General features: G+C 49.5%; 92 protein-coding genes, 4 tRNA genes and 1 pseudogene (1 of these 97 running past the window's edge). 33 read left to right on the top strand and 64 right to left on the bottom strand.

All coding sequences use genetic code 11. The features are described from left to right. The 3 genes from DWZ56_RS10230 to DWZ56_RS10220 all read right to left on the bottom strand — a co-directional run. Positions 1–418, bottom strand: the 5' portion of a protein-coding gene (locus tag DWZ56_RS10230; protein WP_118556545.1) for an ABC transporter permease subunit. The gene continues 380 nt to the left of window position 1, outside the view; 418 of the gene's 798 nt are visible here — the first part of the coding sequence; it begins with the start codon at positions 416–418; its stop codon lies off the left edge, out of view. Next, a complete protein-coding gene (locus tag DWZ56_RS10225) occupies positions 415–1,314 on the bottom strand; it encodes an ABC transporter ATP-binding protein (protein WP_118556544.1) in 900 nt (299 codons plus the stop codon). Before DWZ56_RS10225 ends, DWZ56_RS10230 begins: the two co-directional genes overlap by 4 nt. Before the next feature lie 131 nt (positions 1,315–1,445). After that, positions 1,446–2,114 carry a TetR/AcrR family transcriptional regulator gene (locus tag DWZ56_RS10220; protein WP_158584526.1) on the bottom strand — a complete coding sequence of 223 codons (669 nt, stop codon included), beginning with the start codon at positions 2,112–2,114 and terminating at the stop codon, positions 1,446–1,448. A gap of 207 nt (positions 2,115–2,321) precedes the next feature. Between DWZ56_RS10220 and DWZ56_RS10215 the strand changes: the two genes are divergently transcribed. The 3 genes from DWZ56_RS10215 to DWZ56_RS10205 all read left to right on the top strand — a co-directional run bounded on the left by DWZ56_RS10215 (position 2,322) and on the right by DWZ56_RS10205 (position 5,645). After that, complete coding sequence (locus tag DWZ56_RS10215; protein WP_118556542.1) at positions 2,322–3,821, top strand: phosphate--AMP phosphotransferase; 1,500 nt, start codon at positions 2,322–2,324, stop codon at positions 3,819–3,821. A gap of 233 nt (positions 3,822–4,054) precedes the next feature. Next, positions 4,055–4,492 (top strand): CBS domain-containing protein, encoded by a 438-nt coding sequence (locus tag DWZ56_RS10210; RefSeq protein WP_118556541.1) that lies wholly within the window; start codon positions 4,055–4,057, stop codon positions 4,490–4,492. 49 nt (positions 4,493–4,541) lie between these two features. Next, positions 4,542–5,645, top strand: a complete 1,104-nt coding sequence (locus DWZ56_RS10205) for a DUF362 domain-containing protein (protein WP_118556540.1) — start codon at positions 4,542–4,544, stop codon at positions 5,643–5,645. A gap of 62 nt (positions 5,646–5,707) precedes the next feature. Here DWZ56_RS10205 and DWZ56_RS10200 read toward each other — a convergent pair whose 3' ends face one another. Both DWZ56_RS10200 and DWZ56_RS10195 read right to left on the bottom strand, forming a co-directional pair. Then, a complete protein-coding gene (locus DWZ56_RS10200) occupies positions 5,708–6,595 on the bottom strand; it encodes a DegV family protein (RefSeq protein ID WP_118556539.1) in 888 nt (295 codons plus the stop codon). A 362-nt stretch (positions 6,596–6,957) separates the two neighbouring features. After that, on the bottom strand, positions 6,958–8,463 hold the full coding sequence (locus DWZ56_RS10195) for an L-fucose/L-arabinose isomerase family protein (protein WP_118556538.1): 1,506 nt from the start codon (positions 8,461–8,463) through the stop codon (positions 6,958–6,960). 129 nt (positions 8,464–8,592) lie between these two features. On the opposite strand from DWZ56_RS10195, the gene DWZ56_RS10190 reads away from it, so the two are divergent. Next, positions 8,593–9,474 carry an AraC family transcriptional regulator gene (locus tag DWZ56_RS10190; protein ID WP_118556537.1) on the top strand — a complete coding sequence of 294 codons (882 nt, stop codon included), beginning with the start codon at positions 8,593–8,595 and terminating at the stop codon, positions 9,472–9,474. Here DWZ56_RS10190 and DWZ56_RS10185 read toward each other — a convergent pair whose 3' ends face one another. From DWZ56_RS10185 to DWZ56_RS10170, 4 genes are read right to left on the bottom strand one after another with little or no spacing between them, the layout of a single operon-like run. Continuing rightward, the gene (locus DWZ56_RS10185) at positions 9,475–10,401 is read right to left on the bottom strand and encodes a family 43 glycosylhydrolase (protein WP_118556536.1); all 927 of its coding nucleotides are present in this window, start codon (positions 10,399–10,401) and stop codon (positions 9,475–9,477) included. 22 nt (positions 10,402–10,423) lie between these two features. Next, positions 10,424–11,539, bottom strand: a complete 1,116-nt coding sequence (locus DWZ56_RS10180) for a phosphotransferase enzyme family protein (protein WP_118556535.1) — start codon at positions 11,537–11,539, stop codon at positions 10,424–10,426. Positions 11,540–11,559: 20 nt separating this feature from the next. Next, positions 11,560–12,573, bottom strand: coding sequence for a UDP-glucose 4-epimerase GalE (gene galE / locus DWZ56_RS10175; protein ID WP_118556534.1), 1,014 nt, complete (start codon positions 12,571–12,573; stop codon positions 11,560–11,562). Positions 12,574–12,613: 40 nt separating this feature from the next. Then, entirely contained in the window at positions 12,614–13,555 is a 942-nt protein-coding gene (locus DWZ56_RS10170) for a sugar phosphate nucleotidyltransferase (protein ID WP_118556533.1), read from the bottom strand. Between the two features lie 268 nt (positions 13,556–13,823). On the opposite strand from DWZ56_RS10170, the gene DWZ56_RS10165 reads away from it, so the two are divergent. Further along, positions 13,824–14,645, top strand: coding sequence for a PocR ligand-binding domain-containing protein (locus tag DWZ56_RS10165; protein ID WP_118556532.1), 822 nt, complete (start codon positions 13,824–13,826; stop codon positions 14,643–14,645). A 170-nt stretch (positions 14,646–14,815) separates the two neighbouring features. Here the strand turns inward: DWZ56_RS10165 and DWZ56_RS10160 are convergent, their stop codons facing one another. The 3 genes from DWZ56_RS10160 to DWZ56_RS10150 all read right to left on the bottom strand — a co-directional run bounded on the left by DWZ56_RS10160 (position 14,816) and on the right by DWZ56_RS10150 (position 16,791). Further along, a complete protein-coding gene (locus DWZ56_RS10160; protein ID WP_118556531.1) occupies positions 14,816–15,145 on the bottom strand; it encodes a hypothetical protein in 330 nt (109 codons plus the stop codon). A gap of 99 nt (positions 15,146–15,244) precedes the next feature. Beyond that, positions 15,245–15,895 (bottom strand): carbohydrate-binding family 9-like protein, encoded by a 651-nt coding sequence (locus DWZ56_RS10155; RefSeq protein WP_118556530.1) that lies wholly within the window; start codon positions 15,893–15,895, stop codon positions 15,245–15,247. 284 nt (positions 15,896–16,179) lie between these two features. Next, on the bottom strand, positions 16,180–16,791 hold the full coding sequence (locus DWZ56_RS10150) for a non-canonical purine NTP pyrophosphatase (RefSeq protein WP_243095183.1): 612 nt from the start codon (positions 16,789–16,791) through the stop codon (positions 16,180–16,182). A gap of 520 nt (positions 16,792–17,311) precedes the next feature. Between DWZ56_RS10150 and DWZ56_RS10140 the strand changes: the two genes are divergently transcribed. The 3 genes from DWZ56_RS10140 to DWZ56_RS10130 all read left to right on the top strand — a co-directional run bounded on the left by DWZ56_RS10140 (position 17,312) and on the right by DWZ56_RS10130 (position 21,297). Beyond that, complete coding sequence (locus DWZ56_RS10140) at positions 17,312–18,388, top strand: aldo/keto reductase (RefSeq protein ID WP_158584525.1); 1,077 nt, start codon at positions 17,312–17,314, stop codon at positions 18,386–18,388. A gap of 59 nt (positions 18,389–18,447) precedes the next feature. Beyond that, entirely contained in the window at positions 18,448–20,175 is a 1,728-nt protein-coding gene (locus tag DWZ56_RS10135; protein ID WP_118556527.1) for an ABC transporter ATP-binding protein, read from the top strand. Positions 20,176–20,412: 237 nt separating this feature from the next. Continuing rightward, a complete protein-coding gene (locus DWZ56_RS10130; protein ID WP_118556526.1) occupies positions 20,413–21,297 on the top strand; it encodes a DegV family protein in 885 nt (294 codons plus the stop codon). Between the two features lie 6 nt (positions 21,298–21,303). Here DWZ56_RS10130 and DWZ56_RS10125 read toward each other — a convergent pair whose 3' ends face one another. From DWZ56_RS10125 to DWZ56_RS23610, 8 genes are all read right to left on the bottom strand, one after another. Continuing rightward, a complete protein-coding gene (locus DWZ56_RS10125; RefSeq protein WP_118556525.1) occupies positions 21,304–22,191 on the bottom strand; it encodes a carbohydrate ABC transporter permease in 888 nt (295 codons plus the stop codon). Positions 22,192–22,203: 12 nt separating this feature from the next. Beyond that, positions 22,204–23,145 carry an ABC transporter permease gene (locus DWZ56_RS10120; RefSeq protein WP_243095181.1) on the bottom strand — a complete coding sequence of 314 codons (942 nt, stop codon included), beginning with the start codon at positions 23,143–23,145 and terminating at the stop codon, positions 22,204–22,206. 96 nt (positions 23,146–23,241) lie between these two features. Then, the gene (locus DWZ56_RS10115; protein ID WP_118556524.1) at positions 23,242–25,011 is read right to left on the bottom strand and encodes an extracellular solute-binding protein; all 1,770 of its coding nucleotides are present in this window, start codon (positions 25,009–25,011) and stop codon (positions 23,242–23,244) included. Between the two features lie 167 nt (positions 25,012–25,178). Beyond that, positions 25,179–26,813, bottom strand: coding sequence for a response regulator (locus tag DWZ56_RS10110; RefSeq protein WP_118556523.1), 1,635 nt, complete (start codon positions 26,811–26,813; stop codon positions 25,179–25,181). Further along, positions 26,788–28,536 carry a sensor histidine kinase gene (locus DWZ56_RS10105; RefSeq protein WP_118556522.1) on the bottom strand — a complete coding sequence of 583 codons (1,749 nt, stop codon included), beginning with the start codon at positions 28,534–28,536 and terminating at the stop codon, positions 26,788–26,790. The genes DWZ56_RS10110 and DWZ56_RS10105 overlap by 26 nt, the downstream gene beginning before the upstream one ends. A 157-nt stretch (positions 28,537–28,693) precedes the next feature. Next, positions 28,694–33,889 (bottom strand): glycoside hydrolase domain-containing protein, encoded by a 5,196-nt coding sequence (locus DWZ56_RS10100; protein WP_118556521.1) that lies wholly within the window; start codon positions 33,887–33,889, stop codon positions 28,694–28,696. 259 nt (positions 33,890–34,148) lie between these two features. Next, positions 34,149–36,263 carry an LTA synthase family protein gene (locus DWZ56_RS10095; protein WP_118556520.1) on the bottom strand — a complete coding sequence of 705 codons (2,115 nt, stop codon included), beginning with the start codon at positions 36,261–36,263 and terminating at the stop codon, positions 34,149–34,151. A gap of 138 nt (positions 36,264–36,401) precedes the next feature. Next, positions 36,402–36,620, bottom strand: coding sequence for a helix-turn-helix domain-containing protein (locus tag DWZ56_RS23610; RefSeq protein ID WP_118556519.1), 219 nt, complete (start codon positions 36,618–36,620; stop codon positions 36,402–36,404). A gap of 100 nt (positions 36,621–36,720) precedes the next feature. Between DWZ56_RS23610 and DWZ56_RS10085 the strand changes: the two genes are divergently transcribed. Beyond that, complete coding sequence (locus tag DWZ56_RS10085) at positions 36,721–37,089, top strand: hypothetical protein (protein WP_118556518.1); 369 nt, start codon at positions 36,721–36,723, stop codon at positions 37,087–37,089. A gap of 329 nt (positions 37,090–37,418) precedes the next feature. On the opposite strand, the gene DWZ56_RS10080 is transcribed toward DWZ56_RS10085, so the two are convergent. Then, a complete protein-coding gene (locus DWZ56_RS10080; protein WP_118556517.1) occupies positions 37,419–37,670 on the bottom strand; it encodes a hypothetical protein in 252 nt (83 codons plus the stop codon). Positions 37,671–37,937: 267 nt separating this feature from the next. Between DWZ56_RS10080 and DWZ56_RS10075 the strand changes: the two genes are divergently transcribed. Next, positions 37,938–38,021, top strand: a tRNA-Leu gene (locus tag DWZ56_RS10075). An 87-nt stretch (positions 38,022–38,108) separates the two neighbouring features. On the opposite strand, the gene DWZ56_RS10070 is transcribed toward DWZ56_RS10075, so the two are convergent. Continuing rightward, positions 38,109–38,447 carry a helix-turn-helix domain-containing protein gene (locus tag DWZ56_RS10070; protein WP_118556516.1) on the bottom strand — a complete coding sequence of 113 codons (339 nt, stop codon included), beginning with the start codon at positions 38,445–38,447 and terminating at the stop codon, positions 38,109–38,111. Between the two features lie 550 nt (positions 38,448–38,997). Between DWZ56_RS10070 and DWZ56_RS10065 the strand changes: the two genes are divergently transcribed. Beyond that, positions 38,998–40,440 (top strand): MATE family efflux transporter, encoded by a 1,443-nt coding sequence (locus tag DWZ56_RS10065; protein WP_118556515.1) that lies wholly within the window; start codon positions 38,998–39,000, stop codon positions 40,438–40,440. Between the two features lie 53 nt (positions 40,441–40,493). On the opposite strand, the gene DWZ56_RS10060 is transcribed toward DWZ56_RS10065, so the two are convergent. From DWZ56_RS10060 to DWZ56_RS10050, 3 genes are read right to left on the bottom strand one after another with little or no spacing between them, the layout of a single operon-like run. Beyond that, a complete protein-coding gene (locus tag DWZ56_RS10060; RefSeq protein ID WP_118556514.1) occupies positions 40,494–41,207 on the bottom strand; it encodes a histidine phosphatase family protein in 714 nt (237 codons plus the stop codon). A gap of 35 nt (positions 41,208–41,242) precedes the next feature. Then, the gene (locus tag DWZ56_RS10055) at positions 41,243–41,869 is read right to left on the bottom strand and encodes a response regulator (protein ID WP_118556513.1); all 627 of its coding nucleotides are present in this window, start codon (positions 41,867–41,869) and stop codon (positions 41,243–41,245) included. Positions 41,870–41,888: 19 nt separating this feature from the next. Then, positions 41,889–42,983 (bottom strand): sensor histidine kinase, encoded by a 1,095-nt coding sequence (locus DWZ56_RS10050; RefSeq protein WP_118556512.1) that lies wholly within the window; start codon positions 42,981–42,983, stop codon positions 41,889–41,891. Positions 42,984–43,218: 235 nt separating this feature from the next. On the opposite strand from DWZ56_RS10050, the gene DWZ56_RS10045 reads away from it, so the two are divergent. The 4 genes from DWZ56_RS10045 to DWZ56_RS10030 all read left to right on the top strand — a co-directional run bounded on the left by DWZ56_RS10045 (position 43,219) and on the right by DWZ56_RS10030 (position 47,722). Continuing rightward, positions 43,219–44,160, top strand: coding sequence for an ABC transporter ATP-binding protein (locus DWZ56_RS10045; RefSeq protein ID WP_118556511.1), 942 nt, complete (start codon positions 43,219–43,221; stop codon positions 44,158–44,160). 22 nt (positions 44,161–44,182) lie between these two features. Then, complete coding sequence (locus DWZ56_RS10040) at positions 44,183–45,307, top strand: ABC transporter permease (RefSeq protein ID WP_158584524.1); 1,125 nt, start codon at positions 44,183–44,185, stop codon at positions 45,305–45,307. Next, positions 45,294–46,466, top strand: coding sequence for an ABC transporter permease (locus DWZ56_RS10035; RefSeq protein ID WP_118556509.1), 1,173 nt, complete (start codon positions 45,294–45,296; stop codon positions 46,464–46,466). Before DWZ56_RS10040 ends, DWZ56_RS10035 begins: the two co-directional genes overlap by 14 nt. 146 nt (positions 46,467–46,612) lie before the next feature. Further along, the gene (locus DWZ56_RS10030) at positions 46,613–47,722 is read left to right on the top strand and encodes an SIS domain-containing protein (protein ID WP_118556508.1); all 1,110 of its coding nucleotides are present in this window, start codon (positions 46,613–46,615) and stop codon (positions 47,720–47,722) included. Between the two features lie 239 nt (positions 47,723–47,961). Here DWZ56_RS10030 and DWZ56_RS10025 read toward each other — a convergent pair whose 3' ends face one another. The 9 genes from DWZ56_RS10025 to DWZ56_RS09985 all read right to left on the bottom strand — a co-directional run bounded on the left by DWZ56_RS10025 (position 47,962) and on the right by DWZ56_RS09985 (position 60,413). Then, positions 47,962–49,161, bottom strand: coding sequence for an oligogalacturonate lyase family protein (locus DWZ56_RS10025; RefSeq protein ID WP_118556507.1), 1,200 nt, complete (start codon positions 49,159–49,161; stop codon positions 47,962–47,964). A 111-nt stretch (positions 49,162–49,272) separates the two neighbouring features. Beyond that, positions 49,273–50,076 carry an MBL fold metallo-hydrolase gene (locus DWZ56_RS10020; protein WP_118556506.1) on the bottom strand — a complete coding sequence of 268 codons (804 nt, stop codon included), beginning with the start codon at positions 50,074–50,076 and terminating at the stop codon, positions 49,273–49,275. 463 nt (positions 50,077–50,539) lie between these two features. Beyond that, positions 50,540–52,165: an extracellular solute-binding protein gene (locus DWZ56_RS10015; RefSeq protein ID WP_118556505.1), complete on the bottom strand. Its 1,626-nt coding sequence runs from the start codon at positions 52,163–52,165 to the stop codon at positions 50,540–50,542. Positions 52,166–52,274: 109 nt separating this feature from the next. Beyond that, the gene (locus DWZ56_RS10010; RefSeq protein WP_118556504.1) at positions 52,275–53,927 is read right to left on the bottom strand and encodes an extracellular solute-binding protein; all 1,653 of its coding nucleotides are present in this window, start codon (positions 53,925–53,927) and stop codon (positions 52,275–52,277) included. A 114-nt stretch (positions 53,928–54,041) separates the two neighbouring features. Continuing rightward, positions 54,042–54,947, bottom strand: a complete 906-nt coding sequence (locus tag DWZ56_RS10005; RefSeq protein ID WP_118556503.1) for a carbohydrate ABC transporter permease — start codon at positions 54,945–54,947, stop codon at positions 54,042–54,044. A gap of 12 nt (positions 54,948–54,959) precedes the next feature. Beyond that, complete coding sequence (locus DWZ56_RS10000) at positions 54,960–55,901, bottom strand: ABC transporter permease (RefSeq protein WP_118556502.1); 942 nt, start codon at positions 55,899–55,901, stop codon at positions 54,960–54,962. 282 nt (positions 55,902–56,183) lie between these two features. After that, entirely contained in the window at positions 56,184–58,526 is a 2,343-nt protein-coding gene (locus DWZ56_RS09995; protein WP_118556501.1) for a helix-turn-helix transcriptional regulator, read from the bottom strand. Positions 58,527–58,866: 340 nt separating this feature from the next. Beyond that, positions 58,867–59,646 (bottom strand): alpha/beta hydrolase, encoded by a 780-nt coding sequence (locus DWZ56_RS09990; RefSeq protein ID WP_118556500.1) that lies wholly within the window; start codon positions 59,644–59,646, stop codon positions 58,867–58,869. Next, positions 59,643–60,413 carry an alpha/beta hydrolase gene (locus DWZ56_RS09985; RefSeq protein ID WP_118556499.1) on the bottom strand — a complete coding sequence of 257 codons (771 nt, stop codon included), beginning with the start codon at positions 60,411–60,413 and terminating at the stop codon, positions 59,643–59,645. Before DWZ56_RS09985 ends, DWZ56_RS09990 begins: the two co-directional genes overlap by 4 nt. 370 nt (positions 60,414–60,783) lie before the next feature. On the opposite strand from DWZ56_RS09985, the gene DWZ56_RS09980 reads away from it, so the two are divergent. Together DWZ56_RS09980 and DWZ56_RS09975 are read left to right on the top strand one after the other, a co-directional pair. Beyond that, the gene (locus tag DWZ56_RS09980) at positions 60,784–61,533 is read left to right on the top strand and encodes an ABC transporter ATP-binding protein (RefSeq protein WP_118556498.1); all 750 of its coding nucleotides are present in this window, start codon (positions 60,784–60,786) and stop codon (positions 61,531–61,533) included. Next, positions 61,530–62,951 carry an ABC transporter permease subunit gene (locus DWZ56_RS09975; protein ID WP_118556497.1) on the top strand — a complete coding sequence of 474 codons (1,422 nt, stop codon included), beginning with the start codon at positions 61,530–61,532 and terminating at the stop codon, positions 62,949–62,951. The genes DWZ56_RS09980 and DWZ56_RS09975 overlap by 4 nt, the downstream gene beginning before the upstream one ends. A 56-nt stretch (positions 62,952–63,007) precedes the next feature. Here DWZ56_RS09975 and DWZ56_RS09970 read toward each other — a convergent pair whose 3' ends face one another. The 8 genes from DWZ56_RS09970 to DWZ56_RS09935 all read right to left on the bottom strand — a co-directional run bounded on the left by DWZ56_RS09970 (position 63,008) and on the right by DWZ56_RS09935 (position 71,781). After that, positions 63,008–63,907 (bottom strand): M15 family metallopeptidase, encoded by a 900-nt coding sequence (locus DWZ56_RS09970; RefSeq protein ID WP_243095179.1) that lies wholly within the window; start codon positions 63,905–63,907, stop codon positions 63,008–63,010. 49 nt (positions 63,908–63,956) lie between these two features. Then, the gene (locus DWZ56_RS09965; protein ID WP_118556496.1) at positions 63,957–65,090 is read right to left on the bottom strand and encodes a Gfo/Idh/MocA family protein; all 1,134 of its coding nucleotides are present in this window, start codon (positions 65,088–65,090) and stop codon (positions 63,957–63,959) included. Next, complete coding sequence (locus DWZ56_RS09960) at positions 65,087–66,148, bottom strand: zinc-binding dehydrogenase (RefSeq protein ID WP_118556495.1); 1,062 nt, start codon at positions 66,146–66,148, stop codon at positions 65,087–65,089. The genes DWZ56_RS09965 and DWZ56_RS09960 overlap by 4 nt, the downstream gene beginning before the upstream one ends. 126 nt (positions 66,149–66,274) lie before the next feature. Continuing rightward, the gene (locus DWZ56_RS09955; protein WP_199679581.1) at positions 66,275–67,117 is read right to left on the bottom strand and encodes a carbohydrate ABC transporter permease; all 843 of its coding nucleotides are present in this window, start codon (positions 67,115–67,117) and stop codon (positions 66,275–66,277) included. 14 nt (positions 67,118–67,131) lie between these two features. Next, entirely contained in the window at positions 67,132–68,043 is a 912-nt protein-coding gene (locus tag DWZ56_RS09950) for a carbohydrate ABC transporter permease (protein ID WP_118556493.1), read from the bottom strand. A gap of 28 nt (positions 68,044–68,071) precedes the next feature. Beyond that, entirely contained in the window at positions 68,072–69,433 is a 1,362-nt protein-coding gene (locus tag DWZ56_RS09945; RefSeq protein WP_118556492.1) for an ABC transporter substrate-binding protein, read from the bottom strand. 48 nt (positions 69,434–69,481) lie between these two features. Then, entirely contained in the window at positions 69,482–70,630 is a 1,149-nt protein-coding gene (locus DWZ56_RS09940; RefSeq protein ID WP_118556491.1) for a glycoside hydrolase family 88/105 protein, read from the bottom strand. 164 nt (positions 70,631–70,794) lie between these two features. Next, the gene (locus tag DWZ56_RS09935; RefSeq protein ID WP_158584523.1) at positions 70,795–71,781 is read right to left on the bottom strand and encodes a Gfo/Idh/MocA family oxidoreductase; all 987 of its coding nucleotides are present in this window, start codon (positions 71,779–71,781) and stop codon (positions 70,795–70,797) included. Between the two features lie 232 nt (positions 71,782–72,013). Here DWZ56_RS09935 and DWZ56_RS09930 point away from each other — a divergent pair, with 232 nt between their 5' ends. Both DWZ56_RS09930 and DWZ56_RS09925 read left to right on the top strand, forming a co-directional pair. Beyond that, positions 72,014–73,771: a sensor histidine kinase gene (locus DWZ56_RS09930; protein WP_158584522.1), complete on the top strand. Its 1,758-nt coding sequence runs from the start codon at positions 72,014–72,016 to the stop codon at positions 73,769–73,771. Then, positions 73,764–75,263: a response regulator transcription factor gene (locus DWZ56_RS09925; protein ID WP_118556488.1), complete on the top strand. Its 1,500-nt coding sequence runs from the start codon at positions 73,764–73,766 to the stop codon at positions 75,261–75,263. The genes DWZ56_RS09930 and DWZ56_RS09925 overlap by 8 nt, the downstream gene beginning before the upstream one ends. Positions 75,264–75,273: 10 nt before the next feature. Here DWZ56_RS09925 and DWZ56_RS09920 read toward each other — a convergent pair whose 3' ends face one another. The 7 genes from DWZ56_RS09920 to DWZ56_RS09890 all read right to left on the bottom strand — a co-directional run bounded on the left by DWZ56_RS09920 (position 75,274) and on the right by DWZ56_RS09890 (position 85,744). Next, positions 75,274–75,507, bottom strand: a complete 234-nt coding sequence (locus DWZ56_RS09920) for a hypothetical protein (protein ID WP_118556487.1) — start codon at positions 75,505–75,507, stop codon at positions 75,274–75,276. Positions 75,508–75,531: 24 nt separating this feature from the next. Continuing rightward, the gene (locus tag DWZ56_RS09915) at positions 75,532–77,031 is read right to left on the bottom strand and encodes a hypothetical protein (protein WP_118556486.1); all 1,500 of its coding nucleotides are present in this window, start codon (positions 77,029–77,031) and stop codon (positions 75,532–75,534) included. 12 nt (positions 77,032–77,043) lie between these two features. Continuing rightward, positions 77,044–81,063 carry a vWA domain-containing protein gene (locus tag DWZ56_RS09910; protein ID WP_118556485.1) on the bottom strand — a complete coding sequence of 1,340 codons (4,020 nt, stop codon included), beginning with the start codon at positions 81,061–81,063 and terminating at the stop codon, positions 77,044–77,046. Between the two features lie 12 nt (positions 81,064–81,075). Further along, a complete protein-coding gene (locus tag DWZ56_RS09905; protein ID WP_118556663.1) occupies positions 81,076–82,335 on the bottom strand; it encodes a glycoside hydrolase family 28 protein in 1,260 nt (419 codons plus the stop codon). 127 nt (positions 82,336–82,462) lie between these two features. After that, positions 82,463–83,650 carry a BREX system ATP-binding domain-containing protein gene (locus DWZ56_RS09900; protein WP_243095178.1) on the bottom strand — a complete coding sequence of 396 codons (1,188 nt, stop codon included), beginning with the start codon at positions 83,648–83,650 and terminating at the stop codon, positions 82,463–82,465. After that, positions 83,647–84,885 carry a BREX system ATP-binding domain-containing protein gene (locus tag DWZ56_RS09895; RefSeq protein WP_243095177.1) on the bottom strand — a complete coding sequence of 413 codons (1,239 nt, stop codon included), beginning with the start codon at positions 84,883–84,885 and terminating at the stop codon, positions 83,647–83,649. Before DWZ56_RS09895 ends, DWZ56_RS09900 begins: the two co-directional genes overlap by 4 nt. Positions 84,886–84,925: 40 nt before the next feature. Next, entirely contained in the window at positions 84,926–85,744 is an 819-nt protein-coding gene (locus DWZ56_RS09890) for a hypothetical protein (RefSeq protein WP_243095176.1), read from the bottom strand. Between the two features lie 256 nt (positions 85,745–86,000). Here DWZ56_RS09890 and DWZ56_RS09880 point away from each other — a divergent pair, with 256 nt between their 5' ends. Next, a complete protein-coding gene (locus tag DWZ56_RS09880) occupies positions 86,001–87,569 on the top strand; it encodes a DEAD/DEAH box helicase (protein ID WP_118556483.1) in 1,569 nt (522 codons plus the stop codon). 44 nt (positions 87,570–87,613) lie between these two features. Here the strand turns inward: DWZ56_RS09880 and DWZ56_RS09875 are convergent, their stop codons facing one another. From DWZ56_RS09875 to DWZ56_RS09855, 5 genes are all read right to left on the bottom strand, one after another. Beyond that, positions 87,614–88,390 carry a DUF134 domain-containing protein gene (locus DWZ56_RS09875; RefSeq protein WP_118556482.1) on the bottom strand — a complete coding sequence of 259 codons (777 nt, stop codon included), beginning with the start codon at positions 88,388–88,390 and terminating at the stop codon, positions 87,614–87,616. A gap of 64 nt (positions 88,391–88,454) precedes the next feature. After that, positions 88,455–90,251, bottom strand: coding sequence for a rhamnogalacturonan acetylesterase (locus DWZ56_RS09870; protein WP_158584521.1), 1,797 nt, complete (start codon positions 90,249–90,251; stop codon positions 88,455–88,457). 17 nt (positions 90,252–90,268) lie between these two features. Then, complete coding sequence (locus DWZ56_RS09865; RefSeq protein ID WP_118556480.1) at positions 90,269–92,908, bottom strand: glycoside hydrolase family 2 TIM barrel-domain containing protein; 2,640 nt, start codon at positions 92,906–92,908, stop codon at positions 90,269–90,271. 3 nt (positions 92,909–92,911) lie between these two features. Beyond that, entirely contained in the window at positions 92,912–93,676 is a 765-nt protein-coding gene (locus DWZ56_RS09860; protein WP_118556479.1) for a DUF4886 domain-containing protein, read from the bottom strand. A gap of 113 nt (positions 93,677–93,789) precedes the next feature. Beyond that, positions 93,790–93,863 (bottom strand) — tRNA-Ala (locus DWZ56_RS09855). A 262-nt stretch (positions 93,864–94,125) separates the two neighbouring features. Between DWZ56_RS09855 and DWZ56_RS09850 the strand changes: the two genes are divergently transcribed. Together DWZ56_RS09850 and DWZ56_RS09845 are read left to right on the top strand one after the other, a co-directional pair. Next, positions 94,126–95,286, top strand: a complete 1,161-nt coding sequence (locus DWZ56_RS09850) for a pyridoxal phosphate-dependent aminotransferase (RefSeq protein ID WP_118556478.1) — start codon at positions 94,126–94,128, stop codon at positions 95,284–95,286. A gap of 63 nt (positions 95,287–95,349) precedes the next feature. After that, positions 95,350–97,491, top strand: coding sequence for a glycoside hydrolase family 88 protein (locus tag DWZ56_RS09845; protein ID WP_118556477.1), 2,142 nt, complete (start codon positions 95,350–95,352; stop codon positions 97,489–97,491). A 127-nt stretch (positions 97,492–97,618) separates the two neighbouring features. Here DWZ56_RS09845 and DWZ56_RS09840 read toward each other — a convergent pair whose 3' ends face one another. From DWZ56_RS09840 to DWZ56_RS09820, 5 genes are all read right to left on the bottom strand, one after another. Further along, positions 97,619–98,743, bottom strand: a complete 1,125-nt coding sequence (locus tag DWZ56_RS09840) for an MGDG synthase family glycosyltransferase (protein ID WP_118556476.1) — start codon at positions 98,741–98,743, stop codon at positions 97,619–97,621. Continuing rightward, positions 98,740–99,387 carry a glycerol-3-phosphate acyltransferase gene (locus DWZ56_RS09835; RefSeq protein WP_118556475.1) on the bottom strand — a complete coding sequence of 216 codons (648 nt, stop codon included), beginning with the start codon at positions 99,385–99,387 and terminating at the stop codon, positions 98,740–98,742. Before DWZ56_RS09835 ends, DWZ56_RS09840 begins: the two co-directional genes overlap by 4 nt. A gap of 138 nt (positions 99,388–99,525) precedes the next feature. Beyond that, positions 99,526–100,878, bottom strand: a complete 1,353-nt coding sequence (locus DWZ56_RS09830) for an MATE family efflux transporter (RefSeq protein ID WP_118556474.1) — start codon at positions 100,876–100,878, stop codon at positions 99,526–99,528. A 98-nt stretch (positions 100,879–100,976) separates the two neighbouring features. Beyond that, positions 100,977–101,061 (bottom strand) — tRNA-Leu (locus DWZ56_RS09825). 208 nt (positions 101,062–101,269) lie between these two features. Continuing rightward, entirely contained in the window at positions 101,270–102,133 is an 864-nt protein-coding gene (locus tag DWZ56_RS09820) for an AraC family transcriptional regulator (protein WP_158584520.1), read from the bottom strand. Positions 102,134–102,300: 167 nt separating this feature from the next. Here DWZ56_RS09820 and DWZ56_RS09815 point away from each other — a divergent pair, with 167 nt between their 5' ends. Next, a complete protein-coding gene (locus DWZ56_RS09815) occupies positions 102,301–103,137 on the top strand; it encodes a sugar phosphate isomerase/epimerase family protein (RefSeq protein WP_118556472.1) in 837 nt (278 codons plus the stop codon). A 4-nt stretch (positions 103,138–103,141) separates the two neighbouring features. Next, positions 103,142–104,083 (top strand): Gfo/Idh/MocA family protein, encoded by a 942-nt coding sequence (locus DWZ56_RS09810; RefSeq protein WP_158584519.1) that lies wholly within the window; start codon positions 103,142–103,144, stop codon positions 104,081–104,083. Positions 104,084–104,198: 115 nt separating this feature from the next. On the opposite strand, the gene DWZ56_RS09805 is transcribed toward DWZ56_RS09810, so the two are convergent. Then, positions 104,199–105,005: a MerR family transcriptional regulator gene (locus DWZ56_RS09805; RefSeq protein WP_118556470.1), complete on the bottom strand. Its 807-nt coding sequence runs from the start codon at positions 105,003–105,005 to the stop codon at positions 104,199–104,201. A gap of 337 nt (positions 105,006–105,342) precedes the next feature. Here DWZ56_RS09805 and DWZ56_RS09800 point away from each other — a divergent pair. Continuing rightward, positions 105,343–105,477, top strand: a pseudogene (locus tag DWZ56_RS09800) (cold-shock protein); the annotation flags it as partial. Positions 105,478–105,548: 71 nt separating this feature from the next. On the opposite strand, the gene DWZ56_RS09795 reads toward DWZ56_RS09800, so the two are convergent. The 3 genes from DWZ56_RS09795 to DWZ56_RS09785 all read right to left on the bottom strand — a co-directional run bounded on the left by DWZ56_RS09795 (position 105,549) and on the right by DWZ56_RS09785 (position 109,270). Next, the gene (locus DWZ56_RS09795) at positions 105,549–107,024 is read right to left on the bottom strand and encodes an alpha-L-fucosidase (protein WP_118556468.1); all 1,476 of its coding nucleotides are present in this window, start codon (positions 107,022–107,024) and stop codon (positions 105,549–105,551) included. Between the two features lie 104 nt (positions 107,025–107,128). Beyond that, on the bottom strand, positions 107,129–108,139 hold the full coding sequence (locus DWZ56_RS09790) for an aldo/keto reductase (protein ID WP_118556659.1): 1,011 nt from the start codon (positions 108,137–108,139) through the stop codon (positions 107,129–107,131). Between the two features lie 81 nt (positions 108,140–108,220). Further along, positions 108,221–109,270: a zinc-dependent alcohol dehydrogenase family protein gene (locus tag DWZ56_RS09785; protein WP_118556658.1), complete on the bottom strand. Its 1,050-nt coding sequence runs from the start codon at positions 109,268–109,270 to the stop codon at positions 108,221–108,223. A 341-nt stretch (positions 109,271–109,611) separates the two neighbouring features. On the opposite strand from DWZ56_RS09785, the gene DWZ56_RS09780 reads away from it, so the two are divergent. After that, complete coding sequence (locus DWZ56_RS09780; protein ID WP_118556467.1) at positions 109,612–110,517, top strand: AraC family transcriptional regulator; 906 nt, start codon at positions 109,612–109,614, stop codon at positions 110,515–110,517. Positions 110,518–110,781: 264 nt separating this feature from the next. Continuing rightward, positions 110,782–110,866 (top strand) — tRNA-Leu (locus DWZ56_RS09775). A gap of 350 nt (positions 110,867–111,216) precedes the next feature. On the opposite strand, the gene DWZ56_RS09770 is transcribed toward DWZ56_RS09775, so the two are convergent. Next, positions 111,217–111,510 carry a helix-turn-helix domain-containing protein gene (locus tag DWZ56_RS09770; RefSeq protein WP_118556466.1) on the bottom strand — a complete coding sequence of 98 codons (294 nt, stop codon included), beginning with the start codon at positions 111,508–111,510 and terminating at the stop codon, positions 111,217–111,219. Positions 111,511–111,599: 89 nt separating this feature from the next. Here DWZ56_RS09770 and DWZ56_RS09765 point away from each other — a divergent pair, with 89 nt between their 5' ends. From DWZ56_RS09765 to DWZ56_RS09740, 6 genes are read left to right on the top strand one after another with little or no spacing between them, the layout of a single operon-like run. Beyond that, the gene (locus tag DWZ56_RS09765) at positions 111,600–112,151 is read left to right on the top strand and encodes a TetR/AcrR family transcriptional regulator (RefSeq protein ID WP_118556465.1); all 552 of its coding nucleotides are present in this window, start codon (positions 111,600–111,602) and stop codon (positions 112,149–112,151) included. Next, positions 112,141–112,425 (top strand): hypothetical protein, encoded by a 285-nt coding sequence (locus DWZ56_RS09760; protein WP_118556464.1) that lies wholly within the window; start codon positions 112,141–112,143, stop codon positions 112,423–112,425. Before DWZ56_RS09765 ends, DWZ56_RS09760 begins: the two co-directional genes overlap by 11 nt. Continuing rightward, the gene (locus DWZ56_RS09755; protein ID WP_158584518.1) at positions 112,412–113,632 is read left to right on the top strand and encodes a hypothetical protein; all 1,221 of its coding nucleotides are present in this window, start codon (positions 112,412–112,414) and stop codon (positions 113,630–113,632) included. The genes DWZ56_RS09760 and DWZ56_RS09755 overlap by 14 nt, the downstream gene beginning before the upstream one ends. A gap of 21 nt (positions 113,633–113,653) precedes the next feature. Continuing rightward, positions 113,654–113,812 carry a cysteine-rich KTR domain-containing protein gene (locus tag DWZ56_RS09750; RefSeq protein WP_118556462.1) on the top strand — a complete coding sequence of 53 codons (159 nt, stop codon included), beginning with the start codon at positions 113,654–113,656 and terminating at the stop codon, positions 113,810–113,812. 34 nt (positions 113,813–113,846) lie between these two features. After that, on the top strand, positions 113,847–114,401 hold the full coding sequence (locus DWZ56_RS09745) for a GNAT family N-acetyltransferase (protein ID WP_118556461.1): 555 nt from the start codon (positions 113,847–113,849) through the stop codon (positions 114,399–114,401). Positions 114,402–114,446: 45 nt separating this feature from the next. Beyond that, positions 114,447–115,301 carry a transglutaminase domain-containing protein gene (locus tag DWZ56_RS09740; protein WP_118556460.1) on the top strand — a complete coding sequence of 285 codons (855 nt, stop codon included), beginning with the start codon at positions 114,447–114,449 and terminating at the stop codon, positions 115,299–115,301. Positions 115,302–115,343 lie beyond the last annotated feature (42 nt).

The following is a 115,343-nucleotide window of genomic DNA, read 5'->3' as shown; positions in this document are numbered from 1 at the left end:
TGAGCCCGGTGACAAAGCCCACCATGACAAGCAGGCACAGCAGCAAAAACACAGCCTGTGTCAGCATGATGCGGCGGCGTTTCACCGGCGCGGCCAGCAGATATGCCATGGAGCCGTTATCCACATATCTGGCCGCCAGCCGGTTGGTTAAGATTATGATAAATACGCCGGGAAACGCTATAAACAGCACCCCGTAGAGGTATCCGGATACAAATTCCAGAAGCGTTGTGCCTACGTTGAGCATGCCGAATGCTGCGAACAGATCCGGCATGCTGTCCGCCATTGCCTTCAGGCTGTCTCCCATTTTGGGATCAAACATCATTGTGATCATGCTGCCATATACGCTGAGCACGCCTAAAAATATGACAAGCAGCAGCCAATTGGATTTACTTTCTTTTTTAAACAGCGTAAAGTTCATTGTTTCTTGCCCCCCTCTCCGTAGAAATGCAGGAAGAATTCCTCCAGGCTCTGTGTGCGCACATCCAGATCCGCCACGGTATATCCGCCCGCTCGTTTTATAAATGCATCCAGATTCTTCCCCACTTTGGCTGTCACCGTCCTGCTGCCGGCCTCATAAACAGCTTCCCTGCATCCTGCCGCAAATTCTTCGGCCATGGCCGCCTCCCCGAATGTGATCTCCACGATCTTCTGTCGTCCCTCTTTCAGTTTATCCATATCCTCCACTGCGACCAGCCTGCCTTCGCGGATAATGGCCGCACGGTCGCAGGTCCTCTCAATTTCTTCAAACATATGCGAGGACATCAGAATCGTTTTGCCCTTTTTCTTCTCCGACAGGATCAGATCGATAAAGCGGTTCTGCATCACCGGATCCAGGCCGTTGCTTGGCTCATCCAATATATAGATGTCCGCCGCCGGATTCATGAATGCGCAGATAATTCCGATTTTCTGCTTCATCCCCTTTGACATCTTCTTAAGCTTACCGGCTGCATTCAGCTCAAACAGTTCCATCAGTTCCCTGGCGCGCTTCAGATCCTTCATATTCTTCATATCCGCAGCAAAACGGATGAACTCCATACCGTTCATAGAATCTATAAAAGCGATTTCCCCCGGCAGATATCCCAGATGTCCCTGTATCTTATCCGCATCCCGGAAGCAGTCCATCCCCTGTATGGATACCTTACCGCTGTCCGGCCTTATAAAGCCCATGAGCTGCCGGATCGTGGTTGTCTTTCCGGCGCCGTTGGGGCCCAGAAATCCCAGGACCTCTCCCTGCCTGACAGCAAAGCTGACATCGAAAACACCCCGATTCTGCCCATAGTCCTTGGTAATATGGCTTATTTCAATTACATCCATCCTTCACCCTCCTCTTTAATGTCACCAACCGCAGGTTGATGACCTACGCACGCTTTTTGCGTGCTTCCGCTTTAATGTCACCAACCGCAGGTTGATGACCTGCGCACGCTTTTTGCGTGCTTCCTCATTAATTATCCCTCTTCTTTATACAGATACTTCCGCAGCATCTCCAGATAGCCTAGAAGCTCCTCATTCAGCTTTTCCACATCGATTGCATCCGGCACTGTTTCCATTTCATCCGGCACTGCAAATCTCGGCGCTTCATTCTCTGCATACGCGATGGCGTCTCTGACCATGCCGTCCGAAGTCCAGACAATCATCTTAAGCACCTTTCTGACGTCCACGCCGTCCTTAAACTTTGTATAATCCGTGCGGCGAAGCACAGCCTCGATGCTCTGCCCTATGATATCCGTATTCTGCAGGCCCAGATCTTCCGCCACCTCTTCATCTTTTTCAAAATAGGCGGTCATCAGATACTGCATCATATAAGGGTGCTGTTTCATGATTGCGACTTTCGCCCGCTGTGTCTGAAAGAGAATATCAAAAAAGTCTGTTTCCTGTGAATTGGCATATTTAGGAATTTCCCTGCGCAAAAAATCGATGCAGTATCGGTACAGAAACAGATACAACCCTTTCTTATTTCCAAAATAGTGAAACAGCAGCCCTTTGGAAATGCCAGCCTCTTTTACAATCGCATCCGTCGTGGCGTGTTTGTAATCGGATTTTGAAAATACCTTCGACGCGGCGTTTATGATTGCATTCTGTTTTGCAAACGGCAAAGCGTAAAATTTTTCGTTCAATATGATCCGCCTCCTCTTCTTTGACCAGATCAGTCAATCATCATTGTACTATCATTGACCAATTTAGTCAACAGCAACTGATCAAACAGTGTATAGCATCACTTTTCCCGCCGTCTGAACTGTTACATTTTGATTGATAATTCTCCCAGGATATGCCATACTAAAGCTAACAGAATATGTGGTCCTACAGTGAGAGGAGGAACGTTTATGTTGGAAAAAGTAGCGCTGAACCAAAAGATGGGGAAAAAAGAGTATAAAGAGGCGATGGAGCAGCTGGAACCCCGGCTGTCCCGGCTGCAGCGGGCCTGCAGATCTGCACAGATTCCGGTAGTGATCGTATTTGAAGGGCTGGATGCCGCCGGCAAGGGGACTTTGATCAGCCAGCTCATAGGGCCGCTGGACCCCAGAGGCTTTCAGGTGTTCACCACACAGAAAGAAACCGAAGAAGAAAAATTCCATCCCTTTCTCTGGCGCTTCTGGACAAGGCTTCCTGAAAAGGGCCGCATCACCATATTTGACCGCAGCTGGTACCGCCGTGTGCTGGTGGACCGCTTTGACGGCCTGACCGATGACGCGAGACTCAATGACTCTTTTGAGGAGATCAACAGCTTCGAACGTCAGCTTACGGATGACGGGACCATCATCATCAAATTTTTCCTGGTAATCTCCAAGAAGGAGCAGGAAGCCCGCTTTAAAAAGCTGCTGGACTCCAAAGCTACCTCCTGGCGGGTTTCCAAAAACGATATTAAGAGAAACAAACACTATGACGAATATCTCCAGATGAACGAAGAGATGCTGGAACGCACCGACCAGGCCTATGCCCACTGGACCATTGTGGAATCCACCGACAGAGAATACGCAGCTGCCAAGATTCTCTCCGCAGTTGCAGCCCGGCTGGAGGATGCTCTTAAAGAAAAGCAGACGCAGAAGATCCTGGAAAAGGAACAGGATGCGGCAAAAGACAGCCCCGAAGCTTTGAAGCTTCCCTATGCCACTTCCGTTCTGGGCGGTGTGGATTTAAGCAGATCTTTATCCAAAGAGGTATATAAGGAAAAGCTGAACGATCTTCAGAAACGTATCGCCATCCTCCACAGCGAGCTCTATAAAAAGCGCGTTCCCGTTGTGCTGGCTTTCGAAGGATGGGACGCAGGCGGCAAGGGCGGAGCCATCAAGCGCCTGACAGAAAAGCTGGATCCCCGCGGTTATGTGGTAAATCCTGTCTGTGCGCCCAACGATATTGAGAAGTCCCATCACTATCTCTGGCGGTTCTGGCAGAACTTTCCCAAGGACGGGCACATCGCGGTCTTCGACCGTTCCTGGTACGGCCGCGTGATGGTGGAACGCATAGAAGGCTTTTGTTCCGAGGAAGAATGGAAACGTGCTTACCGCGAAATCAATGAGATGGAGAGTGCGCTGGCCAGCCACGGCACCGTTGTGATCAAGTTCTGGATGCACATCGATAAGGACGAACAGGAGCGCCGCTTTAAGGAACGCCAGGAAAACCCTGAAAAGCAGTGGAAAATCACCGATGAGGACTGGCGCAACCGGGCCAAATGGGATGAATACGAAGCCGCCGTGGATGAGATGCTGATCCACACCTCCACCACCTATGCCCCCTGGGTTGTGGTGGAAGCCAACGATAAATATTATGCGCGCATCAAGGTGCTGGAAACTGTGGTGAAGGCGCTGGAGGAACGGTTGAAATAACTGTTTGTTAAATCTGCTGCAGATAAATAGAGGCTGTGAAAAAATGAAGTTTTTAAATTCTTTTTCACAGCCCTTTTTAACTGTCCCCTCTGCCCCGACATGCGCGAAACGCTTGCGAACCGGCATTTCTTACTAAATACTGAATTTTTTGTTAAAGTTTCTGTGAGCTTTTGACTATCTTCTTTAACTGGATTATAATGAAGACGTAAATAAAACAGGAAAGAAGGCGAGTTATGAACATCCTATTTTTTCTTACCCCGAAAAGTGACGTCGCTTACATAAATCAGGATGATACCGTAAGACAGGTCCTAGAGAAGATGGAATATCACCGTTACTCTTCCATGCCGATCATCAACCAGAAGGGCGAATATATAGGAACCATCACAGAGGGCGATCTGCTGTTCGCTATCAAAAACCACTACTATCTCAATTTCCGCGACGCGGAAAAAACTCCGATCTCACAGATCGCGAGGCGGTCGGATAACCGCCCGGTACGGATCGACGCCGATATCGAAGATCTTTTAAACATGGCCATGCACCAGAATTTCGTGCCTGTGATTGACGATCACCGGGTATTTATCGGAATCGTCACCAGGAAGGATATCCTGCAGTTCTGCTATAATCAGATGAAGAAGATAAACGGTAAGTCCAGACAGGAGATCATCGCTTAGTCAGCCTGTGGATATTTCAGAGGAATACACGGTGAAACGGAGAGCATAGATGAACGAGAATCAGATTTATGTTATTTACGGTGATCATATAAAGGAAATGACAGCCTCCCTTCTGGAGGCTGTTGATCTGAAAGGAAGGATTCCCTCCCATGACAGCCTGATCGGGCTAAAACCCAATCTGGTGGTCGCCAAACCTTCCTCTACAGGAGCCACCACCACCCCCGAAATTGTGGAGGGCGTGATTGAATATCTGCAGAAATACGGCTATCATAACCTTCTGATACTGGAAGGCTCCTGGGTGGGGGACGATACAGGCAGGGCATTTAAGGTCTGCGGCTATGACCTCATCTCCAAGAAGTACGGCGTTCCCCTGTTCGATACGAAAAAAGATTCCGTCAGCGTACAAAGCTATGGCGGAATCTCCATGGAAATCTGCAATAAAGCGCTGGAAACAGATTTTCTGATCGATCTGCCGGTGCTGAAAGGGCATTGCCAGACCTATGTGACCGGCGCGCTGAAAAATATGAAGGGCTGCATCTCCGACCGTGAGAAGCGCCACTTCCATACCCTGGGACTGCACAGGCCCATCGCCTATCTGAATAAACTGCTGCGCCCCGATTTTGTCGTTGCCGACGGGATCTGCGGCGATCTGGATTTTGAAGAGGGGGGCAATCCGGTCCGTATGAACCGGATCTTCGCCGGTTCGGACCCGGTACTGACGGACAGTTATATCGCTTCCTGCATGGGATACCGGCCTGCGGACATCGAATATATCCGGATAGCCGCAGATATCGGTGTGGGCAGCTGTGATATCGACCGCGCGGACATTATCGAGCTCAACAGGGACACCACCCTGGCCTCCCCCGCTTCTTCCCGACGTGTCCAGAGCCTGGCAAAGTATACAGAAGCAAAAGACGCGTGCTCCGCCTGCTATGCCAACCTGATCCAGGCTCTGGCAAGGATGGAGGATTGCGGTGAACTTCGGGCATTAAAAGGACACCCGGTTAAAATCGGCCAGAAGTATCAGAACAGCTCCGGCAGCGGTCCGGGGGTGGGACGGTGTGCGTCCGGATTTAAGCCCTGCTGCATGGGCTGCCCTCCCAAAACTGAAGAGATCCTGAAAATGCTAAGAGCGTACAGATTGCGGAAATGAATTTCAAAACACGCTCTAAGACAAGGGGCGGGAATTCCCGCCCCCTGTCTCATTATATTCTGTCAGTCCACTCTTTCGTCTCCCCAGAAAAACAACGCCACCGTTCCCGGACCGGTATGGGAACCGATCACTGTTCCCACACTGTTGATCATGACTTTCCCATTCAGCTTGGGAAATCTGCTCTCAATCAGCTCCGCAACCGCTCTGGCATCCTCCATACAGGCGGAATTGGAGATAAAACATTTGCCGGAATACTCCAGGCCGCCGTTGGCATGCACTTCCATCATCCGGACGATCTCTTTTATTACCTGCTTCTTGCCGCGTATTTTTCTGCGTGGAATCAGCTCTCCCTTATCGTTCATATTCATCAGCGGACAGATATTGAGCAGGGTCCCCATGGTGGCGGACGCCGCTGAGATGCGGCCGCCCCTTTTATAATGGGTCAGATCTGTGGAGAAAAACCAGTGATGCATATGAAGCTTATTATCCTCCAGCCATTGGTACAGCTCTTCCAGGGAAGCTCCCGCGGCGCGTTTTTCATATGCGGTATCCACTATCAGGCCGTAACCTGAGGACGCTCCCAGAGAATCCACCACCTTTACCGTGCGTTTGGGATACTTCTCCTTAAGCTCCTCCTGTGCGATCCTGGCGGAGTTGATCTCGCCGGACAGGCCGGAAGACAGGGAAATATGCAGCAAATCCTTCCCCTCCTTCAGGATCGGTTCCCACAGATCCACGAATTCCTCCGCATTGACCTGGGAGGTCACGGGCATCGCACCGCCCCTGATCCGGTTGTAAAACTCTTCAAAGGTTATGGTCTGCCCGAGGTCATCCAGATATTCCTTCCCATCCATCTGAAAATGAAAGCAGGCAAAGGGGATATTCTTCTCTTTTAAATATGCCAGCGGCATATCGGCTGTGGAACAGCAGGTTATCATATAATCACTCATCTACAGATCCTCCATATCAAACATACATAGTTTTAAATACTACTATTAACAGTATATCTTACTGTATTTTAATGTCAATACCTAATCCCATGTATTTTCATTCTCAATGTACGGATGTGTTGCTATTACAGTTGACGTAAACTTCCCGCGTATGGTGGGGCAGAGTATGTTCCTCATTGGGACACGCTCTCGCTCCGTGAAGCGCGCAGCGGTTCTAACGCTGCAAACTACACAGCGAAAGAACCGGCGGGCTTCGAGGGATCCCTATGAGGAACATACTCTGCCCCACCATCCGCTACTTTATCGACAACCATAGATAGTAACACGGCTTCTGATTTATAATGCATCAGAAGGCGCATAATTCAAATTACCGTCTTCTGTACTCCCATCAGATAAGCGGCTTTCTCAAACAAGGACGCGTTATGCCCCACGCTCATGGCGAAATGGTGGGTGGGAGCCTCAGCGAACCACGCGTCCATATAGGTGTCCGGGTCCGTCTTAAATCTCACGGGCGTCTGGGTATTTCCGATGGTCATGATCGGCCCGTCGGTGGATTCCGCCTCAGATATAATAAACTTGAGCCTGCCGTCCGCGGTCTGTGTACAGCCTAGGTTGGTGATCTCTCCTGTGCGCACCTTTGCTTCCACGGACACACCCGTACCCTGTTTGCCGTGATAAAGCCCCATGCCCCTTAAGATCGGACGTCCCTTGGCGATGGCCAGATGAAACGGCCCGTCATGGCCCAGCAGAATCGTGCCGTCCTCATAATCTGTCACCACGATCTCACAGAAGCTGCCGCCTCTGCCTGCGATATCGCACATCTTCATGGCGAGGCAGGTCTTTAAATCCCCTTCTCCGGAACAGGGAATGCCCCTGGCCGTAAGCAGGGAAAGGCCTACAATAAACCCGCTCTGCAGCTTTTCGTATTCGCCGCCCAAAGCTCCGTGGTAATAATAAGTCAGCGCATCCAGATCGTACTCCTTCACCAGCCGGTCCAATGCGCAGGCAACCCGGGCCGACCAGTCCATCTGTTCAGATGTAGGCTTTCTGGCTATGGGGTCCGAGGGTGAATCCTCACTGATCTCAAAAAACTCCCGGATCTCCTCCTGCTTGGCCGCCGCCTCATCTGCAGTCACCTGCCTTAACATCCGGTCCAGATCACACATCTCCAGCACCTCAACATGCATGCCGGTCTGCGCCTGCAGCATCGTGAAATCGCTGTACATATCCAGCATACCGCAGTAGGTGTTTCCCAGAAATCCGAATCTGGAACCAGCGATTCCGGCCCTGACCGCCGCAGCCGTCACCCATTCTTCCACCTGGTTCCAGGCCTTTACCGCTTCCGGCCGTCCTGCGGTGGTTTCATCTGCAAGGGAGATCTCCGGCGTCCGCTCCAGTCCCAGCAGACCGTTGATCACACGGTAGCCTATCCCGCTGCGCGCAAAGGCGTTGGTCAGCTCCGGCACAGGACAGGCCCCGCAGTGCGCCAGCCATTCCCCTGTGGTGGTCTTCGGATAGTTGATCCGGACTGCCGGCTGCAGATTCAGGATGATCACAGGGGCTTTACATCTCTGATGCAGCGGCAGAATAGATGCGCTGGTCACATAAGTGGCGGAATGGGCAAAAATCAAGTCCACCTGATTTGCGTTAAAATACTCTCCAGCCTTAGCCCCCTCCTCCGGGCAGTCCACCAGCCCGTAGTTGAACACTTCCGCCTCCGAAAATCCGGCGATCTTCTCCTCAATAAATGTTCCGTAGCCGATCAGCCGTTCTCTAAGGCCCGGAAACTGATCCCAGTAATATCTAAGCCCCATGGAATACAGGCCGATTCTCGGCCGCTTTGTTTTTTTAAGTTTCTCCAGTCCCATAGTCACTACCTCCCATAGATAACATTTAATTGCGCTTCAATTATATCTATTATATAATCGGATTATAGATAATACATCACCCGATCTTGACTGTAAATAACAGATTCTTGCTCTATTAAGGAGATCATTATGAGAACCGAAAAGGATAACCGGCTGGTTGAACACTATTCCCCGGCCTGGTCGGAGGATTCCGTGCGCCTGATCCTCACGCCCACAAACGCGGCCAGAAAAACTTTCTTCTATCTTCAGGAGGCGGGCTATTTTAAAACCGATGAGGATTACTATACCGAGCGGCGGAATCTGCACTCTTATCTGCTGATTTATACAGTCTCCGGCAGGGGACTTCTTAAGTATCAGGGAGAATCCTGGGAACTGGCTGCAGGAAGCGCGGTTCTGATTGACTGTATGGACTATCACCGCTACAGATGTCCGCCCGGCGAACACTGGGAACTTTTATGGATTCATTTCTACGGAGGCAGCGCAAAGGGGTACTATGAACAGATCTTTTCTTCCGGCTTCACACCGTTTATGCCGGATCAACCGTTTATATTTGAAAGCGCGCTTAAACGCCTTGTGGCGGTAAACCAAAGAAAAGACCGATTCACCGAGGCGGTCTCTTCCAGTTTGATCGTCAGCCTTCTGACGGAGCTTCTATTTATGCGTCCGGATGAAAACGCCGTCTATTCCGATATACCGGATTATATTAAGGCTGTCACAAGGGATATAGAACAGAATTTTAGAAATGAGCTCACTCTGGACAGCCTGGCAGAAAAATACAGCGTCAGCAAATATCATCTGTCCAGAGAATTTAAAAAATATACCGGAACCACCGTCCACGAATCCCTGATCACCGCCCGCATCAGTTACGCCAAGGAACTGCTCTGCTATTCCGGCAAAACGGTGGGTGAAATTGCCTGTGCCTGCGGCATGAGTCATGTCAGCCACTTTATCCGGCAGTTTGAAAAACGGGAGGGGCTCACCCCATTGGCATACCGCAGAGAGTGGAGCTGATCAAAGCCTCCACTCAAACTCCTCGTTGCGGTTACAGTAAAGCCCACAGCCGTCCGTAGTCAGCCTGGTGGCCTGTATGGCGGTCAGGGCATGGCGGCCGTCAAATTCCTCCCCCTTTTTCTGCTCGTAGGGATGGCAGAAATAAAACATATAGGCCTCCCCGTTGACCACCAGCACATCCGCGTGATGGCCCAGCGCGCCGTCACCGGCCCTGGTGCCGGGCACATCGAGCAGCGCCTTGTCACAACGCGCCCAGTTCGTAAAATCGTCCGAGCGGTATACGCCAAGCCCATTCCAGAAATCCGTGATCATCCATTTTACCCCTCCGAATTCGAACACGTTCGGGCCCTCATGGGCGCAGTCGGCGATCTCTTCTCGAAGCACCTCCCAGTGATACAGGTCCCTGCTCACCGCGCTGAAAGTATGGCTTCCATGGGCCTCGTCCTTATACCACATCTTATAGGTCCCCGGCTCCACTTCATATACGCATGCATCAATGACCCGGCCGCTTGACAGCGGTATTTCCCCTCTGTATTTCCACTTCCAGAGATTGTCCGCCGTATAATGCAGTATTTTCCTTCCATAGTTCCAGTTCGTCGGTATGCCCGTGATATAGGATACATACATATGATACTCCCCGTTGGCATAGAGGATTTCCGGCGCCCAGAAGGTATTGTGCCCCGGCTCGAAATCAAGGCCGGGCAGCGTCCCGCGGTACAGCCAGCCGGTTCCGTCCGTAGAAGACGCTACGCCGATGGCCGAACCGTGGATGCTGGAATAGCCCACCTGCACGGAAGTGGATCTCCTCTGGGTGTAAAACATATAATAACATCCTTCTTCGCGGTTCCATATCACCGTCGGATCGGATGCTCCGTCGTAAATCGGATCCCGAAACAGGGGGGCCTCTACTCTCTTACTTTTCGTCATTAACATATTCCTTTCCACTCTGTCAGCTGTGTTTGAACACGATGCTTCTCATCGCATCCCATTTTCTCTCCATATCCTTTACCAGAGCGATCTGCGTCCTGGTGCGGTCCAGATTATGCCCCGGACGGTGAGTCTTGAAATACACATCCCCCTCCAGATAGTCGGTCAGGAAGCGCATGCCGCACTCCATGGTCATCAGCTTTGCGCCCATGGGAAGCATCTCAATTTCCTTCTTGGTCAGGCTGCCGCAGCAGCCTTCCAGATAGCCGTCCGTATAGCAGTCGAACAGATCCAGATCCAGGGAAACCCGGCTTAAGTCCTGCTCATCTTCCGCCGCCGTGTTGGCGCCGAAACGGATGGAATCCCCGAAATCATTGATCGAAAGTCCAGGCATCACCGTATCCAGATCGATCACACAGATTCCCTTGCCGCTCTCATTATCGATCATGATATTATTGAGTTTGGTATCGTTATGGGTGACACGGAGAGGCAGTCTGCCGCTCTCAAGCAGGCGCATGGTCGTGCCCATCTCTTCCCCGTGCTCCAGATAGAAACGGATCTCGTCCTGCACCCCGGCAGCTCTGCCGCAGATATCCTCTTTCACCACCTGCTGAAAGCGCTTAAAACGCACCGGGGTGTTATGGAAATCCGGAATGGTCTCATGCAGCGTCTGGGCAGGGTAGTCGGAAAGCATGTTCTGGAAATGTCCGAATGCCACAGCGCTTTCATAAAAATCCTTTGGGCTCTGTACCTGATCAAAGCTGGTGGCCCTTTCGATGAATAAAAATGCCCTCCAGTAGCTGCCGATCTCATCCTTGTAAAAATATCCCCCGTCCTTTGTGGTGATCAGGTTCATTGTCTCCCTGTTGGGATCTCCCTGATTGCGGATGATCTTTTCCCTTAGGAAACCGGTCACCCGGCTGATATTTTCCATAAGCTCTTCCGGCTGCCTGAATATCTCATGGTTCATGCGCTGCAGGATATACCGTTGCTCACTACCGTCCTCCAAGAGAGATGTCACCAGAAACGTGTCATTGATATGCCCGTTGCCGTAACCCCTGTACTCTTTTACTTCACCCTTAAACTGCATATTGGCAATCGCATCCGCGATTTTGCTGCAAAGCTGTTCCCTCTCCATCACCACTCTACCTCTCGTCTTTATTTTCCGTATCCGTCCGGATTATTCTTCTGCCATCTCCAGGAATCCTCGCACATTTCCTCCAGGCCCAGCTGCGCCTCCCAGCCCAGCTCCGCCTTTGCCAGAGAAGGGTCCGCGTAACAGGTAGCGATATCCCCAGGCCGGCGCGGACAGACGCGGTACGGCAGTTCCCTGCCAACCACCTTGCTGAAGCTCTTGATCATATCCAGAACGGAATAGCCGATGCCGGTGCCCAGATTATAGGTCAGCACGCCTTTTTTCTCCGCCAGTTTTTCCACAGCCTTCACATGGCCCTTAGCCAGATCCACCACATGGATATAATCCCGGACGCCGGTGCCGTCCGGTGTATCATAATCGTTTCCGAACACGTTTACCATCTCTCTTTTGCCCACAGCCACCTGTGTGATATAGGGCACCAGATTGTTCGGTATCCCCTTCGGATCCTCTCCGATCGTTCCGCTTTTATGCGCGCCGATCGGGTTGAAATAGCGCAGCAGGATGATGTTCCAGCTTTGATCGGCCACATACAGATCCCGGAATATATCCTCCAGCATCAGCTTCGTCCTGCCGTAAGGATTCGTTACGGATAAGGGGAAATCTTCCCTGATCGGCACGGTATGAGGATTGCCGTATACGGTGGCGGAAGAGCTGAACACCAGATTCTTAACTCCGAAACTTCTCATCACTCTGCAGAGAATCAGGGAACCCGTAATATTGTTCCAGTAATATTCCAGAGGCTTTTCCACTGATTCGCCCACCGCCTTTAATCCTGCAAAATGGATGACGGATGTGATTTCCTCCTGCTCAAATACTTTGGTGAGTCCTGCCTCATCCAACAGATCCACTTTATAAAATTTTGCTTTCTTTCCAGTGATCTGTTCCACTCTCTTTAACGATTCTTCGCTGGAATTGCAGAGGTTATCCACCACAACCACATCATAGCCCGCATTCTGCAGCTCTACACAGGTATGGCTGCCAATATATCCGGCTCCGCCGGTCACTAAAATTGCCATGTTCCTCTTCCTTTCTTCTTTTTTATAGTCAGTTTATATTTTACACCATTGCCTTTTCAAGGTCCAGTACATCCGGATATACTCCCGCAGACTTCATGGCGCGGACCGCATCCATCACCACCTGCTTATCTTCCTTATAAGTTACCCCATACCACTTATCCGAAGTCTTTTTCACCGTCACAACCGCTTTCTTTTCCTGAAGCAGTTCATTGACCACAAACGGCAGAAAATACTCACTCTTAAGAGGATTTTTCTCCGCCTCAGTGTCCAGGAAACGGCGGAAGCGTTCATTCAGCTCACCAAGCAGGCTCTCCGTAAATCCCCACATATTCATGGATACCGTGCATCCCTTTGGAAGCGCTGTCCAGGTCTGTCCTCCGTCTTCGGTAAAGGCTGCGCCGTCCCCCCGTTTCTCAATTCGGGTGCGCTCGCAGATGCCGGAAAGCATGCCGTTTTCATCGATTTCACAGATACCGCGGGCCACAGAACCGTTCTCCGTCAGCGTATTTTCCAGCTCATATCCGACCATGGCATACTGATAATAGCCATCGCCATCCTCCGCATGTTTCAGGAAATCGCAGATCATCGTAAACGCCTGCCGTCCATAAAAGTCATCGGCGTTGATCACCGCAAAAGGGCCGTCCACCACACCCAGGCAGCTGGCCACCGCATGGCCGGTTCCCCATGGCTTCACCCTGCCCTCCGGGACCCGATACCCCTCCGGCAGATGATCAAGCTGCTGGTATACATATTCTACCTTTATATACCGTCCCACCCGGTTGCCGATCCGCTCCTTAAATTCCTCTTCAATCGCATGGGTGATGATAAATACCACTTTATCAAATCCGGCTCTCACCGCATCATAGATGGAAAAGTCTATAATCAGATTGCCCTTCTCATCCACCGGATCCATCTGTTTTAATCCGCCGTAACGGCTCCCCATTCCTGCCGCCATAATCACTAACGTTGGTTTTTTCTGCATCCTTGTCTTCCTTTCTGCGCTTCTTAAAACTTTTTACTGTGCGCCGGTCATCAGTTACGGTTTACAGCCGTTTTTGTTGTAATTATCATATCAAACGGACTGTTTTTTTGCACTGAAATATAGTATAATATTTTGTATTATCGGACACAGTTATCTATTTTACCATTACAGGTCATCAGCCTGCGGTTGGTGACATTTATAAAAGGAAGCGCACTGATGTGCGCGTAGGTCATCAACCTGCGGTTGGTGACATTTATTAGGAGGAATTATGGGGTCTGATTATACGATTGAGACGATATTGAAAGAGCTGTACAAGATATCCGGGCTGCGTATCTGTATCTATGATACGGACAGGAAGGAGATAGCCGCTTATCCTGCGGTCATTTCTCCATTTTGCAGCCATATCCAGCAGAATAAAGCCGGAAGGGCGCTCTGCCATGAGTGTGATGCCAGAGCCTTTGCCACGGTAAAAGAAACCGGTGAGCCTTACATTTACCAGTGCCGCTTCGGGCTCTATGAAGCGGTGGCACCCCTCTACCAGTTCGGCGTGCTGACTGGCTATCTGATGATGGGGCAGACACTGGATACGCTGGCGCAAAGCAGGGAACAGACCCTGGCGGCCGCAAAGGCCTATTCCGGCGACCATGAACAGCTCGCCTGTCTGATTGACCGGATACCTGTCATTTCCAAAGATAAGATTTTATCCTGCCTGACAATCATGAATATCTGCGCCGCTTATATCACTTTAAGCAACAAGCTGAACATAGACGGAAAAGGGATGGCAGCCAAAGCGCGGCATTATATCGCGCGGCATTATGAGGACAGGATCACCATTGATCTTCTGTGCCAGCGTTTTTTCTGCAGCAAATCCACCCTGACCAACGCATTTAAAAAGGCCTATGGCGAAACGATCAATGATTTTCTGACCAGGACCAGGCTGGATGCCGCAGGGAAACTGCTGGATAAAACCGACGTGCCGATCAACGCCATTGCGGAGCAGTGCGGCTTTTCCGATCAAAGCTATTTCACAAAGGTTTTTATCCGTAAGTATGGCATCACTCCGAGCCAGTACCGGCAGCAGAATTTGTAGCGATTCTAGTGTGCTGCCTATTCACAGTTACCATAAAGTTCCTGCACATAAGAGTGGCAGGGTATGCTCCTCATTTGGACACGCTTTCGCTCCGTGAAGCGCGCAGATTGTCACCAACTGCCAAGTGGATAACCTGTGCGCATCCATGTGCTACCCTTTAATAATCTCATTTAAACATTTCGAGATTTCAAATAGAGATCTTCCTCTTTTCTAGCATCAATATAAGCTTTTTCTAAATCAATATTATAAATATAAGCAATTCGGAACAGTTGAGCCATAACATCTGCTAACTCATTCTCCAAACGACTATTGATAGTCTTAATATCTTCTGTAAAAGCATAGTATTTTTCTTTCATCATTACCCATTTGGCTAATTCTCCACATTGTTTCATTAGCTCCAAAGTAGCTGCTTCTCCCTTCCATTCTTTTAATTCAATTTTCTGAAAGCGATGGAAGATCTCGCTGTACATATCTGACAATTCACAAAAAGTCAAACTCATATAGACACCTCCAAAAATTGTGTATTAAAGTAACTTATCTTTCCACTTTACCATTTCAACATATACTTTCTTAATTAGCTCGTGTACCTTGCGTAGTGCTTACTCTATAATCAGGCTTCCAAAACACTCCGGCCTGTGGAAATCCGGCTTTCCGCTCACGATCACGGACCAGCAGCCATAATGGGGGATCGGTGTATCATCCCCGCACTTATAGAAATTCCCGCGCAGTTCGCTGCCCGGCCCAAACTCTCCCGGCCCGTAATAGTCATCGATCAGGCTTAGCGGAATCAGATACCGGACGCTCCAGCGGTCCTCCTTGATATCCGTGCGTATATCCATATCCGGATAATTCAGATAAGGAACCGCCTGCCGCTCCTGCCTGCCTTTTCCGTAACCACACAGCATGGCGGAAGATGCATTCGTTTCGAAGTTCAGATAACCGCATTCCGGCTGCTTGGGACGAAAGTTCACGAAAAATTCCATACAGCTGTCCCTGTATACAGGATCCTGCGGATTTTTCCATACTGTACTGGGCGCCGCCTCCACACAGGTCAACTGTACAAGAAATCCCCTTTCCGGCACAAACGCCACTTCACCCCAAGTCAATGGGCGATACTCCCCACCCCAGGGATAATGATCGGCCAGTGCTCTGCGCTTGACAGAAAAGTCCGCCCCACCGGTCCGTATTTTCTCATACGTCTCCAGCGGGACGGTTTCGATTATGTATCTGCTTTTATCTGTTTTAGCCATGCTAAATCCCCCTTTTCTCTTGTCACCAACCGAAGGTTGATGACCTGCGCACGCTTCAGCGTGCTTCCGCTTTTCCTGTCACCAACCGAAGGTTGATGACCTGCGCACACCTTCGTGTGCTGCCTATTTTTTATGTCTGCCGGTCACAGCCCGCAGCCGTGTCCGCGCAGGCTTTCACAGCGCTGATTCGATGATGTTAGTATAACATACGCAGCCCCTGCTTGTCACTATACACTCCTTTGCCCGGCATGAGTATTGGAACGTGAATGCCATGCACCGAATTTTCAACAATTCAGAGACTTTATAAAAAAATCTACAAATCCGTCCACATCTGACTCCGCAACCGTACGGTCAGGCAGATCATAATAATACTTATTTGTTTTAAGATCCACAGACAGGGCATCGAGCGGGAAACCTGGCACCCGTTTTTCATGGGGAGTTCCAACCAACAGGAACGGTTCCGTGCCCAGGGACTCATCCATGCTGCAGTAAATGTGTTCCTCATCCAAGATCAGACAGATTGCATTTATGTATCTACCGACTAAACGGCCATTGTATTTTAATGCCAATTTGGAATAGTAGCCTATCATTTCCTCATCTGTCAATTCTTTTCCGTTCACTCTTCTGACATGCGTACCTGGCTGCAATGAATCCTCGATTCCCTCAAAATACAAGCCGGAATCGCAGGAGAATACCGGCATATGAAAGGCCCTATAAAAAGCCGTTGCTTTTATCTGCGCATTTTCAAGCGGATCCGCACCGTTTTCCTCAATAGCCGGCACCGGCCGGTTCATATCCTTTAAACCTGCTATCTTAATCCCCAACGGCACAACTGCTTTTCTCATCGCCGCCAGCTTTGCAGGATTCGATGTTCCGAATAAAATTTCCATATTCATTACCTGACCTTTCCCTGCACACTATGCTGATTCATATTTTAGCACATTACTTTTCATTTGAGTAGCTTGTCCTGGCCGACTGACCTTTCCTTTCTGAAATAATGTTACTGATCACAGTTACCGAAAAATTCCCGCGAATGAGAGGCAGGGTATGGTCCTCTCATACGCTGCTTTATCGGCAGCGTGTGAACAGTAGCGAAATAATCAATATAGTTTGAAAAATCTTTTTCATTGTGCAATATCCATTCTTTTTCACCGTGTTCCTGTATGGTATAATATCGACAGATATTATACCTGCGCTGATTTCCGTCTGCGCAGCAGACAATTTCTCTAGGAAATCATGCGCATCCCCCCGGAGGGGCATGTCAGCTTGCTGACATGATATAATATCGACAGATATTATACCTGCGCTGATTTCCGTCTGCGTAGCAGACAATTTCCCTAGGAAATCATGTGCATTACGAACCCCCTAACATCAATATATTATGTTGCGCAAATGAGGCGCGGAAATGGAGAACAAATGGAATACAGACGTCTGGGTAAAACAGAACTGCAGGTATCCGCCCTGGGAATTGGAGCGCTGAAATACGGTTCCGTCACACAGGAAACGGCTTCAGAGATCGTTAAGGCCGCTCATCAAAACGGAATCAATTACATAGATACGGCCCGCGGCTACGGTGAGAGTGAGATCCGCCTCGGCCATGCGTTAAAAAAGCTTCGTCTGCGGGACCGTTTTTATCTTTCCTCCAAGATCATTAACCGGGATTTCAAACAGTTTCAGCAGGATTTTGAAACCATACTCAGCAATCTGCAGACTGATTATCTGGACATTCTGTTCATCCATGATGTGAGCACGCGGGAGAACTGGGACAAGGTTCGGTCCAACGGCATCCTGGATTACGTGCAGGAGCTAAGGTCCAAAGGACGCATCCGCCATATCGGCGTCTCCACCCATGACTGCGGCATCGGTGAAGAGATCATCCGCACAGGCATCTTTGAAGCCGCCATGCTCGCCTACAACCCCACGAATCTGGAAGCCGAAGACACACTGTTTCCGCTCTGCGCCGCCATGGATCTGGGCGTGATCGTCATGAAGCCTTTAGGCGGCGGGGTGCTGAGCGAAGAGCGCAGCCGCCAGATGGGATTTTCCGTCACCGCAGAGGAATGTCTGAAATTTGCCATGTCCAGTCCCTACGTCTCCACCGTCATACCCGGACTGGATAAGGCGGAGTATCTTAACATCGCCCTTCATGCGGTAAACAGCTATATAGATATGACCGAGGAGAATCGGCGGGCCGTTATCGCAAAGGTGGATATTAAGGTGAAAAATTACTGCAGAGGCTGTGGCTACTGCCGCCCCTGCCCGCAGGGCATCCCCATACCGGATGTGCTGAAATACTGGAACCGCTGGGAGGTATTCGGCGGGGTGGACTGGTCCCAGATGCACCGGATCACCGAAGAATATACAAAAGAAGTCCCGGATTCGGGCACGCCGGACCACTGTATCAGCTGCGGTGCCTGCACAAAGAAATGCCCGTTCAACCTGCCCATCCCCAAACTGATGGAAGCGGCCGCCAAAAACTTAAGAAGATATTGATAGAATAAACCGGCGCGGATCTTCTTCTGCAACATGTGCCGGAAACCGGAGGATTTATCATGAAACTGCTCTTACGCCTTGGTAAAGAGGCCATACGTTACCGCACTCTCTACATTATTGCAATTCTTTCCACTTTTCTGCTCACACTGGTGAACCTGGCGGCACCGAAGGTGCTCTCCACCATGACCTCCTATGTGGAGCGGGGCGTGGATCAATCCGCTCTCAATAAAATCGCAGGGCTGACTGCGCTGCTGGTCGCTTTGTATCTGGCAAAAATTCTGTTCCGCTACTTGAGCAATTATCTGGCCCACAAGGCGGCCTGGAATCTGGTGGAAGAAATGCGCATCCGGGTATACCGGCACATCCAGTCCTTTTCCATGTCCTTTTTCCATGATAAGCAGACAGGGGATTTGATGAGCCGGGTGGTCAATGACACAGCCACTTTTGAGCTCTTATATGCCCATATCATTCCGGAGATGATCACCAACGCGGTCACGGTGGTCGGCGTCATGATCATACTGCTCACCATCAATGCGTGGCTTGCGCTGCTGACCTGCATACCGATCCCGTTCATACTCTTCTCAGGCTGGGTTTTTGCCGCCAAAGTGCGTCCGAATTTCCGAAAATCCCAAAAGGCCCTGGCCCAGTTAAATGCGAAGCTTCAGGACAATCTGTCAGGTATTCATGAAATTCAGGCATTCGGACAGGAGGAATACGAAACCGGTCAGGTGCACGGCCAGGCTTCCGCCTATACCGGAGCCATGCTGCACGCATTGAATATCAGCGCTTTTTTTCATCCCGCTGTGGAATTTCTCTCCTCCATAGGTACCGTCATTGTGGTTGGGGTAGGAGGTGTGCTGGCCTTTCACCATCAGATTTCCGTATCGGATATCGTAGCCTTCCTGCTGTATCTCTCGCTCTTTTATACACCGATCTCAGGGCTGGCACGTCTGCTGGAAGATACACAGCAGGCTTATGCAGGCGCTGAAAGGGTTATGGCTATTCTGGATACACCGTCTGAAATACAGGATGTTCCCGGCGCCAGGGATATAGGAACTGTCAAAGGAGCTGTTCGCTTTGACTCGGTTTCCTTTCAATATGAAAACGGCGTGCCCGTGCTGCGCGACATCAGCTTTTCCTGCGAATCCGGCCAGATGATCGCCCTTGTTGGCCCCACCGGCGTCGGCAAGACCACGCTTACACAGCTGCTTTTCCGTTTTTACGATCCCACCGGAGGACATATCCTGATCGATGGCAAAGACATCCGCAGTGTTACCCTGGAAAGCCTGCGCCAATGCATCTCCCCTGTGCTGCAGGACACCTTTTTGTTTAACGGCACCATTGCGGACAACATCGCCTATGCGGACCCAAGCGCCGGCAAAGAAGAAATCGTGCAGGCCGCTAAGGCTGCCCGCATCCATGACAGCATTATGGAAATGCCGGATCAATATGAAACAATGGTTGGAGAACGGGGTATGCGTCTATCCGGCGGTCAAAAACAGCGGATCGCCATCGCCAGGGCAATCCTGCGCAAATCCCCCATCATCATCCTGGATGAGGCGACCGCTTCAGTGGATGTGGAGACGGAAAAGGAGATCCAGCAAGCCATCAATGAGCTGGCGGGAACGCGCACCATCATTGCCATTGCCCACCGCCTTTCCACGATCCGGGGGGCTGACCAGATACTTGTTCTGGAGGAAGGCCGAATTGTACAAAAGGGTACCCATGAACAGCTGCTTAAGGAAGACGGTCTTTACAGCAGACTTCACAGCGTTCAAGGAAACTAGTGTAACAGCACATATAACCGGTGCAAGTAGTATTAAACACCGCTATCCGGCAGGTCCCAACGCCGGCATATTTTGAAGGTTACTACTAGTAATAAATTATTTATTAAACCATTCAAAGCCAGTAGAATCCCCCGATCATTTATGATACAATGAACCCTAAGGCTGGACAACGATAAACGCTGCCGGCCTTTTTATTCAGAATACACAGTATTCCAAAACTTAACGAGGAGAATAAGAATGAACAAAGTAGCGGTTGTTACCGATAGCAATAGCGGAATTACGCAGCAGCAGGCAAAAGATCTGGGGATTCATGTCATTCCGATGCCTTTTACTATCAACGGAAAGGATTATTTCGAAGACATCGATCTCACCCAGCAGGAATTTTATGAGAAATTAAACGATGATGCAGATATCGGGACCAGCCAGCCCGCGGCGGGTACCGTACTGGATCTGTGGGAAGAACTTTTAAAGGATTATGATGAGATTGTGCATATACCCATGTCCAGCGGGCTGTCCGGCTCCTGTGAGACAGCGCTGGCTTTGGCCGCTGACTATGACGGTAAGGTGCAGGTGGTCAATAATCACCGAATTTCAGTAACGCAGCGCCAGTCCGCATTGGACGCACTTAAGATGGCTGAAGCCGGAATGAGCGCGGCGCAGATCAGGCAGCGCCTGGAAGATACGAAGATGGAATCCAGCATCTATATCATGGTGGATACTTTAAAGTATTTAAAAAAGGGCGGAAGGATCACTCCCGCCGCCGCTGCCATCGGCACTATTTTAAATCTCAAGCCGGTGCTGCAGATCAATGGTGAAAAGCTGGACGCGTTCTCCAAAGCCAGAGGCATCAAACAGGGCAAGCGCATCATGATGGACGCGATACAGAAGGATCTGGAAAATAAATACGCCGGCTATTATAAAGACAATAAGATCTGGCTCTACATCGCCTATACCTACGACAAAGAGGCCGCAGAGGAGCTTGCCGCAGAGCTTAAAGAAACATATCCCGGCCTGCCCGTTCACACCGATCCGCTCTCTCTAAGCGTAGCCTGTCATATCGGCCCCGGCGCTCTGGCCATCGCCTGTCAGAGAATGCTGGAAGAGAACGAAACGGTCGGTTAAGACGGATCAGCCTTTGACACTTCCCAGGGTCAGCCCGGCTGTAAAATATTTCTGCAGGAAGGGGTAGATCACCAGCAGCGGCAGCATGGAGATAAAGATCTGCGCCGATTTGATGTTGGTAGTATTTAAATTCATCATATCCATGATGGCCTTAACATCCCCTTCAAACAGGGCGTCCCTGGTGGATGTTACAATGGTCTGCAGATAGGACTGCAGCGGATAATTGTATGTATAATTAGAATAGATCAAGCCGTCAAACCAGGAATTCCAGTGATTCACCAGGCAGAACAGCGTGATGGTTGCCACTGAGGGCTTGGAAAGCGGCAGGTAGATTCTGGTGAGTACCGTCCATTGGCTGGCTCCGTCCAGCATGGCGGATTCCTCCAGCTCCGCCGGAATATTCCTGAAAAAATTCATGACCAGGATTATATTGAAGATATTGACCGCACAGGGCAGTGTCAGCGCCCAGATCGTATCGATCATATTCAGCTGGGAGATCACGTAATAGGTGGGGATCAGACCGCCGTTAAACACCATGACCACCAGCAGATAGGCCACGTAGTACTTTCTGGCCGGAAAGGCCAGTTCGGGCTTCGAGAGCGGATAGGCCGCCAGCAGGGTGAGCAGGATGCTTAAGGGCACTCCGATCACAACACGCTTTAACGATACCGCTGCGGAGGTCCAGAACTTCGTGCTCTTCATCACATAGGAATAGGCATCCGCTGTGAACATCTTCGGCCAGATACCGACTTCATTGGCAACGATCGCCTGCGAATTGCTTAAGGATATGGCCAGCACATTCAGCAGGGGGATCAGACAGCTGGCTGTAACCGCGATGATCACCACGGTATTAATTACCTGAAACACTTTTCTGCTCTTCGAATTGCTTATCATGACTTCCCCTCCTTAAAATACTCTGTAACCGGCATATTTATCCGCCAGCTTATACCCACTCACTATTAAAATCATGGATACCGCCGATTTGAACACTCCTACGGCCGCTGAAAGCGAATACTGCTGATTGATCAGGCCCAGCCGGTACACCAGCGTATCGATGATATCGCCCGTCTCATAAACTGCCGGGCTGTACAGATTGAATATCTGATCAAATCCCGCGCTTAATACATTTCCAATGGACAGTATCGTCATCAGCGCGATAAACGGCGCAATGCCCGGCAGTGTGATATGAAAGGTCTGGCGCAGCCGCCCTGCTCCGTCCACCGCGGCCGCCTCATAAAGTCCCGGGTCCACGCCGGTGAGGGCCGCCAGATAGACGATTGTATTGAATCCAAAATTTTTCCAGATGTCACTGACGATCATAGTCCCCCGAAAAGTGCTCTTGGTTCCCAGGAAATACACAGGCTCTTTAATCAGCCCCGTTTTCATAAGAATCGTATTGAATAATCCGCAGGCATCCGCCGTGCTTCCCGGAGAAAGGAAATTAATCAGTATGCCGCTTAGCACCACCCAGGAAAGGAAATACGGCAGATAGGTGATGGTCTGTACGGTTCTTTTAAAGCTTTTCCTGCGCACCTCATTGAGCATCAGCGCAAAGGCGACCGGGATCACCAGATTGCCAATGATTTTGCCCACGGCGATGATCAGCGTATTGCGTATGGCCGGCCAGGTATCCGGCAGCAGACACAGCGTATGAAAGTTTTCCATTCCCACCCACTTAGACCCTAAGAACCCCAAGCCGGGATGAAAATCCTGAAATGCCATCACGATGCCCGCTATGGGCAGGTAATTAAAAATCAATAAAAAAAGGCATGGCAGAAACAGCATGGCATGAAAGATCATACGGTTCTGTCCCGTTCTCTTTTTTCTTACAGCGGTCTTTCCAGTCACTGGAATCACTCCTTTGGGTATAGTGAGGGCCGGAACACGGCGGACTTTATGCTCCGTTGTCCTTTGTCCCGGCCCACATTTTATTTTTTAATAGCTTTATTTCATATTCACATCATACCAGCTCTGCGCTTCGGCAGTTACCTCGTCACCGCCCAGCTTCGCCCAGTTCTCTAAGAACGCATCGTAGGTGCTGATATCATCGCCGGTGATGATCTTGATAATGGTTTCCATAGCCAGCTTGTTTAAGGTAGGGAATTTCGCCGCCATGGTCTCGGTCACTATGGTGTTGTAAGCGCTGACATTCAGATCCCCGCTCTTCATGATCTGCTCCAGAGCTGCGTAGCCGCCCTGCGGATCGCCAAATACGGTATAGAGACTGATGCCTGTCTGGAAGTCGGGATCTGTCACATCCGGGTTGCCGGAAGCCATGCCGTCTAAGTACACTTTCATCTTTTCATAGTCGCCCATCTGTTCCGCGTTCAGCACTGATGTATCACCTGTCTTTAACGCTTCCTGGTCTTTCAGATAGTTATCGTAATTCTTGAGGGGCGCCAGCGTCCTTGTCAGTGCACATTTCCACTCTGAATTTTCATAAAAACGTGTAAAATCAGGGTTTTCCATATCGCAGAGCTTGCTGACGCTTAAGTTCATCAGTTTGATCAGCACTTCCGGATTCTCGCACTTGCTGCTCACAGTATAATAACTGGAGCCTGAATTTGTAAAATAAGCCTTGGAGGATCCTTCGCCCATTCCGTCCGGTATCGGAGCCGCTGCAAAATGTACATCTGTATTGCTCTGAACCAGCTGGCCGGCAGGAGACATCGCTCCCCACATGGGTGCAAACATGATTCCGCATTTGCCTGCGGTCATCTCTTCCGTAATCCTGTCATTATCCATTACGCCGAAATCCTTTGCGATGGAACCGTCCGCATACATCTCCTTCAGCAGAGTCAGCCCGGCCTTCATCTCATCTGCCAAAGCGCCGCCCCAGACCACATTTCCGTCTTTCTCGATAAAGGTGAATACGTTTTCCCAATATCCGGGGATCGCGCCATAACCTTCAAAAAACGCCTGAATGCCGCTGTTATACGCAAATACATCCTTGCCGTTGAGTGCCAGTCCGTATGTATCGTCCGCACCGTTTCCGTCCGGATCGTTATGCGTAAAAGCATAGGCTACCTCATGAAGCTCTTCCATGGTTGTGGGAACATCCAGCCCAAGCCGGGACAGCCAGTCTTCCCTAATAAACATAATCATCACAGAATCATATGAATTGCCCAGAAGAGGAAGTCCGTACAAACGGCCGTCCACTTTAGCGGATTCCAGACCTACGCCGCCATCGCTTTCCATATATGCCTTCAGTTCATCCGATGCATATTCCTCATACAAATCCGTTATATCAGCAGTAACGCCGGTTCTGGCGTAATTGACATAATCTGCTCCTCCGGTAAAAATAATATCCGGATAATTGCCGGATGTAATCGCCGTAGCCAGCTTGGTCCCCTCCTGTGATGCATCTACCTGATAGATGATATCCAGATTGATATTATTTTCCTTATAAAGCGTTACCCATTGATTGTCGGTTGCGCTCTCTCCTTCCGGATATTCGAAGTCCGCCGCAATCCCTAACCCGATTTTAAGAGTAACGGGGTCTTCAAACCCGTACAGATTCTTTTCCGACGGAACCTGGCTGACGGCCGCCGTGCTTCCCTCTGTCGCATCGGTTCCCTTTACTGCAGTGGTTTCCTTTGCCGAGGCAGAAGCTGTTGTCTCAGCGGTGTCTTTGCCGCCGCAGGCCGCCAGCGATGCCGTCATGGCAAACGCCAATGTGAGCGTAAGGATCTTGTTCATACTTTTCTTTCTCATATACCTTTCCTCCTTTAATTGTTACCAACTGAAGCGAGAGCTCTTATCCTATCTATTTTCTCTCATCTCCTGATAGCTCTATTGTAAGCGCCCCGCCCGCATTTTCCTACGTGCATTATTTTACATTGAGAACAATATTTTACGCCGTCGTTTTCATACCCTGGCTCTTAAATCTCAGTTCTGCGATAACGGCTGCGGTATTCTGCGGGCGAGAGGCCCGTGCAGGTTTTAAAAGCCCTGGTGAAGGAATGCGCGGAGTAATATCCCACCTGCTCCGCCACCTTCAGTATCTTCAGATCGGTATCGGACAGATACTTTCTCGCTTTTTTAATCCGTTCCTGTGTGATGTACTCGGAAAGGTTGCAGGCATGAGTCTGCTTAAAGACCCTTGACAGATAGGATGCATTAAACCCACCGACCTCCGCCAGCCGGTTCAGGGTCAGATCACTGTCTATATGCGTATGAATATAGCTTTCGATCCTCTTCATAGCCAGGTCAGTGCGATCCTCCTCCTCGCTGCCCAGCACTAAAAACAGCGCGTCCGACAGGTCAAACAAGTACTGCACAGCTTCTGTCCAGTCCTTATGCTCGTCAGTCCTCGTCAGTTTATAGAGTGCGATATGAAAGGAAAGGCGTTCATTCAGCTGATGAATATTGATATATTTTAAAAACATCATAGAGATATTGAAATACACCTCCAGCGCGGCCGTATCGTTCTTGCTGCGCACGCCTAACAACGGCACAGTCATGTTCTTGAGCAGTTCATAGAACTCCTCCTTTCTGCGCTGTTCTAAAAAACCCGACAGAATAGGGATCTTGGATATGATATTTCTGCTGTCAATGGAGGGCCTTCCCCATTTTTCCACCTCTTCCATGTCAAGGATCACCGGAATCTCATTTTCACCCATACGGATCAACCCGCCCCTGCATTCCCAGTACCGTTCTGCCAGCCGATCCATGCCGGCGGGCTCCCGAAATACCGCAAAGGAAAGGATCAGCCTCAGCTGCTCCTCGCAGCCGTTCTGTATATACTCAAGAGCGCCTTTGGCTATGGAAAAATTTTTCCGCCAGTCCGTATACTCATCCAGAATCCTGGGCTGTATCAGAAGCAGCAGTGTATCCGAGTCGGGAAACGTGTAGAAAACCCTTAAGGAGGGGGGCATATATTCCTTTATATATTCCCCGACCTGAGCGTGTATCCTAAACGACTGCCCGTTCTGGTTATCCTTTTTTCCGACTCTGGCGGTGAACATCAATACCGGATAATCTGCCTGTATCGGGATCTCCACCTCATCCAGCATCTGCTGGCTTGGTTCTTTATCCAGAGTGCGGTAGAGAATCTGTTCCACCCGTTCTTTCTGCAGCCAATAAATCGCCTTTTCCACAATCCGGGCCTGCTGCAGCTGCCGGTTTTTCTCACGGATCGTTTGTTCCAGCTCCTTAAATGCATCCGTCACTGTCTTTAGAATCAGGGCATCCCCTTCATTTTTCAAAACGTAACGGACCTCCCGGTTCTTTACTATTTCATACAGAGTCTCATGATCCCGATATCCTGTTAAAAATACGACCCTGGCCATAGGCCAGTTTTCCCTGATATGGCGGTAGAGCTTAATGCCGTCCATTCCCGGCATCTTAATATCCGTAAGGACTACATCAAATCTCATATGATTGAGCAGCTCAATCGCCTTTCTGCCGGAAGACGCCGTATATACATCCAGTTCCCTATCACATTCGTATGAAAACAGATCCTTCAGCCACTGAAGGATCTCTATCTCATCATCTACTATCAACAGGCTGTTCATTCCATATTTCCTCCTCAAATCCGATACTGACCCTGATTCCTCCCATAGCGCTGCGCCCTGCCTCCAGGCCGCTCTTTCCTTTATAATAGGATTTCAGCCTCCTGTGTATATTGGAAATTGCTGTTATCTCTCCATGATAATCCTCTCTTAACCGCTCCCTCAAAGCAGCGATCTGTTCCTCTTTGGCCTCCCCATTGTCCTCCACATGGATGTACAGGCTGCGGCCTCTAATTTCATAGGACAGGCGGAGCAGACCGTCCTCCTCCTTGTCCTCCAGGCCATGGGAAAAGGCGTTTTCCAGAAGGGGCTGCACAATCAGGCGGGGAACCAGGAGACCTTCAAACCGCTTCGGCAGAGTTTCCCAATCCACCTTTATCCGCGAGGCGAACCTGGCACCTTGCACCATCGCATAGCTCTCTGCATGCTCCATTTCAAGCGAAAGAGGCACCACATCCGCCGTATTCCTGGTCAGAAACCGGAAATAGGTCCCCAAATAATCCGCCATGATTTCTGCGTTTTCCATATCTCCCCGCTTAATCCTCCTGCTCAAGGCAAAAAAACTGTTATAAAGGAAATGCGGATTGATCTGAGCCTGCAGCTGCTTCAGCTCAGCCTTCTGCTTGAGATCCTTCTGAACATAAACCTCCTCAATCAGCCGCTTCAGCTCACGGGCCATATGATTAAATCCTTCATAAAGGTACCCGAACTCATCCTGTACATCATGCCGGATGCTGATATCCATATTTCCGCCCTGCAGCACACCGAAAGCCGCGTTTAATTTTCTTAGCGGCCGGTGAATCAGACGTTCCACATAGCCGGACATCAGCACAGTCAGAGCAATGGCAGCCAGAACAAAAGCTGAAAAATAGCCCGAATAGCGGAACAGATCGCTCATCACATTTTCTTCCTGGTAATACTGAATCAGCCTCCCCAATGTCCCCGGCGCCGAAACGGAAACCAGATAAGACCTGCCCCCTAAGCGGATCGTATGGAGGGAATCCGCCTCACCAAACATCTCCTCCAAGGAAGCCAGCACCATATCCGACATTTCTTTTTTATCCTGGCTGTCATACAGCAAAAGCTCATACTCCGGCTGATACCAGAAGGAGCTTCCGTCCGTCTGGTTTAAATCCTTCAGAGTATTTCTGATCACGCTCTGGTCTATCGCTATATACAGCATAAAAAACGGCAGGCTTCCGTCAGCGACCGGTGCGTCCGCCGCCGTCATATACAGTGAAGTCCCGTCATATGTAAGCTTACCCGGCTCTTTAAGCCAGCCGTAAACCTTCTGCTCATCCTCCTGCTTAAAATCGGAAATGGAAGAAGGAGTGATCACATAGCCCGAATAAGGAATATAAAGCGTTATGCCCGACACCAGCTGGCTGGACCACTGCAGCTGTGCCAGCTTCGCCTGTACACTAAGCAGCGCCTCCCGCCGCTCATAGTCGCTGCCGATCAGCCCCGGCTGCGCCAGGTATGTAAGCTTTCGGTCTGAAAAGAACAGGTTCTGCTGGTTTTTCAGCCCTTCAATTTGAAATTCCAGTGAATTCTGATAGTACTCCGCCTGCGCCGCCATCTTGTCATAGATCGCATTGCGCGCGATGGAAGCTGTTCCGTTGAAGAAAAGGCAGGATATCCCGATGTTGAACAGCACCAGTGTGAATAAAACCACCAGAAGCTTGGTTTTAATTGAATTTGTCCATTTGATCTTATATTGGTCCATGACGAGTCTCCCCCCAAATATAATCTGTCAGATATGCAGCTGTTATTATCATAATTCCTTGCAGCTAGAACCGCAATCCGAAATTATACGGACGGTCAAATTGTAAAAGGCAGGAACAGACCCTCAAGGCATTTCTGCCCTGAAGGTCTGTACCAATTTATGAATGATTTCTTCTATTTTTTCTAAGCCGGCAGTGAATCACCGGTGCTGCGGCTGTAATGGCGGCCGCACACACAAGAAACGCCGCGTTGAACCCCCACGGATCTCCCGTGCTTGCAGAAACCGCGGACTCATTCGAACCGGTTTTTTCGGCCGCAGAGGACGTTTCACTGCTTGCAGGGACCGGAACCGTTTCTTCACCGCAGAAAGTCTGCTGATTTCCGTTTCCGGGATTTTCCGGAAGGTTCTCCTGCCGGGACTCTTCCGGTGTTGGTTCCTGGGTTTCCTCCTTAGTTTCCTCCGTTGTTTCTTCAGTTGTCTCCTCCGGCTCTTCTTTATCCGCCGCCAGAATCACCGGATTGGAGAACACGGCACCGGCATAATCGATTACGCCAAAGGCTATATATCCCTGCGGATAGGTGCCCGCCTCATCCGTGCAGGTCATAGCCAGCTTCTCCGCCGCTGCCGAAAGTGCATGGATGCCCACATGCAGAGGAGAAACCGTTTTAGTGATTTCCTGTCCTCCGTTTATACTGTTCCCAGAGGCGCGGTTTCCTGAAACGCTGTTTTCCGAAATGCTGTTCCCTGAAATGCTGTTCCCTGAAATGCTGTTCCCTGAAACGCCGCTATCCGCGCCGCTCTCTGCCAGTTCATTGCCTGACAGCGAGTCCGCGTCAATCCTGTTTTCCGATACAGAAGTTTCTTCCACCGCTGTCAGGGCAGGAGTCTGCATATCATCCACATAAATCCTGAAGGTATTTCCCTCCATCTCAATTTTAAAATGCCTGACAGCACCGTCCGATACTCCCACATCGGCAGTACCCAGCTCACCCTCGCCTGTTTTATAAAGTTTAACCCAGCCCCCCGCCTGGCTGTAAAACAGGAAATATCCGCTGGCCCACAGCCCGTCATCCGGATTTGTTCTTCGAAATGCACAATAGCTCCATTTATCTGCCGTACCATGGGTCTGCTGCATGTCAAATGAAATGGTCCCATCTGTATAGGTACGGTTTTTCAGCACAATCTGTGAGTAATCGCTGCTCTTGCTCTGCGCCGTCCACGCACCGTTCTCATAAGTCCACACCCCATTATTCTGCTGCTGAATCATCCAGTCAATCTGCTCTTCAAATCCCTTTTTATAGTCTTCATTCAGGATAGGCTCCCCCGGTTTTTCATCCGGAATGCCGATCTTAAAATTATCAAAGGTCACCTTCGCCATATAGGAGCACAGCGCGACAGTGCCGTTTACAAAGGCATTATCTGCATCGGTATAATCGATGGCCGGTGTGTCCGTGCCATTTACAAATACCCTGATATGGTTATCCTCCATTTCGACTGTAAAATGAACGGTTTCACCATCGCGGATCCCGATATTGGCTTTGGAAACATCCCCGACATTAGTCTTAAACAGTTTCAGATCACCGACAGACTGATCATAATAAAGAAAATATCCGCTGACCCAGATCGTATCCGTCGGATTGCTTCGGCGTATGGAGATACCAGCCCAGGAATTGGTGGAGTGCATTGTCATGTCGAAGTCAATCACAGCATTTGTGTACTTATGTCCCCTCACCATCGCCAGGGCGGCATTGGCGCCGCTTAAGCCCTCACAGTAAAGTCTGCCGTCAGTGATTTCCCAGTTTCCCTCTGATTTTCTAAGCACTCTCCATTGATCCATGCCGTTTTCAAAATCGTCCGAGAAGGGCTGATCCTGCACCAGCTCTTCTTCCTCCGGCTTTTCCGGGGGCGCCAGCCTCTTTACCATCACATTGTCAAAGCTGGCATCCGCATAGTCGGACATCAGGCCGAAATAACCGCTGGAATACGTCATATCTTCATCCGAAGCCGAAATAACCGGCTGATCTGAGTAATTGACATATATTTTAATCGATCCGTTGTTCAGCTCCACCTGAATATTTATATAATTCTGTGTCACATCCACAGGCAGCGCCGCAGTGGCTAGATTTCCCACGCCATGCTGATAGAGAACGAGCTGATTGAGGTTCGTCACGTAGACCAGATATCCCCTGTCCGCCCAGAAGCCGCCCGTACCGCCGGAATGAAAGAATGCTCCGGCCCAATTTTCATGCAGCGCCGCATCATCGACCCTTACATCAAAGGAGAATACCGCGTTATCAAAAGTTTCTTCATGATAGATCAGATCCGGTGATACTCCCTTTCCCGCAATGCCTGCATCCGGATTTTCCTTCACAATCACACCTTTCGTGACCGCAGCTCCGTTTTCAATCATTGTATAATCCGCATAGTTGGCCTGTGACCACCTGCCCAAATCACCGTTGAAATCATCCAAAAGCACAAATCCGTCCATTGCCTTAAGACCCGTAATCGACAGGTTGTCATACAGCACTCTGCCTCCGTCGCTGTGAAATGCGAAAAATCCGCCGGTATAATCAGGTGCATCCGCCTCCAGCACGGGCGTGCTGTCTCCGCCGAGATACACCCTGACAAAAGCGCTGCCACGCTCTACAGTAACCTGCACTCCATGGGTATAATCCACATCCGTATGTCCCGTGGCAACAGTTCCGGATTTGTTTATGAGATCTACCGTACCGTTTCTGCGCAGCAGGAGCATGTAACCCCCGCGGTCCCAAATGGATCCGCCCGGTGTCTCCTTTCCGAAGGCTATGCCGCCCCAGTAGTCTTTCGAGTCCACCGCGCTCTGCTCACCTGTCAGCGTCATGTCAAAGGTGATGGAGGCTTTATGATAGATTCGGTCATAGAGCCCCACAGCCGTGCTCCCTGCGGTCTCCAGAACACCATCCTTAAAGCCTGCGGTCGGGTCCAAATTCCAGCCCTCACCCGAACCGTCAAAGCTGTCCTGATAGCTTTGATCAGCAATCACCTCATGATATCTGTTTTTGGACGCGCCGGCATAGCTGGACAGCGCAACCCTATGATAAGCTACATTGGCTCCGGTCCCCACCAGGCTGATATAACCGTCCTGAAATGCTGTGTCTGACGCCCGGATCAGCATATCTTTGCTGCCGGCCTGGCTGACTGTAATCGTATCGCCGTTCATAGAGATCCTTAAGCATACCCGTCCATCCTCCGGCATGGAAATCTGCGCTTTCCCCATGCTGGCAAAAGGATTTCCTCTAAGCAGCTCCAGCTCGCCGTTCTTGCGCAGATACAGGGTGTAGCCTCCTGTCCACATCGTATCGGACGCAGACGGCTTACGGAAAGTGATGCCGCCCCACATGGTATCATCGTTGTTAAATGTGTCCTCCAGCTGTAAATCCAGCTCAATTACACCGTCCCCAAGTGTCCAGTCCCGAAGCGAAGACATCCCTTCCCGGTTTGCGCCTACGCCCCAGAACCAGTACTTGCCGTCATAGATGCTCCAGGCACCGTTCTTTCTGATCCAGTTATTATCATAGCCGGATGAAAAGTCTTCAGAGAAAACCGGTGTTTCCACAGGCTCTGCCGGCATTCCCGCAATCTCATCCAGCAGAGCTTTATGCGCCTGATTGACCGAAGATCCGCTGCGGGAGTATACGGTAGCGCTCTGGATCAGGCTGTCTGCAATGGCGTCGGCTCTATCCGGATCTTTTTTCTCCAGAATACTCAGCAGTTCAAAATCTTCAATCCCGTCCAGCTGCGCCTCATTACGCACACTGGTAAATACATCATAGTTTTTCTTATCCGGGCGGACCAGCCATTCGTCACCGGTCTGCCTGCTATCCATAGTATCAGAGGTTCTCCACCAGCAGTAGCCCCAATGCAGGTATCCGCTGCCGCCCACCTGATATACATACCAGGGTATTAGTCTGGTCTTCGCCAGATGGTAGGGAATAAATCTGTTGAGATAGCTGCCCTGAGGGCCTATACAGGTATAGAACCACAGTTCCTTGCCCGCTTCCCTCATTCTCTGAAAATAGCTCTGGTTGTTCTCATAGACATCCAGAACCGGGCACAGGGTGCTGGTCTCCGTCAGATTCGTAAAAAATCGGCTGTGTGCCTCATTGCTGCGCAGCTCCGGATAATACTTGCAGGCTTCAGAATAAAACCAATTGGCGGCCCGGATCTGTTCGTTGTCCGAAGGCTCATCCTGGCCGGAAAGATAGAAGCTGCCGACCAGATCGGGATATTTATCCTGCATGTGACTGCGCAGCGCGGAGAATAACGTCTTCATATATTCCGTAACCGCAGGATCCACCACATCGTTGGCCTGATCCGTATAGATTGGCATTTTTACACGTGCAAGCCCGCCATTCGGATCGGCCTTCAACACCCACAGATGCATGGATTTTCCAGATTCCATGGTGAGGTAGCTGCCCGGGGCATATATGTACTGCAGAGCGCCTGCGTCGAGGAAGATATCCACAAGACGGTCGAACTTGCTCCAGTCGAAATGATAATTCCCGTCGCTGTCCACAGAGCTGTCGGGCATAAGCAGCGCCTGAAAATCGATGAACTCCACATTATTGCGGTGGATGGCGAGATCCCTTGCAAAGCTTTCCATCACCCGCCACCAGTTTTCGTCATACATTTTCACATTGTACTGGCTGGGCACAGAGGATTCCAATGCACCGAAATCACATCCGGCGGAACCGAACCAGTTGAGCATTTTAAATTCCGACTCATCGGTGCTCGGAATAGTAACATCATATACAAGCACGCTGACCGACACCCGCTGTTCGCCCTGATCAGCGATCACCTTTATCGTGCCTTCATACAGACCCGGAGCCTGCCCCTCGGGCACATAAATTCTCACCCAGTAAGGCTGCGTCACGCCCGCCTTCTGTGTGATCACCTCATTGGGCAGCAACGCATCCGTATAGCTGTCGCTGCCATCCGGAGTGGGTTCCACCTCTCCCGGAACCGCCGCAGATACCGAATATTCACGGAATACGGAGATATGGTCAGCACCGATCTCCCCTGTTTCCCCCGTAAGCGCCCCCGCCTCCAGATGCAGCCCAGTAAGCTCCGTTGTTCCTCGGACAAGAACCTGGGCTGCCTCATACTCGTTTCGGGCAGCATACAGCCTAATCTGCGTTTCCGGATAGTCTGGCATCACAGAACTGTCAAATGCCCGGTCCGCCGAATTCTGTATCCAGACATCGTAAACCGTATCCCCTTCCGCCCGGGAAGTCAGAGGCCTGACCGCAAACAATCCGGTAAACGCCATAGCAATACCTAAAATACAGCATGATACCCTCTTCCAACTTTTCATACCTATTTTATCCCCTTTCGCTGTTTGGTAAGGCTTATTTTTATTTTAAAGCGATTCCAGACGGCGGTATACGTTCATATTTTTACTTTACCCACAAATATTTACCTGTCCTGCAAAAAGAAGAAGCGATGCATCATAACCAGCTTTCCGTTATGAGCAACGCTTCTTTGATCAAACGCTGTGTATCCTCTTTTCAGCAGTCACACAGGGTTTGTTTAGTGTCAGTTTATTTCCTATTCAGTTCGATTAAAACCGTGTTCTATCTTGGAAACAGCTGGTTATAATAATCCGTCTCAATGATCATATCCGTGCTGTCCAGCTTATATTTGACGATCTTCTTCATCGTGCTGACATAGCTGTCTATCTCTTCCTGGCTCATGGTCACACCTTCGGCCAAAGTGAATTCTCCGCTGTAGCGGTTATAGAGCCCCTTATCCGTCAGCCAGCTTCTGGAGGAGAAGATCACCAGCGGCTGGGAATCCGACAGGATATCCGTGCCGGCTAACAGGCGGGAATCATATTCCAAGCCCAGAAGGTTGGACACTGTGGGCAGGATATCCACCTGTCCGCAGACCTTATCCACCTGTACTGGCTGCTCCATGCTTCCGGACCACATGATCAGGGAGTTTCTATAAACATCGAAATCCAGATCCGATTCCTTCAGGTTTTCAATTTCAGCTCCGCCGAAACTCTTGCCCGCCAGTTCTTCCAGCGTGGCAATATCAAAATACGGTATATGATCCGGCACCATCACGATCAGCGTCTTATCCAGCTTTCCGGCCTGTTCCAGCCTCTCAAGCAGATAGGCCGCCGCCTTTTCCACTTCCTGATTGGCCGCGATATATGCCTTTGTGGTTTCCGAATAAGGAAGGCCTTCCACGATCTCCTTATTTCTCACTGCCATCTGATCTCCGGTGAAGTTATAAGGCATATGGCCGCTGACGGACATATAGTAAATATGGAACGGCTGCTCGCTGTTAATATACTCATCCACGGTCTGCTCCATCATATACAGATCGGACTGCGGCCAGACATTGTTGCCGGCTGAGCTGGTCTCCATGGTGAAGCCCTCGTCTCCCTGCTTCCAGTCATAGCCCATATTGGGATGTGACTCGCGGCGCCCGTACATCTCCCTGTTATTATGATACCCCATGGTCAGATAACCCTGACGTTTCAGCTGGTTGCCCAGGGTGAAATACAAGTTGGTCTTCTGCACACCGGTTTCCTTCATGCTGATAGGGTTGCCGTTCTTCGGATACAGTCCCACCATGTTCTGGAACTCTCCGCCGGAGGTGCTGGTATAGTGGAGAGGGGTATAAAAATTATTAAATACAAAGCCTTCATTTGCCATGCGATAAAGAGTAGGCGTCCTGTCCTTATCGATCAGCAGCCGGTCAAAGCCTTCCAGAGAGAAAAAGATCACGTTGTAATCCTTGAACATACCGGTATACTCATTCTTATTGGTGGGTGTTACGTTCTGGAAATACTGATCCAGCCACTTAACCGTGTCATTGGTATCGCCGGCAATACGCGCATCGAAATCGATATTCATCACATTCGGTGAGGTATCCAGAGGCGGCTCTGTCTCTGTGGGTATCTCATTCGCTGAAGTAGAAGCATCCGTCTGCGCCTCCGACGTTTCCCCCGCAGGACCGTTCACACCGGAGAAATCAAAATCAGCTTCGCCGATCGGGTTCTTCGCGCCGAATATGCTGTGTTTGACATCCAAACGCAGCATGGTGATCAGTCCCAGCTGCTCCACCTGGTCATCCACATTGGTATCGGTACTGTAGAGCATGGATGGTTTGAAGTCCCCCTTCCACGGCAGTCTTAGGGTGACCAGACCCAGTATATGGGCAAACACCGCGATGATCAGCACAAACACCGACAGGTTTAAATGTTTTCTTTTAAAATGGAACAGATTCCTGCCGACCGCAAATATAAATATCACCGGAACCAGCATTAAAAGCAGTCCGAACCAGTTATTCAGCACGCCGGATACAATGGCGTCAAAGTAATCCAGCAGCTTATTGTTGGCAGCTGTTTCCGCGGAACTGAACAGCTGATAATACTGCTGCAGGACAGCCTTGCAGACAATCTCTATACAGAATATCAGCGATGCGAAACAGGTGAGCACATAAGCGATGATGCGGTTGGCCTTGCGGGTAAAATTCATGGTCAGCAGCGAGCAGACACAGCCCACCGGGATGGAAAACAGCAGATACACCGGTATATACTTCAGGCTGAGCCGCATATAAATATGGAAAGCGATCTCCAGATAAATAAAAACCAACGGAAAGAAAAAAATCTCCCCCATCAATGTGGCAATTTTTGCTTTTTTTCGTCTCTTTTTGTAATAAACACTTGAATTCATACTCTATATCTCCTGCTCTTTATCTGAAAAGCGGTATTAACCCGGACTTCACGTAAAAAATATTGTAGCACGTTCACATCGTAAAGTATAGGATTTCCTTCTTAAAATTATCTTACGTTGTTGCATCATAAATGCAAACTAAAGTCTCTGATCCTCTTCGGAGGGAATGTATCGCATGATATCCTCCACTCTGCAGCACAAAATCCTGCACAGATCATTTACTGTAGTCGTAGTCAGGGGCTTATTGTTTCTCAGCCTGTCGATCGTTGCACTTGAAATCTGATACTTCTGGATTAATGAGTATGTTGATTCAGGTGAATTATTTAATGTGCTCCAAAAAGGACTATAATCAATCATATATTTCTCTCCCATGTCTTATTTTTAGCTTAAAACATAGTTATATACTTGACTATAGTCGCTATGCAGACTACAATGTTGATAATAAGGAGTTTGGTGAGTGAATATGTTTACATGTCTTTTTGATACAATTACACAGTCCGAACTGTCAAAGCAAATGCTTATTTTTGACCTTTGCAGCACCGAACATGACAGTGAAATCATGTTCGGTGGCGGGGACGCCGGTCTGTCCGCATTAGATTTCTCTCGGATCATGTACATTTTATTCAGTTTGGGATTTGATGAGCTTGCAGCTGAATTTTTCAGCAGAAATATCTGTAAAATTGCGATTGATGAATTCGAAGAATATATGCGGACGCGAATCACTGACCTTGATATAAAAAGATATGAGAAATGGTTAGAAGAATTTTGTATGAATGCTCCAACGGAAAGAATGAAGTCAATTTTATACGAAATCCTGAGTTTATAAGGCAGGGGTAAGAAAAGCGCAGACGCTATTTCCTATCCCTGCCTGTATTTAATTGCTGTTATTATGCTGCTGACGATAAGCCCACCATGAATACGATATTTTTCAACGAATGGTACACAAGGGACACCAGCAAGAAAAGTCAGGGCCGTGGTGCTGGAAAAGCTGGTGCAGCAGGTGGAAATCAGCTATAACTGTATCGGTGTGATTGATTGATTTACCGGACACCAACGAAACAGACAGCAAAACGGCATAGCCAAAATGGCTATGCCGTTTGCTATAACAATACTTCTTTATTGGGGGCCGCCTAATCACGACAGCCCTTTTATTGCCTACGCCCTCTGTTGTTCCTCTTCTATCATCCCGCCATTTATAATCTCTTTAAGAGCATCAACGCTGATATTCTTTTCGAGCATAAGATTATGAAGTTCTTTTAGTTCAGCATTTTGAATTTGCTCTTCCAGCTCCTTTGCCCTGGCTTTCAGAGTAACAATTGACCTTTCATATGCCGAGATACTTTCCTGCACACCGGCCAGTTCTTCGTTTAATTTTTCTAATACCGTTTTCCTCTGTCCTCTTGCCATAATATTATCTCCTTTGATTTGTTTATAAGGTTGTACCATATTAATCACTATATGACAGGTGGAAAGAATTTATACAAAAAATATACCAAATGTTTAACTTAGCATATTAATAGCTATACTGAAAGTGATACAATTAAAAAACGGAAAACCTCTTTAACCGTAAACAGTAGCTTTCTAAATTATGAATTTGTAATTTTTTAAAAAAGTAGTTGAAATATTTTAAAGTCAATGCTATAATTATTTCCGTTGCTGACATATCAGTGATAAGCGGGAATGCTGGAATTGGCAGACAGGCATGACTAAGGATCATGTGGTTGAATTACCGTGAGGGTTCAAGTCCCTTTTCCCGCATTTTAAACTTTTAATCAAAAAATAGCGCTCCAGTTTGGAGGGCTATTTTTTGCTTGTTGAACATTTTAGTGAAACCCAAGAAAAACATTAAGATTCCCGATCTGCCGTTTCCCCGAACTCTTCCTGAAAAGTATCGACAAATTCAAGCATGAGTTTCCTTTGCTTAACGGATAAAATATTCCATGCCGCGAACAGTTTCTGCTGCTCACGGGTAAGTACCACAGCCTCACCTTCTTCAGCGAAAAACTGCATCAACGTTATGCCCAAGCCATCGCATATGGACTTCAGTGTTGCAAATGACGGGTCATTATGCCTTTTAAAAAGGTTTGAAATCGTAGAATCAGAAAGTCCTGCGGCTTTCGCCAGTTTCTTTTTCGATAGACCGCGCTCTTTCATCAACTGCTCTATCCGCTCTAATATTATCATGCTCTATCACCTGCCTGTTGATATATATTTTAATGCCTCGATTTAGAGAATGATAGATCCAATGAGTATATGTATTACTACTCATTTGAGCCATATGCTCGCAGCAATATACGCATAAATCCGTTTTATTATGAATATAGTTTCGACACATGCCGTTTCATTAATATTATTCAAATGAACCATATCTTTTTTGAAGTCCATATAACTGTACCAGAATGGAAGAGAGCATCTGTCTGAATCCCCTGAACATTTCAATATATTGATGTATAGTTGCAATTTGTGTCTATATATAGTTTAACGATGAAAAGACAATATGATTTGCGCAGAATAACTTATATATGGCGGCAGCTGTGAATCGTAACCAGCGGACGGATTGAAACAAACAACAATCACTTTCCATCTTGTGCTTTTTAAGAAAACGTTTATAATGGGATTTAGGACAAGGATGGATATAAACACAGTTTGTATCATATCCTTTATTATTTTTATATCAATGCCGCCGCACGGCGGCCTGATAACAGCAAGAATATCATTTGGAAAGAGATGAATTATGGGCAAGAAAACACAGAGCCAGACGGCCACGGCAGCCGCCAAAATCACGGCGGAAAACAAAATAACAGAAGGGGTGATCTGGAAACAGCTGCTGCTGTTCTTCTTCCCGATCCTGTTCGGTACCTTTTTCCAGCAGCTCTACAATACGGCGGATGCGGTCATTGTCGGGCGTTTCGTAGGCAAAGAAGCACTGGCGGCGGTTGGCGGCGGCACCGCTACCATCATCAACCTGCTGGTAGGCTTTTTTGTCGGACTGGCCTCGGGCGCGACCGTTATCATATCCCAGTATTACGGCGCTAAGAGAGGGGATCGGGTGAGTACAGCCGTACATACCGCCATCGCATTTTCCCTGGTGGGCGGCGTGCTCCTCATGATCATAGGCATTGTTTTCGCGCCCATCGCTCTGCGGGCGATGAACACACCGGAAGATGTCATGCCCTATTCCCTCACATACATACGGATCTACTTCCTGGGGATCATCGGCAACCTCATCTACAATATAGGGACCGGCATTCTAAGGGCGATCGGCGATTCCAAGCGTCCGCTCTATTTTCTGCTGGCCAGCTGCTTCACCAATATCGTGCTGGACATTCTGTTTGTGCTTGTTTTTCATTGGGACGTAATGGGCGTAGCACTCGCTACGATCATTTCTCAGATGGTCAGCGCTGTGTTGGTCATCATCGTGCTGGTCCGTTCAAAGGATTCTTACCATCTGAACCCACGGGAGATACACATAGACAAACATCTGCTGGCACGTATCATCCGCATCGGTTTTCCGGCCGGTCTGCAGTCGGTGATGTATTCTTTCTCCAATATCATCATCCAGTCCGGAGTGAATTCTCTGGGTACGGATACGGTAGCCGCATGGACTGCTTACAGCAAGATCGACAGTGTTTTCTGGATGATCATCAGCGCGTTCGGCATATCGATCACCACCTTTGTCGGACAGAATTACGGCGCCAACAAAAAGGACCGCGTATACAAGGGCATCCATGTCTGCATGGGCATGAGCTTTGCCGCTACCATTTTCTTAAGCGCCATACTGTATTTCTTCGGCAGTTATGTATATCTGCTGTTCAGCACGGATCCGTCCGTACTTGCCATCGGTTCCGGCATATTAAAATTCCTGGTTCCTACGTTTGTCACCTATGTCTGCATCGAAATTTATTCCGGTTCCTTAAGAGGAGTGGGCGACTGCTGGATACCGATGATCATCACCTGCCTCGGTGTCTGTGCTCTAAGAGTGCTGTGGATCTGGGTCGTGGTTCCTTTCCGCAGGGAAATACAGACGGTTGTATTCAGCTATCCGCTGACCTGGTTAGTCACTTCCGTCCTGTTCTTCTTTTACTTCAACTTCTACAGCAAACTGCGCAAACATTCGGTGCCGCATCCAATCCGGTATCTGAAACGGCGCAGGCATAGGAAGCAAAACTCACAGTAAATTGAAAAAGAATCACTAAGGAACTAAAAAAGGGGCGTGCAGCCCCTTTTTTTCTATCCCTGAAACGGTTCTGTAAAATAACCGGCGCGCGAAACCGGCTCCCCGCCATCATAGAGATGAGTGGTACTGCCAGATGCCTGGCAGCGGAAATAAACCTGCCCTTTCACACGCTCCTCCGTGCCCAGCACGGTCACGGAGGTGGTCGGCAGGAAAAATCCCTGCCAGAGCAGCACCGGCGATATGCCGAGCAAGTGGGACATGAAAACCAGATTGATGCCCATATGAGCAAATACCACGATATTCTGGTCTGCCGCCCTCTCATCCGCCCTGTACAGACGCCCTTCTCTGCGGTAGCCGTGATCCTCTAAAAATAAATCCAGGTTCCGGCAGACTTCCTGATAGATCTCTTTCACTCCCCCATCCCTCATGAGGTCCGGCTCCCCCCAGCTGTCCTTCCCGTAAAAACGTTCCTCCTCGGTCCAGAACCCTGGCATGAGATCCCAGGGAATCCTCTTGCGGCCGCTTTCCGGATCAGTGATTCTGCCTGTAAACTCCTGCATCCAATCAAGAATCACCGCTTCTTTAAAACGCTCTCTAAGCGCCAGCTGCGCTGTTTTCTTCGCTCTTCCCAGCGGAGAACAGTAGATCTCATCCATCTTCCAGCCGGATACACGTCCGGCCAGAAGCCGGGCCTCCCGCTCGCCTTTTTCTGTGAGCGTATCATTGGCATAATCCGGATCGCCGTGTCTGATCAGTATCAGTCTCATATCTGTACACCATTCCTCTCTCGTTTCATGTCATCCTATCTCTTCAGATAAAATACCGCCAGCTGCGTCCTGTCACGCAGCTTAAGCTTTTCCAGAACAGTGCTGATATAATTGCGCACGGTCCCTTCGCTTAAATACAGCCTGGCAGCGATTTCCCGATTGCTTAAGCCTTCCGCCACCAGCGCCGTCACCTCCCATTCCCTGTCACTGATCCCGAGTGTACTGTAATCCTTCCGGCCCTTTTCTCCCTTCGCATCCAGGATATCGGGCAGACGGGAGACAATCTCACCGCCGAACACGGTCTGCCCGGACAAAACTGCACGCAGAGCCGGCAGTATGCCCGCAAAATCCTGCTTCAGCAAATACCCCCTCGCCCCGATCTTCAGAGCCTTTATAATATATTCATCGTCGGAAAACGTGGTTAGGAACAAAATCAGCGCGCTGCCATCTTCCTCAAGAATGCGCTTTGCCGCCTCCAGACCGCTCATCTCTCCCATGCGGATATCCAGCAGCAGGATATCCGGCCGGTGCTGCCGGTACAGCGCCATAGCTTCGGCACCGCTGTATCCCATCGCCGCCACCTTCACTTCCGGATCCGCCTCCAGTATGATCTTCAGAGAAGATGCCACCAGCTTATCGTCATCCACTATCACTATGTCCATCAAACCCTCCATCTGCAGATCAGTTTTTCGGAATTGAAACAAATATCCGAAAGCCTCCCTCTCTTCGTATATGCAGAGTGCCTCCCAGAGCCTGCACCCTCTCTTTCATATTACCTAAACCCATTCCGCGCGCTCCGATTTCCTGGTTAACGGATTCCCCGTTATCCTGAAACAGCAGCTGATAATAATTCTGAAATTCCTGAACAACAATACGTATGGCTGAAGCGCTGCTGTGCTTCACAACATTGGACAGCGCTTCCTTAACTACAGCCAGCATGCAATATTTGATTTCACGGGCCATATCCGACGATATCTCATAATCATAATGCATCTGATATCCGGGATATTCCTTGAGTATTCCCCTTATGGCATTCTCCAGATTCAGGGAATCGTCATGGAGATCATGCACGCTTTCTCTTATGCTGTCCATCGCCAGATTCAGCGTATCGGACAGAGATTTCAGCTGCTCCTTAACGCCGTCCTCGCGCACAGCCAGGCCGAGCGCCGCTGTCTGCAGAATCGAGCGCGACAGCATATGCCCCACATTGTCGTGAATCTCACGGGCGATTCGGTTGCGTTCCTTTAAAGTCGCCAAACGGACTTCATAGTCCTGTGTTTCCATCAGCGAACGGTTCTTCTCCTTCAGCCACAGCTCCAGTTCGCGGCTGCTGTCACGTTGCTCTTTATAATCTTCCAAAAGCCACAGCAGCCGCTTTGTTCGAACCGCCAGGTAACAGGCACCCCCGGTTATAAACAGCACGAACAGTGCGGCGGAAACATCGGTCCGTCCGGTCAGGACATGTATGATCAGAACGGCCAGGACGGCCGGCAGAAACAGCAATAGCCCATATATTTCTTTTCTCTCAGCCTTACTTCCTGCCAGATCGTAGAAAATCAGCGGCAGCAATAGCAGAAATCCCGGAACAAATATCATAACGGACAGATAAATGAGACAGCCGCCATACAGCAGCCTGCGGTCCCTGCAGTACTCATACAGACAGGTAAACGTCACTCCGTAAAGCAGCGCTGCTATCTCCGGCACATCCATTCCCATACCCATTGCCACAACGAAACAGCCCGCTGCTATGATTAGCTTATCCCCCAGCCTTTCCATCCTGCGCCCTCCCTCTCATGTCACGAAACGAAAGCTAATAACCTGCGCACGCTTCGGTGTGCTGCCAATCAATTCGTATGACAAATGTCATGCACGAATCTGACATCGTTCACTACCCAATCGTTTATACAAACGGTATGATAGAGTTATCAGAATTAGTATAACGTTACTTTTCAAAAGCTACAAGCGTTTAAATGAAACTCTCATGTATTATCCGTAAAAAATGGAGGAAATTATGGAAGCATCTGTTGTAAAGGTAGAAAATCTGGTAAAGCGCTATAAAGACCTGCTGGCACTGGACCACTTCAGTCTGGATATCCGGGAAGGTGAGATATTCGGCCTGCTGGGGCCTAATGGCTCCGGCAAAACCACGACAATCAACTGCATCCTCTCCCTGCTCACCTATGACAAGGGCAGCATACAGGTATTTGGCCGTCCCATGAAACCGGATTCCTATGATCTGAAACAGGAAATCGGAGTGATCCAGCAGAATGTGGCCGTGTTCGATGAGTTGACCGTATATGAAAATATCTACTATTTTTGCAGCCTGTATATAGCAGATAAAAAGCGCTGCCGCGTCCTGTCAGAGGAGGCTCTGGAATTTACAGGGCTGACGGAATACCGTAAATTCCGCCCTAAGAAGCTCTCCGGCGGCCTGCTTCGCAGGCTCAATATCGCCTGCGGCATCGCACACAAACCGAAGCTGCTCTTTATGGATGAACCCACAGTGGCCGTGGACCCGCAGAGCAGAAACAAGATACTGGAGGGCATACAAGAGCTTAATAAAAAGGGCGCGACCATTGTCTATACCAGCCACTATATGGAAGAAGTGGAGCAGATCGCGACCCGCATCGCCATCATGGATAAGGGCCGTATGCTGGCCGTCGGCACGGCAGAAGAGCTCAAATCCATGATTCCTGCCGGTGAGACCGTCCGGATCCATATGCTGGAGCTGGATGACCGGCATCTTAGTGCCATACGCGGGCTGGACTGTGTTTTTAGCGCCGATTACCGGGACGAGGATCTCATCATCCAGTGTACCCGCGGGCGCCACAACCTTATGAGAATACTGGAATATCTAACCAGCCATGACCTAATCTTCGGGGAAGTGTATTCACAGCTTCCCACTCTCAACGATGTTTTCCTGGAAATCACGGGAAAACAGCTGCGTGATTAGACGGCGAAAGGAGGAGCCCGCAATGTTCTGGACACACTACCGACTGAGGCTAAAATCAATTGTTGTAAACAGATCCACCTTTTTCTGGTGCGCGATCTTTCCGTTTATATTATCCACGCTGTTCTATATAAGCTTTGGCAGCAGCCTGTCTGACAAGTCATTCCCACCAGTACCTGCAGCAGTTGTCATACAAGGCGAAGGCGAAGGGAAAACAGCGCTGCTTTCCTTTCTTAAGGAGCTGGAACGCCAGGAGGTGTTAAAGCTCACCGTCACCGGTGCTGAAGAAGCCTCTGCACTCCTTGAAGAGGAGCGGATAGCCGGCATCATAGAGTATTATGATGCACTGCAGCTGATTCTGCGTTCCTCCGGCATCGAGCAGAGCATCTTAAAATCCGTGCTGGACAGCTATCAGAGGAAATCAGCCCTTTTTGCGGACATCGCCCGTGAGAATCCCGCAGGACTTGAAGCTGCAGCCGGCATGAGTGCCGCCGTTTTTGCAGAGGATACCACTTTAAGCGGAAGGCCGGCCAATTCCTCGCTTCAGTTTTTCTATGCGCTGGTCGCCATGAGCTGTATGTACGCTTCTTTCTACGGGCTCGTGATGTCAGCCGATCTGCAGGGCAATCTGTCGCCGCTGGCCGTCCGCCGCACACTGGCCCCTGTGAAACGCTGGAAGATGATATGCGGGGATTATCTGGCGGTTCTGACCGTCGCTGTCGCCGTGCTGCTCCTGCTGTTCGCCTATCTGGCCTTCGGACTGGGTATCGACTTCGGCTCCCATGTCTTTCTCACAGTGTTCACGGGAATTGTGGGCTGTATGTTCGGCATCGCATTTGGCATACTCTTAGGCAGCAGCAACCGGCAGAGTTTAAGCGCAAAAATCGGTATCAGCGTTTCCATCTGTATGTCCTGCTGCTTTCTGGCGGGTCAGATGATCAATCTCATTCCGGTTCTTATTGAAAAATATGTGCCGGTCATCAACCGGATCAATCCGGCCCAGCTCATCGCCAATTCCTTTTACTGCCTGGCTTTCTATGACGATTATACGCGGTATACCTTAAACATTGTGACACTGGCCGTTCTTACCATCGCCATGGGATGCGCCGGCATCCTGCTTATGAGGAGGAAAAAATATGCCAGCATTTAAGCTCTTCTTACAGATTGTGAACTCAAAAAAATATATGATCATCCTGTATTACGGCATCTTCCTGGTCATTTTTCTGCTGATCAGCGGCCTTACGGCCCAGTCGGCAGAGGGCCAGTATGAAGAAACCTCCCTCAATGTAGGGGTGATCGACCGGGATCATTCATTGATGTCTAAGGGACTCCTTGCATTTCTGGATGACAGCCACACCCTGACCGATATAAACGATGGGAAAAACGCCATGCAGGACGCGTTATACCGTCAGGAGGTTTCCTGTCTTCTCATCATTCCGAAAGGGTTCGGCTTAAAATTTGCCTCTGACGGATCGATTCCGCTGCAAAGCGTTTCTTCGCCTGACAATGCCCAGGCCGGCCCGCTTATCACTTCCCAGTTGAATGATTATCTTGGAAATGTAAGCGCTTATATGGATGCTGGCAGCACAGAGGAAGAAGCGCTGGCATCCGCCCGTTCACTGGCCAGTATCCGTACGGATATCGCATTTCAGGACGGCCAGCAGGTTACCAGCCAGGACCAGCTGCCGGGATCCTATTATTATTTTCTCTTCTACTCTTATATATCGCTCTGCATCATGCTATCCTGCATATGTCCGGTGCTGGTGGTATTTTATCAGCCGGACGTCTACCGCAGATGTATCTGTTCCGGCACTAAGCTTAGGGCATTCAATCTGCAGCTTGCTTTGGGAACGCTCTGCTTCACGCTGTTTTTGCTGATCTCGCTGCTGACCATCGGTTTTGTCCTAAGCCACGGAGAGGTTACGTTTACGCAGGCCGGCTGGATCATCCTGAATGCCGCGGCGTTTACACTGTGTGCCACCGCCCTGGCTTGCCTGTGCGGCTATATTGCAAAGAATGACATGGCCGTAGCCGGGCTGGCCAACACAATCGCCTTAAGTCTATGCTTTCTGGGCGGTATCTTTGTGCCGCTGGAGCTCATCAGTTCCAAGGTGCTGGCGGTTTCCCGTCTGATGCCCACCTACTGGTATATGACCATTAACCGGATATTATTTGTAAATCCGGATCTGACTGCTGCCGATACCGTACACCTGTGGCAGGGAATAGGTCTTCAGCTGGGATTTGCCGCGGCTGTCTTTTCCATCGCGCTGGTGGTAAGCCGCAGACGCAGGCAGTTTACCGGAAGGTAGCTGCAGCGGCAGGGCTAAACACTGGGCAAACATTTATGCATAATTTGAGGGTCAATCGCTGCTTACTATTTTTTATTTGACGAAAACATCTGATGGCGGTAAACTGAGATTATCTATCACACTCTACACACAAGGAGGGATTCGAAATGGATACCAAAATGACAATGAGAGACTATATCTATGCGACGCCTGACCAGGTAACTGCCAACCTGGACAGGGCTGAAGAACTAGTGAAGCCCCTGGTGGAGCTGTACTGCCGCAGCAACTACAGGAATATCGTGATCGCCGCATCCGGTTCCAGCTATACGGCCGCTCAGTGCGCCAGGATTTATCTGGCGCGCACGCTGAAAACCGATATAAAAATCATCACCCCCTATACCTTTGCGCATTACGACTGCGATCTCCTGCGGGAGGATGATTTCATGTTCATCATCTCACAGAGCGGGGCCAGCACCAATGGGATTGAGGTACTGAAACGGCTGAAGGAAAACGGTCATGAAACCATAGCCCTGACAGGCAATGTGGAAAGCGATTTTAAGGAATACTGCGACCATATCCTGGACTGGGGCTGCGGACACGAAAGTGTCGGTTATGTGACCCTGGGTGTTGTCACGCTGGTGTCATATCTGATGCTGTTCGCTGCATATGCTGCCAGGGAAAAGGGCTATGGTGATCAAACGGCCTACTGCATGGATCAGATACGCAAAGCGATGAAGAATCACAAAGAGGTATGTGCCGCCACGGAACGCTTTGTAAAGACGAACTATAAAACCCTCTCCTCCATGGACCGCGTCTATGTGTGCGGATGCGGCTCCAATTACGGAACCGCGCTGGAAGGGGCCCTAAAAATCGGGGAGACGGTCAAGGTTCTGGCAGTCGCCTATGAACTGGACGAGGTGCTTCACGGACCGGCCTTGCAGCTGGCTCCGGATTACACGCTGTTTGTGATCGATAACAATGACGGTACCAGCGGGCATGCCGCCAGCCTGTATCATGCTTTACGCTGTGTCAGCGACAAAGTCTTCATCCTCTCGAATGATCCCGGTGTCGATGACAGCCATGCGCTCCGCATCAGTGACCCCTGTGAAGAGCCGTTTTCCTGCCTGCATAATCTGCCGTTTTTTGAACTGATTGCTCACATGATTTCTTCTGACCTGGGGACCATCGATAACCATCCCCTTTACTATGAGATGAACAAAATGCTGGATTTCAGAACGGAGAATTTCCGCAAAAAGGTTTCCGCAAAAGAAGAATAACTATGTCCAGCCGTTTAAAACGCGCGCCGCAGGACAAGGTCAAAACAGCCACCCGGGTATGATAACCCGGACGGCTGTTTTTATCTTGCAGGCAGATAAGACTTCCCTCCTCTATAAGTGGTCAGTAAACCCCTCAAAGGCAACGTCTCCGGCAGATTGCCGGGAAGCACAGATGTATTCGGTCATGCAGAGCCGGGCATGCGGCTCACAGCAAATACGCCGGGACGTACCTGAATACATCAGTTATTCAAAAACGGTACATCCTTCAGGTCGATCTTATAGATGCAGGGCCGTCCCGCCTTATCGGAGGTAAAGATGACGCTTTTGTTATCCTCTGTAAAAAACGGATGGGGATGTGTGTCCTGAGAATTGCCATACTCGGCAGACCAGGAGGTTCCGTGGTAACAGAGCTTGTATTCCCTGCGTTTTTCCACATCCACCAGATACAGAAAATCATTGCCCACTGATTCCTTCGCCTTCCTGCGGTCTTCCTCGGTCAGCATGTGAATCGGCACATCGCCGCTCTGTGAATCGCCCACCATATATTTGTTCTGCTTATCACAGATGAAATGTGCATAGGGGGAACAGGGCATCAATATCTCTTCCTCCAGCGTCACCGGATCGATCATGCGGATATTCTCAATCTTATCGCCGGTGGTTTCCCTGTATACAAATGCCAGCTTCGATCCGTCCGGCAGCCAGAACTCATGGGTCAGTATCAGATCATTCGGCTGCTCACGGCAGCAGCGCAGATTGCTTCCGTCCGACTGAACCAGCCACAGCCTGGCATCGATCAGATCGTAAGGGCCCTCATGGCAGAACATGATGGTATCGGGATCGCCCGGTCTGATCTGCGGATGTCCGAACCAGCAGTTCTGCTCCAGAACCACACGGCTGGTCTTCTGATCCACATCTATGTATACGACTCTGCAGAGAGGCTTTGCCAGACAATTGGCTGCAAAGGAATTCCAGCCGGCCGCCTTTTTGCCCTGTGTCGCCGTGGTATCCTGTTTCGTCTCAATGATCGCCATAAAGCGGAAATCGTCGCTCATGCCGGCTGCCCCGCCCCTCCAGCCTTCCGGAGAACGGTAGATCTCGCTTTTTTCTTTCGTATCCAGATCCATGCGGTAATAAACCCCATCCTGTGAAAAGAACAGCTCCTTATCATTGGGGAAAATCAGACCGTCGTAATCCGCCACGCCCGTGCCGTCGGTCAGCTGCTCCGCCTCGCCAGTGGCAAGATCCATGAGATAAAGCTGGCGCCCGTTTTCTCTCTCCTGGCTCATCAGCAGCTTGCTCCCGTCCGCGGTGGTCATGCGGTTGTAAAAGTACATGTGATGGCTTGTGTGGTCCGGTTCGGTAAGCCGTGTCACCTTAATACCGGTAAACTGATCGGTCTCAGTTGTGAAGTGATTCTGGATTTTATCTCCGATTGCCATGTTAGCATCCTCCTCTTCGTTCGCCCATCTTTTTTGTAAGAGCTTACAACGATATCTTAATTATATCATTCTGAAAGGCAAAAGGAAATACTTATTATAATTATTGCAGCGTTACAACTCTATGCGCTCCAGATCGTCAGGCACATACAATTCGCCGCTGTAGTATTTTTGTCCTTCCGCACGGTACAGCTTTTTTCTCTCTCCATAATGGCTGTCCTCCGTGTGCCAGAGCACCAGCCGGGGAATCCGCATGCGCTCTGCCAGTTCACAAGCATCCTTAACCGTGCTGTGATGCTTCTCATAGGGGCTGAACTTCGCCGCCTCCCCATCCATGCAGAAGGCCTCATGCAGCAGCCAGGCGCATCCCTGCACCTGCGTGCGGTTAGCTTCGTTATAGGGTTCGTCGCCGAGAAATGTCAGCTTCCTTCCATTATCAAGAACCGTAGTAAATCCGTACTGCTTTGCCTTTGTGGAATGTATGTCAAAAAATTCCACGTCATACTCCAGTATTTTCCTGTGCTCCCTGTCTTCCACGCCTTCCAGAAGGATCCTTTCTCCCACCATCCTATAGAATTTTCCCTGTATTGTCAGCTTCGCAATCGTATCGATCACGCTTACCAGCCCCCGGTGGCAGTAAATAGTACAGTTTCCCTCGTAACTTCCCTTTTTCATTGCTGTGGCAATCATGCGGATCATCCATACAACGCCCAGCAGATGATCGCAGTGCTCGTGGGATATGAAAATGTCATGAATCGCATGTACCGGTATCCCGCTCTTATCAAGCGCTGCCAGTATCCCGTTTCCGCCCCCTGTGTCCACAAGAAAATACCTGTCTTCCCGCGCAAGGGCAAAACAGGTATTATAGTACTTTGTCACTGCGGCATTTCCCGTGCCTAACACAATCAGCTGTTCCATTGCTGTTTTCTCTCCTTCTCATTTTTGACTTTAACTGTCGGACAGTCAACATTATTCTATCAACAGCTGCAAAAATGCGCAATCGGAATCTGTTATACAGCCAGATATTGATCTGTGTTTGCAGGCCTTGGTCTCCACTACCGCATCAGTCGGAAGACCAACCTGCTGCCCTCTGTTGGGCACATTAGCATTGGTGATGAATGAAGTCAGCCCCAAATACCTGAATCTACAATGGCAGAGAGCCGCTGCCACCGGCAGCAGCTCTCGCTATTTACTATGAAAGCCCCGGACAGCTGCTGTGCAGATGGGCAAGCTTGCTTTAACATCTGTACAGACATTAGACGGGCAAGCCGGTATAGATAAGGAGGCTGTCAGTCGTCATGTCCGTTTACTTTAAAAGTAAGTCAAGCAGCCAGGGCTGCGTCGTGCTCGCATGTAAGCAGTCATGGATATTTGCCGTAAACTATTTGTTCTGATTATGCTGTTCGTTTACTTCATCGATTACCTGCTGTCCGCCGGACGCCAGCCATTGATCCCACGCCGCCTGCAGACCCGCTTCATCAATATCCCCTACGATATACTGGGTTCTGGCATCATCCAGAATCAGATCAAGATTACCGCCGTTCGTAGCATAAGTAGGTGAATTTCCCAAATATCCCATCGCAGGATTAAGCACTGCGATTTTACCGGCTTCAGCAAACGCATCATCCTGTGCAATAGCAGCCGGTGTACGATAAATCACATAGTTTGTTGGATTCGGATTCGGCTGATAAGGACTCATCTGATTTAACCCTGTATATCCTTTATGCAGCATCTTATCTTCCGGGGTGATCTGTACAACCTCACCAGCTTCATTCAGTTCCCAATGGATTCCTTCCAGTCCATACATGATCAGCATCAACATCTCATCATCGCCCATTTTGTCTAAAAATTCAAGACATGCTTTGACTTCTGCCTCAGACTTGGCCGCTTTTGTAACAGCAAAAAAAGTGGTGGGAGCACTGGCAAGCGTATGCGGATCCGTACCATCCACTGAAACACCCGGCACAAACGTCATGGTAGCCGTTTCCTCCGGATTCGTTATGCTCTTGATATCATTCTGTGTGAAGTAATCCCATATTCTTCTGCCATCATCTATACAATCACAATATGCGCCCGCTACCGAATTATAATTGTCATCTTTCCAGGTTCCTGTATCACGGATTACCCAGTCATTGGCAATCAGGCCTTCATCATATAATTTTTTGAACCAGCTCAGCGCATCCATATACTCTTTTGTCATATGAACAGGAACCATATCGCCGTTTTCATCTTCAATCCATTTATTGCCTACCCCAAACCAGGTTTGCATGACATCCAACGGTCCGGTATATTTACAAAGATTCAGTGCATATGTATCGTTCTTACCGTTACCGTCAGGATCTCCATAAGTAAACTGATAAAACAGATTATATACATCATCAACAGTCTTAGGTACACCGATCCCCAGCTTCTCAGCCCAGTCCGTACGATAGCTAAGGCCAAAGCGTCCGATTCTGGCGGAATTCATATAAGCGCCGTATAAATGCCCGTTAATGGTAAAGGTATTTGCGATATCCTGATCATACAGGGACAGATTCGGATAGTCCTGCGCATTGCCGATATAGTCCTCTAACGGATTAAACGCCCCCGCCAGCGCGGAATTAATAATGAGCCCTTTTGTAGCATTCACAGGTATAATCATCGGCATATTTTCCACGCCGCTGGCCAGAACCGTGCCCAGCTTATCATCAAAGTTATCACTTGTAACCCATTGAATCTGTATATCATAGCCCGTATACTCTTTAATCATATTCAGTATTTGTTCGCCATATTCACCGCTGTTCGGGCTTCCTTCAAAATCGTTCAACATCAGTGTAATCGCAAAGCCTTCGGGCAGCTGTGCATGCCAATCATCTGTATTACCTTCAGTCTCCTTCTCGGTACTTCCTGCCGTAGTATCCGGCGCTTTCGTTTCCTTTGAAGTGTCCTTTGTGCAGCCAGCAGCCATAGTGAGTATTAATATCGCTGCCAATAAGGCAGAAGCCATTCTATGAATTGATCTCTTCATTCTCAATCCTCCCAATTTTTAAATAAATACTTCTGCATCAGAAGACGACATGCTTTTTCCGGCATCGGCATAAGTCCTGCCGATGCCGGAAAAGATAAACATTATTCAATTATTTGTTTGCTTTATGCTGTTCGTTTACCTCATTGATAACATCCTGCCCGCCGGAAGTCAGCCAAAGCTCCCATGCGCTCTGCAATCCTTCCTTATCGATATCACCCACAATATACTGTGTTCTGGCATCATCGATAATTAAATCCAGATTACCGCCGTTGGAGATATAGGTAGCTGAATTGCTAAGATACCCGCTGGCCGGATTGAACACTGCAATCTTTTCAGAAGCACTGTATGTGGCCTCCTGCATTTTGGTCTGCTCATCCTGAGCAATGGTATAATTTGACGGAGTTCTGTTTGGAATATAGGGTGTCAGCTGGTTCAGGCCATTATACGCTTTATGCAGCGCTTGATCTTCCGGATGGATTTTCACAACTTCATTGTTTTCATTATACTCCCAATGAATATCCTGCAGGCCATACATAGCAAGCATTAGTGCCTCATCATCACACATCTTGTCAAGGAACTCCAGACATGCCTGAACCTCCGCATCGCTCTCTGCAGCCTGTGTGATGGCAAACGCGTAGGTTGGAGCTGCCGCAAGCGTCTTAGGATCGGAATTTTCATCCTTTGCTATGCCGGGAATCATTCCCATCGTTGCTGTCTTCGAAGAATCTGTAACACTGGGTATTCCATTCTGTTCGTAATAATCCCATATTCTTCTTACATTGTCCGTACAATCACAAAATGCGCCTGCTATTCCATTATTATTGTCGTCTTTCCAAGTACCCGTATCACGGATTGCCCAGTCGCTGGAAATCAGTCCGTCGTCATACAACTTCTTAAACCAATCCAGAGCTTCCATATACTCTTCGGTCATATGTACCGGAACCAGCTGGCCGCTTTCGTCCTCTACCCACTCATTGCCGCAGCCAAACCAGGTCTGCATAATATCCAGCGGTCCCGTATAACTGCAGAGGTTTAATCCATAGGTATCTTCTTTACCGTTACCATCCGGATCGTCATATGTGAAGGCATACAACAGATCGTAAACATCCTGAATTGTCTTTGGTGCTTCAATGCCAAGCTTATCCGCCCAATCCTGTCTGTATCCGAATCCATATCTGCCCACCGTGCTGGCCTGCATATATAAACCATACAGATGTCCGTCAATAGTAAATGACTGATTAATCTGCGGATCCGCCTGCGATATATTCGGATAAACCTCCGAATTATACAGGTAGTCTTCAATCGGATGAAACGCCCCGTTTGCCGCAGCGCTGATTACCACGCCATTCGTTATCGGAACGAACAGGATCTTGGGAAGCCCCTCTTTGCCGCCGGCTAAAATTGTGCTGAGCTTGTCATTATAGTTATCGCTGGTAACCCACATAACATTAATTTTGTATCCGGTATGTTCTTCCAGCATCTGACGAATTTCTTCGCTGTGATCGCCGCTGTTGGGATTTCCGTTCCAGTCATTCACCATAATAGTGATTTCAAAATCATCCGGCAATTCGGCATGGAAATCACCTGGTTCTGCTGCTGCGGTTGTATCCCCCGTACTTCCCTGAGCACTTGTCGTACCCTGCGTAGCTGGTTCCGTTTTGCCCGTGCTGCCGGCATCTTTGTCTGCGCAACCGCCCAGACAAGCCACAACCAAAACAAGGACAGCCAATAACAATGCTACCGTTTTCTTGTGTTGTTTCATGTTTTCTCCTCCTATTTGTGATTTTGAGCTGTTCAATCTGTATTATAACAGTACAAAGTGATACAGCATTTTATATTAACCGGAATAACCGGTAAATATCCTGACGACACTCCATCATCCTTTGACTGCACCAATCATTACACCTTTGGTAAAGAACTTTTGTATAAAAGGGTATACGATTAGAATCGGTATGGTTGTCACTACCGTAGTTGCCAGTTTCACTGCCTGCTCCGGCGGTGCTCCTGCCAGACCGAAATCCAGTCTGGAACCGGTCAAATCAAAGCCCTGAGCCAGTATTACAATTGATCTCAATATCAACTGAGCCGTATGCTTACTGGAATCATTGATATAAAGCATGCAGTTAAAATAATCATTCCATAAACCAACCGCATAGAACAGGCTGATGGAAGCCAATACAGGTTTCGATAACGGAAGTACTATTTTAACAAATATATCAAAGTCTGAACACCCGTCTATAGTAGCAGCTTCTTCCAATTCTCTCGGTATATTCTGGAAAAAGTTTTTAACGATAACCATATTAAACGCGCTGATGGCACCTGGCAATGTCAGAGCCCAATAGGAATCAAGCATTCCAAGTGATTTAACCAGCAGATAGCCAGGAATCATTCCCCCGGAGAAAACCATCGTAACGATTACCAGATTCAATGACAGGTTTCTGCCCCGGAAATCGCTTCTCGAGAGAGGATAGGCAAAAGTGGTTGTCATAACCATTGCCAGAATCGTTCCCCATACAGTAACAATGATGGAGTTTTTCAATCCGTTAAAAATTCTGCCGTCATCGATTATAAACTTAAAAGCATTCAGAGAAAATTCGGATGGTACGATTAAAAACGCTTTCTCCGTCAGCTCTTTTTCAGTAGCAAAGGAGCCGCCCACCACATATAAAAACGGCAATATACAGATGATACCGATCAGGCCGGCAAATATGTATATCCCGGTTATGGATATGCGGTCGCCTAAACTGCCTTTAATTTTATTGCTTCTTTTTTGCTTTATCATCCCGTTTTCCTCCTAATAAATGCCTGTCTCGCCGCATCTTTTTGCTACCCAGTTCGTACCCAGCACCATAATACAGCCGACAATACCCTTAAACAGACCGACAGCGGTTGAAAAAGAATACTGGCCATTGGTTATTCCCAGACGATAAACATAGGTATCAAATACTTCTGCAACAGACCGGTTCAGAGAGTTTGACATCAGGAAGATCTGCTCAAATCCGGTGTTTAATATTGCTCCGACTCTTAAGATCAGCATTATGACGATCGTTCCCCGGATAGCCGGCAGCGTGATATGCCACATCTGTTTCCATCGTCCAGCTCCATCGACTCTGGCAGCTTCATAAAGCTCCATATCAACTCCGGCCAGTGCCGCAAGAAAAATTATCATTCCCCAACCGGTTTCTTTCCAAATATTCTGTATTACGATTATGCCTCTGAAATATTCCTTTCCAGACAGAAATTTTACCGTTTCCCCGGAAAATTCCTTGATAATCATATTAATAACACCGTCACGCTCATTTAATAATGTATAAGTGATACTGGCAACAATAACCATGGAAATAAAATATGGTATGTATATCATGGTTTGAATACTGCTTTTATAACGATAATTTTTTATCTCGTTTAGCAGCAATGCTACTATAATCGGCATGGGGAAATAAAATATCAGATTTAAAAATGAAATCGCCAATGTGTTCCTTAGCAGCATAAAGAAATCATTACCTTTAAAAAAGTTCTCAAAGTGCTTCCATCCTACAAATGGACTCTTAAACAATCCCAGCCAGGGATTATAATCCTGAAATGCGATTACCAGGTTCGTGATTGGTATATACTTAAATACTATAAAATAAATCGCTCCCGGTAAAAACATCGCATACAACCACCAATGATGCTTAAAATAAATATGAAATGGTTGTTTTTTAGTTTTGTTAATCAGTGCTGTTTTTCCAGCCATATTCTACATCCTCCTTGTTTACTTCCGATTCAATCCAAGACTACAGCATTTTTCCCATAAATTCAATGTTCTTTATATTTTCATATATGTATTATGCACATAGTTCATGCGCCACTCTTTCCAAAAAGCTGTAATGGCAATAAAATGATACCTTTGTTTAGTACATTTTATTGTGTTTATTGACAAATGCGCCCACTATACGCAAAAAAGCAGCTGGTCCATATACATTCAAGGACCAGCCGCACCCAAGCATCTCAGCCATATATTCAGCATAATTTATCATTAACCTTTATTCATTTTTCTGTATTTCCCAGGCGATACGTTTTCATACTTCGTAAAAAAGCGGTTAAAGTTTTGCGCGCTAGTATAATTCAGCCTTTCTGCAATTTCAGCAACCGTCATTTCCGTTTCCAGCAGCATTTTTTTTGCAAGCTCTAATTTATATGCTGCCAGATATTCACTGAAGGTAACATTCATTCGGCTTGTCATAATTTTCCATATATAGCTGGGATGATGCCCCAAATTATCTGCACATTCTGCCAAAGTTATATTCCCTTCCCTTTCTTTCACCAGGCTGATCACCCTGTTCAAAACGGAATCCACGCTTCCTTCCCTGAACAAATTCAGGCGGCTGATCAGCGGACTGATTACCTTCCTCTTATAGAAATTTCTGATCTGATCCCATTCGTATATAACGCTTATCATGGAAAACAGGTCTTTGTCTTTTTCCTCAAATATTTCATTGGCAGATAAACCGGCTTGTCCTGCCACCGACAATATTGCTACCAGATATTTATACAATGCCAGTGTTCGTTCCTGCAGTATCACTTTGTTTTCTATGAGAGCATTTACAAAATTATCGGTTACAGCGAACGCCCGATCCAGTTCCCCATTAACCACCGCATCCCGGATCTGCGCTTCATAGGACAGATCACAGTGCAATGCATTCTTATACCTCGCTGTAAAATCAGAATAAAAAACGAGATCATACTTTTCCTGGACTACCTGCTCTGAGTCTTTTTTCAACAACTCATTATTTTTTAATGCCTCCAGACTTTCACGATATGCTTCCTGGGAATGGGACAATTCAAAAAACAAATCACTAACCCCGCTGTATACCTGACAATTATATTCCTGTGTTGCATAAACCGCCAGATCATGCTGGTAATTCAATACGCCCTCCTGCAGAGCTTCTTTATCTTCACCGCACAAAACAGAAAAAATAACCGTGCCATTCCAAAACGGTCTCAACAGCAAAAAAGAGGTTAATTTATCTGGAATATTTTTTACCAACGCTAAGGAAATAATGTCCTGCTGTGTGTCTTCCGGAACAATTTCTCCATCTTCCATATTGGCTCTCACAGCCGTGGAAACCACGTACAGGCAACCCGTATGTTTCAGACCTAACTGTTGTGCTCTTGCCGGAATTATGTCAGCACTGATTTCACCAGCTAAAATTCTGTGCATCAGAAGCTCCTGAAGTTGAATTTTCTGTTCCTCCAACATAATCTCCAAATCTGCCTTTGAAGACGCCAGCTTATTCATCGTTTTACTAATATATAAAAACTCATTTTGATTTTTCTCTTTTTGCTCTGTATCTTCCTGATTTTCTCCTGGTTCTTTATTGAGATTTAACGCATACTTCACCAATTGGCTCACAGGATAATAAATCTTCTCAGTGCCGTATAATGCCATGATAAACACTGCGCTAAGTACCGCGACTACTAAAATGGCCAATATTAATATCTCTTTCGCTCCCTGGCTTACGATGGATCTGTCATAGCTGGCAACATATACCCAACCCGATGCCGTAGATTTACTGACAGCCATACGCAAACTCTGGCCTTCCTCGCCGATGATCATCCCGGAATTCTTTGCATTATTCCCTGCTTTAAAAACCTCATTTAATTCTTCCTGATCCTTCTGATTCGTATATACCAGTAAACCCGCTTCGTCCAATACGGTCATTCCATATTCCCCGATCCCGTCAGAAATCAGACCGGATAATTTCTGCATATTGATATTGACAACAAGCAGGGAAGTACAATCCCTGGCCATCGGAGGAACCTTTATGACACGAGTCAATCCCCTTAAATTCACTTCCAATCGATTTATCTTATCTGTTCCAAAATTATCCTCAAGCTGGTTCATCCACCACGAATTTTGCCGTCCATGATCTGCAGCAATCTGAAATAATCTTTCAACTTCCGCTTTATTCAGGGCATCATTTAAGGAATATAAGCCGCGATTCGACAATATCCACCCATACTCTATATTAATCAGGCTGAACCCATCAATATAATCCCGCAGGTAATATGGGCCCTGCAATTCCTGCAATGTGTCTTTAAGGCCAACATAAAAAATTTCTCTTGCGTCTTTTCTTGCAAGTTCCTTTACCGCAGTGCTGTCAGCTGCCTCAAGATATAGTTTACTGATATTGTAAACTACGTTATCCACTCTGTTTTCGAGCTGCTCGCCAGCCGCCTCCAGGGATATGTTCAGCCTTTTCTCCATTTCATTTATATAGATTCCATAGGACCCTGCCCCAACAATTAAAACAGCAAGCAGCGGCAGCAATAAAAGATAAAAGAATATCCCTTTTTTATATTGCACTTTGCGCCTCAAAGCTTGTCCCCCCTTATTTTTATTGCTATGAGCACATAGAGACCGTATTCCGGTCTCTTATGTGCAATGCACAGAAAATTGTTAGCGGGCATATTTTGTCCGCTTATTATTTTTAATATTATAACATAATTTTTATCTTTTTTTTAGATGTGAAAAGATAATGAGTAATTAGTTTATTAAATTATATGCGTAAGTGATTTCAAGTATGCCCCGGCATACCATACTTGCTGCGGGCCGTCGCTTTATGGCTGTTGCTCTATTTAACCAATCGAATCCTTCTGTAACATCAAAAAGGGGCTGTGGTAAACATACCATAGCCCAAAATATTTGACAGTGATACTTATCTAAGGCGGCTGTCAGTTCCAATTTTATGGTAATTCAGGAAATCATTCAATGCGGTCTCGCGGAATACGTTTGTATGGCCTAAACCCGTATATTCCTTATAATGATAATGAAACGGATTTCCTTCCAGCCCTTCAAAGAAATTGCGTACCAGCTGGTTTTTATCGTGCCAGGGATCGAACTCGCCACAGGCATGGTACACGACAGGCAGTGTTCTTTTGCTGCGCAGCAATTCCCGTGCACAGTGCTTCAGCGAGTATTCCGTCCCCTTTATTTCTCCCGTTCCAAACATGGCGATTCTGTTTCCTGACCAGCCGTCCGCACTATTATGAAATTCATTATCTTCCTGGTCACCGGCAGCAAACGCACCTATATATCCAAAGGTTTCCGGATAAGTCAGGCCGATTTTAATACAGCCATAACCGCCGTTTGAAAATCCGCATACATAATTATCGGTACGCTCTGCTGAGAAAACAGTAAACATCGATCTTAATACCGTTGGCAATTCCACACCTACGTAAGTGCCATAAGCAGGTCCATTCACCATATTTACAAAGCAGGAATTATGTACTCCGGGCATTACAACTGCAATGCCGCGCTCTTTTGCCATACGCACAACATTCGTGTTGTGCACCCAATCGCTGTGATCGCCATAACCGCCATGATAAAGCCATAAAACTTTTGTCTTTTTTCCAGGCTCACAATCGGGAACTACCACATTCACGTCTACCTTCATCTGCAGAGTATCCGAATAAAAGTTCAACTCAACAAAGCTCATAACGTAACCTCCTTTCCGATTTCCAGAAAGTTTAGCAATTTATCAAGGCACTGCTCCCAGTAATCCCAATCATGCGCTCCCGGACTTTCCTCATACATCACTGGAATATTCAATTCTTTCAGCGCCTGCGCAAACTTCCGGTTTGGCTCCAGGAGAGGATCTTCTGTTCCACACAGCTGCATCAGCTTTGGAACATCCACTTTTTCCTCCGACAACCTCCGGGCAGCAGCAAACAAATCGTTTCCACTTTCTCCCAGTTTATCTTCCGGTCCAAAAATGTGGCTGACCGGCGTTGTGGTCATATGCATTTGATACATGGCTCGGATATCCATTACTCCTGAAAATGAGGCGGCTGCGCCAAATACCTCAGGGTGATTTAGTGCCTGCCGAAAAGCCCCATATCCCCCCATGGATAAACCAGCTATATATTTATCTTCTCTTTGGTCTGACAATGGCAGTATACTTTCCAGATACTGCGGCAATTCCTGGCACAAGTAATCAGAAAAATAGTGCGTGCTGGGCAGATTTACATAAAAACTGTTTAAGCCGTCCGGCAGTACCACTGCGATGGGATATCCTTCCACTTTTCTCAGCAGATTCGTCTTAAGCAGCCAGTCTGTTCTGTCTCCATGATAACCATGAAGCAGATACAGCGTTTTTACTTTTTCGCAATTATTTTTCCGATGTTCAGGAAACAGAACGTCAACAGATACCGGCATGCCCGCCGTTTTAATGTGTTGGCTGATTTGGAACCGCATCCACGCCATAAGAAACTTCCTCCCTAATCTTCTATGATATTTAAACTATAAAAAAAAAGCAGGATTAACACAATAAGCAATTTCTATTATATACCGATTGTGCCGCTGAATCGATAGTGCTTTTTTGTTAATCAAGCGTATGTATTCGCGCGGGTCATATTGGTTAACCTTAAGATACTCTCCCAGATATTCCAATGTATCGTTAAAGCAGTTCATACCGTTTTCGGTATTCAGCTGCATTTGATACTTAAAACGACCAGGCGTTGCCGTCTGTAATAATCGCAAAACATAAAATTACGGCTTCCTTGTCCGCAGCTTTACAAGCCCCATCCCGAATAGTATAATCAAGGGAACTATAAAATTCTTAAGGGAGTCCGCCATGTCTGTAATCGAGTTAACAGAAGTATATAAAAGTTTTGGCAGCGTGCACGCATTAGACGGCTTAAACTGCAGTATCAGGGAGGGGGATGTATGCGCTTTTCTCGGGCATAACGGCGCAGGCAAAACCACCACGCTGCGCCTGCTTTTAGGGCTGCTTGAGCCAGATCAGGGGAATGTGTCCGTATTCGGCCGCAGTCCGGTCAAAGACGGAGAGGCGGTGCGCAGTATGTGCGGCGTGTTATCTGAGGACACCGGCCTCTACGAACCTCTGTCCGTCTATGAGAACCTGATCTACTACGCCGATATCTACGGACTTCCCCGCGGGGAAGCCGACCGCAGGATCCATGATCTGCTGGAACTGTTTGAAATGCCGGATAAATGTGATCTGCCCGTTAAGGGCTTTTCCACAGGCATGAAAAAGAAAACAGCACTGATCCGCGCCATGCTGCACCGGCCCAAACTCCTTCTGCTGGATGAGCCCACAAACGGGCTGGATCCGGTCAGCACCATGGAGCTTCGCAAAATGTTACTCTCTCTTGTTAAGGACAGCCATGCCACCATCGTGCTGACCACGCATAATTTGGAAGAAGCGCAGAAGCTATGCAGTAAAATCATCGTCTTCCGCCATGGACGCGACATATTCACCGGCAATATGGATGAACTGCAGAAGCATCCTGAATACATGGAGAACGGTGTTTTCAGCCTTGAAAAGCTCTATCTGATGCTGGAAGGCGGTGACGGCAGATGAAACAGACCGGATTCGTATTGCGCCATCAGTGCCGGCTGTTTTTGCAGGATAAAGGCATGCTTTTGTTCTATATCGGGGGTATTGCCATATTCGGCATACTCTTTCCTCTTCTGTCCAGAAATGCCGGATCTGTATTCTCTCTTGCCATTTTTGCCACCCTGTCCCTGCAAAAGCAGTGGAATGCGGAATCCGTGGCCGGAGAAAGAGAAAACCGGACCCTGGAATCGCTGCTGTCAACACCTCTGTCCTCTCAGTCATACATGACCGGCAAGGCGCTCTTTTCTATCCTGTGCGCTTCCTGCCACTATCTGCTGATGTTTGGATGCATGCTGGCCGTTTCTGAGGCTTTGGGGATCGGAAGCGCTGTACGCCCGGCCGCATGGATGCTGTGCACGGCTGTATCTCTGCTCACATTATGCGGCTTCGCGCTCTGGGGATGCTTAGTCTCCGCCAAATCAGTAGATGTGCGGGCTGCCAGCCGCAGATCGGCGCCGGCCGGCTATCTGCTGGCCTTCCTTACAGTGATTATTACAGTACTGCTGACAAGCGGCCAGGATGAACTGTGGTTTCCTTCCATAGCTGTCTGTATCCTTTATATCGGATTCCTGGCTGTATTCACCCTGGTATGTGTCTTATCCATACGCAAACTGGGCCGTTCCGGATTTATGGAGGCAGAAGGCCGGGCCGCCGGCAGACCGCATGGCCGGTTTAAGTCTGGCAGTGCCGTGCACTCACAGGCATACAGTGTGTTCTTTCATGAATGGCGTTATCTTCGCACGCTGAAGCTACTGCTTGTCAATTTTGCCATTCTTATACCTGCGCCGGCAATCGTGCTTTGGCTGTTTTACCACTACACCGGACAGCTTGATCTCAATTATGCCATCCTCTTGACCATACTGATGCTCCCCCGTGTTTCTTCCAATCTCATGGCCTATTCGGCAGGCGGGGAAAAGGTCTACCGCACCGGCGAATCCCTCCTCTCCACCCCGGTTTCCATCGGTGCGCTCCTTCTGGGCAAATGTGCGCTGCCGCTTCTGGTATCGCTGTTTATGCTCCTGCTTTCCTCCGTATTAAGTCTGGCTGCTGCCAATGTGATAGCTATACGGGAATGGGGGCGAGGGGGGCTGCTTTACAGCGGTGGACAACTGATACTCCTTTATGGGGTGGGGATGGCGCTTAGCGCAGCTATGACATTTCTCTCCGGAATATTGAGCCTGACAGCAAAAAATCCCAGAAAGGGACTCTATCTCTCCACACTGCTGGGTGTCTGTTTCCTGCTGCCCGCCCTTGCAGTCTGTCTGATGAATGCTCTGCTGCCCGGAGCCTTGCTCTATCTGGCTGTGCTTATCGTCGTCGACTGCTTTCTGATCAATAAGATCCGTCATATCAGCAGACCCGCTCTCATGAAAAGGCTGTGATAGCACAAAAACGCAGCAAACCGGTATCGTTTCGGTCTGCTGCGCTCTTTTCCTTCTTAAAGTTTCAAAGTTTCCAGATATTCTTCCAGGCAGATTCCCTGCTCATAGATCTCTGCCGCGGCTTCCTTACCGACATAGCGGTAATGCCACGGCTCATAGATGATGCCGGTGATATCGCTCTTTCCACTGGGGTAACGGAGGATAAACCCGTACCGCCAGCTGTTTTCTTTCATCCATTTCTGAACCTTTGTCGTTTCCTGATGGGTATCCAGCTGCTGGTAATTCATATCCACGATATCCACCGCCAGCCCCAGATGATGCTCGCTGGTGCCCGGCAGCGCAACCACCCGGGCCGCTTCCTCTTTCGCAGCCTTAAGCGCCAGCCCCTGCGCCTTAAATTCCTTCACCTTTTTCTGATACAGCTCCTCCTGCCTTTTTACAGTGCGGTATGAAGAGCAGATCAACGGCTCCAGCCCTTCTTCCCTGCAGTCATCCATCATCTTCTGCAGGGCTGAATAACAGCGTTCATCCACCGCCTGATCATTGCGCAGCTGTACAAGCTCCACCTCATAATCTTCCGGCAGCTCATTCCACGGATTTACCAGTATAAGCAGATCATCCCCACCGCTTTCTTCCTCCGTTCTTTCATTATCATAAACAGATGTTTTATCGCTGCCCGCGGCTCCCACCGTATAGTACTTTCTATCGTCCTGCGTCACAACATGTTCTGCCAAAGCCGGATCCCTCGCAGCCAGATTGACATATCCGCGCCTGGAAGTATCAGCTGCCAGCCATACAAGAAGCGCCAGCATAACAGCCGCGATCCGGATGCACCGTTTTCTGCGCCGGCGTCTGATCCTCATTTTTATCCTTATATTTTTTTGTTCCAAAGTCCGGTCCTGCTCCCGGACGAACCCCCTCGATGAAACCGTCTGATGACTTGGTGTATATTTCATTCCGAACCTCCTGCCGCATCGTTATGAATAACTATACACCCGCATTGCATCAGACTGGCATCGTTTCGTCATGTAACTGCGCATTTTCTTTCTGTTTGAGCAGACGCTCATATAATTCCCGATCCACCGGATATTCCACCCGGCGGCCCAGCCACGCAGCCAGATATGCGCCGTTAGCCATCTCGAGGGCAGCCAGCCCCGCGCTCGCGGGGGCCGTCAGTGCAGTGCCCTTCAGGAGGTGATCCGCAAAGTTCTGCAGGATGGCAGCATATTCCTCCTTTGTTTCAGGGAGATCCAGTTCGGACTCTGTAAACGGAATGCCGGTCAGCGCGCCGTCCTCTCTGCCGGCGAATTCTTCCGTGCTCACCTCATTCACATAAAGCTTAAGCGTTTCCTGGTCCGCAACCAGCTTACCTCTGCTTCCGTGAATCTCCAGATGATTGCTGCCCGGAGATTCCCCGCTGGACGTGATACAGATGCCCCGAAGGCCGTTTTCGTATTCAAACAGCAGATCCGCACTGTCATCCACAGCGATTTCACTGAATTTGCCGAATTCCACCGCCGCTCTCACTGCATCCGGCATGCCGAACAGCCATAGCCAGATATCGAATATATGCTGCATCTGATTGATCAGAAGACCTCCTCCCTCCCCCCTCCAGCTGCTTCTCCAGGGTCCCAGTCTGTGATAGGCCGGCGTCCTGTACCACAGGTTGGCAATCCATATCACATGGCTGATCCTGCCCAGCCGCCCTTCCTCCACGATTTCTTTGATTCGGCGGTAGCAGGGCCTCGTCCTCCAATTAAAAATCATGGCAAAAGCCGCTCCTGACTGCCGCTGTATCCCGGTTAGCCGGCCAGCTTGTAACATGCTGACTCCGAGAGGCTTTTCACACAATACATGGATTCCTTTTAAAAGGGCGCTCTCAGCCAGCCGGACATGCTCCCTGTGGGGTGTCGCGATAATCAGCGCGTCATAACTGTCGGAATGGGAAAACAGTTCGGCCTCGTCCCCATAGACTGATACTTCCGGATAAAGCCGTCTGATCTCCTGCTGCACTAAGTCCCTGCGGCAGCAGATCCCCGTCAGCCGCAGTCCGTCTATCGCGTGGCTCCTTATCGCAGCCGCATAGCGTCTGCCCATATTTCCGTATCCGATGATCGCCGTTCTTATCTCTTTGTTCATGGTTCCAGCATCACCTTCATGGCGAGGGGATCTTTCTCTGCCGCTTCAAAGGCCTGCTGCCAGTCCGCCAGCTTAAATATATGGGAAATCAGCCCGTCTGTTTTCAAAAGTCCGGTGCGTATCCCCTCGATCACGGCCGGAAAGGTGAGGGCGGAGAGATGGGAGCCAAGGATCGTCAGCTCTTTTCCATCCCCGATCACATTCCAGTCCGCGCTCACTTCTTCTGCAAACACGCCCATCTGGACATATCTTCCATGGTTGCGCAGCAGGCGCAGACCCTGCTTCACGCTGGCCGGGCTGCCGGAAGCTTCGATATAAACATCACAGCCCTTTCCTTTGGTCATTTTTCTGATCTCCTCATCAATATTATCCGCTGCCGGGTTGAAAGCCGCATCCGCTCCGTATTCCTTCCCCAGCATAAGTCGGTGCTCCTTCACATCCAGACCTATCACCATGGCCGGCAAGGAAAGCTTTGCCATATTCACCATGGCCGTTCCGATCGCCCCTAATCCGGCAATCACAACCACATCGCTGTGACGGATCCCAGCCAGCTCCACCGCATGCATACCGCAGGCAAGGGGCTCAATCAATACAGCCTGCTCCGGCGTGAACGCTTCGGGAATCTTATGTATGATGCTGTTTTTATGTACCTTTACGTATTCGGCAAAGCCTCCTGCGGCATGCTGTTTAAAACCGTATACAGCGGAGCCTTCACACATCCAATACTTTCCTTCCCTGCAGAAACCGCATTCCCCGCAGGGAACGATCTGCTCCACAGCCAGCAGGTCTCCGATCTCACAGCTATCGACTCCCTCTCCTATCTGTGTCACTTCTCCGAAAAACTCATGCCCGCCTGTCACAGGGGCCTCGATATACCGGTCCTCTTCACAGGTTCCCCAGATGCGTATTCCTCCGTGATATGCTTTCAGATCTCCTGCGCAGATTCCGCAGCCCTTTACCTTCAGCACAATTTCTCCGGGCCCCGCCGTTGGTTTCTCCACCTCTTCATACCTGCTGTCATAGGGTGCATACTGCACCAGCGCTTTCATCCTCTCCATTCGTAACCTCCGTTTGTAACTAAACTATAAGATACACCTTCCGTTTCATTATATCTGTGCTGATCTTCCACGTATATTTCAAATTTTAAAGATAATTACAAATATTCAACAATCTGCTTCAAAAGCTCATCCTTTAATGCCGGTTGATGCGATCCCTTCCACCAGATATTTCTGCATGGTCAGAAATATGATGAAAATCGGCACCAGGGACAGCGTTGCCATAGCAAACATCGCTCCCCAGTCCGATCCCACCGTCGGATCTGAAAACAGTTTCAGCGCGAGGCTGACCGGATAGCGGCTGGGCTTATTGAGATAAAGCAGCGCTGCCAGAAAATCGTCCCATCTCCACATAAAAGAAAAGATGGCGCTGGTCACAAGGGAGGATTTGATTAACGGCAGTATGATCCTCACAAAGATGCTGTAGGTATTTGCCCCGTCTATGCGCGCGGCCTCATCCAGATCCTTCGGTATACCGCGTATGAACTGCACATTTAAGAAGACAAAGAAGCCCTGGCTGCAAAATTGCGGGATGATCAGGGGCAGATAGGTCCCGACCCATCCCATTTTATTGAACATAATGTACTGCGGAATCATGATGATCTGAAACGGCAGCATCATGGACAGCAGCATGCACCCGAACCAGAAATTTTTGAACCGGAATTCACAACGGGCAAAACCGTATGCTACGATTACCGAAGAAATCACAGCTCCGGCTGTGGCCACAGTTGAAATAAACAGGGAGTTCTTAAAAAATATTGCGAAAGAAAAACCTGCGAACCCCTTCCATCCGTTGACATAGTTATCCGGACGGAAGCTTTCCGGCAGCAGCTTCTGGGCGGACTGAAAAATCTCGTTCGTGGTCTTGAAGGAACCCATGACCATCCAGATCACCGGATAGATCATCACACACGCAAAGGCAAAGACAACGGTATGATAGCAGGTGCTCCCCAGCCTCTTTTTCATCGACATGCTCTTCATCACACTCACCTTTCCGATTCATAGTAGACCCATTTTTTCTGCGACAGAAAGATCAGGGCCGTCAGCCCTCCGACCACAAGCACCATAAACCAGGCCATGGCGCAGCCGTACCCAAGCTTGTTGTACTTGAAGGAATTCTGGTACATATAGACCACATAGAACAGAGTGCTGTTCTGCGGCTTGCCTTCCGTTATGATAAAGCTCTGGGTAAACGCCATAAATCCGTTGATCAGCTGATTGATCAGATTAAAGAAGATCGTGGGCGTCAGCATGGGCAGCGTAACTTTAAAAAATTTAGTGATGGCTCCGGCCCCATCCACCGTAGCCGCCTCATACAGATAGGCCGGTATCTGTTTTAAGCCTGCCAGGAAAATCAGCATGGACGATCCAAACTGCCATACGGCCAGCAGGATCAGTGTCCAGATCGCAGTATCTGTTCTGCCAAGCCATGCTGTGGCGCTGTCTATTCCCACCAGACCCAGCAGCGCGTTGATCACTCCGTCGCTGGCAAACATACGTTTCCATAGGATCGCCACCGCCACGCTGGAACCAATGATGGAAGGCAGGTAGTAGACGGTCCGGTAAAACCCGGACAGCCTGGAGGATTTCACCAGGAGCAGCGCCACAAGCAGCGCCATAATAAGCCTCAGCGGAACCGAGAAAAACACATAGTACATCGTGACACCAAACGTTTTCCAGAACAGCTTATCCTGTGTAAACATCGTGATGTAATTGTCCAGCCCTGCAAATTTGGGAGCCGTCAGTATGTCGTATTTTGTAAATGAGAAGGCCAGGGACATGATCATCGGAAAGCTGATAAAGCACACAAACCCGATGATGAAGGGCAGGATAAATATATATCCTGCGACCTTCCCCTGATTCAGTTGTTGTTTCCAGCTTTTTTTCTTTGCTCTCATCGGGCACTCCTTATGTCCGCCGCACAGGTTATTGTGCAGCCTCTTTTAATATGGTCTGGGCCTGAGGCACAAACTGCTTTGCGGCCTCCTGGGCTGTGATATTGCCGTATCGGATATCTTCCACCAGTGTGGTCAGGACCGCTTCCACCTCGCTGTAGCCTGCCGGATTCGGCGGGTCCACCGTAGTCGCCACCTTATTTACCTCCGCCACGAAATCATAGGCTACGGCACCGATGGCATCCACCTGTCCCTTTACGCTCTCCGCAACCGCCGTATTGGCCGGGATCCCCCTCTCGCCTCCCAGTATGGCATTGCATTCCTTATCATTTACAAACCAGTCAATAAACTTTGCCGCTTCTTCTTTATATTTAGAGGTTTCAGTCACGGAGAAGAACATGGTGGGTTTTAAGTATTCAGGCTGCTTCTTTTCATCCGGAAGCGTAGGATACATAAATACTCCCAGCTCCCTCTCTCCGCCGCAGGCATCGTTTATGCTGACATAAGCGTTGGAAAAAGAAAATACATTCCAGGTGGACAGATCAATGATGGGCATGGATTCCACAACCTGGGGATTCTTTTCCGACAGCAGCTCCGGTGAGATACAGAATTCTGCCTGTGCCAGCTTCTCCACCCACTGGAAATGCTCCAGTGTGGAATCCAGGACACCATTTTCCAGCTCCTCATAGATCTCAGAGCCCCTGGCTCTGGCAATATACTGTATCATGGTAATGCCGCTCTCAAAATAAGACGGCACGCCGGTCTTTTCATAAATCTTCTGGCAGATATCAACGTATTCTTCCAGCGTGGGCTGCATGGGGATCTCCACTCCCGCCGCATCTGCGGTGGCCTTATCATACAGCACCATAGGCGCGGTGCTGCCTAAAGAGAGCGCATAGCATTTACCGTCCACCGAACCGCTCTCGATAATGCTGCTGCTGATATTTTCCGTATCAATCACGCCGGATTCAATAAAACCGTTCAAATCCGCGAGCTGATTGCTGGAAGCATACTGATTCAGATAGGAATAATCCATCTGTATGATGTCCGGCAGGCCGCCGCCCGCTGCCTGTGTGGCCAGCTTATCCCAGTAGCCGGACCAGTCCGTAAATTCGGTTTCAATCACCACATTTGGGTTCTTTTCCATATACAGTTCAATTGCCTTCTGTGTCAGATCATTTCTAGTCTGGCTTCCCCACCAGCACAGGCGCAGGGTCACAGACTCTCCCGCATTGTCTGAAGTGCTCCTGTTCTCCCCACCGGCCAAGGTTGTAGTCCCTGCCGCCGTTTGATCGGCCGAAGTGTCTGCATTACCCTCATTTGAGGAACATCCGCACAGCGTACAAAGCACCAGAACCATTGCAAGTAAAACCGAAATCATCCTTTTCTTCATAAACACATCCTCCTCACTGCACACTTTTGTGTGCTCCCTATTTTACCGTCACCACCCGAAGGCTGATGACCTGCGCGAGATATGCACGGCCTCACACAGCGCAGCCAGTGTCAGTGACTGACCGTATGCCATGGGCGTGATCATGATATCCTTATAGAACTGCGCATTCATTCCGATGCCGGTTCCTGCCGAAACATTCTGCACAGTCCCGTCTTCCGAGATATTAGAGCAGATCGCTTCAATGGCTTTTTTCGCCGGTTTCAGACAGGAGCGGTCCAGAATGCCGGCCGTCACTCCCTTCAGGATTCCGGCCGCAATCCCCGCAGAACCGGACACCTCTTCATAGCTGCTGGCATCATCCAGTACGGTGTGCCACAGGCCGGACGGAGACTGCAGGGAAATCAGAGTCTTTACCTGCGCTCTCAGCGTATCCGCCAGATATGTATATATCCCTCTGTTCATGCTGTCCCTGCTCTGCTCCAGAAATTCCATGATTCCGAAAGTAAACCAGGAATTTCCCCTGCACCAGAAAATGCCGCCGAAATTGTCATTTCTCGGGAAACTCCAGCCGTGATAAAACAAACCGTTTTTCTTTTCATACAGGTACTTTACATGCAGCAGCACCTGGCGGACGGATTCGTCCAGGTAATCCTGTCTGCCGTACAAATGTCCCGCTTTGTTTAAAAACAGCACTGCCATAAATATCGTATCGATCCACAGTTGTCCGTCATTGAGACGAACAGCCTGCCGGTCTCCCACCGCGCTTGTCACATGCTGGAATCCGCCCTCCCTGGTGCGGGGAAGATTCTCCATAACCCAGCAGGCGCGCTCCCGGCAGGCCTGACGGTAATCATCCCGATTCCGCCTCTCTGCCAGCTCTAAAAGCGTGAGAAATGGCGCTGTGGTATTGACGTTCCACGAAGGAAGTCCCATATCAAAATTTTTATCAAACCATTGTTCCAGAAATTCTTCATACCGGCTGTCTCCGCATATCTTCTGCAGCCGGTCCAGCCCATAAAGCCCCACTCCCTGGGGCCAGTCCCACTCCTCAATGCCGAAATCCCTGGCCACCAGCCCCTGGCGGTGGGAGTCCTCGTCCGTGGTGCGATCCATATCATAATCCGCTCCGCCCAGATGGATCAGCCGATCCACCACCAGATCAATTTTTCTCCATAACTCTTCTTCTGTCACTTTCATCCCCCTATTTCTCTGTCACCAACCGAAGGTTGATGACCTACGCACACTTCAGTGTGCTTCCTATTTCTCTGTCACCAACCGAAGGTTGATGACCTGCGCACACTTCAGTGTGCTTCCTCTCTTGCCGCCGCCGAACCCGTTAAACTTACTGTGATCTGCACCAGTCAGTCCTCTTCAAACTCGTTCATGCGGTTATTAATGCACTCACCGATTTTTACGGCCTGCATCGCATACTCCATGGATTCCTCCGGCTGCCGTCCGGATTCCACCGCCTGCAGAAAGCCCCTGATCTCCGCATAGAATCCGTTCATCTCGCTGGCACCCGGACCGTCGCTGATCTCCCTGCCGCTTTTTACCGAGACGGGCAGCCCCTGCTCATGTACTTCCAGAGTGCCTGGACAGTCGCTGCATCCCCAGACGGGCAATCTGGCAAAAAATGAGCGGTCATCGCAGGTCACCATCACCCGCTCATTCACAGTGCCGCTGCATACGAGAGTGCTGACCTGGCCGCTCACTCCGTTTTTAAACCGGCAGTCCATGAAAATATTGTCCACTCCCCCGCCATACTGCGGCAGGCTCTGATATGAGATACGCACCTTTTCATAAGGAGCCCCAGCCAGATAGCGGGCCAGATCCACGCTGTGGATCGCTGTAGTATAAAAGGTCGGTTCCGTCCTCCTGTAACGGCTCATCAGCACCTGAACATTCTGTATATCCCCGCTGACCTTAAGCCGGCTCTTCAGCTCCCTGATTAACGGCATGTAGTGACGGTTAAAGGCGATCTGATGCAGCACGCCGTTTTTCTGCAGCGCCTGCTTCAGCAGTTCACCGTCCACAGCATTTAAAGCCGGCGGTTTTTCAATCATCATTGGGATACAGAACCGGCTTAGGTCCGCCGCGGTTTTTGCAGTGACCGTGACCGGTGTGGCAATCAGCATACAGTCCGGGCCGCTTTCCCTGATCATACGTTTTACATCCGAATAGCTTTTTTCAAAACCGGTTTCGACAGCATATGCCCTGCTCTTGTCCTCATCACAATCGCAGCAGGCAGCAAGCACCGCCGCGCCTTCTTTAGCCAGCCGCCGAAATGCAGGAGCATAATAGTCTCTCGCCAATTCTCCGCAGCCGATCAGTGCAACCCTAACTGCCATTTTCATCCCCCTTCCCCATATCACCAGCCGAAGGCTGATGAAGTATACACTCTTTCGTGCAATTGACTGTCATACAAACATCATAATGCATTTTCACCGGTTTGAAAAATCAAAAAACAGCTCTTTCATGTTTAAAAAAGCGTTTTTATATTCCCCTCTTCTTTCAGTTTTCAGTCAAATTGTGTATAATGTGACTAGTGCACTAGCTGAAAGATGGGGGGAATATGGGGATATGAGGCATCGAATAAAAGAAATATGGAGAAATATCGGTCTTACAGGCAAACTGAATCTGATCATCCTGCTGTCCATATGCTTTGTCAGTCTGGCCGGCCTTGCATCCATCCGTTATCTAACCGTCTGCTATAATGAAGAGCTGTATGAAAAGAACGCCATGGCTCTTAAATATATCACGTCAGATCTGGAAACCGAACTAAAGGCCATCTCCACAATGACGGATTATATGGTGGCGGATGAAACAGTCCAGTACAACCTGACCGTTTTAAAGGACAGCCCGGATCCCGCTAAACGCACACGCGCACGCCGGATAATTTATGACTGCCTGTATTCTTATCTGGATGCCAGCAGCGCCATTTCCTATATTTCGCTGGTACTGCCGGACCAGATCATTCATATGGGCACATCCAATGACCTGGATGAACTGGATCTGCAAACGGTAAACGGTATGGCGGATGAAGCAAAGGGCAGGCTGATCTGGACAGGAGGCGCGTCCGGTACAGATTCTGTATTCTGTGTCCGGCAGATCCGGCAGAAAGCTTATCTAAAGCTGGACAGTCTGGCCACACTCTATGTGAAGGTGGATATGAACCGGTTGGTAGACAGGCTGTTAAACACAGCGGACATCACGAGGGCGGATCTGGATATCGCGTTTGTATCGGAAGAAGGCGCTGCCATCTACCCTTCCGAATCCCCTTACAAATCTTACTGCGAAGACTACCGGCAAAGCGCCGCTCCCTATAGGATAGAAAAAATAGGAGGACAGGCTTTTTTCATCACTTCCGGCACACTCCCTGTGACCGGATGGACCTATGTGAATTTCTCTGACTATAACCGTCTGTTCTCCCGGCTGAATATGGTGATGCGTCTATGTATGTTTCTGTTTGTATGCGCCGCCCTGACCGCCATGCTGTTCATTTATCTTATCATACGCAGTATCATCCGGCATTTTCATATTCTGGAAAAAAAGATGGCCTACTTTGAGGAGGGCAATCTGGATCTCATGCCATGTGCTTATCATTATGAACTTAGGGGCGATGAGATCGGCGTAATCCACCAGCGCTTCGATCAGATGGTATGCAGTTACCGCAGGCTTATCAATGACAACTATGTCAAACAGCTGCTCTTAAAGGATGCCACAATCAAGATGCTGGAGCAGCAGATCAACCCGCATTTTCTCTACAATGTGCTGGACTCCATCAACTGGATGGCACAGACTTACGGGGCGGAGGATATCAGCGAGATGTCCTTCTGCCTGGGCAAACTGTTCCGTGCAGCCATCTCGGAGCAGTCCGACCGCATTCTTTTGTCCACCGAGCTGGACTTCCTGGACAACTATATCCGCATTCAGAAAATCCGTTTCCGTGACCGCCTGATATTTGAAAAGGAGATTCCCGATAGCTGCCTTACAATCTCCATACCCAAGCTGTCCATACAGCCGCTCGTGGAAAATGCGATCCGCCACTCCCTTGAATGCTCTGATGAACCCTGCCGGATCAACCTGCGTCTCGCACAAGAAGGCAAAATCCTGACCGTCTATGTGGCCAACACGGGGTCCCGTTTTGACGCCGATCTGTGGGAACGCCTGCAAAACCGCAGGATACGTCAGGAGGGGAGCGGCGTGGGCTTAACCAACATAGACGCGCGCCTGAAACTGATCTATGGAGATTCCTGCGGTCTGCACTTTATGAATCAGAAAGACCGGGCCGTTGTATATTTCCGTATACCGATGGGGGAGGTAAAAGAACATGCTTAGAGTGCTGCTTGCGGATGATGAAGAGATCATCCGAAATTCCATATCTAAAATGATACCGTGGGAAAGCCTGGGCTGTGAACTGGTGGGCGCCGCGGCCAACGGCATGGAAGCTTATAATATGATCTGCGACAGCTACCCGGATATCGTCATCACTGATATTAAGATGCCGATACTGGACGGACTGGAACTGATCGAACGGGCGGTTCTGCTGGATAAAGACATCGAGTTTATCGTACTGTCCGGCTACAGCGACTTTAAATTCGCCCAGAAAGCCATGAAATACGGGGTGCGGTACTACCATCTCAAGCCCACACGCAGAGAAGATCTGGAAGAAACGCTGAAAAAAATCAGCGAAGACGCCCGCATTCGGGCAGAGAAGGAACAACAACGCAGAGAATCCATCCTTTTGGATCTTAAGTATCCCCTGCAGAAAAGCCTGCTGCTGGAATCGTTAAACAGCCCGCTGGAATTAAAGAAACTCTTTCATAATTACTCCGGTTTTCTGAAATTTTCCCCGGAAAAAACCGCATTCTGTCTGTGTTCCTTTTTGGAGGAGCCGCAGCTTAGCGCTTTTTTAACAGACATTTTTCAGTTTCTGAAAAAAAACGGCATCGCCATGCTGTTTCCGCCTGTCTATGTTAAAAATAATCTCTCCCTGCTGCTTCGCATAAAGGATCTGACTGCCGAGAGCGCATTGAATAACTATGTGCTCTCCCGTTCCTATCCGGGCCAGACCGTGGGATATGAGACCCGTTTCTACCACTACGGATCGCTGCATGAGGCGCTGGAAGTTCTGATTATGAAGGTATCCCGTTACGGCCGGATCCTGTTTACAGATCCGTCCGGCCGCCCGGAAGAAGTCCGAAACAGCCTGACGGAACCGCTTAAGATTGGGAAGACAGAAGAGACAGTACTACATGCATCCGAAACCGCAGAGATCATACAGGCACTGCGGGAGATATTCTCGCCGGTTAACAGCCTCATCACCGCTCAGGTCATCGCGATCCGCCTGCTGCTGCAGATTCAGAATCAAGGCGCAGAAAGCTTTCTGCATGCACAGGACTTGCAAAATCTCTATACCTTAAGCAGTGTGCAGGATATACTGGACTTTACCTGTGATCTGATACTTAAGCAGCGTTTTGCCGCCAAAGGCACCGCCTCTTTAGAATCGCCCGTGGAAAAACTGAAGCTCTATGTAGATCAGCATCTGGATTCCGAGAATCTCTCGCTGAAGTGGCTGGCGGAGCATCTGCTGTTTATCAGTGTCGGCTATCTAAGCAAGCTGTTTCTGCGCACGGAGGGCGAGAAATTCTCCGAATATCTCAACAAAAAACGCATGGAGCGGGCCAAGGAGCTGATGCGGGTATATCACAACACCAATATTCAGGACATCGCCCAGGAGGTGGGATTCGGAAATAATCCGCGCTATTTCGGCCAGGTATTCAAAAAATATACCGGGATAACTCCCAGCGAGTACATGCAGAAGCTGTGATGCATGGCTTCTAACTGGCTTTGGTTTTTCTACGGACACGCAAGGCCGCCAGAATAAGGACGGTATCCACAATCAGCAGCAGGCAGAAAACCAGCCATGACAGTTTCCAGGTAGACGCCAGCCACCGTCCCAGACGGCTGTCCAGATATAAGAGCTTTTCGCCCCAAGTCATCCACAGGGCATACAACGCATAGGCGACCGTCAATACGGTGAGTATTCCGGCACATATTCCAGCCTTTTTCATGATAGTTTCTCCTTTACTTTATTATCAGCGCGCTTGTGTGCGCTCCCGCTTTAACCGGATGAATTTCACCGTATAGATCACCGCAAGCAGGAGGGCAGCCGCGATGGCGATGATGGCATACCACTGCCTGGCCGTCCATACGGTTCTCTCCACCGCAGCCATGTAAAGAGACTCGTTGCCCGCGATGTCGAAGGCTTTCAGTTCCAGCGTATTTTTACCCGGCTTAAGAGGGCAGCGGATTTGGAAATAGCTGCCCTGGAGCTCAACCGGCTCTCCGTTGCAGGTGAGACTGGCTCCCGCTTCTGTGTAGCCTTCCAGATATACATGGTCACTGTCTGTTTTCGTTTTGTCCACATCGCTTGTGACCGCGAGCTGGGGAGGTGTCCTGTCATAATAGATTTCCTTGGGAAAGGTCCGCATGTTTCCGGCTGCGCCGGTAACTATAAAGACAATGCTGTTTTCCCCCTCCTTAAGGTTCACTCTGTATTCGCCCTGATCCGTCTCATCCTCCAGGTATAATCGATCATTGAGCACGGCAGAAATTCTGGCACCTTCCTCTGCTGTAACCTGTACCGGGATGCCTGACTCATTCGTTGCGTCCAAATCCGGATAAGTGACAGATGCTTCAAAAAACGTGCCTTTTTCCACCGGGATTTTATCGTATTTACCCAGACGGCGGCCGTCATACACCGCCGCACCTGCCAGGACCTTATCCATTCCTTGCGGGAAAGCCAGCACTCCGCTGCTTTCCCCGGTCACCTCTTCTCTTAACAGTTCCCCGGAATTCGGGTCAAACAGCATGAGTTTAACCTGATCCGTCTCGCCGTCCCAGGCGATATAGATGCTGTCGTTTACCAAAAAGGCCCTCACCCCGGTCAGGGCTTCCGCAGAACCGGGATCCTCATAGTCAAAGGTTTCATCCGCATAGGCTATGCTGAACGCGCCGCTGTCATCGGATACTCTTATATAGAAATAGCAGCTGCCATTTTCCAGACCCGTAACGTCAAACTCTGTTCCGCCCTGCGGGGCGGCATTGAGCGATTTCACCTCTCTGGCGCCAGATCCGTTCTTATCCGAAGCAGCAAAAATCCGGATCTTCAGATCCTCCCGGCAATCCGAAACACTCCAGTCCGCATAAAACCGGTCCTCCCACCGCTCTACATGAAAAGAATCTATATTCATATTCCCCGGCAGCTCTCCGGCATCGATGTCCACCCTTCCCAGCTTTTCCCCGGTAATAGTTACCTGCCAGATACCGGCAGCCGCATCCCCCACATTGATATACACCGCGCCTTCGGAAACGGAGGTTTGTAAAGGTGTAAGGGTTGTTCCGAATGTGCGGCCGTCCGGTGAAGTGACAGTAACCTCTGCAGTCTGTTCCTCATGCTCCCAGACTATGCTAAATATGCAGTCATCACAGGCTTCTGTGAGTTCTATCTCCACAGTCTGCTTGGCAGCATACACGGTCCGCACTGGCATCAGCAGAAGAACCGCAAGCAGCGGAAGGACCATCCATTTTTTCATAACCGCACCCTCCTAGTCAAAGTATGTCTGTGTATGGAAGCGTTCCCAGATCAGAGGCTTTCCGTCGCTGTCATACCAGTATTTTGATACCAAGTTGTCCCTGTGAAGCTCCGCAGCAAAGTAGGAGCCGTCATATTCCGCAGTCAGCACCAGCTCACCTTTTCCCTGATGATGCACATTCAGGAATCCGCAGTCGATATGTCCGTCGATCCCCATGGAAAGCGAAAACTTATCCCATCCGGCATCAATCCCAAAATCCACGCTGCCCCCGATACTGCAGTCCAGGATTCCCAGTGCGGCCTCCAGCTCCAGTCCCGCCTTTACGGAAAGGCCCGGCCTGCCGAAAGCGATCGCCGCATCGGCCATCTTCTGTCCCAGCAGATTTAAATCCGCCTCCGCGCCAAAGCTGGCTTCGGAGAAATTCAACTGTATTGTACCGTCGATGTTCCCTAACTCTCCCCATTTAGACATCTCCTCAGGTACCTTCAGCTTAAATGTTTTGAACAGATTTACATCCGCTCCCACAAGCCCTTTCAAAACTACATCCTTCGTATCCACAGCCGCTAGGTTATCGTCTGTAAAAATCAGCCGCTTTATCCCCTCTGGCACCCAGGAGGTATTCAGAAAGACCGTGCTGACGCCTTCCATTCCCATCCCCAGTTCATCAATATACAGCACATTGTAGACTCCGAAGCCGGGGTTTAGTTCGGCCTTCACGTTCATCTGGTCAAAGCACCAGTAATAGGATGAAATATCACCGCTTAGCCCTTCCATTCCGCTGCCGCCGAAGCCTTTGACAATGCTTGAAAAATCAATAGCCCCGCAAAGCTTCCAATACTCATGGTCTGGGTCCAGCGAGTTGAGCTTCAGCCCCACTTTGCTTAGGCCAATCACTCCAAACTGTAACGAATCCCGCAGATTTAGCTCCGCCTCGATTCCGATGCGGATATCTTCCGCCGTCAGCGCCAGATCCACGCTTCCATCCAGAGCCTCTTTACACTTAAACTTGAAAGTATCGCTGCGTTTTTCCACTTTTTCCCTGGCATCCACAGCGCTCTTTTCTTTTCCGGACAACAGCACGTTGCCGCTTAATCCTTCTTTCACCGAATCCATAATAGTTTTAGCGCTCAGCGTATCCACATGAATCTGAATTCGGTCCGCATACAGCTTTATATCCGCTGCATCCACATCCACAAGAAACGGTATCCTGATATTATAGTCATGCAGGTTTTTCTCGAAATCCGTATCCGATCCGGAAATTCCCACCGCAAACTCCCCGTCCCTGACCACCATATCTCTGCCGCCCAACACCAGATTTGCGAACAGAGCCGATCCGGTGCCGTTCTCCCTGGCTTGCGCATAACTGATATACAGCCTGCTGTTTCCGGACAAAGCCCCGCTGCTGCCCAGCCAGGCGGTCTGCTGCGGTTTCAGCTCGCAGTCCTTGGGAAGCTCATAGGCTGTAACTGTCAGCGCGTCACCGCTGTGAATAAAGCCGTTGATCATGACATTTCCCATAGCCGTGAAGCTGCGGTCTCCAGTCTGGCCGATTGTATCGGCAGTGATGATATTAGTACCGATCCGCACGGACTGGGTAGTTCCGGCACGGAAGATAAGCAGCGCGTTCTCCTTCATAACTGTACGCCCATCCGGCAGGACCGCTTGCACCGGATAGCTGCCGCCGGGCAGCTTACCTTTAAGCAATCCGGTGGCCGTGTGTTCATCCGTTACCGTAATTTCCGTAAGCTCAAGGGCTCCGGCACTAAAATGCATTCCGTCCGTGAAACCGCTGCCCGTCACAGTCACTCTGACACCCTTTTCCAGACTGCCCACGGACATATTTCCCGGTGTCACGGCGGTTACAGCCAGGTCACCTTCCGGCACAAAACGTATGCCTTCATCTTGTATTTCAAAAGCCTTTGCGCCGGAGGATATGGTATAATCCCTGCTGGCGCTGACGCTCTCTGCGGGCAGGCTGACCGTCAGGTTTCTCGGATCCGTTTCCGGATTCTTCGTAACCGTATATTCAAAACAATAATTATTTACTATGTATTTCTGGAGGGTCACATAGATGTCCTCCAACTCCACCGAACTGGATGCCTGCAGGTATTTGCCGCCGGTCCGGGAAGCGATATCCTGCAGATATGATGCATCCACATCCCCGAGGCCCACCGTGAAGACCGCAATATTTTCCTTTACCGCCCTGCTGATCGCTAAGTCCATGGCCTCTGTGTTCTGATCCTGTCCGTCGCTCATTAAAATCAGCGCCCTGGTCTGATCTGCTCCGGCCAGTGCGGACATACCTGCCTCGATGCCAGCGGGTATATTGGTACCGCCTCCGCTGCTTAGGGAATCCACCCCTCTGATCAAAGTTTCCTTAGAGGAAGTGAGGGAGGTAACCACAGCAGCATCCGTGTTATAGCTGACGAGAGCCAGTCCCTGGCCGGCGGGATCCATCTTTTCTATACATGCCCTGGCTGCAGTCTGTGAATCCCGGAACGGACTTCCATCCATGCTCCCGCTGCTGTCCAGCACGATCGCTATGCTTACATGGGACAGTTTTCCTTCATCCGTCAGCCTGAAATCCTTAATGCCGTACTGCGTATCTATCAATGAGAAATCTTTCTCCTTAAAATGGCTGGCCATCCCGAAGATACCGTCTTTCTCTCCATTTACATTGACATATGCCCGTATCATCGGATAACCGGCGGTATCAATCCTGCCAATATGTATGCCGATCTTATCGTATTTGAGCGTTGAAGTGATATAGTCCGCCATATCGCCGTTCACATTGCCGTTCTCCGGCTGTATCACGCCCTGGCTCTGTACCCGTACAAGTTCATCCACACTGGATGAGAGAAGCGGGCTGGTATGGTCCATATCGGACTGGTTATAGGCATCGATCACGGCCGTCAGGGATTCTTTCAGCGGTGACCGATCATCCATCACCGAATAGCTGGTAATCACATCATAGATGAGTTCCCTGGCCTTATCCCTCTCATCACAGGCCAGATACAGCTTGGCAATCTGTATGTCATACAGTCCGCTGCGGTCATAAAACACCGGTTTTTTGGCCTGGAGATAATTGACTGCCCGCCTAATTTCCACCCGGGAAGCTTCTGCTTCCAGTTTTGCAGCACGGTTGATAAGCCTATCCTTTTTCACATCCCCCTCTTCATATTGGGATGCTTCTTCCCGCAGGGCTGCCGCTTCTTTGAGGAGTCCCTCCACTTCTTTATCGTCTTCCTCCAGCTCCGAATATCCGCGCATTGCGCTCTCCGCAATCACATCCGTATAGATAATCCGATTTTCCGCCGAGTCTCTGTGCGCGAGCAGATCCCTGGCATACTGCCGGGCGCTTTTATAGTCACCGTCGGCCATAACACATCGAACCGCCAGTTTCCATAACCTCTCATCATTTCCGTACTGTGAAATCATATCACTGACTTTATCATAGGACAGGCCCGTAAAATCTCCGGAGCGAACCTTTTTATCCAGCAGATACCACTCCTCCAGCTCCCCGGTCTCATGAAACTCGCGGTTCCGGTAAGCCTTTTGTATCATTTCGGCAGCCCATTCTTCATCCGCTGCTCCAGCCGCATCCGGATCTGCCTCCGCACGTATTTCCTCTACCAGCTCCCTGTCTTTTCCGCTGATCTCATTCTCGTTGAGAAGACGGTTTGACAGAAACCATGCGGACATCGTATCTCCCTGCCGGCAGGCAGACAGCAGGCGCAGCATACCGCTCTGATCGCTGCCAATGTGCTGTCCGGCCGCGGCCTCTAACGCCGTCTCCGGCTCGCCGTCCATCAGATAACGGTATGACAGATAGAGAGCATTCTTATCCACTCTATACTGATTCCATGCTCCTCCGGCTCCCCAAAATGTGCATACAACCGCTGCCACTAAAATGCTGCACAGCAGCATCCACTGGCCCGGAGACCGGTTCGCTTTCCATATTTTATGAAACAGAATATCCGCAGCGGCGGCCAGCAGACATTCCCCGGCAATGATTAACAATAATATGTACATTACTCTCTTTCCTTATCTCTCGCTTACATCCACATTTATCACGGCCATGTTCTCCACCGCATCCTCCAAAAATCTGCTTTCCTTTGCGGTAATCCGCAGATTTTCAAACGTAAAGTCACAGAGGCGGTACTGATCTTCCCTCTTTTCCACATTGAAATAGGTATCGCACTCACAGACACAGTTGCGCATCGTAATATGGTCCGCAGCGGACAGCGGCTTATCTGTACGCCCTTTCATATCGTAAAACTGTGTCCAGGGATTTATATTAATAAAATTCATCACCTTGGCCTCGATATCCTCCACCGTGATATACTCATAATGAGAAGGCGTGTCAGGGCGCATCTTCAGACACAGCAGATTATTTCCTGCCAGGACTTTTCCGCGCCTTAGGATAACATTGCGGTTATGGATCGATTCGGACCCGCAGGTAAGACACGCCGGACAGTAGCCGAAGGTACAGTCTTCCACAATGATCCTCTCATTGGAGCCGTTTTCCGGGGCACTGTCCGCCCAGGGGCCCTTTCCTCCCTTTAACGCCACCGCATCATCGTTCACCTCAATATAGCAGTCCTTCACCAGGAAATCCGTGCAGACATCGATATCGATAGCGTCCGTGCTGGGTGCTTTTACAGGAGTCACAGGGGAGAAAATCCGGCAGCCAAGGTACTTCACGCGGCTGCTCCTGTAAATATGGTTGGTCCAGAAATGGGCATTCTGCAGACGCAGGCCGGCGACGGTGACGTTCCTGCAGTTGGAGATAAATACAAGTCTCGGCCGCTGCTCATCCTTATTGGTGCATTTAGGATTCCATGTCCTGCGAAGCCAGAACGCCTTCCAGGAACGCAGCCCGTTCCCGTCTACGGTCCCCGGGCCGCACATCGTAAAGCCGTCCACTCCGTCCGCATTGATCAAAGCCGCGAAATACCGGCAGGACTCGCCTTCAATGCGAGTCTCACACAGCCTGTAATCCGATATATCGTCACTTCCTTTAAGCGTTCCCCCCTCCGCCACATAGAGATGGACGCCCTGTCTGAAAAACAGAGAGCCTGTCAGATAGGTCCCCGCCGGAACCACAATCACACCGCCGCCATTTGCAGCCGCCGTGTCGATCAGGTTCTGGATCTGCTCCGTATAGACCTTTCCGTCATCCAGAATCCCATGCTGTGTCAGCACATACTGCGTGCCAAGCTCAAAAAGCTCCGGCAAGCAGGTATCATAAAACCAGGGATCAATCGGCGTCCCGTCGGGGAAAAATTCCTCTTTTTTGTTCATAAATAATACCTCCTCTTCTGATATATCCGTTGTTTTTCGATGTACGCCGCGCTTCCGGACAAGAACGATGGCAGCAGACGGCAACAGCCGCGCCGTAAAATCGGCCGCGGCTGTATATTCCATGCTCCTATGCTAAGGACGGCACATCCTCTTCAAAGCTCTCTTTTCCCAGCTCTCCGACCTGTGTATCCTGAGCCTGTCCGTATTGATACATCTGATCCAGATATTCGATCGCCGCCCTTATCTTCGTGCGCAGCAGATATCCGCCGGAACGGGTAGCTCTGGCCAGCGTTTCTACGGACACCTCCGGAGACCAGTTATAGGCCCTGCCGTGAAACACCTGCAGCTTCTGCAGGATTTCAGATATTTCCGCTTCTGTAAGAGGCTGAAGCTGCTCTGCCCTGATGACGGTTTCCAGTACGGCCTTCATGGGTTCCTGATCCTCCGGATAAAGCTCTTCCAAATTTTCAAAATCATGCTTGCCTTCCACTACATCTTCCGCATAGGATGCCCCCAGCGCAAACATAGTATAGGTAGATTCCATCCCTTTGCCCGGCATCAAAAATTCTGCCATATTTCTATATGCCTTCAGTCTTGCTTTCTTTCCCAGCCTGCCGATGAGTTCGGTTTCGTCGAACAGTATCACCCATCCGTTGTACCCCATCTGAACAAACAGATGGCTTAAAAAGCAGTAATAGTCCATGTAGTGTTTCGTTTTGCTGAAATTCACATTATATTTTACGCTCTGCTGAAAAATGCGCCTGTAAATCTGACGAAGAGACGCATTGGCGATAAAGTCTCCTTCCAAATCCGACTGAAGCAGGAATTTTTCATCCTGGTCCTCTGTATTCAGATAAGAGCGGAGCAGATAATACAGCTTATCCGTCTCCAGTTCCCTGGCCCCATACAGCAGCATCTCATTGGCCAGAGGGCTGTTCGGCGTCATCTTCTCCAACTCCTGGATAAATCCCGGCTGTACGCGTCTTGGCAGATATGTGTTATTCACCAGTTTTTGATACAGCAGAAACAGCTTGTCAAACGGTGCCTCTTTACTTAGAGAAAGATAAGAGACCACCATATTGTTGGAATGTGCCAGGCTAAAAACTGTGTTCAGCAGATGTGTCTTTCCCTCACCGTATTTCCCGGCAATCACTTTGCCGGCCGACCGGCCCGTATCACGAACCCGGTCCAGATCATCCGATATTTCCTTCATAATCCTGGGACGGGCTTCCGAAAAATACTGGCCTACCGCCCGGGAAGGGATGCCGGACCGCAAAGCTTCTATCACATGACGTGCCTCATAATCAAACATCATTCTCTCCCTCCCAGAGTAGCCCTGCTTACAAGCCCCGGTATGCCGACGGCTCCTACTTTTGCCTGAAGCAGGATGGCCTCGGCCGTATCACGGTCAACCGGAACCGCACGGCAGCTATTGGCAGCCTTAACAAGTTTCTCTGACATCTCCATAACTGTTTCAGCCGTGTATTCCTGTTCTGCGAGCCTGTCCATATCTACAATATCCGTAAAACGGTTAAACCTGCGGCTGATAATTTCATTTTGAATCCGCATCCACAGCGCCTGATAGGACTTAATGCCGGCACTGTCATTATCCAAAAGCTCCCGGTTAAACGCAAAGACAAACATGATGTTTTTCAGACTGTCGATATCATCGATCAGCTGGCGTATACTTTCGTATGTGTCCTCTCTCTTCAGCTTCGTATAATGCATCGGAGTCAGTCCTGATTTGCCGATCAGAATCTCCAGATCGTCAACCGCGACAAAAAGTCCTGAATAACCTGCCATCTGTATCACCGAAGCTAAGGAACGCAACATATGCCTTGCGTTGACTTTGGTGATCCGGACCGGGGACAGCCCCAGTGAACGAAGGGAAGGGATCTTGACTCCTCGGTCCCCTCTCATCCATCCCAACAGTAGTTCCCGATTCTGCTCCTCTAGAATGGGGTGCCCCAAAATGCCGCCTGTCAGCAGGCTGCATGCCAGAGCAAAGTTGTTGTCGATGAGAGGATTGTCCAGAAACATTTCCTTTAACTGCAGCCGAATCTCCCTGCGGGTAATGGCATCCGCCAGCCCCTCGCCGGATAAGTAGTCCATAAAGGTCATATCCTGCGGTATTACGCCGCAGTCAAACCCCATATTTTCGATTATCTTGTCCCCACACCGTTTCAGGCAGTCAAAAAGCCGGCTCTGATTCAGAATTTCCACATAGATCTCGCGGAAGTCATGCATCCAGATCTCTTTGGCCGAAAACGTGGCTGTCACATATTTTTCCTCTTCAGCTATCCGGGCGGCAAGCCGCAGCAGATGGGATTTACCGCTGCCTTGCCGGCCGGTGATAAACTTAATCTTACTGCCGCCTTCCCGGATATATTCCCTTAAGTATTTTTCCCTCCAAAAATCCGTTTGAAAAGAAATGCCCGCCGACATTTCCTCCAACATGCCGTTATCCGGATCCTCCACAGCAGCCGGTTCTTTGTACGATGTTTCTTCCGGTACGGCCATTGCCGCCTGTTCATTCATCTGTATATCCACCCTATTCCTCCTGCCACACTTAGTTCGGATCAGTCAGCACTCACCGAAAGAACCGGATAGTTGCCAGATACTGCTCCTGGCCGGCCTGATCCAGTATGCGGATAGCCTGAATATTATTTCTGCTGGGCCCAAACTGAAATCTTCTTCCGTCCTTTGTTTCGGTCACATCGGAGGAATACAGGCGCGCCAGGTCAAACGCATAGCTCTGCTGATCGTAATCCCTGCGGAATCTGCCCATGGGCGCCAACAGCTTATACAGCTTGGTCAGATAGATGTCCGCATCTTTTCCCTTATTCTGTTTTAACACCGCAGTGTCATAGGCCTCCGCCAGTTCATTCACAAAGCTTACGGCATTAAACGGAGCCTTCATAAGTCTGGCCTGTCCGTCCTTAATACCCTGTACAAAGCTTAGCGGACGCATGCACTGCACTTTTTTACGGTCCACATAAATATCCTGATTCTCTGTATCAAAACGAACTCTGTAGGGGAACATCTCATAAACGGGAAATTCGCCCTTAACATCCACTCCGCTCTCGCTGCAGCATTCCAGCATCTGACTGGCAAAGTCTCCATTTTCAAAATATTCCTGTCTGTTAAAGCCTTCTGCCAAAGACTTCATATCCTGCAGGATCTGCTGCTGCCGGTCAGCCGCTTCCTTCGCCAGCACAATATCCCTGTCAAAGCTTTTCAGGTCTCCGCTTTCCATTTCTTTCTGTATGGACTTCTGCAGTTTTTGAATGACAGCTGTCCTGTCTTTTAATTCTTTAGCCAAAAGCTGATATTCCTGATATAATTCTTCGTAATTCATTTTGAATCCTTTCTGTTCTGTTATATTAGCTGCCAGCATTATTGCTGCCATATCGGCATTCCATTATATAGAAGTATACATAATATCATTCCACATTTCAACATTTTATTTCCGGATATGACAATGACATGGTATAATATCGACAGATATTATACCGCGCTGATTTCCGTCTGCGCAGCAGACAATTTCCCTGGGAAATCATGCGCATCCCCCCGGAGGGGCCATGTCGGCTTGCTGACATGCTATAATATCGACAGATATTATACCGCGCTGATTTCCGTCTGCGCAGCAAAGGAGGCCGTATCCCATGAAACTGGAGCTGTATCCCTGGCAGAAGGAATGTCTGAAAGCCTGGTTTAATAATAACTGCCGCGGTATCGTCCATGTGATGACCGGAGCCGGCAAAACAGTACTGGCCATATCCGCTGCAAAACAGCTGCAAAGCAGGCTGGGAGGGGTATTGCGGATCAAAATCATCGTCCCGCAGACCGTTCTTACCGCCCAGTGGGCTTCTGCCCTTCAAAAATTTGGCGGCATTTCCCGACAGGAAATCGGCTTTTACTATGGCGCATGCAAATGCTCTTCCTCCCTGCCATATATGATCTATGTGATCAATTCCGCGCGCTATACACTTTCACGCCATATCCTTGAAGATCTGGAACAGGGCTGCTCTGTTTTCCTGATCGCAGATGAATGCCACCATTATGCCAGCGAAGAAAACCGGAAAATATTTGACTTTATACCGCATCTTTCCGGCCGCAGCGGTTCACTGTTCACGATGGGGCTGTCCGCTACTCCTTATACGGCCGGATACGAACAATATCTGGTACCCTCTCTGGGACCGGAGATCTATCGCTACGGACTTGCGGAAGCCACCGGGACCGCGCTTATGGTTCCCTATGCGATTTTCAACATAGCGCTTTCTTTCACGCCTGTTGAAAATCAGCGCTATCAGGAAATCACGGACAAACTGATTTACGCTATAAGTTCGCTGAACACCCGCTATCCCTCTATCTGCAAGCTGAAAGGAGTCCGCTTTTATCACGCCCTGCGCAGACTTTCCGTCCAGGAAGCTTCCCCCGAGACCGTGAAGCTGGCAAAAAATGTATTATCCCTCATCCATCAACGCGTATCCGTTCTATACTGCGCCGATGCCAGGATAAGCGCCGCCTGCAGTCTGATTGACACCCTTCCATCCGATTCGCGGATTATTCTGTTTGGGGAACGCATTGAACAGACCGATTTAGTCTTTAACCGTCTAAGCGGCATGTTTTCCGGTCAGGTGGGACGTTATTATTCCCTCATGGACACAGATGCCAAAAAAAGCGCCCTGGACAGATACCGGAGCGGTCAGATCCGCATCCTGGTTACCTGCAGGGCGCTGGACGAAGGATTTGATATTCCTTCCACCAGTGTGGGAATTGTGCTTTCCTCATCCTCCGTGGAACGTCAGCGCATACAACGGCTGGGACGCATACTTCGCAAATGCGGGACGGGGAAAATTGCCTGTCTCTACTATTTTTATATCCAAAACACTTCTGAACGGCCGGAATATATGACCGTACAAGCGGAATACAAAGCCCATTTCCTAACGCTTGCTTATGACAGTCAGAGCGGCTGTTTTCTCCATCCTTTATACGAGGAGGCGTCCCTTGCCGTCCTGAAAACACTCCAGGAACAGGGGAAATCACAAGAGGCGCTGAATGAGGCCCGCCGCTGTCTGCAGCTCGGACTGCTTCGTGCGGACTGGCTGCGCGATCCGGATGAACTCAATTCACTGAAGGAATCCGCGCCGGACACACGGCAGCAAAACTACTGGATCTGTATGAGGTTGATTCGTCAGGTATGCGTGGACAACGGTCTGTTTCCGACATAAAAATCCGGGGATGCGTGGCTTAAGTACACTCAGTAAAAGATTTATCAGTGGCCGCAATGTCCGCCGCAGTGTCCGTCATGTCCTTCATGATGCTCATGGTCATGGTGGGAACACTGGGTATCCGGATCATACTGAAGCTCTCCTCTGATAAACGCCTCCGCCTGCTCATCCGCAGATCCGGAAGCGCCGGGATACAGCTCGATGCCGGCTTCTGCAAGCGCGCTTCTCGCGCCGCCGCCTATCCCTCCGCAGATCAGCACATCCACGCCGTTGTCCTTTAAAAATCCGGCTAGCGCACCGTGTCCGGCACCGTCGGCATCTATGATCTTCTGTGATACAATCTTTCCGTTTTCCGCTTCATACACTTTAAACTGCTCCGTATGTCCAAAATGCTGGAACACCTGGCCGTTTTCATAAGTTACCGCAAATTTCATGGGAACATCTCCTCTTCTTATAATATGGTCGTCTGCCTGACAGCTCCTTCGCCTGCAGCCCCCCGCCCCTCTGCCGCAGCAGCTTTGGGCTATGCCGCAGAGCTCATAATTTCCGCCTTCGATCACCAGCCTCTTCCCGTTAACCAGCATATCCGCCAGCTTTTTCCTTGCACAGTTATAAACGGCCTGGACCGTAGTGCGGGCCACTCCCATCTGACCGGCGCATTCATCCTGTGTATAACCCAGCAGATCGATCAGCCGCAGAGTTTCATATTCATCCAATCCCATTGAAACCGCCGTATCTTCTGATCCGCTGCAATCATCGGGGCCGAAACTCCGGCTCTTCGGCAACGCACAGACGCGCCTGTGTTTGGGAGGTCGTGGCATACTGTCATCTCCTTATTTTCATTCTTTCGCAGATACCTCTATTATAATACGTTTATGACATATGTCAATAACGTTTTGGCAATCCATTTTTTTCCGCTTCCGTGACATTCATCAAATGCACCAGCGCCGCCACGCAATCGACGCGGTTTACCTTGACATGCCTGCCGTAACCTTCCCAAAGCAGACCCAGCCCTTTCGCCTGCTGCTCGCATTCCGCCAGATCGTACTCCCGATCCTCCGGCTCATGCAGGCTTCGGATCATAAAGCTCACCAGTTCCCCTCCGGTCAGGCCGTCGTCCGGCCTGAAACGGTCATTCATAGTGGTCGACTCATCCACCAGACCGGCATCCAATGCCGCCTGTACTGCCGAAGCGTCAAACTCATACCGGTATATATCGCAGTATCTTCCCTGATAAGGGCGCTGTTTCGGGGCCTTCACCGCTTTAAAAAATACATAGAGGAACTGCCCTCTCGGCATCTCATCAAAGGGGTGGAAAAACTTCAGGCAGGGGTCCAGCAGTCCCTTTACCATCGCTTCCTTCAGGATATCCAGCTGCCGGATCTGCCTGCAGTCCGCATAGGGGAGCTCGGGCAGATCCGTAGGAAGAATGGGCTTTTCAGGCTTCTTTGCCGGAGACAGCCCATCGGCAGGCCTTAGGGACTCATCCGGAACCCACGGTTTGGGAAACAGGCCGTTCATGCAGGAGCACAGAGGTTCTATCCGCTGCTTTTGTATCTGCCCGGCGATAAATTCCGCCACAAGCATGGCCCCATAGTCGTTGGTATGGGCCCTGTCATTAAAATATCCCTTCAGTTTATCCTTCTCCATGCTGCAGAACAGCTCAAAGCTGTAACGGTGCAGATCGATCACCGGCACGTTCAGCTCTTTCCCGGTTCTTAAGCAGGCAAGCGCGTGATCTTCCAGCAGATCGTACCAGCCGTTTTCATCCTGTTCCGGCATGCGGCTTAAAGAGGTCACAATGACCGGATATGCGCCTTTCTCGCGGACACGCCGCACATACCAGCGCAGGTTGGCCGCATAGCCGGCAAACGCGGCCAGATTGCGCCTTTTCTGATCATTATGTCCGAACTGAAACAGGAATACGTCTCCCGTCCGGATATGCCTGTCCACGATATCCCAGTGCCCGTCATCCCGAAAGCAGTTGGTCGTCATGCCGCCGTGGGCCTGGTTCACCACCGCCGCTCTGTCAAAATACTGAAGCAGGTTATGGCCCCAGCTCCCGCCGTTAACAATCGGGTTATAAGGACAGTATCCCTCGTAGTCCGCCACTATGGAGTCCCCTGCGATGAAAACTGTGGGCGCCTCTGACCGTTCCACCGTAAGCCCGCTAAGGCGCGCGTTGCTGCCCAGCACGCTGATATAAACCGAAAGATCCTCAACGGGCGGGCGGCCCATCACGGGTATGTACTCACATACATGCACATAAAACCGGCAGACAAAGCTTTCGCCGGGCAGAACTGCGATATCCCGCCGCACCGTATTGCGCCGGCCGGAGTATACGGCAATCTGCGGTATTCCCTGCTCTCCGCCGCAGATCGTCACCGTAACCGCATAGACTCCCTGCTCCGGAACTTTTGCGCGAAACCGAAGGGGCCATCCCTCCTGCGCCGATTCCACGCCCCATCGCGTAGTAATGCGCTGCACGTCCGGCAGCTGACTGCCGGTAATATCCCGGATCTGCCAGCCTGCGCTGCCGGTAAAGCGGTCCTGCGGCCGCTCCTTAAGCGGCGCAAAATCCAGGAAACCGCATCCCCTGTCTTCTTTATAGGTATCCCCGGCCTCGACCGGGATGCCTTCCCCGCCTGTTCCTGCCATAAAATTATATTTTATCGAATACATGTCCCTTTGATCCTCCCTCATTTTGTTTCCCGGCCGAATAACCCCATAAAGGTTTCCCGATCCAGCCGCTGGACGGGATGAAACTGTCCGGATGAAACATACCGGTATATGCTGTTTTTCAACTGCTTCACCGTTTTTTCCTCCACCGATAAGTCGAAGCCGCAGAACAGGATCTCCGCATTTTCTACGCGTGCCTCAAACAGCGGCGAACGCCTGATGTTGGAAACGAAGTTGGGCGCCGGCTCCACGATGGCCGAAAATCCCTCCGGGAAGCCGGTCAGCGGCGCTCCCAGCGAGTGTTCCAGAGGGTGTCTCCACTGAAATCCTCCGTACCTTTCCGTAGGGAAATCCTGCAGCGCAGGATGGCCGCTGTCACAGAGCACGCCGCAGGAATTATCCGACGGAAAATATGCCGGAGACCAGAATACAGGTGTAAATGTGCCCTGTATCGGTTTATTCAGGCCATCCGCCGTAACAACTGCTCTCCCGCCCTTTATAAGCAGTTCCTCCAATTCCAGCGAGTCCGCCTTAAGGACCGGTACCGCGCATTCTATATCGCCGCTTGGGTAGACATACAGATTCCAGCGGTTTTTATGCCCGCCCGCCAAGAGCTCCGCCTCCAGCACGGACGGCCTCCGGATAAAATCCAGAGGGACCTTCACATGGCGTTCATCGGTGCAAAGGCTTTTAAGAAGTCTCCCTTCCGCGTAGAGATTCAGCGTAAAGGTGATGCTCTCCCTGAACTCTTCCCCGTAATCGTACAGCATGAACTGTGCATCCAGGCACTCGTCGGAGGTAAATACCCTGTCCGCCATCAAAAGCGGCACCACGGGAGAACAAAACTCCCGAAACTCTTCCGGTTCTATAATGCCCTTGCTTTTCCAAAAAGCATCCAGAATCCCGACCGTGGCCGTGCACTGGCCGGTATAATCGCTTATGCCCAGCAGCTGAAAACCGCCCATTCTCTCAGTCCTAAGGACGCTCTCGATATCCTCTTTATACAGCAGGGCGGCCAGACGGCCGGAGGCCTTAATATACTCTGACAGCATCGGATAGACGCCTGCGGCGGTCATGCTGCGCCGGATCACTTCGAAGTTCACCGGCATCATGCAGCCGCTGTAGTCTTTCACCGAATCCACATCGGGGTAGACACAGTACTGCCCCACCTCAAACGAAACGATGGGCACCGGCATGTTCTCCACCTGTTCCTGATAGGACAGCCTCGTATGCTCTGAAATCACATCCGCATACATCTGAGCGCGGATGCCCATGCCATTCGCCTCAAACGCGCTGAAATAATCATCCGCCGGCGTTACGGGGCGGTCGAAATTGGAGGTCAGCGTATAGAGCCGCCGTCCGTCCAACGCTTTGATCTGCTCCGTCAGCTGTTCCAGCATTTCAAAATCTCCCATCAGCTCATTGCCGTTGGAGAAAAACAGAAATGACGGATGGTTTCCGTAAAAACGCGATATGTTCAGGGCTTCCCGGTGGTAGAACAGCGCATGGGCGGGGTCGTCTCCTGTTTCCAGCGCGCACACATCCCGGTTGAGCCACAGCGGCATTTCCGCCTGCAGATAGATACCGACGCGGTCCGCGGCGGCAAAAGCCGCCTCCGGCGGACACCACGCGTGAAAGCGGACATGGTTCAGCCCGTACTGTTTGATCTGCCGGAATTTCCATTCCCATTCCGCCTCGGATACGGGCGGGTATCCCGTCAGCGGATGTATGCCGCAGTCCAGGGTACCCCTAAGGGCGATGGGCCGGCCGTTTAGAAGAAATTCCCTGCCCTTTGCTTCAACGGTCCGCATGCCGAAGGTTTCCGCATGCCTGTTGACGGATTCCCCATAGACCAGCTCCGCCTTCATCGTATAAACCGCCGGATGGAATTCATCCCAATACGTGATCTCACCGTCCATCGGGTATTCCAGATGCAGGATCTGCCTGGACTGAAACAGCACCCTGTCATATTCTGCGGCAGCAAAAGAGGTCCCATCCGGCCTAAAGGCCGTAAGGCGGACTTTCACCTGCTTCCGGTCTCTGAAATTCGGACAGTCCCCCGCCGCGGTCAGCCTTACGGTAACGCTCTGCCTGTTCGGAAAGAGCTGCAGGTTCGATATGTGAAAGATCTCCTCACACCTAAGCTCGATTTTTCCTATGATCCCGCACCAGATGCCCTGTGTATCCAGGCTGTAACCGCTGGCCATGCCGTCCATATGTATGAGATCCGAATTATCGATGCGCAGAGTGACCGTATGCGGTCCCGGGCTTATCCGCCCGGTCAGCCGATAGATATGGGGTGCGCTAAGCGATATGATCTGCCGGTCGATTTTCTCCCCGTCAATCCACAGCTCGGAAGCGATATTTACCCGTTCCAAATACAGGGTGATATATCGGTCTCTAAACTCTTCCGGCACGCAGATCTCGCGCTGCAGCCAGAGCGCCCCCGTATAGCTGTATTTTTCCCTTAAGCAGCGCACGGTATCACGGTTTAAATCCTGATACCATTCCTGCTTTTTGCCGATGCCGTTCTCACAGGCGCTTCCGGGCAGCATAAATCCCTCCCCGGGCAGACGCTTCCTGTAATACTCCTGCGCATATCCCTGATTCTGTTCATCGGCGGCAAAGCGCCAGCTTCCTGCAAGGTTCAGTATTTTCACCGATCAATTCCTCCAATCCTCCACTGTTTGCCGGATGACATCCAGGTTTTTGGGATCCGCCTGTTCCTCCGGCTGATTTTCATCAAACGGTATATATGTATTCTCGCTCACCGACTCCCCGAACAGAGTCTTAACCCATATGAGAGCCAGCGCATATCTGCCGTACAATAAGCTCATATGGTGTCCGTCCCGGCAGAGCGATATGCCGCCTTCCTGTACGATAAACGGCTCGGTGCCGCGCAGCTTTTGGATGATATCCGCGCTGGGAATCAGTCCTAATCCGTACTTTTGGGCCATGTGCTCGTAGCAGCCGCTTACCATCACATACATCTCCAGCTGGTTCCGATGATATCTCATAAAATTTTTGTGGGGGCTGTTCCACTCATATGCCCAGGTTTTCTGAAGCAGGATTCTGGCCCCGCCCGCCTGTTCCCGCAGGTATTCTGTCATGAGGCCCAGAAACGGCTCATAGGTATCCTCCCAGCCGCTGTCAAAACTGGCCTGCTGTGTCACAATATAATCCCATTTTGCCTCTTTTAAGGCTTCCTCCACCGACACAAAGCGCTCCGTGGGAACGCCGTTTTTCTGATATTGATAGGCCGGAGCATTGCTCTCAATATTCAGCCAGTGCTGTTCTAAGGAGCAGCCCCCTATGTATAGATTCACCACGTTTGTCTCAATGCCGGATGCCGCCGCGGTCTGATGCAGATAGCGGCATGCGTCCTCAGAAAAGCTGTTGCCTATGGCAAGAATGTTAACCGTACACATATGAAACCTCCAAGAAGATATATTTTTACTGTCATACTACCACAAAATGCAGCCTGTGACCAGTTACATAAAATGCAAAAATAAAAAGCCCTGTAAACACAAGGCTTTTAAAATGGAGATAGTGGGATTTGAACCCACGGCCTCTTGCATGCCATGCAAGCGCTCGTCCCAACTGAGCTATACCCCCGGGATATTAGGTGGAATTACTGCCGCCAGAAACACATCAGCAACGGTTTTATTATGCCATATTTGGTTCAATTATGCAACCGGATTTTTTATTTTTTCGCATATTTTTTCCCCGACGTTACCATACACTGCCGCCCCGACATGCGCGAAAAGTTTACGGCAACTGTGAATAGTAACCCCCCGGCTTATGTGCTATAATAGCGTTATCATGCGAAAGCGCATGTCCCTATGCGGCATTCTATGATCACGGAGGTAATAAAGATATGAGCGAAACACGCACAGCCGCCCCACAGTTTCACGGCAGCGACTTAGAAAAGGTGGCGGAATATTACGGCATACGAAAAGAGGATATCATCGGTTTTGCCGCCAATGTTAATCCCTTAGGTCTATCAGAACATCTCAAAGAGGAGCTGGCCAAAAATCTGGACTGCCTCTCCTCCTATCCGGACCGTGATTACTGCGGGCTGCGTCAGGCCATCGGCAGCTACACCGGGGCGGACTGGCATAATATCATGGTGGGCAACGGTTCCACGGAGCTGATTTCCCTGACCATTCAGTTTTTCCGGCCAAAGGATGCGGTGGTGCTCGGCCCCTCTTACTCGGAGTATGAACGGGAACTCTCCCTGTCCGGTTCCGAAATCCGCTTCTATAATCTGAAAGAGTCCGACGATTTCCGCATATCCACAGAGGATTTGAAAGAGTTTCTTACGGATGATCCCCAAGCCGCAGGCGCGGGCGGTCAGGGATACCGCAGGCTGCTGGTGCTCTGCAATCCCAACAACCCCACCTCCAGCGCGGTTAGCGCTGCCCAGATGGAAGAGCTGCTTGTCTTCTGCCGCAGTCAGCGAATCTTCGTCATGTCCGATGAGACTTATGCGGAATTTGCACCTGACACCGAAAATATCACGGCGATTCCGCTGACGGAAAAGTTCGACAACCTGATCGTGCTGCGGGGCGTATCCAAATTCTTCGCCGCACCGGGTTTAAGGCTGGGATACGCGGTAACCGGAAACGAAGAGCTCAAGGCAGAATTTACGTCAAAGAAAAATCCCTGGACCGTTAACTCGCTGGCGGAAACTGCGGGCAAAATCATGTTCGCCGATACAGACTATATCAACGAAACGCGCCGCCTGATCTCCACGGAGAGAGAACGCATCTGTGCCGGGCTGGATGGCATCGCAAACCTGAAATACTATCCTCCCTATGCGAATTTCATACTGGTGCACATCACAGACGGGGAGAAAAATGCCCAGGATCTGTTCGAAGCCGCAATCCGCCGGGGCATGATGGTGCGAAACTGCAGCAGCTTCCACAATCTGGACGGGAACTATTTCCGATTCTGCTTTATGAGAACGGAGGACAATGACCGGCTGCTGGACTGCATCCGCAGCGTATTCGGAGAGAAAGACTTGTCACCGCGCTGATTCTTTTCTATAATGAAGAAGAACTATGGATCAAACATCCAAAAATCAGGAGGAACTTAAACTATGTGTGACTATTTTGAACAGAAAGACAGCGTCGCCCAGTGCATCGGCACCGATGTTGCGCCGGTCCTTAAGACTATTGCCGGACATTACATAGACTCTCATCCGCCCAAGCCGCCGGTATACCGTCCCTGCAGCACTCTGGGATTTCGCTGCACCGACGATTATCTGCTGGAGATCAAGCTCCACGACAAATTCCCGGATATGAAATTGGAAAGCTATGCCTATGCGTGGGGGATGCTCAAAGTCCCTGCAGAAGGCAACTATAATTTCCGTTTCGCCGCCTACGGCCCCGTATTCGTCTATGTCAACGGGGAATACGTATACCGCAGCGGGCTGTATGAAGAGCGCTTCAGCACCGCGCTCACCAACATGTCCCTGAAATTAAAAGAAGGAGAAAACAGCATACTGTTCCTGTGCGTGCGCACGCCTCTGGGCTGCGGCTGCCGGGTAGGCGCTGGCTCCTATAAAGGGATGCGGATCGCCTTCTACTCTCCCACACTGGAAAAGAAAGGGATGAGCGGCATGATCTACAGTGAACCCATGGACCGCCCGCTGGAAGAGCTGCCCCGGCTCTGGCAGTCCGAAGCGGAGATACCGGTCAGATGGTATCCTCGCACCGAATGGAACAGCGATGAAAAAGCCCTCACGCCAATTCGCCGCATCTATGGAGGAAACAGCGGGCTGTATCTGTCAGCCTCAGCTTTTGTCTGCGACGGCAGCGCCGATGTGACCGTCACCGGGCGCCTGAAAAACTGCCGCAGGCTTTGGATTGACCGCGTATCCGTCACACCTTGGGAAGGAGACGGATCTGTAGCGGTAAGCGCCGGTCCCGGCCGCCATACGCTTTTAGTGCTGGCCGAAGACTGTAAATTAAACTGCGGGGGAGCATCCCTGGAATGTCCGGTTCCTTTAGAAAACACTCAGCATCATCTGAACTGGCTCTACGCGGGGCCCTTCACGCCGGATGCGGACCTGGATTTGGACAGGGTTCTCTCCTTTAAGAAGCCGCTGCCCGCCACGGGAGGCGATACGTTCTGGCGCACCGACCAGCCCGGCTGTTACCTGCGCATATTCAACGAATCCGTTAATTTCGGGGAGTGGAGTTATCCTCTGGGCGTCACCCTGTATGGCATGCTGCAGACAGCGCGCATGACGGGCAGCCGGGAAATGGATGCGTATATCACCGCCCATCTTGAGCAGTCCGCCTCCCACTTCGAATACTGCCAGTGGGACAAACATGCATTCGGCGCGGCATCCTTCCACCATCTCCTGACCACGCTGGACAGCCTGGACGACTGCGGTTCCTTCGGTTCCATGATGCTGGAATATATGAAGGATCATGAGCTTGCAGACGGCCGCGTGATCGCGGACTATATCGCGGAATATATCAGGGACCGCCAGCAGCGCCTTCCCGACGGCACCTTTTACCGCAACCACTCCTATATCAAGATCATGGATGAAACCATGTGGGCGGATGATATGTACATGAGCATTCCGTTTTTATGCCGCTATTATCAGCTGTCCGGTGATGCCGCATTCCTGGATGACGCGGCCAGACAGGTTAAGAATTTTAAAAAATACCTGTACATGCCGGATCTGCAGATCATGTCCCATATCTACGACGTCCACTATGGCCTGCAGACCAAGGTGCCGTGGGGCCGCGGCAACGGCTGGGTGCTGTTTTCCACCACTGAACTTCTGGCAGTTCTTCCCGAAGACCATCCGGACTACCCGGAGATCCTGGCATTTTTCCGGGAAATGTGCAGCGGTGTGCTGCGCCTTCAGGGACCGGAAGGCATGTGGCGCCAGGTGCTCACTTTTCCGGACTCCTATAAGGAGACCTCCTGCACCGCCATGTTTTTATATGCCTTTTCCAGAGGTGTGCGCTATGGCTGGCTGACCGATCCCGCCCTTTACCGCGAAGCGGTTAACAAGGGCTGGAAGGCTCTGTGCGGCATCTCCGTAGACAAGTATGGCAATGTATACGGCGTATGCCGCGGATCCGGTTATTCCTTCAGCAAGGAGTATTACGCCAACGATTTATCCTGGCGGCTCAATGATACTCATGGCATCGGCATTGTCATGCTGGCCGGCATTGAGACGGAAAAAATGAATGATATGCCGGGCGGATCCAATCACTAAAACGGATGCCGCCGGGCGCACCACCCAAAAAATGAGCCGGATGCTTCATCCTGCTCATTTTTTAATATCTTTCAGATGATCCGATACTGTCGAATAACGGACCGGTACTATAGATCGTCATCACTGATCATAGCGTATCCATCAGTTCCCTCACTATATTTTCTGCCGCATTGTGTGGGATATTCGCCCTCTGTGCCTCCAGCTGGCATTCCCTGTAATTTCTGTCCATACACAGTTTTTCCGCATAGGTGATCTGCTCTTTCACCTTGCTGCTGGAGCAGGACATGCCTCTTTCGCTGAAAAACAGCGCATTTTTTGTTTCACAGCCCGGTATAGGGGCCGTATGGACCAGCGGAACATTCGCCACCGCCGCCTCTGTTGTGGAAAGGCCTCCCGGCTTTGTAAACAGCACATCACAGGCCTTCATGCAGATGGCCACCTGTTTCGTAAATCCGGTGATCAGCACATTTTCATTGGCCCCGAATGCGCCTGTCAGCCGGTCTTTCAGTTTTTCATTGGTTCCGCACACCGTCAGAACGGTGATATGGTCCTCGTAGCGTTTCAGAAGTTCACTGATCAGCTTTTCGGAATTTCCAAATCCCATGCTGCCGGACATGATCAGGTACAGACGCTTTCCACAGTCCAGCTGCGGGAATATGTTGGCCCGGATCCATTCTCTCGCTTCTTCCCTGCTTATTTGACATTGAAAACGGCCGCTGACGGGTATCCCCAGAGGATACAGCTTCTCCCTTGGAAGCCCCCTCATAGCAAATTCCTCCACCAGGTCCGGATGGGGAATGATATATTTGTCCAGCTCTGTTTCCTCCCAAAAGGGGATGCTGGTATAATCCGTAGCCACGGCCACAGTTTTCGCATCAAGACGCCCCGATTTCTTCAGCGCCGTCAGAGCCTCCGCCGGAAACAGATGGCTGGTCACCACCACATCAAACCGGTTCTCTTTAAGGTACCGGTACAGACGTTTGCAGTATGCCTTATTGGCATAGTAGACCGGTGATTTATGTCTGGGGCTGCTGATCAGGCTCCCCGCCATATAAGCCGCTTTAAACAGGGCCGGATAGCGTGTGCTGAATATATAGCAGTCCGACACCTTTTTGGACAGTTTCTCTCCGCTTAGGGAAAACATATCCAAAAACCGCACATCTATCCCTTCTTTTTTCAGCTGCTCTTCCACCGCGTGGCCCGCGCTGTTGTGGCCGCCTCCGGTATTGCAGGATATCACTAAAACCTTCATGCCTGTTTATCTCCATTCTTTTTATCCGCCAGCCTGTTCTCCAACTGATGTGCACCGATCTGCACCGTGATATCCTTAAACGTGAAGCTGTGAATATGGCGCGCCATGACAATGGCGGATATCAGCATACAGCCGGCGGTTACGCTCCCCCATCCGATACAGCGTATGACAGCGACGGAAAAGATTATGTAGGTCACGATTACTCTGGCTCCGTGAGGATTGATCTTTAATACCAGGCTGAAGAACAGGAAGCTGAACACCAGCAGCCACAGCGCCTGATCAAAAGGCAGCGCACCGATCAGCACGCCAAAGGAAACCGCAATTGCCTTTCCTCCCTTAAACTTCATAAACGGGGACAGAGCATGGCCGAACACCGGAGCCGCCAGCACAAAGGCGAACCCCAGCGCATCGGGATCCAGGACACGGCACGCCATATAGACGGGCAGTATTCCCTTTCCAATATCCAGTGCAAGGCAGAGAATCCCTGTTTTTAAGCCGGCATTGGTGAACACATTCGCCGCTCCCGGATTACCGTCATCCGACTTTTTTGTCACATCCACATTCAAAAAATATTTCGGTATCCAATAGCTGAACATACAGCTTCCGAAAATAAAGCCGATTACGGACCAAATCAAATATCTCATACCCTCACCCCCTATAATCACTGTCACCAGCCGAAGGCTGATGACCTACGCACACTTCAGTGTGCTTCCTCACCGCTTTTCTACATTATATTCTCTTTTGATGAATATTTCAACGTTATGCCGATTATTGCAGCAGCCTTATTCCCTCGTCAGCTTCCGCACCCAGTTCCCATAATTGGATTTTATAAAAGCCGGCACACATTTAAAGATCTGATCCGCATTCAGGCAGCAGACCACTGCAGCCGGAGATGCCTTTACTACAAACGCCATAATAAACGACAGCGGAATGACGATCCCCCAGATGCTGATCAGATCCATCTTCACCACAAACATGGCGCTGCCGCCGCCGCGGATAATTCCGTTGTTCGTGGGCATCTGATAGGACATGCCGACGATCACAACACTTAGGATCATCAGGAAAGTATCCGCCATCTTTTTGGTTTCCGGCGCCAGATCATAAAGGCTCAAAATAGGAATGCGGATGAAGAACAATACAATTCCGGAAACAATGCCGATGAGCAGAAACATCCTCTGCATCATCCTGGAATAGTGTTTCACCAGATCCAGATCGCCAGTGCCGATTGTTTTTCCTATAATCACAGACGCGGTGGAAGATGCCCCTACCGCCATGGATTTCACCATTAAAAACAGGGTGGACGCCACGCTGTTTGCAGCTATGGCCGCTGCTGTCATATGGCCTAAAATAACGGTCTGCAGCGCTGTGTTGACACCCCAGAGCCCCTGTACGAACAGCATCGGCGCCGTAATCTTAAAATAGTCCCTGGAAAGCTGCTTATCCGTGTGCAGATAGGTGCGGATTCCAAGGTTCAAATGCTTTTCCTTCCTCGCTATGTAGACGATCAGCACCAGCACTTCCAGCATTCTGGCAGCCAGCGTACCGATGGCCGCGCCCGCCGCCCCCAGCTCCGGTGCGCCGAAATGACCGTAGATCAGCACATAATTGATTCCGCAGTTCACACAAAACGTCATAACGGACAGATACAGGGCAATCTTCACCACTTCCACACTTCGGAGCGTAGCCAGCAGTATCTGCGTCACCGCAAAAAAGAAATAGGTAAACCTGATGACGGACAGGTAGCGCATACCTTCGCCTATGATGGCTTCCTCCGTCGTAAACAACTCCATCGCCTGGTGAGGGAAGAAGCTTACCAGCCCGAATAAGAGGACTGCCGCAGTAAGGCCCGCTCTCATGGCAACAGCCGCTATTTTTTTCATCGGTTCCGTCTGCCGCCTGCCCCAGTACTGGCTGCAGAATATGACCAGCCCGTCCCCCAGCGCCATCAGTATCTGCTGATATATGAACTGTATCTGGTTCACCGCCGCCACACCGGAGAGCGCGGTCTCGCTGTACGCCCCCAGCATCATATTATCCGCCAGGTTTACGCTCAAGGTCACCACATTCTGCAGGACCAGCGCAATAAAAATCGTAAAAAAATTCCGATAGAAGGCCGCGTCTGTCTTACGTTTCATAGCTTTATACCTCATCCCCAGTTCCTTAATCTTATGTACCGCACTTAAACCGTTAAAATCAATGAAAAAAGCCCTCCATATAGGAAGGCTGAACAAGATGCAGATGGCGGGACTTGAACCCGCACGGGCGTTATGCCCACATGAACCTGAATCATGCGCGTATGCCAATTCCGCCACATCTGCAAATGCTGCATTTGGCATGCCTATATATTGTAAGCAACACTTTAAAAAATGTCAAGATTTTTCTTGAATTTAATTGCTTGAATTTAATTACATTTTATTTTTATCATATTTTGTTTCAACAATCTTTTTCGATTGTATTGACCCCCTATTTCCACTGCGCCGCAATGATCGAACGGATAGGAAGCATTCAAGAAACGCTCAGGAGTATTCAAATTAAATCAGAAAGGGCCGCCGCCGCATTTTCATCCCGGTATTTTGACGGTGCAGAGCCGAACAGTTCTTTAAACCGCCTGGTAAAATAATTGGGATCTTCGAATCCGCAGGCCAGCGCGACAGATGTTATCTTGGCGTCCTGAGATTTCAGCATAGCGCTGGCCTTTTCCAGCCGCAGGATCCGTATGTACTCCATGGGACTTAGACCCGTGGCCATGCGGAAGCGCCGGCAGAAATATGCTTCATTATAGCCAAAGCGCCGGCCCAGATCTTCGGTGGTGAGCGCTTCGCAGTAATGACCGGCGATGTAATCCAGTATATCCTTAAACCTGTCATCCGCAGGCAGGAAGGAGCGGCTGCTGTCCTGATAGCTGCGGTAGAGCATACCGAGCAGCAGATAAACCAGGCCCGTGATCACCAGGGCGCGCCCTTTCTGCTGCCGGCTGTACTCTCCGTCTATCCGGTCCAGCACATTCTTTATTTCCTCATCGTGTATATGGGATAAAAATCTGTTCTGCAGGCTCTGAAGCGGTTCCAGATACTTCCATGAAGAGGGATTATCGCTTCCCAGCCCTCCCGGACTGAACATAAAGGCCCGGTATTCCACGCCCTTAGCTCCTGCATCGCCGGCGTGCGGGCATTCCGGATTCACAATTACCAGGTCCCCCTCACAGGCCTCAAATCCTTCATCCCCGACCTGCACCTTCAGCGTTCCTCTGTCTATGAGAAGCAGTTCCATGCGTTCATGCCAGTGGGTATGAAATCCCCGCACATGTGCCGGCAGTTTCACCTTCAGCAGTTTTATGACAGAATCCCCGTAAATAACGGGAGTCAGCTCTTTTTGTCCGTCCAGCTTCATATGCAAATCCCCCCTCTTAAAAGTCAAATTTGTGCTGGTAATGATCAAAATCAGCATACCTGCCGAAACGGCCTGACGCTATAATATGGGTATGAGCGGTCTGATCACTCACTACCATGTTATCATGAGATCAACGGATTAACAATCATTTTCAGGAGGTATTTTCTATGAATGTAGGTGTCTGCGTAAACTTTGTCAGCATGGAAACGATGGAGCACAAAGTAAAATTAGTGCGGGAACAGGGCTTTGATACCATACAGCTGCTCTGCTGGGATCCGAGCCTCTGGACGGAAGAAAACGCGGTAACTATGAAACAGATTCTGGAGGAGAACGGCGTGCAGATCTCCGCATTCTGGTGCGGGTGGGAAGGCCCCTGTACCTGGAACTTTTACGAAGGCCAGAAAACGCTGGGCCTGGTTCCCGAAGAGTTCCGCGAAATGCGCATTAAAAATCTGTGTGACGGTTCCGATTTCGCCCATCTGCTGGGCGTGACGGACGTGGTAACCCATATGGGCTTCATACCGGAAAATCCCTATGACCCGAATTTTGAGCCATTCTGCGATGCGGTGCGCACCGTAGCACAGCATCTGGCGGGGCATAAGCAGTACCTGCTCTTTGAAACGGGGCAGGAGACGCCGGTGACCATGCTGCGCTGCTTTGAAGAGGTGGGCTGCGATAATCTGGGCATCAATCTGGATACGGCCAATCTGATCCTGTACGGCAAGGCAAATCCGGTCGACGCGCTGGATGTGTTCGGCCGGCATGTGCGCAATCTCCACGCCAAAGACGGGCTGTATCCCATAAACGGCCACGATCTGGGCACAGAGGTACGTCTGGGGGACGGCAAAGTGGATTTTCGGGCTCTCTTTCAAAAATTAAAGGAACTCGGTTACGATTCCTATGTCACCATTGAACGGGAAATAGAAGGGGCCGAACAGGCCGCGGATATCCTGTATGCAAAAGAGTACCTGGAGAAAATTATTTCGGAAGTCTATGGAGGATAAAGCCATGTTAAGAGTTGGAGTTTTAGGAGTGGGCGGGATCAGCGGCACACATATTCCCGCATGGAAACGCATTAAGGAGGCAGAGCTTTGTGCGCTCTGCGATATACGCCCCGAGCAGATGGAGGCTTACGTCGGTCTTCCCCACTATACCGATGCGAAGGAAATGCTGGACAAAGAAAATCTGGACATACTGGATATCTGTCTGCCCACTTATCTGCACGCGGAATACGCAGCGTTTGCTATGGAACGCGGCATACATGTGATCTGTGAGAAACCAATTTCCCTGCACAAAAAAGACGCTGCCCGCCTGTATGAGACGGCGGCCAAAAACCGTGTCCGCTTTATGGTCGCCCAGGTGCTGCGTTTCTGGCCGGAATATCTGTATCTGAAAGATGCGTATGACAGCGGGCGCTACGGAAAACTGCTGTCCGGCGTCATGGGACGCCTGGGCACGCGCCCGGGCTGGAGCTGGGATAACTGGATGACGGATGAAAAGCGCAGCGGGCTGGTTCCTTTTGATCTGCATATACATGACGTGGATTTCATGGTTTACGCATTCGGGCGCCCGAACAAATCCACCGCGTTTCGCAGCAAATGCGAAACGCAGGATTATCTGCACGCAGTATATGAATACGATGATTTCTTTATATCTGCGGAAGCTTCCTGGTATGCCTCACCCTATCCCTTCCAGGCTTCCTTCCGCTTCCAGTTTGAGCGTGCGGTAATTGCCAATGAAGCCGGACGCCTCATGGTTTATGAGAAAGACGGAAAGACCTTCCAGGCGGGCGCCGATGAACAGCAGTCCGGAACTATCAATTTGCCGCAGACCGATGGCTACTACAATGAGATCCGCTATTTTACCGATTGTGTGCTGGCAGGCAGGGACGCGGATATTGTAAAGCAGGAAGAGCTTGAGACCGTGCTTGATCTGTTAACCGCATTGTAAGCAGGAAAGGCGCACGGATTTCTTTTACGCGCAGGTTCTGTAAATCAGAGCGAGGGGGCTGGGCTATGCACATTGTGCAGCGGCCCAGTCCCCTCGCTCATTCTGCCAGTCAGTGTCACTCTTTCATTTTTACAGGGAAATAGATTTCCGTCTCCCACTCTTCCACCGGCTGCCGGTCGAACTGTGATTTTAGGTAAACTTCAAAAGGGCTGTCCGTCATCTCATACCCGTTCTGCTCCACCCAGCGCATCAGCGCTCCGTATGCATCAGAAAGGCTGGAATAGCTTCCCTTATGCACTGTCACCGCACAGAGCATCGGCGGCATCACGCGGTCGGCCTTCTCCGTTTCTTTTATGGGAACCGCCACTTCTATGTCGCTGCTTTCAGGGTTGAACTCCTGATCGTGATAGATGCTGATTTCCCTTCCGCTCACAGTAAGATGTTCTCTGGCAATCCTCTCATAGACTTTGCCGAAGTATTTTCCGAAATCTGCCACCGGCATGATTTGTCTGCTGCACAGCAGGCTTCTTTCTTCTGAATTTTTGATCTGTATTTCATAGTTTTCCTGATATCCCATAATATCACCTGTCCTTTCAAAATTCCGGATATGGCTCTCCATCTCCCGGATCACCTGGAAAGTCAGATCCAGTTGTGTTTTTATGGCTCTTTTCTGTTTCTCCAGCTTTGCAAAGAGGACTTCCTTTTCGCTGCAGCAGAGTATCTCCCTGATCTCCGACAGCGAAAAGCCATAGCGTTTCAGCCTCTGGATCAGCAGCATTGTGGGGATCTGCTCCCTGTCATAATACCGGTATCCACTCTCTTCCTCTACGCGGCAGGGCTTCATCAGCCCGATCCTGTCATAGTGGTGCAGCGTCTTTATGCTGACCTGGCATACCTTGGAAAACTGTCCGATGCTTAGCATATCTGCCTCCTTATACGCGGCGGGAAGGAATTCTGTCGCAAGATCGACCAGCCGCAAGCGGAGAATCCCGCAAGCGGGATCCTTTGATTTCTGCCCGAATATTCAGCCGATGTGCTGTACCGTGGTTATTTCATACCACTCCTGCACATAGCTGCCGGCGGGTTTTGGTAACTGTGATTCGAATCTGGGATAAGTATACAACCTGACCTTAGAGGAGAGTCAAGCAGTTTTTTCGCAACTGATTCACGGCTGTCATAAACGCCCCGCTATACGCTGCTTGATCGGCAGCCGTGAATAGTAACACTTTTTTATCAGGAACTTAAAATAAACCTTGGCAGGCGAGGATGTATTCGTTCATTTCTCCGGCATTGCAGCTGATGGCTTTAAATCTCTGGACGATGGCCAGAGTGTAGTTTTCGATACAATTCAGGGCAATCGCGGACTTCAGGCAGTCAATGTTTGTCTTGCTTAATCATCGGGAAACCCATTAAAAACTGCCAGGCGGACTGCCTGGCAGTTTTTATATATGTATTTGTCTGAATTTTAATCTATTCTGATCTTAAATACCACCGGGAGATCTCCCCCCGCTTCCGCGCGGATCTTCAAGCCTTCCTGATCCCTCTCCCAGCATGGCGCCTGTGCCTGCCCAAGCACCTGTACCTCCCGGATGATTCCGTGAAAATTGGCCATCCTGGAAGCATCCTGCTCTGCCAGGGACTTAATACAGTAGGAGCCGTCGGCGCTTCCCTTAAGCGCGGTGGCATAGAGAATGCCATGTGCTGTGGTGAAGCGGAAGTCCTCACTGATGAAATTCTTTTTAACTCCGTCAGAAAACTGTCCTTCCACAATCTTTGTGGGACCTTCCCCATAAGTTCTCCATACATCCGTACCATTGATGGCCTCTTTGTTTACCTCAAGCCATCTGCCAATCGTCAGAAGTACCTCCCGGTCCTCTTTTGTGAATGTGCCATCCGCTTTCGGTCCGACATTAAGAAGCAGCCGGCCGTTTTTGCTGACAATGTCCACCAGATCACGGAGGATGTCCGCCGCCGGGCGGAAATCATTATTCTCCGTATAGCACCAGGAATTGAGTGCGATCGCCGTATCGGTCTGCCAGATATAGGGCTTTACATCGGCAAACTGCCCCCGCTCCACATCCGGAACCGCGGTGCCGAATAAGAAGGCGTCATGCTTATAGTTGATGACCACCTCTTCCCCCCACTCGGCAGCACGGTTATAATAGTAGGCAGCCAGCTTTTTCAGGTATGGCTTCGCGCTGCTGTGCTGTATCCACCAGTCGAAATAGAGGATCCTCGGATGATAGCGGTCTATGATCTCACAGGTACGGACCAGCCAGTCCGAAAGGAATTCCTCTGTAGGGACCGGCGTGCTAAAAAGATCGTGGTGATCCGCCGGCTCCGGCATGGAGGGCCAGTACAGATCGCCGCGCTTAAGAGGTTCTTTTATATCGCTGTCAAAATGCTTCCCATGGCCCATAAAGAACCAATGCTCAATCCGGTGGGAAGACGCTCCGTTAATGATTCCTCTCGCCTCACACTCTTTTGTCAGTTCTCCCAGCACATCCCTTTTTGGCCCCATCTCCCACGCGTTAAAATGTGAAATCTCACTACGGTACATCTGGAATCCGTCATGGTGTTCCGCCACCGGCACCACATAGCTTGCGCCGGCTTTCTCAAACAGATCCAGCCACTCCTTTGGATCAAACCTATCCGCAGTAAACATCGGAATGAAATCCTTGTAGCCGAATTTCTTATGCTCCCCATAAGTTTTTATATGATGCTCATAGACCGCATGCCCCTCTATGTACATGTTGCGCGGATACCACTCGCTGGAAAATGCGGGCACGCTGTATACGCCCCAGTGGATAAAGATGCCGAACTTCGCCTTTTGGTACCATCCCGGCACGCGGTACTGCGACAGGGATTCCCAGGTATCCTGAAACGGCCCTGCCTTTATCACTTCTTCGATTGTATCTAAATATGGCTGCATATCATACATAATGTACCCCTTCCTATATACTATATCCCGGCCATATTGCTCTATATAGCCGTATACATCGTCTCATAATATCCGTTGCAATATGCCCCCGCAGCGAAAAATATTCAGCTGCCGGCGATCCTGCCGTCTGTATCCCACAGATCCTCCCAGCCGTTCGCGCCTTCCCACAGGAATACCTGGCCTTTGACCAGCCTGCAGTTTTTGTCGGCCAGGCGTATGCACTCCATCTCTTCATCCGTCAGCGGATCTTCGGTTACCGCTTTCAGATTGCTGATATACTGCGGCTCCTTCACTGAAAAGGGGATCGGTATCACACCTCGCTGCACAGCCCATTTCAGGCAGATGAGAGCCGGATGCACGTTATGACGTTTTGCGATTCTGACGATCTCGGGCATAGCCGTATCCGCCACATCCTCTGCGGTCCTGTCCCGCTCCGGGCGTGAGGGCGAACCCAGCGGGCAATAACCGATCGGCTGTATATGATGCGCCAGCGCATAGTCAAACAGCTCCGGCTGCTGAAAACCAGGATGGCATTCCAGTTCCAGCGCCGCAGGTTTCACATTGCACAGCGGCAGTACAGCTTCCAGTTTGGGGATGGTCATATTGGACATGCCGATATACCTTGTCAGCCCCATTTCCACCAGCTGCTCGCACTGACGCCATACCTGCATGAACTCCTCCGTCCTAAAGGGCCTGGAATCGGGGTTTCTGCTGTCCCCGCTGCAACCAGGCGCATGATAATTGGGGAAGGGCCAATGCACGAGATACAGATCAAAGCTGGAAATCCGCAGATCCTCCAGGCTTTTCCTGCAGGATGCGATCACCTGTCCCTCACCGTGCATGTCGTTCCACACCTTTCCGGTGATGAACAGATCTTCTCTTGCAGCCACTCCGTCTTGAAACAGCCGTTCCAGCACATTGCCGATCCTGTCCTCATTCTGGTATACAGAAGCGCAGTCCAGCATGCGGTATCCGCAGCATACGGCGCCGTATACCGCATCTCCCACCTGTTCTGCCGTGTATTTATCCGAGCCAAAAGTTCCAAGCCCTATAGCCGGTATCTCCTCACCGGAAGCCAGCCTGACAGTCGGTATATTCTTTACAGTTTCTTTCATCAGTTCCAGCCTGTTCCTTTCTCTGTCATCAGCCGTCCGACTGATCACCTGTGCACACTTTTGTGTGCTTCCTCTATCCGATTATTCAAATGTAACCGCAACCTTGCCGCACTCCCCGCTGGCCATCAGCGCATATGCCTCCGCCGCCTGTGAAAGTGCAAATTCATGGGTGATGAGTTCTTCCGGATGAATATTCCATCTTACCAGGCGCTCAACCAGCTCTTCCATCCTCCAGAGCGAGGTAACCCAGGAACCGTAGATCGTCTTCTGCCCATGTATGATATCGGGGCTCGGCTGAAAAGTGCAGGTGCCTCCCTCGCCGACAAAGGCGATCTTTCCCCATTCCCTGGTCGCCTGTATAGCCAGATGCCTCGCGCTGTCGTTGGCGCTGGCATCGAAGGCGCGCTCCACCCCCCGGCCTTTCGTGGCATTCATTATATGATCCAGAGCGTCCTCCCCGGGCTTGCATACATAATCCACAAGCCCCAGCTTCTTTGCCAGCTCGATGCGGTAATCCGACATCTCCACGCCGATCAGCTGATTCGCGCCCATGGCCCTGCACAGCATCAGCGCCGCCAGTCCCACAGGGCCCAGGCCGGTCACTAAAACCGCATCATTGCCGCACACGCCCACCTTCTCGATCGCTTCGTACACTGTGCCGAACCCACATGCGACCTGAGCGCCGTCCTTGTAAGTCAGTTCATCCGGCAGGGCAATCAGATCCTTCTCCTCACACAGTATGTATGGGGCCATGCCGCCGTCTCTCTGCCATCCGTAAGCCTGGCGGAACTCACTTTTACAGGATATATAGTAGCCTCTCCGGCAGTCGTTGCATACGCCGCAGCCGGAAATGTGATATACGATCACGCGGTCGCCCTTCTTAAAGCGCTTCAGGCCTTCCCCCTCCTCCACAATAATTCCACAGGGTTCATGGCCGGCGATGGTTCCCGGAATATAGCCTTCCGGCCCTTTGCCCACATGTTTCCTGTAGATGCAGCGGATATCGCTCCCGCAGATCGTCGTCGCCTTTGTCTGAACCAGCACCTGTCCATGGCCCGGCTTCGGTATGTCAAATTCCTTCAGCTCCACAGTGCTGTTGCCCGGTAAAATTGCTCCCATCATTTTTCCCATATTAATCTCCGTTTCTGCACATCTGGTGCACCAGTGCACGACCAAAATTGATTTCACATACATCATAGTCAGAAACAGCTTAAATTCCAAGTGCCAAACCTGCCGTTTTCATCGCATGGCTGTCGCCTTTTCGCATATTCGTCTCATCATAGGCCGGCAGCAATTTTCCGCAGCAATTTCAGCTTGTCAACAGCATGGACCGTAGGTTAATATATAAGCGAGAAGAGGAGGCGCACGGATGCGCGCGCAGGTCATCAACCTTCGGTTGGTGACATTATAGGAAGCGCGCTGATGCGCGCACAGGTCATCAACCTTCGGTTGGTGACATTGGAGGGACGGATATGAAATACAGCGGTTTAAATTATACGTTTCAAATGGAAAATATGCCTTTTCATGTTCCTATGGCCGCGTTGGAGAGATTCGAACGTTTTATCCCCAGCCACTCCCACGGGAAAGGCTGTTATGAGATCCACTACATCATCTCCGGAAAGGGGACCGCCGTCATCGACGGCAGGACCTATGCCATTGACAGAAATACGCTGTATGTCACAGGCCCTTATGTGCTTCATGAGCAGATCACCTGCCGCGAGGATCCGATGGTGGAATACTGCATCTATCTGCGGATGACCCAGGACGGCATCAGAGCTTCAGCCTCCGGCTCCATCCTGCCCATCTTTCAGGAACACCCCTTCTGGTTCGGCCATGATTCCCAGAATATCCGCCCTGTCCTTCAGATGATTTTCTATGAAATGGAGTATAAAAACATCGGCCACCATGCGCAGCTGTCAGCGCTGTTTCAGCAGCTGATCATCTGCCTGGTGCGCAATTACACGGGCAATCCGCCGATCCGCCTGGATACCGGCGCAGGTTTAAACGTCCAGACGTCCCTTCTGTCCATTGAAGAGGCTTTCCTGTATGACTATAAGGATATCACCCTGGAAAAGCTCGCAGCCCGCATCAATGTCAGCCCCCGCCAGGCAGAACGGCTGATGCGCCAGTACTATAACAGCACCTTTCAGAAAAAGCGCACCGAAGCCCGCATGTCCGCCGCCACTGTGATGCTGAAATCCGGCACACTCTCCATCGCCCGCATAGCCGAAGAAACCGGATATTCTTCCTCCGAACACTTCGCCCACACGTTTCGGCAGTATTTCGGAGTCAGCGCCGGAGAATACCGGAAAAGCAGCAAAAAAAACAGTGACACATACAGGGATGAAGCATCCGGTTACTATTCACAGTTGCCGTAAACGTCCCGCGGATGACAGGGCAGAGTATGGTCCTCATTGGGACACGCTCTCGCTCCGTGAAGCGCGCAGCGGTTCTAACGCTGCAAACTACGCAGCGAAAGAACCGGCGGGCTTTGCGGGATCCCTATGAGGACCATACTCTGCCCTGTCATCCGCTGCTTTATCGGCAGACGTGATCAGTAACCATCCGATAAATTCAATGAAAATTTCTCTTGACATTTGCCGCTTTTTTTCGTACAATTATGGACGTGCCAAATGAAACAGGCAGATGTGGCGGAATTGGCATACGCGCATGATTCAGGTTCATGTGGGCATAACGCCCGTGCGGGTTCAAGTCCCGCCATCTGCACTAGGTATAAGAAGCGGAAAACCCTTTGTTCAATAGGGTTTTCTGTTTTTTTATGCAAAAACGACTTCATTTTTTTGTATATCTTTGATTACCGGTTTTGCACTGGTTAAGCGTAAGATATTTCCTGTGGATAGAGCGGTTTTCGTACTATACCTTGTAGCACCGCTGAAGATTTGTTCCAATCAAAATCACTGTGATCTGCCATTGAAATTGATGAATACTGTCTGTCATAGATAATCTTTGAAGGATATTCAATTATTCTCTCATTCTCTCCGTTTTCAATAAGGCTCTTTTTTACAATGTTCGAACCAACCCCGATGCCGCCTACTCCCGCAGTAAAAATATAGTGTTCATGCGACTTTGCAGTAAGCAAAATTCATATCGGCAAGCAGACTGTCGAGCTGCCGCCGCCCGGTAGATTTTTCTGTTTCCTCATTTGGGAAAAAGAACTGGTTTACCGACACATCTAAAAAGGTGACAAGCTCATAAAAAATTTGTAGGCTTGGGTGCTGCCCGCTGTTCTCAATGGACGCGATATAGCGCGGCGCAATGTTCAGCCTGTCCGCTAACTGGTTGCGCGAGATACCCTTTGCCTTTCTTGCTTCTTTTATGGCTTGCCCGAAAGCCTTAAAATCATACTTCACTTTGTCCTGCTACGGAGGAATTGACAAACATCTTTTCGCAGCATATAATAACATTGATATATATCTTAGTTATTAAAAGGGAGGACGTTATGCCACCAAAAGTTAAGATACCCCGAGAAGCTATTATTGAAAAAGCATTTGAGTTAACAAAAGTATATGGTTTTGAAAAAGTAACCGCACGTTTGCTTGCCAGTGAATTAAAATGCTCTACTCAACCAGTGTTTCATGCTTTTCATAATATGGAAGAACTAAAGGAAGAAGTTTACAAAAAAGCGCAAAAACTATTTGAAGAAACCATGCTACAAAAGCCTTTTGATACAGAAACCCCCTATTTTGTAAACATGGGATTAAAGTATGTGGAACTGGCTCAAAATGAAAAAAATCTGTTCCATCTTCTATGTATGTCAGATAGCGGAACAAGACTTGAAAGCCTTTACGATTTGGCTAAGCACGTTCCTATTCCGATTGAACCGGAAGTGTTTGTGAAAACATGGATATTTGCGCATGGTATAGCAACGATTGTTTCTACGAACACAACGAACATTGCGCCCGAAGAAATAAGGCAGTTACTTATTGAAGCATGTACCAGTTTCAAATTATATCACAATGAAAACAGGGGAGGTTCGGCAAATGAAACATAAGAATATGAACTATAATAACCGCTACAAATATAAGCTGAATATGCTTGAACCAGGGCTTACCATGATGAAACTCATCGGCGTATTATTTGTAATCAGTATTTTATTATGGGCGGCAAGGTGGTATTGGCTTTCTTCAATTACTTTGTTTTTGACAGGAGCCGTATTTGCTGTTTTGTTAATCTTGTTAGCCATTGAAGCACATCAGGACAAGGTGTTGAATGATATTGCTATGCGGGAAAATAATGAATTGGAGAAAAAATATGAAATCGGTTAAAAATTATGTGTATACAGAACGTGCGCATTTTATGTGTCCTAATATGCACTTTGGGATTATGGCAAAAATAGAAAACAATTATGATGAAGGGCAGCTAAAACAAAGCATAGACACTCTTCAAAAAGCGCACCCGTTTCTGCAAAGTTTAATTGCAGCGGAAACGGACACTGGCAGATTTTATTATCAAATACAGGATTATTTGAATATTCCTGTAATGGTAAAAGAAGACGCTTTTTTGTGGCAACAGGATTATGAGGAAATATCTGTCCGTGGGTGGAATGTCATGAATGAATGTCTGCTAAAAGTAGTGGTTTATCCAAAGAAAAATGAATTTCAAATACTTTTTATCGCCCACCATCTTTTGTGTGACGGTAGAGGGCTTCTACAACTGGCAGAAGAATTTGCAGAGCATTATGCTAACGGAGTAATACCGCAATTTGCCCCGGAACGCTTAATTCAATGCTTAAACGATCTTCCCTCAAACAGCGATTTACCTCTTATCAGTAAATTGATAATAGGCGACGCAAATAGAAGATGGAAAAAAGAGGGGCAGCAAGTTATGTATGAGGAATATAGCGCATTTGAAAAAGCCTATATTCAAAAACACAAAATGAAACGGGAAATCTTCACCGTTTGTAATCAGGAGTTAGAAGAAATACTAATTTTATGCAAACAAAAGAGTGTTACTGTAAACGACTGGCTGATTGCAAAGATGATGTTGGAAGAGAATACAAATAAGGTGGTTATTGCAGCCGATATTCGTAATCAGGCAAAATGTTACAAACAGGGAGCAATGGGGAATTATTCGACTGCTTTTAGCGTTTCCGTGAAAAAGAACGAGGAAAATGTTATTACCCTTGCAAAGCGCGTAGCGTCACAAGTCATAAACATATGTCAACACCCACAGAAAGAAATGCTTGTGCTTGCCTGTTATATACATATGCTGCCAGAGTTGATTGACGCTGTTACAATATCTACATTGGGAGATTTCGGAAGTAAAGTAGGAACATTCATAGGAAGAAATATGTTTGGATATGGTTCTCAAAATGGTTATAGCATTACCAACTTAGGGAAAATTGAAAGTAATATAATTGCAGAAGCTGTTTTTATACCACCCGCTTCACCTGCCAACAAAAAAACTTGGGGTGTTCTAACGGTGAATAGCCATATGAAAATATGCGTATCAAATTTAATTGCAGAAAGGTAATATTCTAAGGCAGGAAATATAATGGGTACGCTGCCCTGTTGTGGCAATAAAACAAGGTTACAGATACGGGCAGATACAGAACTGAAAAACTTCCCGCTTTACTGTCCTAAATGCAGACAGGAGAGTTTGATTGACGTAAAGGATTTACAGGTAACAGTGATTAAACGCGAAGTTGATTAGCAAAGCGGCAAATTAGAATTTATGGAGGTATCTTATGCATTATATAGAAATAGAATCTGAGCGTTTGCTTTTTCGTAAATATGAAAACAGAGATTTCCCGGTTTTTTATGATATACTCAGTAATCTCGAAAATATGAAATATCGTTCAAGTGAACCTAAAAATGAAGATGATGTTAGAAAGTATCTTCAATGGGGAATACAATGTGCTGAACAAAATCCTTGTATCAATTATAGATATGCGGTAGTTTTGAAGCATACAGGAGAAACTATTGGGTCTTGTGAACTTGCTTTTACTAATAAGGATCCTGCAGAATTGGCGTGGGAATTACATAGAAATTATTGGCGAAAAGGTTATGGAACGGAGATAGGAAAGACATTACTTAAGTTAGGATTTGAAACGCTAGGGTTAAGAAGAATTATTGCAGACTGTAATACTTTAAATATGGGTTCCTATGGAATTATGGAAAAAATAGGGATGCGACGAGAGGCACATTATGTAAAAAATTATAGAGGTAATAGTGCTTTGAATTATGAGTGGTGCGATAAATATCAGTATGCAATATTAAGAGAAGAATGGAATGTAAACTAGAATTTGTAGCGAAGAAAATTTATATAATGTGCAGGGAGATAGATTATGTTGAATGAATTGGAGTATTACAGCACCGCCGGTAAACTTACTAATCTTGCTGGTTATATGGAAACGATTGATGAACTGACTGATAACCCCGAATTTATATGCCAAATTGTTCAAGGGTTAATGATACATGGTGGTTGGATAAAGGTTTATAATATCGAACAAAAGCATCGGAGCTTAAGTAATAGTCTGTATATGTCAGATTTACTTGGTGAAATTATTAATGCAGATCAACGATCATTAACAATTCCTCGCCTACCGGAAAATAGAGTAATTGGTGATTGTTGTCGTTTTTCTACTCTATCATGTGCAATTCTACGGGCAAAAGGAATACCGGCAAGAAGCCGTTGCGGATTTTCTGTCTACTTAGGCTGGAAAGGTTCTTTAGAAGACCACTGGATAGTAGAGTATTGGAATGGAGAAAGATGGGTTATGAATGATCCTCAGATAGATCCATTTCAATTAAGCAAACTGAATACATGGGGCTATAATCAACTATCTATTCAAGCCGAATTACATGTACCCAATCCCCACGATTTAACCGATCAAGACTTTATTACTGCCGGGAAAGCGTGGCAAATGTGTCGTGAGGGTACTATATCTCCTAATATATGTGGCATTGACGATTTACACGGATTGTGGTTTGTTAGAGGGCAGTTGCTACGCGATTTTGCCGCACTAAATAAAATTGAAATAGTACCGTATTTAAGTGGAATAGAAATGAGCTTCGATTGGTCTATATGGGAATTAATGAGCAAGTCTGACGATGAATTAAGCAAAAATGAATTTGAATTGTTGGATACAATCGCAGCTCTTACCTTAAATATAAATAAAAATTTATCTGCGGGAGTGTAAAATAAAGTGTGTAAGTTACCGGTAACCAAACTTACGCACTTT

Source organism: Lachnotalea sp. AF33-28, from assembly GCF_003477885.1.
In the GTDB taxonomy this organism is placed as follows: domain Bacteria; phylum Bacillota; class Clostridia; order Lachnospirales; family Lachnospiraceae; genus AF33-28.
The sequence above is the reverse complement of the archived record's forward strand: the minus strand, read 5'-3'. Positions and strand labels throughout refer to the sequence as shown.

Excerpts from the sequence above, each read along its gene's own strand:
- DWZ56_RS10225 (WP_118556544.1), bottom strand. The coding sequence starts at position 1,314 with ATGGATGTAATTGAAATAAGCCATATTACCAAGGACTATGGGCAGAAT.
- DWZ56_RS10215 (WP_118556542.1), top strand. The coding sequence starts at position 2,322 with ATGTTGGAAAAAGTAGCGCTGAACCAAAAGATGGGGAAAAAAGAGTAT.
- DWZ56_RS10210 (WP_118556541.1), top strand. The coding sequence starts at position 4,055 with ATGAACATCCTATTTTTTCTTACCCCGAAAAGTGACGTCGCTTACATA.
- DWZ56_RS10205 (WP_118556540.1), top strand. The coding sequence starts at position 4,542 with ATGAACGAGAATCAGATTTATGTTATTTACGGTGATCATATAAAGGAA.
- DWZ56_RS10200 (WP_118556539.1), bottom strand. The coding sequence starts at position 6,595 with ATGAGTGATTATATGATAACCTGCTGTTCCACAGCCGATATGCCGCTG.
- DWZ56_RS10195 (WP_118556538.1), bottom strand. The coding sequence starts at position 8,463 with ATGGGACTGGAGAAACTTAAAAAAACAAAGCGGCCGAGAATCGGCCTG.
- DWZ56_RS10190 (WP_118556537.1), top strand. The coding sequence starts at position 8,593 with ATGAGAACCGAAAAGGATAACCGGCTGGTTGAACACTATTCCCCGGCC.
- DWZ56_RS10185 (WP_118556536.1), bottom strand. The coding sequence starts at position 10,401 with ATGACGAAAAGTAAGAGAGTAGAGGCCCCCCTGTTTCGGGATCCGATT.
- DWZ56_RS10180 (WP_118556535.1), bottom strand. The coding sequence starts at position 11,539 with ATGGAGAGGGAACAGCTTTGCAGCAAAATCGCGGATGCGATTGCCAAT.
- galE (WP_118556534.1), bottom strand. The coding sequence starts at position 12,573 with ATGGCAATTTTAGTGACCGGCGGAGCCGGATATATTGGCAGCCATACC.
- DWZ56_RS10170 (WP_118556533.1), bottom strand. The coding sequence starts at position 13,555 with ATGCAGAAAAAACCAACGTTAGTGATTATGGCGGCAGGAATGGGGAGC.
- DWZ56_RS10165 (WP_118556532.1), top strand. The coding sequence starts at position 13,824 with ATGGGGTCTGATTATACGATTGAGACGATATTGAAAGAGCTGTACAAG.
- DWZ56_RS10160 (WP_118556531.1), bottom strand. The coding sequence starts at position 15,145 with ATGAGTTTGACTTTTTGTGAATTGTCAGATATGTACAGCGAGATCTTC.
- DWZ56_RS10155 (WP_118556530.1), bottom strand. The coding sequence starts at position 15,895 with ATGGCTAAAACAGATAAAAGCAGATACATAATCGAAACCGTCCCGCTG.
- DWZ56_RS10150 (WP_243095183.1), bottom strand. The coding sequence starts at position 16,791 with ATGAATATGGAAATTTTATTCGGAACATCGAATCCTGCAAAGCTGGCG.
- DWZ56_RS10140 (WP_158584525.1), top strand. The coding sequence starts at position 17,312 with ATGGAATACAGACGTCTGGGTAAAACAGAACTGCAGGTATCCGCCCTG.
- DWZ56_RS10135 (WP_118556527.1), top strand. The coding sequence starts at position 18,448 with ATGAAACTGCTCTTACGCCTTGGTAAAGAGGCCATACGTTACCGCACT.
- DWZ56_RS10130 (WP_118556526.1), top strand. The coding sequence starts at position 20,413 with ATGAACAAAGTAGCGGTTGTTACCGATAGCAATAGCGGAATTACGCAG.
- DWZ56_RS10125 (WP_118556525.1), bottom strand. The coding sequence starts at position 22,191 with ATGATAAGCAATTCGAAGAGCAGAAAAGTGTTTCAGGTAATTAATACC.
- DWZ56_RS10115 (WP_118556524.1), bottom strand. The coding sequence starts at position 25,011 with ATGAGAAAGAAAAGTATGAACAAGATCCTTACGCTCACATTGGCGTTT.
- DWZ56_RS10110 (WP_118556523.1), bottom strand. The coding sequence starts at position 26,813 with ATGAACAGCCTGTTGATAGTAGATGATGAGATAGAGATCCTTCAGTGG.
- DWZ56_RS10105 (WP_118556522.1), bottom strand. The coding sequence starts at position 28,536 with ATGGACCAATATAAGATCAAATGGACAAATTCAATTAAAACCAAGCTT.
- DWZ56_RS10100 (WP_118556521.1), bottom strand. The coding sequence starts at position 33,889 with ATGAAAAGTTGGAAGAGGGTATCATGCTGTATTTTAGGTATTGCTATG.
- DWZ56_RS10095 (WP_118556520.1), bottom strand. The coding sequence starts at position 36,263 with ATGAATTCAAGTGTTTATTACAAAAAGAGACGAAAAAAAGCAAAAATT.
- DWZ56_RS23610 (WP_118556519.1), bottom strand. The coding sequence starts at position 36,620 with ATGATTGATTATAGTCCTTTTTGGAGCACATTAAATAATTCACCTGAA.
- DWZ56_RS10080 (WP_118556517.1), bottom strand. The coding sequence starts at position 37,670 with ATGGCAAGAGGACAGAGGAAAACGGTATTAGAAAAATTAAACGAAGAA.
- DWZ56_RS10070 (WP_118556516.1), bottom strand. The coding sequence starts at position 38,447 with ATGATAATATTAGAGCGGATAGAGCAGTTGATGAAAGAGCGCGGTCTA.
- DWZ56_RS10065 (WP_118556515.1), top strand. The coding sequence starts at position 38,998 with ATGGGCAAGAAAACACAGAGCCAGACGGCCACGGCAGCCGCCAAAATC.
- DWZ56_RS10060 (WP_118556514.1), bottom strand. The coding sequence starts at position 41,207 with ATGAGACTGATACTGATCAGACACGGCGATCCGGATTATGCCAATGAT.
- DWZ56_RS10055 (WP_118556513.1), bottom strand. The coding sequence starts at position 41,869 with ATGGACATAGTGATAGTGGATGACGATAAGCTGGTGGCATCTTCTCTG.
- DWZ56_RS10050 (WP_118556512.1), bottom strand. The coding sequence starts at position 42,983 with ATGGAAAGGCTGGGGGATAAGCTAATCATAGCAGCGGGCTGTTTCGTT.
- DWZ56_RS10045 (WP_118556511.1), top strand. The coding sequence starts at position 43,219 with ATGGAAGCATCTGTTGTAAAGGTAGAAAATCTGGTAAAGCGCTATAAA.
- DWZ56_RS10040 (WP_158584524.1), top strand. The coding sequence starts at position 44,183 with ATGTTCTGGACACACTACCGACTGAGGCTAAAATCAATTGTTGTAAAC.
- DWZ56_RS10035 (WP_118556509.1), top strand. The coding sequence starts at position 45,294 with ATGCCAGCATTTAAGCTCTTCTTACAGATTGTGAACTCAAAAAAATAT.
- DWZ56_RS10030 (WP_118556508.1), top strand. The coding sequence starts at position 46,613 with ATGGATACCAAAATGACAATGAGAGACTATATCTATGCGACGCCTGAC.
- DWZ56_RS10025 (WP_118556507.1), bottom strand. The coding sequence starts at position 49,161 with ATGGCAATCGGAGATAAAATCCAGAATCACTTCACAACTGAGACCGAT.
- DWZ56_RS10020 (WP_118556506.1), bottom strand. The coding sequence starts at position 50,076 with ATGGAACAGCTGATTGTGTTAGGCACGGGAAATGCCGCAGTGACAAAG.
- DWZ56_RS10015 (WP_118556505.1), bottom strand. The coding sequence starts at position 52,165 with ATGAAGAGATCAATTCATAGAATGGCTTCTGCCTTATTGGCAGCGATA.
- DWZ56_RS10010 (WP_118556504.1), bottom strand. The coding sequence starts at position 53,927 with ATGAAACAACACAAGAAAACGGTAGCATTGTTATTGGCTGTCCTTGTT.
- DWZ56_RS10005 (WP_118556503.1), bottom strand. The coding sequence starts at position 54,947 with ATGATAAAGCAAAAAAGAAGCAATAAAATTAAAGGCAGTTTAGGCGAC.
- DWZ56_RS10000 (WP_118556502.1), bottom strand. The coding sequence starts at position 55,901 with ATGGCTGGAAAAACAGCACTGATTAACAAAACTAAAAAACAACCATTT.
- DWZ56_RS09990 (WP_118556500.1), bottom strand. The coding sequence starts at position 59,646 with ATGAGCTTTGTTGAGTTGAACTTTTATTCGGATACTCTGCAGATGAAG.
- DWZ56_RS09985 (WP_118556499.1), bottom strand. The coding sequence starts at position 60,413 with ATGGCGTGGATGCGGTTCCAAATCAGCCAACACATTAAAACGGCGGGC.
- DWZ56_RS09980 (WP_118556498.1), top strand. The coding sequence starts at position 60,784 with ATGTCTGTAATCGAGTTAACAGAAGTATATAAAAGTTTTGGCAGCGTG.
- DWZ56_RS09975 (WP_118556497.1), top strand. The coding sequence starts at position 61,530 with ATGAAACAGACCGGATTCGTATTGCGCCATCAGTGCCGGCTGTTTTTG.
- DWZ56_RS09970 (WP_243095179.1), bottom strand. The coding sequence starts at position 63,907 with ATGAAATATACACCAAGTCATCAGACGGTTTCATCGAGGGGGTTCGTC.
- DWZ56_RS09965 (WP_118556496.1), bottom strand. The coding sequence starts at position 65,090 with ATGAACAAAGAGATAAGAACGGCGATCATCGGATACGGAAATATGGGC.
- DWZ56_RS09960 (WP_118556495.1), bottom strand. The coding sequence starts at position 66,148 with ATGGAGAGGATGAAAGCGCTGGTGCAGTATGCACCCTATGACAGCAGG.
- DWZ56_RS09955 (WP_199679581.1), bottom strand. The coding sequence starts at position 67,117 with ATGTCGATGAAAAAGAGGCTGGGGAGCACCTGCTATCATACCGTTGTC.
- DWZ56_RS09950 (WP_118556493.1), bottom strand. The coding sequence starts at position 68,043 with ATGAGAGCAAAGAAAAAAAGCTGGAAACAACAACTGAATCAGGGGAAG.
- DWZ56_RS09945 (WP_118556492.1), bottom strand. The coding sequence starts at position 69,433 with ATGAAGAAAAGGATGATTTCGGTTTTACTTGCAATGGTTCTGGTGCTT.
- DWZ56_RS09940 (WP_118556491.1), bottom strand. The coding sequence starts at position 70,630 with ATGAAAGTGACAGAAGAAGAGTTATGGAGAAAAATTGATCTGGTGGTG.
- DWZ56_RS09935 (WP_158584523.1), bottom strand. The coding sequence starts at position 71,781 with ATGGCAGTTAGGGTTGCACTGATCGGCTGCGGAGAATTGGCGAGAGAC.
- DWZ56_RS09930 (WP_158584522.1), top strand. The coding sequence starts at position 72,014 with ATGAGGCATCGAATAAAAGAAATATGGAGAAATATCGGTCTTACAGGC.
- DWZ56_RS09925 (WP_118556488.1), top strand. The coding sequence starts at position 73,764 with ATGCTTAGAGTGCTGCTTGCGGATGATGAAGAGATCATCCGAAATTCC.
- DWZ56_RS09920 (WP_118556487.1), bottom strand. The coding sequence starts at position 75,507 with ATGAAAAAGGCTGGAATATGTGCCGGAATACTCACCGTATTGACGGTC.
- DWZ56_RS09915 (WP_118556486.1), bottom strand. The coding sequence starts at position 77,031 with ATGAAAAAATGGATGGTCCTTCCGCTGCTTGCGGTTCTTCTGCTGATG.
- DWZ56_RS09910 (WP_118556485.1), bottom strand. The coding sequence starts at position 81,063 with ATGTACATATTATTGTTAATCATTGCCGGGGAATGTCTGCTGGCCGCC.
- DWZ56_RS09905 (WP_118556663.1), bottom strand. The coding sequence starts at position 82,335 with ATGAACAAAAAAGAGGAATTTTTCCCCGACGGGACGCCGATTGATCCC.
- DWZ56_RS09900 (WP_243095178.1), bottom strand. The coding sequence starts at position 83,650 with ATGATGTTTGATTATGAGGCACGTCATGTGATAGAAGCTTTGCGGTCC.
- DWZ56_RS09890 (WP_243095176.1), bottom strand. The coding sequence starts at position 85,744 with ATGGCAGCAATAATGCTGGCAGCTAATATAACAGAACAGAAAGGATTC.
- DWZ56_RS09880 (WP_118556483.1), top strand. The coding sequence starts at position 86,001 with ATGAAACTGGAGCTGTATCCCTGGCAGAAGGAATGTCTGAAAGCCTGG.
- DWZ56_RS09875 (WP_118556482.1), bottom strand. The coding sequence starts at position 88,390 with ATGCCACGACCTCCCAAACACAGGCGCGTCTGTGCGTTGCCGAAGAGC.
- DWZ56_RS09870 (WP_158584521.1), bottom strand. The coding sequence starts at position 90,251 with ATGTATTCGATAAAATATAATTTTATGGCAGGAACAGGCGGGGAAGGC.
- DWZ56_RS09860 (WP_118556479.1), bottom strand. The coding sequence starts at position 93,676 with ATGTGTACGGTTAACATTCTTGCCATAGGCAACAGCTTTTCTGAGGAC.
- DWZ56_RS09850 (WP_118556478.1), top strand. The coding sequence starts at position 94,126 with ATGAGCGAAACACGCACAGCCGCCCCACAGTTTCACGGCAGCGACTTA.
- DWZ56_RS09845 (WP_118556477.1), top strand. The coding sequence starts at position 95,350 with ATGTGTGACTATTTTGAACAGAAAGACAGCGTCGCCCAGTGCATCGGC.
- DWZ56_RS09840 (WP_118556476.1), bottom strand. The coding sequence starts at position 98,743 with ATGAAGGTTTTAGTGATATCCTGCAATACCGGAGGCGGCCACAACAGC.
- DWZ56_RS09835 (WP_118556475.1), bottom strand. The coding sequence starts at position 99,387 with ATGAGATATTTGATTTGGTCCGTAATCGGCTTTATTTTCGGAAGCTGT.
- DWZ56_RS09830 (WP_118556474.1), bottom strand. The coding sequence starts at position 100,878 with ATGAAACGTAAGACAGACGCGGCCTTCTATCGGAATTTTTTTACGATT.
- DWZ56_RS09820 (WP_158584520.1), bottom strand. The coding sequence starts at position 102,133 with ATGAAGCTGGACGGACAAAAAGAGCTGACTCCCGTTATTTACGGGGAT.
- DWZ56_RS09815 (WP_118556472.1), top strand. The coding sequence starts at position 102,301 with ATGAATGTAGGTGTCTGCGTAAACTTTGTCAGCATGGAAACGATGGAG.
- DWZ56_RS09810 (WP_158584519.1), top strand. The coding sequence starts at position 103,142 with ATGTTAAGAGTTGGAGTTTTAGGAGTGGGCGGGATCAGCGGCACACAT.
- DWZ56_RS09805 (WP_118556470.1), bottom strand. The coding sequence starts at position 105,005 with ATGCTAAGCATCGGACAGTTTTCCAAGGTATGCCAGGTCAGCATAAAG.
- DWZ56_RS09795 (WP_118556468.1), bottom strand. The coding sequence starts at position 107,024 with ATGTATGATATGCAGCCATATTTAGATACAATCGAAGAAGTGATAAAG.
- DWZ56_RS09790 (WP_118556659.1), bottom strand. The coding sequence starts at position 108,139 with ATGAAAGAAACTGTAAAGAATATACCGACTGTCAGGCTGGCTTCCGGT.
- DWZ56_RS09785 (WP_118556658.1), bottom strand. The coding sequence starts at position 109,270 with ATGGGAAAAATGATGGGAGCAATTTTACCGGGCAACAGCACTGTGGAG.
- DWZ56_RS09780 (WP_118556467.1), top strand. The coding sequence starts at position 109,612 with ATGAAATACAGCGGTTTAAATTATACGTTTCAAATGGAAAATATGCCT.
- DWZ56_RS09765 (WP_118556465.1), top strand. The coding sequence starts at position 111,600 with ATGCCACCAAAAGTTAAGATACCCCGAGAAGCTATTATTGAAAAAGCA.
- DWZ56_RS09760 (WP_118556464.1), top strand. The coding sequence starts at position 112,141 with ATGAAACATAAGAATATGAACTATAATAACCGCTACAAATATAAGCTG.
- DWZ56_RS09755 (WP_158584518.1), top strand. The coding sequence starts at position 112,412 with ATGAAATCGGTTAAAAATTATGTGTATACAGAACGTGCGCATTTTATG.
- DWZ56_RS09750 (WP_118556462.1), top strand. The coding sequence starts at position 113,654 with ATGGGTACGCTGCCCTGTTGTGGCAATAAAACAAGGTTACAGATACGG.
- DWZ56_RS09745 (WP_118556461.1), top strand. The coding sequence starts at position 113,847 with ATGCATTATATAGAAATAGAATCTGAGCGTTTGCTTTTTCGTAAATAT.
- DWZ56_RS09740 (WP_118556460.1), top strand. The coding sequence starts at position 114,447 with ATGTTGAATGAATTGGAGTATTACAGCACCGCCGGTAAACTTACTAAT.